The 114,387-nt window shown below is 52.1% G+C and carries 113 protein-coding genes, 1 tRNA gene, 1 other RNA gene and 2 pseudogenes (1 of these 117 only partly in view); 61 read left to right on the forward strand and 56 right to left on the reverse strand.

The window, feature by feature from the left end:
• The first annotated feature begins 204 nt into the window (after positions 1-204).
• From BLS94_RS00920 to BLS94_RS00970, 11 genes are all read left to right on the forward strand, one after another.
• A complete protein-coding gene (locus BLS94_RS00920; protein ID WP_090957376.1) occupies positions 205-582 on the forward strand; it encodes a hypothetical protein in 378 nt (125 codons plus the stop codon).
• 208 nt (positions 583-790) lie between these two features.
• Entirely contained in the window at positions 791-2,239 is a 1,449-nt protein-coding gene (locus BLS94_RS00925) for a TolC family protein (RefSeq protein WP_090957377.1), read from the forward strand.
• Positions 2,236-3,786, forward strand: a complete 1,551-nt coding sequence (locus tag BLS94_RS00930) for an efflux RND transporter periplasmic adaptor subunit (protein ID WP_090957378.1) — start codon at positions 2,236-2,238, stop codon at positions 3,784-3,786. Before BLS94_RS00925 ends, BLS94_RS00930 begins: the two co-directional genes overlap by 4 nt.
• Before the next feature lie 62 nt (positions 3,787-3,848).
• On the forward strand, positions 3,849-7,025 hold the full coding sequence (locus BLS94_RS00935; RefSeq protein WP_090957379.1) for an efflux RND transporter permease subunit: 3,177 nt from the start codon (positions 3,849-3,851) through the stop codon (positions 7,023-7,025).
• A gap of 242 nt (positions 7,026-7,267) precedes the next feature.
• Complete coding sequence (locus BLS94_RS00940; protein ID WP_090957380.1) at positions 7,268-7,570, forward strand: putative quinol monooxygenase; 303 nt, start codon at positions 7,268-7,270, stop codon at positions 7,568-7,570.
• Between the two features lie 155 nt (positions 7,571-7,725).
• Positions 7,726-8,943, forward strand: coding sequence for a DUF2863 family protein (locus BLS94_RS00945; protein ID WP_090957381.1), 1,218 nt, complete (start codon positions 7,726-7,728; stop codon positions 8,941-8,943).
• Between the two features lie 88 nt (positions 8,944-9,031).
• Positions 9,032-9,439 (forward strand): peptide-methionine (R)-S-oxide reductase MsrB, encoded by a 408-nt coding sequence (msrB, locus tag BLS94_RS00950; RefSeq protein ID WP_072766654.1) that lies wholly within the window; start codon positions 9,032-9,034, stop codon positions 9,437-9,439.
• 286 nt (positions 9,440-9,725) lie between these two features.
• Entirely contained in the window at positions 9,726-10,271 is a 546-nt protein-coding gene (locus BLS94_RS00955) for a septation protein A (protein WP_072766321.1), read from the forward strand.
• Complete coding sequence (locus BLS94_RS00960) at positions 10,271-10,570, forward strand: YciI family protein (protein WP_072766322.1); 300 nt, start codon at positions 10,271-10,273, stop codon at positions 10,568-10,570. The genes BLS94_RS00955 and BLS94_RS00960 overlap by 1 nt, the downstream gene beginning before the upstream one ends.
• Positions 10,571-10,579: 9 nt before the next feature.
• Positions 10,580-10,843 (forward strand): BolA family protein, encoded by a 264-nt coding sequence (locus BLS94_RS00965; RefSeq protein WP_072766323.1) that lies wholly within the window; start codon positions 10,580-10,582, stop codon positions 10,841-10,843.
• A 26-nt stretch (positions 10,844-10,869) separates the two neighbouring features.
• Complete coding sequence (locus tag BLS94_RS00970; protein ID WP_090957382.1) at positions 10,870-11,667, forward strand: peptidylprolyl isomerase; 798 nt, start codon at positions 10,870-10,872, stop codon at positions 11,665-11,667.
• A gap of 111 nt (positions 11,668-11,778) precedes the next feature.
• Here BLS94_RS00970 and alr read toward each other — a convergent pair whose 3' ends face one another.
• Positions 11,779-12,852, reverse strand: coding sequence for an alanine racemase (alr, locus tag BLS94_RS00975; RefSeq protein ID WP_090957383.1), 1,074 nt, complete (start codon positions 12,850-12,852; stop codon positions 11,779-11,781).
• Positions 12,853-13,052: 200 nt separating this feature from the next.
• Between alr and lplT the strand changes: the two genes are divergently transcribed.
• Positions 13,053-14,327 (forward strand): lysophospholipid transporter LplT, encoded by a 1,275-nt coding sequence (lplT, locus tag BLS94_RS00980; protein ID WP_072766326.1) that lies wholly within the window; start codon positions 13,053-13,055, stop codon positions 14,325-14,327.
• Between the two features lie 193 nt (positions 14,328-14,520).
• On the opposite strand, the gene BLS94_RS00985 is transcribed toward lplT, so the two are convergent.
• The 6 genes from BLS94_RS00985 to tsaB all read right to left on the reverse strand — a co-directional run bounded on the left by BLS94_RS00985 (position 14,521) and on the right by tsaB (position 18,757).
• Positions 14,521-15,021: a TPM domain-containing protein gene (locus BLS94_RS00985; RefSeq protein WP_072766327.1), complete on the reverse strand. Its 501-nt coding sequence runs from the start codon at positions 15,019-15,021 to the stop codon at positions 14,521-14,523.
• Complete coding sequence (locus BLS94_RS00990) at positions 15,022-15,897, reverse strand: TPM domain-containing protein (RefSeq protein WP_090957384.1); 876 nt, start codon at positions 15,895-15,897, stop codon at positions 15,022-15,024.
• Positions 15,898-15,971: 74 nt separating this feature from the next.
• Positions 15,972-16,565 carry a LemA family protein gene (locus BLS94_RS00995; RefSeq protein WP_090957385.1) on the reverse strand — a complete coding sequence of 198 codons (594 nt, stop codon included), beginning with the start codon at positions 16,563-16,565 and terminating at the stop codon, positions 15,972-15,974.
• A 307-nt stretch (positions 16,566-16,872) separates the two neighbouring features.
• Positions 16,873-17,619, reverse strand: coding sequence for a uracil-DNA glycosylase (locus BLS94_RS01000; RefSeq protein WP_090957386.1), 747 nt, complete (start codon positions 17,617-17,619; stop codon positions 16,873-16,875).
• Entirely contained in the window at positions 17,616-18,077 is a 462-nt protein-coding gene (gene rimI, locus BLS94_RS01005; protein WP_072766330.1) for a ribosomal protein S18-alanine N-acetyltransferase, read from the reverse strand. The genes BLS94_RS01000 and rimI overlap by 4 nt, the downstream gene beginning before the upstream one ends.
• The gene (tsaB, locus tag BLS94_RS01010) at positions 18,074-18,757 is read right to left on the reverse strand and encodes a tRNA (adenosine(37)-N6)-threonylcarbamoyltransferase complex dimerization subunit type 1 TsaB (RefSeq protein ID WP_090957387.1); all 684 of its coding nucleotides are present in this window, start codon (positions 18,755-18,757) and stop codon (positions 18,074-18,076) included. Before tsaB ends, rimI begins: the two co-directional genes overlap by 4 nt.
• Before the next feature lie 154 nt (positions 18,758-18,911).
• Between tsaB and BLS94_RS01015 the strand changes: the two genes are divergently transcribed.
• Positions 18,912-19,352, forward strand: coding sequence for a host attachment protein (locus BLS94_RS01015; RefSeq protein WP_072766332.1), 441 nt, complete (start codon positions 18,912-18,914; stop codon positions 19,350-19,352).
• A gap of 171 nt (positions 19,353-19,523) precedes the next feature.
• Here BLS94_RS01015 and thpR read toward each other — a convergent pair whose 3' ends face one another.
• From thpR to ispD, 3 genes are all read right to left on the reverse strand, one after another.
• Positions 19,524-20,108, reverse strand: a complete 585-nt coding sequence (gene thpR, locus BLS94_RS01020) for an RNA 2',3'-cyclic phosphodiesterase (protein ID WP_072766333.1) — start codon at positions 20,106-20,108, stop codon at positions 19,524-19,526.
• Complete coding sequence (gene ispF / locus BLS94_RS01025; RefSeq protein WP_072766334.1) at positions 20,095-20,589, reverse strand: 2-C-methyl-D-erythritol 2,4-cyclodiphosphate synthase; 495 nt, start codon at positions 20,587-20,589, stop codon at positions 20,095-20,097. The genes thpR and ispF overlap by 14 nt, the downstream gene beginning before the upstream one ends.
• Positions 20,590-20,773: 184 nt before the next feature.
• On the reverse strand, positions 20,774-21,469 hold the full coding sequence (ispD, locus tag BLS94_RS01030; RefSeq protein ID WP_090957388.1) for a 2-C-methyl-D-erythritol 4-phosphate cytidylyltransferase: 696 nt from the start codon (positions 21,467-21,469) through the stop codon (positions 20,774-20,776).
• Positions 21,470-21,900: 431 nt separating this feature from the next.
• Between ispD and BLS94_RS01035 the strand changes: the two genes are divergently transcribed.
• Positions 21,901-22,773, forward strand: a complete 873-nt coding sequence (locus tag BLS94_RS01035; protein ID WP_090957389.1) for a sigma 54-interacting transcriptional regulator — start codon at positions 21,901-21,903, stop codon at positions 22,771-22,773.
• Positions 22,774-22,849: 76 nt separating this feature from the next.
• Here BLS94_RS01035 and zapD read toward each other — a convergent pair whose 3' ends face one another.
• From zapD to BLS94_RS01055, 4 genes are all read right to left on the reverse strand, one after another.
• Entirely contained in the window at positions 22,850-23,605 is a 756-nt protein-coding gene (gene zapD / locus BLS94_RS01040) for a cell division protein ZapD (protein WP_072766338.1), read from the reverse strand.
• 108 nt (positions 23,606-23,713) lie between these two features.
• Positions 23,714-24,319, reverse strand: coding sequence for a dephospho-CoA kinase (coaE, locus tag BLS94_RS01045; protein WP_090957390.1), 606 nt, complete (start codon positions 24,317-24,319; stop codon positions 23,714-23,716).
• 86 nt (positions 24,320-24,405) lie between these two features.
• Positions 24,406-25,701 (reverse strand): HlyC/CorC family transporter, encoded by a 1,296-nt coding sequence (locus BLS94_RS01050; protein ID WP_176767763.1) that lies wholly within the window; start codon positions 25,699-25,701, stop codon positions 24,406-24,408.
• 140 nt (positions 25,702-25,841) lie between these two features.
• Positions 25,842-26,669: a cytochrome C assembly family protein gene (locus tag BLS94_RS01055; RefSeq protein WP_090957391.1), complete on the reverse strand. Its 828-nt coding sequence runs from the start codon at positions 26,667-26,669 to the stop codon at positions 25,842-25,844.
• A 66-nt stretch (positions 26,670-26,735) separates the two neighbouring features.
• Between BLS94_RS01055 and ffh the strand changes: the two genes are divergently transcribed.
• On the forward strand, positions 26,736-28,085 hold the full coding sequence (gene ffh, locus BLS94_RS01060; protein ID WP_090957392.1) for a signal recognition particle protein: 1,350 nt from the start codon (positions 26,736-26,738) through the stop codon (positions 28,083-28,085).
• Between the two features lie 44 nt (positions 28,086-28,129).
• Here the strand turns inward: ffh and BLS94_RS15135 are convergent, their stop codons facing one another.
• From BLS94_RS15135 to coaBC, 3 genes are read right to left on the reverse strand one after another with little or no spacing between them, the layout of a single operon-like run.
• Positions 28,130-28,756: a DUF192 domain-containing protein gene (locus BLS94_RS15135; protein ID WP_256325227.1), complete on the reverse strand. Its 627-nt coding sequence runs from the start codon at positions 28,754-28,756 to the stop codon at positions 28,130-28,132.
• 42 nt (positions 28,757-28,798) lie between these two features.
• A complete protein-coding gene (gene dut, locus BLS94_RS01070; RefSeq protein WP_090957393.1) occupies positions 28,799-29,248 on the reverse strand; it encodes a dUTP diphosphatase in 450 nt (149 codons plus the stop codon).
• A 19-nt stretch (positions 29,249-29,267) separates the two neighbouring features.
• Positions 29,268-30,479 (reverse strand): bifunctional phosphopantothenoylcysteine decarboxylase/phosphopantothenate--cysteine ligase CoaBC, encoded by a 1,212-nt coding sequence (coaBC, locus tag BLS94_RS01075; protein WP_090957506.1) that lies wholly within the window; start codon positions 30,477-30,479, stop codon positions 29,268-29,270.
• A 135-nt stretch (positions 30,480-30,614) separates the two neighbouring features.
• Between coaBC and radC the strand changes: the two genes are divergently transcribed.
• The 3 genes from radC to rpmG all read left to right on the forward strand — a co-directional run bounded on the left by radC (position 30,615) and on the right by rpmG (position 32,173).
• A complete protein-coding gene (gene radC / locus BLS94_RS01080) occupies positions 30,615-31,289 on the forward strand; it encodes a RadC family protein (RefSeq protein WP_090957394.1) in 675 nt (224 codons plus the stop codon).
• A gap of 446 nt (positions 31,290-31,735) precedes the next feature.
• Positions 31,736-31,972 carry a 50S ribosomal protein L28 gene (gene rpmB / locus BLS94_RS01085; protein WP_090957395.1) on the forward strand — a complete coding sequence of 79 codons (237 nt, stop codon included), beginning with the start codon at positions 31,736-31,738 and terminating at the stop codon, positions 31,970-31,972.
• A 45-nt stretch (positions 31,973-32,017) separates the two neighbouring features.
• Positions 32,018-32,173: a 50S ribosomal protein L33 gene (gene rpmG / locus BLS94_RS01090; protein WP_025041122.1), complete on the forward strand. Its 156-nt coding sequence runs from the start codon at positions 32,018-32,020 to the stop codon at positions 32,171-32,173.
• A gap of 140 nt (positions 32,174-32,313) precedes the next feature.
• On the opposite strand, the gene BLS94_RS01095 is transcribed toward rpmG, so the two are convergent.
• The 4 genes from BLS94_RS01095 to BLS94_RS01110 all read right to left on the reverse strand — a co-directional run bounded on the left by BLS94_RS01095 (position 32,314) and on the right by BLS94_RS01110 (position 36,221).
• Positions 32,314-33,486 carry a DesA family fatty acid desaturase gene (locus BLS94_RS01095; protein WP_090957396.1) on the reverse strand — a complete coding sequence of 391 codons (1,173 nt, stop codon included), beginning with the start codon at positions 33,484-33,486 and terminating at the stop codon, positions 32,314-32,316.
• A gap of 247 nt (positions 33,487-33,733) precedes the next feature.
• Complete coding sequence (locus BLS94_RS01100) at positions 33,734-34,351, reverse strand: cysteine hydrolase family protein (RefSeq protein ID WP_090957397.1); 618 nt, start codon at positions 34,349-34,351, stop codon at positions 33,734-33,736.
• 131 nt (positions 34,352-34,482) lie between these two features.
• Positions 34,483-34,950 (reverse strand): DUF2269 family protein, encoded by a 468-nt coding sequence (locus BLS94_RS01105; RefSeq protein ID WP_256325228.1) that lies wholly within the window; start codon positions 34,948-34,950, stop codon positions 34,483-34,485.
• A complete protein-coding gene (locus tag BLS94_RS01110; protein WP_090957398.1) occupies positions 34,947-36,221 on the reverse strand; it encodes an SDR family oxidoreductase in 1,275 nt (424 codons plus the stop codon). Before BLS94_RS01110 ends, BLS94_RS01105 begins: the two co-directional genes overlap by 4 nt.
• A 103-nt stretch (positions 36,222-36,324) precedes the next feature.
• Between BLS94_RS01110 and BLS94_RS01115 the strand changes: the two genes are divergently transcribed.
• The 11 genes from BLS94_RS01115 (at position 36,325) to BLS94_RS01160 (ending at position 47,064) form a co-directional block, all read left to right on the forward strand.
• The gene (locus BLS94_RS01115; protein WP_218124715.1) at positions 36,325-36,867 is read left to right on the forward strand and encodes a hypothetical protein; all 543 of its coding nucleotides are present in this window, start codon (positions 36,325-36,327) and stop codon (positions 36,865-36,867) included.
• A 379-nt stretch (positions 36,868-37,246) separates the two neighbouring features.
• A complete protein-coding gene (locus BLS94_RS01120; RefSeq protein ID WP_072766350.1) occupies positions 37,247-37,780 on the forward strand; it encodes a DUF421 domain-containing protein in 534 nt (177 codons plus the stop codon).
• A gap of 84 nt (positions 37,781-37,864) precedes the next feature.
• Positions 37,865-38,407: an inorganic diphosphatase gene (locus tag BLS94_RS01125; protein ID WP_072766659.1), complete on the forward strand. Its 543-nt coding sequence runs from the start codon at positions 37,865-37,867 to the stop codon at positions 38,405-38,407.
• Positions 38,404-39,330 carry a CHAD domain-containing protein gene (locus BLS94_RS01130; RefSeq protein WP_090957399.1) on the forward strand — a complete coding sequence of 309 codons (927 nt, stop codon included), beginning with the start codon at positions 38,404-38,406 and terminating at the stop codon, positions 39,328-39,330. Before BLS94_RS01125 ends, BLS94_RS01130 begins: the two co-directional genes overlap by 4 nt.
• On the forward strand, positions 39,305-40,069 hold the full coding sequence (locus BLS94_RS01135) for an inositol monophosphatase family protein (RefSeq protein WP_218124716.1): 765 nt from the start codon (positions 39,305-39,307) through the stop codon (positions 40,067-40,069). Before BLS94_RS01130 ends, BLS94_RS01135 begins: the two co-directional genes overlap by 26 nt.
• 168 nt (positions 40,070-40,237) lie before the next feature.
• Positions 40,238-40,591, forward strand: a complete 354-nt coding sequence (locus tag BLS94_RS14440; protein WP_143021629.1) for a hypothetical protein — start codon at positions 40,238-40,240, stop codon at positions 40,589-40,591.
• Between the two features lie 73 nt (positions 40,592-40,664).
• Positions 40,665-41,825: a zinc-dependent alcohol dehydrogenase gene (locus tag BLS94_RS01140; RefSeq protein ID WP_090957401.1), complete on the forward strand. Its 1,161-nt coding sequence runs from the start codon at positions 40,665-40,667 to the stop codon at positions 41,823-41,825.
• 309 nt (positions 41,826-42,134) lie between these two features.
• Positions 42,135-42,458 carry a hypothetical protein gene (locus tag BLS94_RS01145; RefSeq protein ID WP_090957402.1) on the forward strand — a complete coding sequence of 108 codons (324 nt, stop codon included), beginning with the start codon at positions 42,135-42,137 and terminating at the stop codon, positions 42,456-42,458.
• Positions 42,455-45,097 (forward strand): NAD(P)-binding protein, encoded by a 2,643-nt coding sequence (locus tag BLS94_RS01150; protein ID WP_090957403.1) that lies wholly within the window; start codon positions 42,455-42,457, stop codon positions 45,095-45,097. Before BLS94_RS01145 ends, BLS94_RS01150 begins: the two co-directional genes overlap by 4 nt.
• Before the next feature lie 19 nt (positions 45,098-45,116).
• Positions 45,117-45,920, forward strand: coding sequence for an amidohydrolase family protein (locus tag BLS94_RS01155; protein ID WP_090957404.1), 804 nt, complete (start codon positions 45,117-45,119; stop codon positions 45,918-45,920).
• A gap of 1 nt (position 45,921) precedes the next feature.
• Positions 45,922-47,064, forward strand: a complete 1,143-nt coding sequence (locus BLS94_RS01160) for a glycosyltransferase (protein ID WP_072766356.1) — start codon at positions 45,922-45,924, stop codon at positions 47,062-47,064.
• A gap of 4 nt (positions 47,065-47,068) precedes the next feature.
• On the opposite strand, the gene BLS94_RS01165 is transcribed toward BLS94_RS01160, so the two are convergent.
• From BLS94_RS01165 to BLS94_RS15140, 5 genes are all read right to left on the reverse strand, one after another.
• Positions 47,069-48,001 carry a YihY/virulence factor BrkB family protein gene (locus BLS94_RS01165; RefSeq protein WP_090957405.1) on the reverse strand — a complete coding sequence of 311 codons (933 nt, stop codon included), beginning with the start codon at positions 47,999-48,001 and terminating at the stop codon, positions 47,069-47,071.
• Positions 48,002-48,192: 191 nt separating this feature from the next.
• Positions 48,193-49,746 (reverse strand): hypothetical protein, encoded by a 1,554-nt coding sequence (locus BLS94_RS01170; protein ID WP_090957406.1) that lies wholly within the window; start codon positions 49,744-49,746, stop codon positions 48,193-48,195.
• 395 nt (positions 49,747-50,141) lie between these two features.
• A complete protein-coding gene (locus tag BLS94_RS01175) occupies positions 50,142-50,402 on the reverse strand; it encodes a hypothetical protein (protein WP_090957407.1) in 261 nt (86 codons plus the stop codon).
• A gap of 94 nt (positions 50,403-50,496) precedes the next feature.
• Positions 50,497-50,841, reverse strand: a complete 345-nt coding sequence (locus tag BLS94_RS01180) for a hypothetical protein (RefSeq protein ID WP_090957408.1) — start codon at positions 50,839-50,841, stop codon at positions 50,497-50,499.
• 540 nt (positions 50,842-51,381) lie between these two features.
• Positions 51,382-52,071, reverse strand: a complete 690-nt coding sequence (locus tag BLS94_RS15140; RefSeq protein WP_256325229.1) for a PEP-CTERM sorting domain-containing protein — start codon at positions 52,069-52,071, stop codon at positions 51,382-51,384.
• Positions 52,072-52,480: 409 nt separating this feature from the next.
• Between BLS94_RS15140 and BLS94_RS01195 the strand changes: the two genes are divergently transcribed.
• From BLS94_RS01195 to BLS94_RS01210, 4 genes are all read left to right on the forward strand, one after another.
• Complete coding sequence (locus BLS94_RS01195) at positions 52,481-52,750, forward strand: helix-turn-helix domain-containing protein (protein ID WP_090957410.1); 270 nt, start codon at positions 52,481-52,483, stop codon at positions 52,748-52,750.
• Positions 52,747-52,968 (forward strand): hypothetical protein, encoded by a 222-nt coding sequence (locus tag BLS94_RS01200; protein WP_090957411.1) that lies wholly within the window; start codon positions 52,747-52,749, stop codon positions 52,966-52,968. The genes BLS94_RS01195 and BLS94_RS01200 overlap by 4 nt, the downstream gene beginning before the upstream one ends.
• A 6-nt stretch (positions 52,969-52,974) precedes the next feature.
• A complete protein-coding gene (locus BLS94_RS01205; protein WP_072766365.1) occupies positions 52,975-53,448 on the forward strand; it encodes a putative molybdenum carrier protein in 474 nt (157 codons plus the stop codon).
• A 186-nt stretch (positions 53,449-53,634) separates the two neighbouring features.
• Positions 53,635-54,492, forward strand: a complete 858-nt coding sequence (locus tag BLS94_RS01210) for a PA4780 family RIO1-like protein kinase (protein ID WP_090957412.1) — start codon at positions 53,635-53,637, stop codon at positions 54,490-54,492.
• Between the two features lie 315 nt (positions 54,493-54,807).
• Here BLS94_RS01210 and BLS94_RS01215 read toward each other — a convergent pair whose 3' ends face one another.
• On the reverse strand, positions 54,808-55,104 hold the full coding sequence (locus BLS94_RS01215; protein WP_090957413.1) for a hypothetical protein: 297 nt from the start codon (positions 55,102-55,104) through the stop codon (positions 54,808-54,810).
• A 216-nt stretch (positions 55,105-55,320) separates the two neighbouring features.
• Between BLS94_RS01215 and BLS94_RS01220 the strand changes: the two genes are divergently transcribed.
• Together BLS94_RS01220 and BLS94_RS15145 are read left to right on the forward strand one after the other, a co-directional pair.
• Entirely contained in the window at positions 55,321-55,974 is a 654-nt protein-coding gene (locus BLS94_RS01220) for a hypothetical protein (RefSeq protein WP_090957414.1), read from the forward strand.
• A pseudogene (locus BLS94_RS15145) lies at positions 55,974-56,564 on the forward strand (RES family NAD+ phosphorylase). Before BLS94_RS01220 ends, BLS94_RS15145 begins: the two are co-directional and overlap by 1 nt.
• A 1-nt stretch (position 56,565) precedes the next feature.
• Here BLS94_RS15145 and BLS94_RS01235 read toward each other — a convergent pair.
• Genes BLS94_RS01235 through BLS94_RS01245 form a run of 3 tightly spaced genes read right to left on the reverse strand, consistent with a single transcriptional unit; the run spans position 56,566 to position 58,597 of the window.
• Positions 56,566-58,089, reverse strand: a complete 1,524-nt coding sequence (locus BLS94_RS01235; RefSeq protein ID WP_256325230.1) for a putative sulfate exporter family transporter — start codon at positions 58,087-58,089, stop codon at positions 56,566-56,568.
• A gap of 21 nt (positions 58,090-58,110) precedes the next feature.
• Positions 58,111-58,389, reverse strand: coding sequence for a DUF5395 domain-containing protein (locus tag BLS94_RS01240; protein ID WP_090957417.1), 279 nt, complete (start codon positions 58,387-58,389; stop codon positions 58,111-58,113).
• Between the two features lie 4 nt (positions 58,390-58,393).
• Positions 58,394-58,597 carry a hypothetical protein gene (locus BLS94_RS01245; protein WP_090957418.1) on the reverse strand — a complete coding sequence of 68 codons (204 nt, stop codon included), beginning with the start codon at positions 58,595-58,597 and terminating at the stop codon, positions 58,394-58,396.
• A gap of 526 nt (positions 58,598-59,123) precedes the next feature.
• Here BLS94_RS01245 and BLS94_RS01250 point away from each other — a divergent pair.
• Positions 59,124-59,681 carry a hypothetical protein gene (locus tag BLS94_RS01250; RefSeq protein WP_090957419.1) on the forward strand — a complete coding sequence of 186 codons (558 nt, stop codon included), beginning with the start codon at positions 59,124-59,126 and terminating at the stop codon, positions 59,679-59,681.
• Positions 59,682-59,816: 135 nt separating this feature from the next.
• The gene (locus BLS94_RS01255) at positions 59,817-60,605 is read left to right on the forward strand and encodes a hypothetical protein (RefSeq protein ID WP_090957420.1); all 789 of its coding nucleotides are present in this window, start codon (positions 59,817-59,819) and stop codon (positions 60,603-60,605) included.
• 371 nt (positions 60,606-60,976) lie between these two features.
• On the opposite strand, the gene BLS94_RS01260 is transcribed toward BLS94_RS01255, so the two are convergent.
• The 3 genes from BLS94_RS01260 to BLS94_RS01270 form a co-directional block, all read right to left on the reverse strand.
• Positions 60,977-61,456 (reverse strand): methylated-DNA--[protein]-cysteine S-methyltransferase, encoded by a 480-nt coding sequence (locus tag BLS94_RS01260; protein ID WP_256325231.1) that lies wholly within the window; start codon positions 61,454-61,456, stop codon positions 60,977-60,979.
• 199 nt (positions 61,457-61,655) lie between these two features.
• Positions 61,656-63,143, reverse strand: a complete 1,488-nt coding sequence (locus BLS94_RS01265; protein ID WP_090957422.1) for a tyrosinase family protein — start codon at positions 63,141-63,143, stop codon at positions 61,656-61,658.
• 1 nt (position 63,144) lies between these two features.
• Positions 63,145-63,408 carry a hypothetical protein gene (locus tag BLS94_RS01270; RefSeq protein ID WP_090957423.1) on the reverse strand — a complete coding sequence of 88 codons (264 nt, stop codon included), beginning with the start codon at positions 63,406-63,408 and terminating at the stop codon, positions 63,145-63,147.
• A 404-nt stretch (positions 63,409-63,812) separates the two neighbouring features.
• On the opposite strand from BLS94_RS01270, the gene BLS94_RS01280 reads away from it, so the two are divergent.
• Positions 63,813-64,859: an isoaspartyl peptidase/L-asparaginase family protein gene (locus BLS94_RS01280; RefSeq protein WP_090957425.1), complete on the forward strand. Its 1,047-nt coding sequence runs from the start codon at positions 63,813-63,815 to the stop codon at positions 64,857-64,859.
• Between the two features lie 101 nt (positions 64,860-64,960).
• Here BLS94_RS01280 and BLS94_RS01285 read toward each other — a convergent pair whose 3' ends face one another.
• The gene (locus BLS94_RS01285) at positions 64,961-66,307 is read right to left on the reverse strand and encodes a cytochrome P450 (RefSeq protein WP_090957509.1); all 1,347 of its coding nucleotides are present in this window, start codon (positions 66,305-66,307) and stop codon (positions 64,961-64,963) included.
• Between the two features lie 316 nt (positions 66,308-66,623).
• On the opposite strand from BLS94_RS01285, the gene BLS94_RS01290 reads away from it, so the two are divergent.
• Entirely contained in the window at positions 66,624-67,307 is a 684-nt protein-coding gene (locus BLS94_RS01290) for a zinc metallopeptidase (RefSeq protein WP_090957426.1), read from the forward strand.
• A gap of 771 nt (positions 67,308-68,078) precedes the next feature.
• A protein-coding gene (locus tag BLS94_RS01295) for an IS3 family transposase (RefSeq protein WP_090957427.1) occupies positions 68,079-69,334 on the forward strand; the annotation gives its coding sequence in 2 pieces (ribosomal slippage) (positions 68,079-68,433 and positions 68,433-69,334; 1,257 coding nt in all).
• 275 nt (positions 69,335-69,609) lie between these two features.
• Here the strand turns inward: BLS94_RS01295 and BLS94_RS01305 are convergent.
• The gene (locus BLS94_RS01305; RefSeq protein WP_090957429.1) at positions 69,610-70,215 is read right to left on the reverse strand and encodes a PEP-CTERM sorting domain-containing protein; all 606 of its coding nucleotides are present in this window, start codon (positions 70,213-70,215) and stop codon (positions 69,610-69,612) included.
• A gap of 324 nt (positions 70,216-70,539) precedes the next feature.
• Positions 70,540-70,812 (reverse strand): transposase, encoded by a 273-nt coding sequence (locus BLS94_RS01310; protein WP_090957430.1) that lies wholly within the window; start codon positions 70,810-70,812, stop codon positions 70,540-70,542.
• Between the two features lie 531 nt (positions 70,813-71,343).
• On the opposite strand from BLS94_RS01310, the gene BLS94_RS01315 reads away from it, so the two are divergent.
• A complete protein-coding gene (locus BLS94_RS01315) occupies positions 71,344-72,156 on the forward strand; it encodes an ice-binding family protein (protein WP_218124717.1) in 813 nt (270 codons plus the stop codon).
• 620 nt (positions 72,157-72,776) lie between these two features.
• Here BLS94_RS01315 and BLS94_RS01320 read toward each other — a convergent pair.
• Positions 72,777-73,658 carry a DDE-type integrase/transposase/recombinase gene (locus BLS94_RS01320; RefSeq protein WP_090957432.1) on the reverse strand — a complete coding sequence of 294 codons (882 nt, stop codon included), beginning with the start codon at positions 73,656-73,658 and terminating at the stop codon, positions 72,777-72,779.
• A gap of 107 nt (positions 73,659-73,765) precedes the next feature.
• On the opposite strand from BLS94_RS01320, the gene BLS94_RS01325 reads away from it, so the two are divergent.
• Together BLS94_RS01325 and BLS94_RS01330 are read left to right on the forward strand one after the other, a co-directional pair.
• Positions 73,766-74,914: a helix-turn-helix domain-containing protein gene (locus tag BLS94_RS01325; protein WP_090957433.1), complete on the forward strand. Its 1,149-nt coding sequence runs from the start codon at positions 73,766-73,768 to the stop codon at positions 74,912-74,914.
• Positions 74,915-74,925: 11 nt separating this feature from the next.
• Positions 74,926-75,405, forward strand: a complete 480-nt coding sequence (locus BLS94_RS01330) for a hypothetical protein (RefSeq protein ID WP_090957434.1) — start codon at positions 74,926-74,928, stop codon at positions 75,403-75,405.
• On the opposite strand, the gene BLS94_RS01335 is transcribed toward BLS94_RS01330, so the two are convergent.
• Complete coding sequence (locus BLS94_RS01335) at positions 75,406-75,642, reverse strand: histone H1 (protein ID WP_090957435.1); 237 nt, start codon at positions 75,640-75,642, stop codon at positions 75,406-75,408. It lies immediately after the preceding gene.
• Positions 75,643-76,313: 671 nt separating this feature from the next.
• On the opposite strand from BLS94_RS01335, the gene BLS94_RS01340 reads away from it, so the two are divergent.
• Positions 76,314-76,991, forward strand: a complete 678-nt coding sequence (locus BLS94_RS01340) for a hypothetical protein (protein ID WP_090957436.1) — start codon at positions 76,314-76,316, stop codon at positions 76,989-76,991.
• An 8-nt stretch (positions 76,992-76,999) separates the two neighbouring features.
• Positions 77,000-77,410, forward strand: coding sequence for a hypothetical protein (locus BLS94_RS01345; protein ID WP_090957437.1), 411 nt, complete (start codon positions 77,000-77,002; stop codon positions 77,408-77,410).
• A 734-nt stretch (positions 77,411-78,144) separates the two neighbouring features.
• On the opposite strand, the gene BLS94_RS01350 is transcribed toward BLS94_RS01345, so the two are convergent.
• From BLS94_RS01350 to BLS94_RS01390, 9 genes are all read right to left on the reverse strand, one after another.
• The gene (locus tag BLS94_RS01350; protein WP_090957438.1) at positions 78,145-79,911 is read right to left on the reverse strand and encodes a DUF927 domain-containing protein; all 1,767 of its coding nucleotides are present in this window, start codon (positions 79,909-79,911) and stop codon (positions 78,145-78,147) included.
• Positions 79,912-79,921: 10 nt separating this feature from the next.
• On the reverse strand, positions 79,922-80,173 hold the full coding sequence (locus BLS94_RS01355; protein WP_090957439.1) for a helix-turn-helix transcriptional regulator: 252 nt from the start codon (positions 80,171-80,173) through the stop codon (positions 79,922-79,924).
• Between the two features lie 145 nt (positions 80,174-80,318).
• The gene (locus tag BLS94_RS01360; RefSeq protein ID WP_090957440.1) at positions 80,319-80,939 is read right to left on the reverse strand and encodes a hypothetical protein; all 621 of its coding nucleotides are present in this window, start codon (positions 80,937-80,939) and stop codon (positions 80,319-80,321) included.
• A 2-nt stretch (positions 80,940-80,941) separates the two neighbouring features.
• A complete protein-coding gene (locus BLS94_RS01365; RefSeq protein ID WP_090957441.1) occupies positions 80,942-82,153 on the reverse strand; it encodes a tyrosine-type recombinase/integrase in 1,212 nt (403 codons plus the stop codon).
• Positions 82,154-82,316: 163 nt separating this feature from the next.
• Positions 82,317-82,678: a transfer-messenger RNA gene (ssrA, locus tag BLS94_RS01370) on the reverse strand.
• Between the two features lie 207 nt (positions 82,679-82,885).
• On the reverse strand, positions 82,886-83,533 hold the full coding sequence (locus BLS94_RS01375) for an HAD family hydrolase (protein ID WP_090957510.1): 648 nt from the start codon (positions 83,531-83,533) through the stop codon (positions 82,886-82,888).
• A gap of 121 nt (positions 83,534-83,654) precedes the next feature.
• Complete coding sequence (gene ubiG / locus BLS94_RS01380) at positions 83,655-84,374, reverse strand: bifunctional 2-polyprenyl-6-hydroxyphenol methylase/3-demethylubiquinol 3-O-methyltransferase UbiG (RefSeq protein WP_090957442.1); 720 nt, start codon at positions 84,372-84,374, stop codon at positions 83,655-83,657.
• A gap of 221 nt (positions 84,375-84,595) precedes the next feature.
• Positions 84,596-85,921 carry a TRZ/ATZ family hydrolase gene (locus BLS94_RS01385; RefSeq protein ID WP_090957443.1) on the reverse strand — a complete coding sequence of 442 codons (1,326 nt, stop codon included), beginning with the start codon at positions 85,919-85,921 and terminating at the stop codon, positions 84,596-84,598.
• 69 nt (positions 85,922-85,990) lie between these two features.
• A complete protein-coding gene (locus BLS94_RS01390) occupies positions 85,991-86,659 on the reverse strand; it encodes an OmpA family protein (RefSeq protein ID WP_090957444.1) in 669 nt (222 codons plus the stop codon).
• Positions 86,660-86,963: 304 nt separating this feature from the next.
• Here BLS94_RS01390 and gyrA point away from each other — a divergent pair, with 304 nt between their 5' ends.
• The 7 genes from gyrA to BLS94_RS01425 all read left to right on the forward strand — a co-directional run bounded on the left by gyrA (position 86,964) and on the right by BLS94_RS01425 (position 96,463).
• Entirely contained in the window at positions 86,964-89,531 is a 2,568-nt protein-coding gene (gene gyrA, locus BLS94_RS01395; RefSeq protein ID WP_090957445.1) for a DNA gyrase subunit A, read from the forward strand.
• A gap of 298 nt (positions 89,532-89,829) precedes the next feature.
• Entirely contained in the window at positions 89,830-90,924 is a 1,095-nt protein-coding gene (gene serC / locus BLS94_RS01400) for a 3-phosphoserine/phosphohydroxythreonine transaminase (protein WP_090957446.1), read from the forward strand.
• The gene (locus BLS94_RS01405) at positions 90,917-92,119 is read left to right on the forward strand and encodes a 3-phosphoglycerate dehydrogenase family protein (RefSeq protein ID WP_090957447.1); all 1,203 of its coding nucleotides are present in this window, start codon (positions 90,917-90,919) and stop codon (positions 92,117-92,119) included. Before serC ends, BLS94_RS01405 begins: the two co-directional genes overlap by 8 nt.
• Positions 92,120-92,143: 24 nt before the next feature.
• Entirely contained in the window at positions 92,144-93,211 is a 1,068-nt protein-coding gene (pheA, locus tag BLS94_RS01410) for a prephenate dehydratase (RefSeq protein ID WP_090957448.1), read from the forward strand.
• A 111-nt stretch (positions 93,212-93,322) separates the two neighbouring features.
• Complete coding sequence (gene hisC / locus BLS94_RS01415; RefSeq protein ID WP_072766394.1) at positions 93,323-94,516, forward strand: histidinol-phosphate transaminase; 1,194 nt, start codon at positions 93,323-93,325, stop codon at positions 94,514-94,516.
• Positions 94,513-95,529, forward strand: a complete 1,017-nt coding sequence (gene aroF / locus BLS94_RS01420; protein WP_072766395.1) for a 3-deoxy-7-phosphoheptulonate synthase — start codon at positions 94,513-94,515, stop codon at positions 95,527-95,529. Before hisC ends, aroF begins: the two co-directional genes overlap by 4 nt.
• A gap of 34 nt (positions 95,530-95,563) precedes the next feature.
• A complete protein-coding gene (locus BLS94_RS01425) occupies positions 95,564-96,463 on the forward strand; it encodes a prephenate dehydrogenase (RefSeq protein ID WP_176767758.1) in 900 nt (299 codons plus the stop codon).
• 56 nt (positions 96,464-96,519) lie between these two features.
• On the opposite strand, the gene lpxA is transcribed toward BLS94_RS01425, so the two are convergent.
• Complete coding sequence (gene lpxA, locus BLS94_RS01430; protein ID WP_090957449.1) at positions 96,520-97,302, reverse strand: acyl-ACP--UDP-N-acetylglucosamine O-acyltransferase; 783 nt, start codon at positions 97,300-97,302, stop codon at positions 96,520-96,522.
• A 231-nt stretch (positions 97,303-97,533) separates the two neighbouring features.
• Between lpxA and BLS94_RS14760 the strand changes: the two genes are divergently transcribed.
• From BLS94_RS14760 to BLS94_RS01455, 5 genes are read left to right on the forward strand one after another with little or no spacing between them, the layout of a single operon-like run.
• Positions 97,534-98,952, forward strand: a complete 1,419-nt coding sequence (locus BLS94_RS14760) for an ABC transporter ATP-binding protein (protein ID WP_090957450.1) — start codon at positions 97,534-97,536, stop codon at positions 98,950-98,952.
• Between the two features lie 8 nt (positions 98,953-98,960).
• Positions 98,961-99,830, forward strand: coding sequence for a hypothetical protein (locus BLS94_RS01440; RefSeq protein ID WP_143021631.1), 870 nt, complete (start codon positions 98,961-98,963; stop codon positions 99,828-99,830).
• A complete protein-coding gene (locus BLS94_RS01445) occupies positions 99,817-101,703 on the forward strand; it encodes a glycosyltransferase (RefSeq protein WP_090957452.1) in 1,887 nt (628 codons plus the stop codon). Before BLS94_RS01440 ends, BLS94_RS01445 begins: the two co-directional genes overlap by 14 nt.
• On the forward strand, positions 101,700-102,701 hold the full coding sequence (locus BLS94_RS01450; RefSeq protein ID WP_176767759.1) for a Gfo/Idh/MocA family protein: 1,002 nt from the start codon (positions 101,700-101,702) through the stop codon (positions 102,699-102,701). Before BLS94_RS01445 ends, BLS94_RS01450 begins: the two co-directional genes overlap by 4 nt.
• Complete coding sequence (locus tag BLS94_RS01455) at positions 102,701-103,831, forward strand: DegT/DnrJ/EryC1/StrS family aminotransferase (protein WP_218124718.1); 1,131 nt, start codon at positions 102,701-102,703, stop codon at positions 103,829-103,831. Before BLS94_RS01450 ends, BLS94_RS01455 begins: the two co-directional genes overlap by 1 nt.
• Before the next feature lie 183 nt (positions 103,832-104,014).
• On the opposite strand, the gene BLS94_RS01460 is transcribed toward BLS94_RS01455, so the two are convergent.
• On the reverse strand, positions 104,015-104,302 hold the full coding sequence (locus tag BLS94_RS01460) for an encapsulin-associated ferritin-like protein (protein ID WP_090957454.1): 288 nt from the start codon (positions 104,300-104,302) through the stop codon (positions 104,015-104,017).
• 622 nt (positions 104,303-104,924) lie between these two features.
• Here BLS94_RS01460 and BLS94_RS01465 point away from each other — a divergent pair.
• The 3 genes and pseudogenes from BLS94_RS01465 to BLS94_RS14765 form a co-directional block, all read left to right on the forward strand.
• A pseudogene (locus tag BLS94_RS01465) lies at positions 104,925-106,090 on the forward strand (IS3 family transposase); the annotation flags it as partial.
• A gap of 305 nt (positions 106,091-106,395) precedes the next feature.
• The gene (locus BLS94_RS01470; RefSeq protein ID WP_090957455.1) at positions 106,396-106,581 is read left to right on the forward strand and encodes a CsbD family protein; all 186 of its coding nucleotides are present in this window, start codon (positions 106,396-106,398) and stop codon (positions 106,579-106,581) included.
• Between the two features lie 590 nt (positions 106,582-107,171).
• Positions 107,172-107,312 carry a hypothetical protein gene (locus tag BLS94_RS14765; protein ID WP_176767760.1) on the forward strand — a complete coding sequence of 47 codons (141 nt, stop codon included), beginning with the start codon at positions 107,172-107,174 and terminating at the stop codon, positions 107,310-107,312.
• Between the two features lie 587 nt (positions 107,313-107,899).
• Here BLS94_RS14765 and BLS94_RS01480 read toward each other — a convergent pair.
• Positions 107,900-107,989: transfer RNA gene (locus BLS94_RS01480), tRNA-Ser, on the reverse strand.
• 146 nt (positions 107,990-108,135) lie between these two features.
• Here BLS94_RS01480 and BLS94_RS01485 point away from each other — a divergent pair.
• The gene (locus BLS94_RS01485; RefSeq protein ID WP_025041190.1) at positions 108,136-108,831 is read left to right on the forward strand and encodes a Bax inhibitor-1/YccA family protein; all 696 of its coding nucleotides are present in this window, start codon (positions 108,136-108,138) and stop codon (positions 108,829-108,831) included.
• A 92-nt stretch (positions 108,832-108,923) separates the two neighbouring features.
• Here BLS94_RS01485 and rlmD read toward each other — a convergent pair whose 3' ends face one another.
• The 6 genes from rlmD to cysM all read right to left on the reverse strand — a co-directional run.
• A complete protein-coding gene (rlmD, locus tag BLS94_RS01490; RefSeq protein ID WP_090957457.1) occupies positions 108,924-110,249 on the reverse strand; it encodes a 23S rRNA (uracil(1939)-C(5))-methyltransferase RlmD in 1,326 nt (441 codons plus the stop codon).
• A 64-nt stretch (positions 110,250-110,313) separates the two neighbouring features.
• Positions 110,314-111,087 (reverse strand): 3'-5' exonuclease, encoded by a 774-nt coding sequence (locus BLS94_RS01495; protein WP_090957458.1) that lies wholly within the window; start codon positions 111,085-111,087, stop codon positions 110,314-110,316.
• Between the two features lie 69 nt (positions 111,088-111,156).
• Positions 111,157-111,579 carry a YdbL family probable chaperone protein gene (locus tag BLS94_RS01500; RefSeq protein WP_090957459.1) on the reverse strand — a complete coding sequence of 141 codons (423 nt, stop codon included), beginning with the start codon at positions 111,577-111,579 and terminating at the stop codon, positions 111,157-111,159.
• A gap of 10 nt (positions 111,580-111,589) precedes the next feature.
• Positions 111,590-111,853, reverse strand: coding sequence for a hypothetical protein (locus BLS94_RS01505; RefSeq protein ID WP_090957460.1), 264 nt, complete (start codon positions 111,851-111,853; stop codon positions 111,590-111,592).
• Positions 111,854-111,859: 6 nt separating this feature from the next.
• Positions 111,860-113,911 carry an intermembrane phospholipid transport YdbH family protein gene (locus BLS94_RS01510; protein ID WP_090957461.1) on the reverse strand — a complete coding sequence of 684 codons (2,052 nt, stop codon included), beginning with the start codon at positions 113,909-113,911 and terminating at the stop codon, positions 111,860-111,862.
• Between the two features lie 107 nt (positions 113,912-114,018).
• On the reverse strand, positions 114,019-114,387 hold the 3' end of the coding sequence (cysM, locus tag BLS94_RS01515; protein ID WP_090957462.1) for a cysteine synthase CysM. It continues 519 nt past the right edge of the window; 369 of the gene's 888 nt are visible here — the last part of the coding sequence; the start codon falls outside the window, past its right edge; it ends in the stop codon at positions 114,019-114,021.

A 114,387-nucleotide genomic window follows, 5' to 3' on the forward strand; every position in this document is an offset into this window, starting at 1 on the left:
AAATCATCTTCGATGCACTAAAATGAATTCCTTTCCTTATGGCACAACGTTAACTGCAAAACTGTTTCGGTAACCTTTTTCTATGGCGCAACGCGTTTGGGCAGTTCATTGCTCCCTATGCGAAATCCTGAGCTTGGCCTGTGCTAACGAGAAAAAAAGCAGCTATTGGCATTATTCGTTCCCGGGTATAGAATCTAAGAAGCCATGAACCCACGACGCCATATCCACCCCGTCATGCTTGTACTGTTCGTCACTATGATGACGAACGCATTTAGCTGGGCGTTTAACGGCGAGGTTTTCGCTCATGAGCTCGATCATGAGCATCACGTTCTTTCTCTCGATCCCACAGCGCATCTTGAGGCCCATCAGCATGCGGCTATAAACGATGAGGGCCATCTGGATGCCGCTACTCATTTGTGTCTTCACGCGGCAGGGCAGTATCAGCCTTTTTTCTTTACAGCTCCTTTAACTGTACCCACTTTCACCGGCATGGAAGTTCCGGGGGTCTTTGTCTCTGCCACCGTTCCCGAATCCATTCCCGAGTCACCTCTGCATCCACCCCGAAACATCCTGGCAAGCTGAACCTGCAAGTCTCGCACGCGTATCCCCCTGGCATTGCTATGGGCGGACCAGGCTCGCCGGGAGAATACTCGAGGCCTTTATCCTCGTGCCCATTGTGCCGCTGCGCCTGTGCAGACTTGCCGCATTCTCATCTGCGTAAGGACCGGCTGACTCATAGTAGCGCCGGTTACGGAGTTTGGTATCACGCGTAGCCTTGCGGAGGATTTTCATGAGCTTTGATGTATCGTTCGCGCCGTCACGATATTCCGTGCTGGCTGGATGGCTTATTCTTGTGCTGAGTTGGCATTCTTCGGCAATTGCAGAAGGTACCTTTGCCGGCGTCATTCCCGACAGAAGCCTGCGCGTTTCCGATGTGCTCCAGCCTGAGGAGAAGGACGACTTGACTTTACGGGATGCCGCGCTGCTTGCATTGCAGCGCAATCCCGAACTAGCCTCTTTTGCCAAGGAGGTGCGCGCCCTGGAAGGCGCAACGCTTCAAGCAGGACTGCTGCGAAACCCCGAGTTATCGGTCAACGTCGAAAATGTCGGAAATATTCAGCCACTGCAGGGCGATATAAACTCGCAAAAGGCGGTTGCGCAAGAGGTTGTGCAACAAATCACGACTATCCGCATCAGCCAGCTGATCGAGCTCGGCGGGAAACGCGCAGCCCGGGTCAACGCGGCGCTGCTAAATGAAGAACTGGCAGGTAAAGACTATGAAACAAGACGGGTGGAACTCATCGCCCGGATAGCAAATACCTTCACGGAAGTGCTGGCCGCACAAGAACGTGTGCGACTTGCCGAGGATAATCTGCAACTGGCACAGAGGGTAGTCAGCACGACCGGGAGACGTGTCCAGGCCGGGAAGGTGCCTCCCATCGAGGAAACCAGGGCCGGAGTGACACTCTCCACCACCCGGATCGAGCTTGAGCAAGCGCAGCGTGATCTGGCGTCGGCGCGCAAACGGCTGACGCTGCTATGGGGCAACGCTTCCCCGCGATTTACCCGAGCGCTGGGAAATCTTGAATCATTGATCACCCTGCCAAGCTTTGAAGTTCTCGCGGAACGCGTTCTCAGCAGCCCTGCAGCGCTTCGCGCCATGAAAAATATAGAACAGCGTAAAGCGCTGCTGGAGGTGGAGCAGACCCGGCGGATACCGAATCTGACCGTAAACGCGGGTGTCATTCACCACGCGCTGCTCGGTGGCAATACGGCTGTGGTCGGCCTTGTGATGCCGTTGCCATTTTTCGACCGTAATCAGGGCAGTGTCCGCGAAGCGCATCAACGTGTAGATAAGGCCATCGACGAGCAGGCAGCCATCGACCTGCGGCTTAAAGCCGAGCTCACGCTGGCGTATGAGACTTTGTCGAGTGCGCAAAACGAGGTGGGTATACTGCGCGACGAAATTCTGCCCGCGGCCAAAAGCGCGTTCGAGGTTACCAACAAAGGCTATGAGCTGGGTAAGTTTGGATTTCTTGAAGTGCTGGATGCGCAACGCACTTTATTCCAGAACAGAATTCTTTATGTGCGCGCGCTTGCGAATTACCACCGCCTGGTCAATGAAATCGAACGCGTGATTGCAGCACCCATCGATGCGGCGGTAAGTCCTGCTGCAATCAACGGCCAAAATACAAATGGCACAAATGACGCAAATGGGGATTCAAGGAGCACATTGTGAATAAGCGCCAAAGGATATCGATTGCCGTTGTCATCGTAACAGGGATCTTCCTGGGTGGATTAATCCTTATCTGGAACAAGGCTCCTTCTCCCGATACCCCACATGAGGTTCATGATGAAGCTGCTGCCACCGGCGCTCACGAGGACCATGAAACCAGTAACCACCCAGCGACGGAAAGGCGAGCCGGACAAGAGCCTGGCAAAGGTCCCCGAGGAGGAAAACTGTTCATCAAAGACGGCTTCGGCGTAGAGGTTACTATTTTTGAAAAAGGGGTGCCCCCGCAATTGCGCCTCTACCTCTATGAAAACAGGAAGCCGCTTCCGCCCACTGCCGGGAAAGTAACGGTCACGCTATCCCGGCTGGGTGCGCCGGCGCAGATATTCAACTTCAAGCCTGAGGCCGACTATCTGCTGGGCGATCAGGTAGTGGAGGAACCCCACTCATTCGATATGGCAATTGCTGCCGAACACGACGGTGAAACTTTTCGCTGGGGTTACAGCCAGGTCGAAGCACGGGTAGCAATGCCGGAGGAAATGCTGAAAAGCAACGGCATCGAAATACATACTGCCGGGCCGGCGACGCTCAAGCTGACACTCAAGCTGCCGGGCGAGATCGTATTCGATGAGCATACCATCGTGCAGGTCGTACCCCGCTTGCCCGGCATCGTGGATGCCGTCAATCGGCATCATGGCCAGCATGTGCAGAAAGGCGAGGTACTTGCCGTCATCGAAAGCATGATGCTGGCTGATTTACGCAGCCAACTCTTCGCAGCGCGAAAACGGCTGGGGCTGGCGCGGATCACATTTGAACGTGAAAAGCAGTTGTGGGAAGAAAAGATCTCCGCAAAGCAGGATTATCTCACCGCCCGGCAGGCGCTGGTCGAAGCCGAGATCGCCTCGGATCTTGCCTTATCCAAATTGTGCACGCTCGGCGTGCGGCCTGAGGCAATTTATCAGGAGCGTGATCTGTCCCGCTATGAGATCCAGGCGCCGATTCCCGGCCTTATTACCGCCAAAGCCATAGCCCAGGGCCAGACGCTTAAAGAGGATACGGCCATCTTCACCATAGCCGACGTGTCTACCGTATGGGCGCAAATCACGGTTTATGCGAAAGACCTGGATGTGCTAAAGATCGGGCAGAAGGCGAAGGTAAAAGCAACGGCGATCGATGTGGAGGGCGAAGGGGAAATCTCCTACATCAGCGCCCTTGTTGGTGCCGCGACGCGCACTGCCACCGCGCGGATCATACTGGATAACAAGGACGGCAGATGGCGGCCGGGCATGTTTGTCACAGCCGAACTGGTGGCCGAAGAAATTCAAGTGCCTGTCGCGGTTTCGGTGAATGCCATCCAGACGCTAAACGACTGGTCGGTGGTGTTTGGCCGCTACGGTGAACACTTTGAAGCACGTCCACTGAAGCTCGGCCACAGCGATGGCAAGATGGTTGAGGTGCTGAGCGGACTCTCCGCTGGAGAGCAGTACGCCACAGGCAACAGCTTTATCATCAAATCCGAACTCGGCAAGGCAGGTGCATCCCATGATCACTGAAAATCGATGCAGCCAAACGGCAAACTGTAGGTCAGCCGAGATTTTTCCGATGGTCATACACCATGATTGAACGCATCTTGCAAGGTTCGATACACCAGCGCGGCTTCGTGATAGGCGCGGTACTGGCCATGGCCGCGGTTGGCGTTTACAGTTTCCAGAAGCTGGCTATTGACGCCGTACCGGACATTACCAATGTACAGGTACAGATAAATACCTCGGCGACAGGCTATTCGCCGGTGGAAGCAGAGCAGCGTGTGACCTTTCCGATCGAGACGGTCATGGCCGGCCTTCCCAACCTTCACTACACCCGATCCCTCTCTCGCTATGGCTTATCCCAGGTAACGGTTATTTTCGAGGATGGCACCGACATCTATTTCGCGCGACAGTTAGTGAATCAGCGCATCCAGGAGGCCAAGGCCAAACTGCCTGTTGGAATTGTGCCCACGATGGGACCGATCTCCACCGGCCTTGGAGAAATCTTCATGTGGACCGTTGGCGCGGAGAAAGATGCGCAAAAGCCGGACGGCACTGCATATAGCACGATCGACCTGCGGGAGATTCAGGACTGGATTATCCGGCCCCAGTTACGCATGGTTAAAGGGGTAGCGGAAGTCAACGCCATAGGTGGCTACGTCAAGCAATTTCACGTCACACCCTATCCCGACAAGCTGCTCTCCTTTGGACTGACATTACAGGATGTCATCATTGCCCTGGAGCGAAATAATCTTAACGTAGGCGCAGGCTATATCGAAAAAAGCGGTGAGCAATACCTGGTTCGAGTGCCGGGGCAGGTAGTGGATCTGGATGAAATCGCCAATATCATTTTCGGTTCGCGCCAGGGTATACCCATACGCATCAGGGACGTTGCGGATGTCCTGATAGGCAAGGAACTGCGCACCGGCGCCGCAACACAAAATGGTGAGGAAATAGTCCTTGCCACCGCACTCATGCTGATTGGAGAGAACAGCCGAGCGGTTTCTCATGCTATCGCCGACAAGCTGATTGAGGTAAACCGGACCCTGCCGGAAGGCATCGTCGCCACGCCGGTATACGATCGCACCGATCTGGTGGACAAAACCATCTGGACGGTCGCGACCAACCTGTTCGAGGGCGCAACCCTGGTAATCCTGGTGCTGTTCCTGTTTCTGGGAAACCTGCGTGCTGCACTGATTACCGCGCTCGTTATTCCGCTTTCGATGCTGTTCACCTTCAGCGGCATGGTTGCCAATCATGTCAGCGCCAATCTGATGAGCCTGGGGGCGCTTGATTTCGGCCTGATCGTCGACGGTTCCATCGTGATCGTCGAAAACGCCATCCGGCGGCTCGCGCACGAGCAGGCGCGGCTGGGACGACTGTTGACTCCAGCCGAGCGCTTTGCTGTGGTCTTCGATGCATCTCGGGAGGCCCGGCGAGTGCTGATCTATGGCGAACTAATCATCATGGTGGTCTATCTGCCGATCTTCGCGTTGTCAGGCGTGGAAGGAAAGATGTTTCATCCCATGGCTTTCACGGTCGTGATCGCACTGGTCGGCGCGATGATTCTCTCCGTAACATTCATCCCGGCGGCAATTGCGCTCTTCCTCTCCGGCAAGGTAGCGGAAAAAGAAAGTCCGGTAGTAGTGTGGGTGAAGAATATGTATGTGCCGGCCCTAACGGCGGCGATGCACAACAAGGCGCTGACGGTCACGCTGGCGGTGGTGATTGTGGTGCTGTCCGGCTTGCTGACGACGCGAATGGGCAGCGAATTCATACCCAGCCTCAATGAAGGAGATATAGCTCTCCATGCCATTCGCATCCCGGGAACGAGCCTGACTACTGCGGTCGAGATGCAGGACGAACTGGAGAAAACAATCAAGACATTTCCCGAAGTGGAGAGGGTGTTCTCCAAGATCGGGACCGCCGAAATTGCGACCGATCCGATGCCGCCGAGCGTGGCGGATACCTTTGTTATCCTGAAACCCCCGTCGGAATGGCCGGGGCCGCACCATACAAAGCCGCAGCTGGTCGCCGCGATTGAACGGGCGGTGCGGGAAGTACCGGGTAACAATTACGAGTTCACCCAGCCGATACAGATGCGTTTTAATGAACTGCTTTCGGGCGTGCGTGCGGATGTCGCCGTAAAAGTATTCGGCGACGACATGGATACGCTGCTCGCTGTAGGAGAGGAGATCGAAAAAGTTCTAGGCACCATCCCTGGCGCAGCGGACGTGAGGACCGAGCAGATCACCGGATTACCGGTACTGTCCATTCAAATGGATCGGGCGAAGATGGCACGTTTCGGTTTGAATGCTGTGGATGTGCAGGATGCCGTCGCCATTTCCATTGGTGGAAGAAGCGCGGGCACTATTTACGAGGGAGATCGCCGCTTCGATCTGCAGGTCCGATTGCCGGAATCCCTGCGCAGCGATATCGAGACGCTCGAGCGTTTACCCGTCAGGCTGCCCGCTTCCAACATGGCGGTTGCCGCGGCGCCTGCTGCCGGCGTAGTTGGCTACGTCCTGCTGGGCGAGGTGGCTAATCTGGAAGTTGTCCAGGGACCTAATCAGGTAAGCCGTGAAAACGGCAAACGCAGGGTAGTGGTTACCGCCAACGTGCGTGGCAGGGACCTGGGATCCTTCGTGGAAGAAGCGGAAGCGCTCATCGCAGAGAAGGTGAAGAGTCCGCCGGGTTATTGGATAACCTGGGGAGGGCAATTCGAGCAGTTGATTTCAGCCGCGAAGCGCCTTCAGATTGTCATTCCTGTGGCCCTCGGATTGATTTTTGTCCTGCTCTATACCATGTTCGGCAATGTCCGGGACGGACTACTGATGTTTAGCGGCGTTCCTTTCGCGCTTAGCGGCGGAATTGTGGCGTTGTGGTTGCGGGATATCCCTCTGTCCATTTCCGCCGGCGTGGGATTTATCGCCCTGTCTGGCGTAGCCGTGCTCAACGGCCTGGTCATGCTGGCGTTTATCCGTGATTTACGCGCGCATGGCATGGCCCTGGATGAAGCCATTCAAACCGGCGCCCTCACCCGTTTGCGCCCGGTATTGATGACGGCATTGGTGGCAGCGCTTGGGTTCGTCCCCATGGCGCTCGCAACCGGAACAGGTGCGGAAGTGCAGCGGCCACTGGCAACCGTGGTAATCGGAGGCATTCTTTCGTCTACCGCCTTGACCCTGCTGGTACTGCCCATATTGTACCGCCTGGTTCACGGCAACGATAATGATCGCGATGGAATCTTATCGGTTAAAAATTGAGCCCGTTTCTACCTGCACTATGTTGCTCAACTGCTGTAGAGCTGATCTACACGCAGAGGTGAATATCCACCGCTTACTGCATTCCACGCCAAAAAAAACCCTAACGTCCCGTCTGCATGTCGTGACCCGATATGAAGATGGGCGAAAGTACTTATTTAATCTGCCGATCTCGCCTTTTGTGGGGAAACGGTATGATGTCTGGAGTTGTGCCTCGTTGTCCAACTTCAGAAAGGAAAACCATCATGCTAAAAGTTGCTCTATTTGTACGATTACAAGCCAAACCAGGGAAGGAAACCGATGTAAGCAATTTTCTCGAACAGGGACTTACACTCGCGAACCAGGAAGCCGAGACGCCAGTATGGTTCGCTCTTCGCCTGGGACCGTCCACTTTCGGCGTTTTCGATGCATTCACCGATGAGGCGGGGCGGTCGGCGCATTTATCCGGTCAGATCGCAGAAGCACTGAGCGCCAACGCAGCTGATTTACTGACGGAACCCCCGCAGATTGAGTATATAGACGTACTCGGCGCGAAGCTTCCACTCTGACGCCATCAGCTACGAGAACCGGGGGTAGCGCGAAGGAGCGGAGCAGATAATCCACCCGCTCCTTCGGATATTCGATCCCCTAAAAGCTTATCCTCCTTCCATCCCCGGGATTTAAGTTAAAATATTTTTTTGATCATACGCGCACATTAATTTTCATGAAAAAAACTCGCGCTCCTCATCGCACCAAATCTCCGCGCGTAGTGCAAGAGCTTTGCCGCCTGGCGGCGGGGCTTGCCGCTTCAGGCAGCCGTATAGAAGACGCCTTCTGGGAAAACCGGCTTGCGGCAAAGATACACGCCCAGCTGCGGACAAGCGACGATCAAAATCTCGAAGCGGCGCTGGATCAGCTTTATGACACAGACCCGGCGGGTTATAGCGAGTTCATTTATGCCATAGAGGCGGCAATTGAATGCAGCATATTGACACATGAAGATCGACGCTATGATGTGCTGATGTTTGCCGTGCCGGTGCTGACCTGGTCGCGATTTTCAATTCCTTCGGGGCCAGTAGACGAAGCAATGCTGGCCAATTTGCGGGTACAGTTGCAGACCCATGTGCTGGCGCCGAATGTTCAGTTCGTGCTCGCGGATTGTCTGTTCAGTCCCGACCAATTGCCGCGCGGCTATCACCTTACACATGAGCTGGCCGGCAAGCTATGGTCGGCAGCGGTGGCTGGAGAGCGTATGTTGCATATGAACCCCAACCGGCTAGCCGAAACCGGCCGTTTTCTCTCCGATACACGTTATCTTCTAGGGGGCATCGCGGCGCCGCAAGGAAAGGCCATGTTCCGCTGGCAGCAAGCGAACGGGGTTGGCGAGACCAGGAACAGCAACCTTCCGGCTCTGATGTTATCAAAAGAGGAAATTGTGCTTGCATGGCAGACTCACGGCGGTGAAGCTTTACGGCAGTTGTTCCTGGGGTGCGCGTTTGAATTACTGATACCCGATGGCTTTTTTTCGGCCTGGCGCATGGCGGATCGCCTCGCCCGGCCCTATTCCACGCATGCGACCGTTAATTTCCTGCAAACTACACTGAATATCTCACCAAACAGGCTGCGTGCGGTAATCGCGCCTTTCTATGATCAGTGGCTGGAAGAATACCGTATAGGTTTCACGCTCAAGGATCGCAACGAGGTGCTGTACGGGATAGTATGGGCATTGGTTGGCGATGAAGATGAGAGCAGCGATATCGTCACCCAAATCGAAACGACCTTGCGGGAATGCGGCATAGGTCATACCATGTTGCTGCAAAATCATTTTCTTCTGGACTATTGCGAGGAGTGTGGCGCTCCATTGTTTCCAAACCCGGAAGGCGAAGTGGTTCACGCTGAATTTCCGGAAGAAGGCGAAGTAGCGCCAATACATTTACATTAAGATACACTCTTTGTCCGCTTGGAATACATCCCTGAAATATCCTTGAGATACCTTTCAGGTGGCGCTAAATTTTCGACTGAAGGGAATCATGGACCGAAAAATCGTCAAGTCTGAACAGGAATGGCAAAAGCAGCTTACGCCTCAGCAGTACCATGTTTGTCGCGAGGGCGGTACCGAGCCCGCTTTCACAGGTGAATACTGGAATTGCCACGATAAAGGCGTATACCGTTGCGCATGCTGCGGTGCTGCGCTATTCAGTTCGGATACCAAGTTCGATTCAGGCACGGGTTGGCCTTCTTTCTGGCAACCGGTGGCCCCGGCCAATGTCACAGCCGAGGAAGATAACAGCTTTTTCATGCACCGGACTGAGGTATTGTGTGCCCGCTGCGACGCACACCTGGGGCATGTATTCGACGACGGACCTGAGCCAACCGGTTTACGCTATTGCATCAATTCCGGATCACTCAAGCTCGATCGGGGAACAGGCAATATATAAGCGGCTCGATTGCTTTATCAGTACGGCATATCTTTTTTATGACACTGAAAGACATGCCGGGCGTTTTAGTGGAAATCTAGCTCGACCGTTCGTCATTCGTCCGGCCTTTTTTACCTCATTCGTCCAGTCTTTTTTAGCCAGGACGGAGAATTATCTGTCGGGGCTAAAATCTCCCGCAATTTAAGCGTCTATATTCGCTCATCTTTCTGGAAAATTTGAATAGATTTTTACGTGGCTAACGGCCATAATTACTCTTCAACGGCTCCTGCCGGCCCAGTTGGACATTATGAAGCTTCTTTTTGATCTCTTTCCGGTAATCCTGTTTTTCGTTGCTTTCAAAATTTATGGCATCTACGCGGCCACTGCCGTTGCCATTGGCGCCACTTTTGCGCAAATCGTCTGGGTCTGGTTTCGCCACGGCAAGGTGGATACCATGCTGTGGGTCAGCCTTGTTATCATCGTTATTTTCGGCAGTGCAACATTGATCCTGCAAGATGAAACATTCATCAAGTGGAAACCGTCGGTACTTTACTGGCTTTTCGCCGCCGCGCTACTGTTGGCCCACCTGGTTTTCAAGAAGAACTTGATCCGTGTCATGATGAAAGAACAGATCAAGCTGCCAGACCCCGTATGGGGCCGCCTCAACGCCAGCTGGGCGGCATTTTTCGCGTTAATGGGCGGAGCGAATCTTTACGTGGCTTTCAATTATGATACTGATACCTGGGTCAACTTCAAGCTGTTCGGGTTTATGGGTCTGATGGTGGCTTTTGTCCTGTTACAAGGTGTGATGCTGGGTAAATACATACAGGACAGTGAGGATAAGGAAGCGTGATGTTCTATGCGATAAACGGGGAAGATATACCCGACAGCCTGGAAAAAAGGATGGCGGTCCGTCCGGAACATCTGGAACGCATCAAGGTATTGCAGGAAGAGGGGCGTCTTATCCTGGCTGGACCATACCCGGCAATCGATAGCCCCGACCCAGGCCCGGCAGGATTTTCCGGTAGCCTGATCGTAGCCGAATTCGAATCACTGGAAGCAGCGCAAACCTGGGCAGAAGCCGATCCATATGTCACTTCCGGCGTATATGGCAAATTGACGGTCAGGCCATTCAGAAAAATTTTACCTTAAATAAAACCGTTGAGTACAATTGAATTGATCAAGCAGAAACTTTCTGTTCTTGAACCGGAAAAAATTGAAATCGTGGATGAGAGCGCCAGGCATGCAGGGCATGAAGGCGCTAAAAGCGGTGGCGGGCATTATTTACTCACCATTGTTTCCCATAAATTTTCCGGGAAATCCGCGTTGGCGCGACATCGTCTGGTCTATACCGCGCTGCAAGAGATGATGCATAAGAATATTCACGCCTTAAGTGTAAAAGCGTATACTCCCGAAGAAATTTGATTTTGATCCCATGACAAGGAAGCCCCATGTATTTTATTAAATTTTCCCAACTAACAGCGCTAGGTATTTCCGGGCTGATTGCCGTGACGGCTGTTCAGGCTCAAACTGGGTCGTCCATGGCGAAGGTGAATGGAGTCGCCATTCCTCAGTCACGCATTGAATTTATAATGAAAGCGCGCGCTGCCCAGGATCAGCCGGATTCTCCTGAAGCCAGAAAAGCCTTGCGTGAGGACCTCATAACCGAGGAAGTAATCGCTCAGGAAGCGAAAAAAAAGGGACTCGACAAGGACCTGGATTTCGTAACCCAACTCGAGATGGCTCGTCAAACAGCCCTGGTTAGAGCTTATCAGGTCGATTACATAAAAAACCACCCGGTTAGCGATGAAGAGCTGCGCAAGGAATATGAAACGGTCAAAACTCAGATGGGTGACAAAGAATACAAGGCGCATCATGTTTTAGTTGCTAGCGAGGCAGAAGCTAAGGATATTATCGCGCGTATCAAAAAAGGTACCAAGCTTGAGAAGATTGCCGAGGAAAAATCCCTGGATACCGGTAGCAAAAATAAGGGTGGCGAGCTCGACTGGAGTCCTGCTGCAAGCTATGTCCAGCCCTTTGCCGAAGCCTTGACTAAATTGACCAAGGGTCAGCTCACCGAACAACCGGTAAAAACGCCCTTCGGCTGGCATGTTATACGGCTGGACGACGTGCGGCCCCTGAAGGTTCCTCCATTCGAAGAAATAAAGCAGAACCTGGCCCAGCGCGTATTGCAACGTCAATTCGCGGCATCTGTCGGCGAGTTGCGATCCAAGGCGAAGGTTGAATAACTCGTATTCAAATGCTCGCTAGATAAAAAGGCGGTCGGTGACCGCCTTTTTTTACGAGCGCAATTTGAACAGGTCCAAGGAAAAACCCGAACTTTCGCCTTCTGAATCGGATCAAGTTACTATCTGCATGCGTGGCGCCAGTGCGCATAATAACTCGTAGCCAACCGTACCGGCTGATTGCGCCACCTCGTCAACGGGCATTCCCTTTCCCCAGAGCGTTACCGGGGTACCCACCCCGGCGTTTTCTATTTCGGTCAGATCTACATGCAGCATATCCATGGATACACGCCCGACAATGCGGGTGCGCCTGCCGTTCACCAGTATAGGGGTGCCAGTAGGCGCGTGACGCGGGTAGCCGTCGGCGTAACCGCCCGCGACAATTCCCACGCGCATCGGCCCCTGTGTACGAAAAGTATGACCATATCCGACGCCATCTCTCGGCTCAAGCGTTTGCACCGCGATGATCTTGCTCGATACCGTCATCGCCGGGTGCAGATCCAGCTCGTCAGCAGGGGTGTCGGCGAATGGGGAGGCGCCATAAAGCATGATGCCCGGCCGTACCCAATCGGCATGTGTTTCGGGAAAACGGAGGATAGCAGCGGAATTAGCCATTGAACGGGGCAGATACCGCCCTTCGGCGGCAGCGTTGAAACGTTGTAGCTGCGCGGCGATGCTCTCGCTTCTGCAGGGCTCGTCTGCGCGGGCAAAATGCGTCATCACGGTAATTTGACCTACGGCAGAATTCGCTTTGAGGGTTTCCAGCGCAGCGGGAAACTCATCAAGCGTAAATCCCAGCCGATTCATGCCGGTATTGAGCTTCAGAAATACATCTAGCTTGCCGCGGGGCCTGGATGCCGACAACATCGCGAGCTGCTCGCGGTGATGGATTACGGTGCTTAAGTGGTATTGCTCGATCCAACCTAATTCGCTTATATCGAAAAAACCTTCGAGTAGCAAAATCGTCTGGCGATAGCCCGCCTCCCGCAGCCGCACGGCAGCGTCCAGCTCAAGCATTGCGAACCCTTCTGCTCGAGCTAGTGCTTCGGCGGCACGCAGTAGCCCATGGCCATATGCGTCAGCCTTGATCACTGCCATCACGCGCGAGTTGGGGGCGTGGCGGCGAACGACGGACAGATTATATTCGAGTGCGGAGAGATCGATCAGTGCCTGGATGGGGCGTGACATCAGCAGGGCAACCTCTGAATAAATCCACTGCAGAGGATTCTGGATTTAGGCAGAGGTTTCTTGGGACATAACAAATATTTCATCAGTGATCCTGAATCAGATGGTTTCAATTTTATAGCACAACGGTTTCGTGATATTGCCCGGATGAGCATTGTATAATTCCTCGCCTTACGGGTGAGAAAGTTTTAGGAGAGCAAAGCTTGAAACGCGGATTCTATACCATCATGGCAGCGCAGTTTTTCTCTTCGCTGGCGGACAATGCGCTGCTGGTCGTCGCCATTGCGCTGTTGATAGAACTGCATGCGCCTGCTTACCTCACTCCGATGCTCAAGTTTGTGTTCGTGTTGTTTTATGTGATTCTTGCCCCGTTCGTTGGCGCTTTTGCCGATTCCATGGCCAAGGGGTGGGTAATGTTCATTAGCAATAGCATCAAGATCGTAGGTTGCAGTCTGCTTTTTCTGGCATCGCATCAGTATTTTGCTCTAGCTGCCTATGCAGTCGTCGGGCTTGGCGCCGCTGCTTACTCTCCCGCTAAATACGGCATACTCACTGAACTGCTGCCCCCCGAAAAACTGGTCGTAGCCAATGGCTGGATCGAAGGTTTGACCGTTGCCTCCATCATAATAGGCACGGTGCTGGGCGGGCTACTGATCTCACCCTCGGTCTCCGCCATGTTTTTGACGCTCGACTTTCCACTCATAGACACAGGTGTGAATACCGTCGCGGAAGCCGCCATACTTCTTATCGCCGTATTCTATACCACCGCCGCCATCTTCAATCTGTACATTCCCAATACCGGAGTTGACCACCGCGTTCTCAAGAAAAACCCTGTATTCCTGATACATGAGTTCGGGCATTGCATGAAGCTGTTATGGACAGACAAGCTCGGGCAAATTTCGCTGGCTGTCACTACGTTGTTTTGGGGGGCGGGGGCAACCCTGCAATTTATCGTGCTGAAATGGGCCGATATCGCGCTCGGCTATCCGCTAAGTAAAGCTGCGCAATTACAAGGCGTAGTGGCCGTAGGGATCGCGGTAGGCGCCGTTATCGCGGCACGGTTGGTGTCGCTCCGGCAGTCGGTAAAAGTGATTCCTCTTGGCATCGCCATGGGCATCGTCGTAATAGCCATGATTCTGGCGCACGATTTGTGGATTGCGGTTCCGCTTTTAATGCTGATCGGCGGACTTGCTGGTTTTTTTGTAGTGCCGATGAATGCTCTGCTGCAACACCGCGGACACATCCTGATGGGTGCCGGCCACTCCATAGCAGTTCAGAATTTCAATGAGAACCTGAGTATTCTCACCATGCTGGCCGTGTATGCAATATTGGTGAGTTTCGACGTCCATGTTTACACCGTTATTGTTCTGTTCGGCCTCCTCGTGGCGATAATCATGGCGTTGATACGTCGATGGCATCTGCGTAACCAGAGCATTGAAGATTCATTGCATCTGATCGGCGCCCATAAAGGGCACTAGGGAATCTGAACAAATATTGAGAGCAGCCTGACCCTTTGGCTACGACTATAAATGCGTTGCCGGCTGTGCTTCCTGGCTTCCTGGCATCCTGGACTGAGCAACAACACGGCTCCGTTGCCTCGTGATCATTCCGACTTGCCCCAACGCTTCGCACCGGGCTTGCCAAAGGTTCCGGCGCATCAATGTTTTTCTGCTATAAAATCACCGGTCGGTCGGATAGCTCATTTTCTCCGCCCTTTCGCTCAGCGGGGAAATGCGTCTGCAAATGATTGCCGATCCCTTGGATTCCCGCAATTACCCCTGATTCGAACTGACCCAGACGAAAAGCTTCTTCCATTTCATGACAGATCTTTTCCCACTCCCCACTGCCGACTTTGCTGTTGATTCCACGATCCGCAACGATTTCAACATCGCGATCCGCAAGCAATAAATAAATAAGCACACCATTGTTATGCTCTGTATCCCAGACACGAAGCTGGGCAAATGCCTCCACGGCTCGCTCGCGTGCCGACTGATCTCTAAGCAGCGGCCACGTATTCAATGCTGCCTCCACCGCAAAAAGGATCTCCCCGTCATGGCTGACTTCAGTTCGGCTGATAGCCTGTTCGATTGCTATCAGCACGGCATCCGGAAATACACGCCGCACGGCCATAGAACTGGTAAAACAGTGCCGCAGTATGCGTGCAAAATTCATCTACCATCTCCCTGATGCGCCACCGCCTCCAAAGCCGCCGCCACCCCCACCAAAGCCACCGCCTCCTCCAAACCCACCCCTGCCGCCCATGCCACCGCCCGGCCAGCCACCGCGGCCCCCTCTAAAAACTCCCCCGCCAGGGCTGCCGAACAAGCTTACGAAAAATGCAAGGATAGCCGCAATGATGCCGATGACTATCGATGAAAAAAGCAGCCAGCCCAGAAATCCTGCGGAAGCGCTTATGATGCCGGCGCCGATGAAGCGCCCAAAAAAGGACTGCAATACTTTTGCCACGACGATGAGCATGATAAAAATCGGGATAATGTTATCCATCACCGCATTCCCAGAAGGAGCACGTTCGCCGCGCCTGGCTTGGGGCGGCGGCAATGGTTCTCCTTCGACCACGCTCATCGTTCGCTCGATACCGGCATCGATACCGCCGGCAAAATTGCCCTGCTTGAATTCAGGAACAATGACTTCATCGACTATGCGCTTTGCCAGGGCGTCCGGCAGCACGCCCTCCAGACCATATCCCACCTCTATACGCACCGTCCTGTCCTGCTTGGCGACTAACAGGAGTGCGCCGTCATCAATACCTTTTCGCCCGAGTTTCCACGCCTCGGCCACGCGAATCGAATATTGCTCGATAGTTTCAGGCTGAGTGGTGGGAACGATCAACACCGCAATCTGGCTGCCTTTTCTGGCTTCAAACGCAGCCAGTTTCTGTTCCAGTTGCGCGGCCTCATTAGCCGCCAGTGTACCGGTCAGGTCGGTAACGCGGGATTTAAGCGCTGGAATTGCCACCTCCGCCATCGACAAAGAGACGGAAAAGAGCAGCGCGAAGAATACAAGAGCTTTTCTTCCAGTTTGTCTCATAAAGAAAAGTTGAGGCGCGGCTTCAAGTTCCAGGGCCAGGTATTTAGATTCCCGCGAAGAATCTGTTTCCGCGGCTATGGCTTGCTGAAATCCACCTTCGGTGCAACTGAAATTGCTTTCTCGTTTTCAACGGCGAAGCTAGGCTTCACCTTGAACCCGAATACCATTGCCGTAAGGTTGCTGGGGAACGAACGCACAGTAATGTTGTACTCCTGGACCGCCTTGATGTAGCGGTTACGAGCCACGGTGATACGATTCTCGGTGCCTTCCAATTGTGCCTGCAATTCACGAAAATTGGCGTCCGATTTAAGTTGCGGATAGTTCTCCGCCACCACAAGCAAGCGCGACAGGGCGCTTGTCAGTTCCCCCTGGACACTCTGAAACTTCGCAAAGGCTTCAGGGTCGTTGATCAGCTCCGGCGTAGCCTGAATGCTTCCCACCTTGGAGCGGGCATTCGTTACGCCCAGCAGCACGTCTTTTTCCTGCGCGGCAAAACCCTTCACTACATTTACCAGATTGGGCACCAGGTCCGCGCGACGTTGATACTGATTCAGAACTTCCGCCCAGCTCGCCTTGATTTGCTCATCGGTAGACTGCAAGGTATTATAGCCACAGCCGCTCAAGGTAACGGCAAGAAGCAATGTCAAAGACCGCAGAAAATTAGTCATGGAATTCTTCCTGAAAAAAGCGTTGCTTCACATAGGTGGTAAATGGGGATTAATTATCCTAATGCAAGGGACCTCTGAATAAGTCCTCCATTGAGCGCTCATTTACCAACTGAGCGCAAAACGACGCGGACCGGAGCGCTGACGTTACCGAACTGCAAAGTAGGTCGGGCTCTGCCCGACATCCGTTTTTGATCGTCGGGCAGAGCCCGACCTACTCCTCCGACCATTCGCGTCGTTGCTCCCTTGCCTTGCGGGACGCAACGCCACGAAGCCGCAGCCGCCCTCCTGTTCTGACAAATCGTGTGACTTATTCAGAGGTTCCCAAAGTCTCCATTGTACGTCTGGCGAAACACAAATCCTCCCAGGCTTTCGCTTTTGCGGGCAATGTCCTCAGCAGATAAGCGGGGTGATAGGTGACAATAACAGGAATACCTGAATGCTGGTGCAATCTTCCGCGAAGGCTGCCGAGATTGGCATCGGTGTGCAGCAGATTCTCCGCCGCGACTTTTCCCAGCGCAATGATAAGCCTGGGCTTCATTAATTCGATTTGCCGCGCGAGATAAGGCTCGCATTGATGCGCCTCATGGGAGGTGGGGGCTCTGTTGTCAGGTGGACGGCATTTTACGATATTGGCGATGTAAACATTCTGACCGCGCTTCAGATCGATTGCCGCCAACATGTTGTCCAGCAACTTGCCGGCCTGCCCGACAAAGGGCTCTCCGGTAGCATCCTCCTGCGCACCGGGTCCTTCACCCACATAAAGCCAGTCGGCGTTTTTGTCACCTATGCCGAATACGGTGCGTGTGCGGGACTGAAACAGTGGGCACGCAATACAACCCTCAACGCTGGCTTTAAGTTCATCCCAGCCCATCCGCAAAATTTGCGCGCGCCTGTCTTCCTTTGCGTCTACATGGAGATCGGGAACGGGCTCAACGGCAACCTCGGCTTTCTCAGCAGAAGCGCGACCGTGCATTTCGGTCCTGGTACGCCACAGTGGCGTCAAGCCCAGTTCCTTGAGTATGTCCTTGCGCCTGGTTCGCCTGGCAACAGTCATAACACCAGTTCCATAACCAATGAGTCTTCACGGCCACCCATCGCAGGGTAATAATCCTTGCGTTTGGCGATCTGCGTGAACCCGATCCGTTTATATAGCCGGGCAGCGATATGATTGGATTCTCGTACATCCAGGAACATCGTCAACGCACGCTGTTCTCTGGCGATATGGATGAAATGCCGCAGCAATCTTTCACCCCAGCCCTTCCCCTGCGCTCCTGCAGCAATGCTAAGGGTCAGCAGATGCGCTTCCTGCGCTCCAATTGTCATCACACCGTACCCAAAGACGTCTCCATCCTGCTCTAAAACAAGGGAATGGTAACCGGACTGGAGCGAATCGCTGAAGTTTCCGCGCGTCCACGGAAAAAGAAAAACCTCTCGTTCGAGTGCTACCACCATATCCAGGTCTGCCGGAACCATCCGTCTTATCTGCGGCATCTCCTGGAATTGAGCACTCATCGCTCCTTCTCCTTTAGTGCTACTTTATTACGTATGTATAGTGGCGCAGCATGGGCAGGGTCGATACCCGATCCCTTTCTGAATTCTGCCGCAGCCAACTGAACTATGGCGCGGGCATTCGGCCTGAGGCCACTGATAACATGGCCGATACATCCATGGTAACGGCTTCGCAGTATTTCCTCATACATTCCAAAACCGCTGCCACAAACTGTCCAGTCGTTTCCTGAAACCAGGGGCGCATTGTGCGGCGAGCACAGTGCCGGTTCGCTCACCGGCAGCCATCCATCTGCTGTCCTCTTATACGCAGCATGATATATCTCGCTCATGCGCGCGTCGAGCGCGGCAATTACTCCGGCAACTGTTCCTTTTTCCCCGGCGTCCTGCGCCAATGCTTCCAACGTGCATATACCGATTACCGGCAGGTCTGCACCAAGTGCCAGCCCTTGAGTTACGCCGCACGCAATGCGCAAGCCGGTGAAAGACCCTGGCCCCGAGCCGAAAGCGATACCATCCAGTTGTCTCAGCGTCAAACCGGCCTCGTCCAGCGTGTGCCTCACCATAGGCAAAATCAGTTCAGAATGACGCTGTTCCGCAAGAATCTCCTGATTCAGGATCTCGCTATCCCACAATAGTGCAACCGAGCAATATTCAGTAGATGTATCGAGAGCGAGAATTTTCAAGGTAAAATTGAACGAATATTAAGTATTATACGAAGGCAAGATTCTGCCGACGGAAACTTCTGTTGAAATCGCGTTGTCAATTGATGAGCAACTCTTTACTCGCTTTTACTTGGTTGTACCTGGTTTTACTTTACCACCATCGGACGGAGGAGTCATGAGCATCACGTGGATTCTGGTCGCAAACGCAAGCGCAGCATATCTTTACGCAAATTACGGACCCAAGAAAGGACTACAGAAACTCAAGGAATTCAGACATGATGCCAGCAGGGAAAAGGGGCAGCATCTGGTTTCCGACCGTCCCGGACACAACAAGAGCCACGGCAACGGCTGCGGCTCCTATATTTCCTCCACCGATCCAAAACAACATGAAGCGCGGACCTTTGCCTGCCAGCTAGCCAGAGAACTGGAGCATGGCCGCACCACCAACAGTTATCAACGCCTGATCCTGGTTGTGTCAACTCCGTTCATGGGCCTGATCAACAGCAATCTGGGAAGCCATGTACGAAATTTAGTAAGCGATACTTTTGAAAAGGATTACACCAAAGCTAGCGAGAAATATCTGACAAGACACCTGGAAAGCTGCATTTATCTTTAATCATAAAAGAAACTCTGGCGTCGGGTTGCGCTATGCAAACCCGACCTCTTCTTTGGTATATTCGATAGTGCCGGCCTAATAAAAAAATCACTAAAAGTAGGGCGCAATAAGCAACGCGCATTGCGCCGTATGATTTTTCAATCGTTGGCCATCCCCTGATGTGTTGCCAAATCAAGGTTTATTAGAAGTCTCCAAAGGCCAGCAGCGAATCGGCGTATAAATCGAGCCGTTGCTGGTCTGTTCCGATTTAACCAGCGACCATTCCCGCACCCGCCAGGCCATGGGCTCGGGCAATTCAGGCAACGGTTGGCAGAAGGCATTCCTCATCAACGTTATGTGTGGCGCATAAGCTCGCTGCTCCAACAAAAACCCGGCCGTGGAGATTGCTTCCTGTAGCGCGCTCACCAGATTGGCAAGTGCGTGAGGAACCTTGGCTGGCGCCAGATAAACGATATGGTTATGTTTCCAGTAGCGAATCTCATCAATGACCAAATCAAAAGCAGGCAAGCTGGACTGGTTGATTCTATCGCCTGCCTCGTATAGCGCCTTCAGGCTGTCGGGATATACTTTTCCCACAAACACCAGCGTGAGATGAATGTTTTCTGCTTTTATTTTCCGTCCGCCGCAGAGCGATTCCAGCCGCAGTTGTTTTGCCAGTCCAGCCAGTTGCTTTTGCGCATCGTTGTCCGGCCATATTGCAAAAAAAATGCGGTAGGCTTTTCCCGCGCTTTCAGTATTTTCTTCAGTTGTCGGCATTATCCAAGGTAATCAGGCATACGGCCTCCGCCTCTATCCCCTCGCCCCTTCCAACCGGGCCCAGGCGCTCCGCAGTCTTGGCCTTGATGTTGATATCCTCCGGTTGCATCCGAAGGTCATGTGCAATGTTGCTCAACATACCCGGAATATACGGCGCCATCTTGGGCGCCTGCGCTATGATAGTGGCATCAATGTTCACGACCTTGTAACCACGCTCTGCCAGCAAGCCATAAACGTTATGCAACAGCACGCGGCTATCGATGTTTCTGTAACGGGGGTCGGTATCCGAAAAATGCCTGCCGATGTCGCCCAGCGCTGCCGCGCCCAGAAGCGCGTCGCATATCGCATGCAGCAGCACGTCTGCGTCGGAATGTCCGAGAAGACCCTTCTCGTACGGAATGGTCACACCGCCGATGATAAGCTTGCGGCCGTCAACCAGTTGATGTACATCGAACCCTTGCCCGATTCTTAACTTCTTCACCCTTTGCCTCTCTTCAGCTCTATGAATTCTCTTTCTCCGCTACCACTTAGCGGGCAAACAGTACCAAACGTTATCGGTGGTTTGGACTGAATTCCGGGTCAACCCCGGAATGACGAGATTTATGTTATTTTCTCAGAGATGGGATGATAGCTCATGGGTAAAACAGAGCACTCCGATCTCCCATTCAAAAATTTTTCAGTATCAGTTCCGCCAACGCCAGATCCTGCGGATAAGTCACTTTCAGATTGCGCGCATCGCTCAGGACCAGCTTGGGTTTCAGGCCGAGCGCTTCAATCGCGCCCGCATCGTCGGTCATGGTCATGCCGCCTGTCCTGCTCAAGGCCTCCACAAGTAGCCCGTGACGAAACATCTGTGGCGTTTGGGCCTGCCATAGATTCTCTCTCGATTCGGTACGCTCAACCCGGCCACTGCCATCGCTGCGCTTCAGCGTGTCTGCCACCGGAACCGCAAGTAGTCCTCCTACCTCATCGTCAGCCAGTTCATCCATCAACTTGTCGAGTTGCGCGTTGCTTAAACAAGGCCGTGCTGCATCGTGCACCAACACCCAGTCGTGATTTTTCATGGCAGAGGCTTCCCCTGCTGCTTTCAAACCATTCAGCACGGTTTCCGCACGGGTCGTACCGCCGCATTCGATCACGATCAATTTGTCAGAAAATTCCGACCAGTCATGCCGCATCCATTCTCTATCGGCAGGCGCAAGGATCACGAACACGGAAGTAATTCGCGAAGACCCGCACAGCGTCTTTAATGTTTGATAAATCATCGACTTGCCAGCCAGTCGCAAATATTGTTTGGGAAGCTCATCACCCATGCGTGAACCGGAGCCTGCTGCGGGAATTAGTGCAAAAAAATTTGTCATTCTTGTGATGGAAGTAGCTCAGACTGATCTAATGGGGTGAAAGATAAAATATGTGGGCCACGTGCTAACGCCGAATATTGAACGCTGACTGGTCAAACCCAAGTGACCGTGGGTCAAATCCCGTAAAGCAGGCTGCAAATACTTTCATTGATACTTCGACAAACAAAACCACCTGAATTATCTCCACATATTCTACACAAGATAGCGCGGGTTTTCTCGCAAAAATGCGTTTGTCTTATTTCATCAGCTACATCGCACGGTTACCCTGTGATACCGACGCCACCTGTAAAATCTTACAGCTATCCAGCTGTTTAATCTTGTTTTCTATTAGTTATATCGTAGGGCTTGAAGTAAAGAGCAGTTACAAGCAATTTTTAGCACTCCTTATGAAATAAAGGTTAACTAGCAGTCGCTCAGCTTTCAGGAAAAATATGATTGGACAGTCAGCCGCTTTCATAAGGATCACTCAACTCATCGAGAAAATTGCGCGTTGCGATGCGCCCGTCGTTATTGAGGGTGAAACCGGCACCGGCAAGGAATTGGTCGCGCGGGCCATTCACGATAGGGGAACCAGGGCCGGCTATCCCTTTGTTCCGGTCAATTGCGGAGCCATCCCTGACACGTTGATCGAGAATGAGCTATTTGGCCATGAACGCGGTGCTTATACAGGTGCCCAATCGAAACGCCTCGGCCTCATCGCTCATGCACAAGCCGGAACGCTTTTCCTGGATGAAGTCGATGCGCTATCTCCAAAAGCGCAAGTTACGCTATTGCGATTTTTTCAGGATCAGCAATATTCTCCATTGGGCGGGGGTATCGCGCGCGCTGCAAATGTGAGAGTGATCGTTGCCAGCAACAGGAACTTGACCCAACTGGCGGAGAAGGGTGAATTCCGGCTTGACCTGCTGTTTCGCCTCAAAATCATGCACCTTACCCTGCCCCCGCTGCGAGAGCGCCAGGGCGACGCCGCGCTTTTAGCAGCCCACTTTCTGCATGCGTGCGTAGCGCGCTTTGGCTGCACCGAAAAAACACTCCACCCGGAGACGATTACCTGGTTTGATAACTATAGTTGGCCACGCAATATCCGCGAACTGGAAAACCTCATTTATCGCGAGTGTTTGCTCTCCGATGGGCTAACTATCAATATTGCGCCACTAACGTCCGCAGCTGTGGAGCGTCGGGCTGGGTTTGACCGGCGTCGCCCGAACTTCATCTATTTGAATTTCGCTGAGGCCAAAATTCACGCGATTGCAAAATTCGAACAATATTACCTCGCTCAAGCCCTGACCAAGGCGGGGGGATAGTATCCGCCGGGACAAAAAACAAAAAACCCCGCAATAGCGGGGCGAGTATCGATTCCATGAATTGGCCTGAAACTTCCTACAGATTACAGAAAGTCAACTCAAACTCTACATCTTCTTCATATATTCTGGTTTTCTGCCTTGAACCCGAGATGACGAAACGGATGTTAAGAGCATATTTATTAGCGCTGATTTCGGGTACACACGGCAGACTCTCGTCTACCTTCAGGCACAGCATATGCGCTACCCGCGCCGACCCCATCTGTTGATAAACACCCCGGTGAGCGGTATGCCGAATTGTCTTGCCGCTGTTTCGCAACAGGTGCAATACGATGCTGAAACCATTTTCCAGCGGCAACATCGGTGCAAGCCATTCGTTGAGATCGCTGCGCCGCACCGCAGGATCCTGATGCAGCCAATAGTGATACGAGGGCAAGTCGAATTCGCATGCGCCTCCCGGTATTCCGACACGTTGCTTTATGCTCATCAGCCATTCATTGTCCCGCATGTGTTCGCCGATTTTCCCCGACATGCCCAGCATGCTCTGAGAGGCGGCCTGTATATTGGTCAATACTTGATTCAGCGCGCCTTCCGAAATGTCCGGCCTTCGGCGCAACACCTCCAACGCGTGCTTCTGCCGCTCCAGTTCCTGCAGCAAATCCGATTTCATATCGGCGCGGCTCGTAACATCCAGTATTTCAAACAGGGTAACGAGCGCGGAGTGGTGCTGAAAAGCGTCCTTTTTTGCGGAAAAGAAAGCCACCTTGTCAAACAGGTCCTCAAGCCGCAGCAAGGTGCGGATGCGCTCGTTAAGAGGATGCTCGTAACAAATCACGGCAATGGTCTGAAAGGGGAAATGGAACGGACAGGGTACGTGATATTGTGCTGAAAAACAGAATTCTAAATCAAATAGCGTGCAATAAACGTAAAATGCCGGTAGAACTCAACTTTTATTTGCCAAAGCGAGATATTTTCGGTGTAACGCGTTTACTTGTTGCTCCAGATGGGCCATATCCGCATCGTTGATGATCGCGTCATCCGCTTGTTGTAATCTTTCCTTACGTGAAAGCTGCGCGGACATGATTGCACGCACAGTACGTTCGTCGAGCCCGGTTCGAGTAGCAGCGCGGACGATCTGATCATGCTCGCTGCAATCCACTACCAGGATGCGCTGGATTAATTCATGGTATGCACCGGTTTCGAGCAGCAACGGGACCACTATCATGCCGTATGGGGCACAGCAATGCGCGATGCGGCGAACCACCTCGACGCGTATGAGTGGATGGAGAATGGCCTCAAGTGTGTGGCGTGCACTGCTATCCGAGAATACGAGGCTGCGCATTTCTTCTCGTCCAAGCGCGCCGTCCGCTGTGATGAATTTTTCCGTAAAGGCTTGCCGAATATCGGCAATCGCTGCACCCTGCGGCTGGGTAAGCTCACGCGCAATTGCATCGGTGTCCACCACGTCCACGCCCAAGGCGGCAAAGATTCTCGCAGCGCTGGTTTTACCGCTGCCGATGCCGCCAGTTAAACCGATGACCAAGGACATGGGCTAAAATAGGTCCAAATAGATACGATAAAAAAAGCGGGAGGGTTTTGCAACAGGGAAAGAAATGACAACCAAGTGGCAGACCACTATCCCGTATAGGGATCTGACGATTCCCGTTCAATGGGCGCTAACGTGAGGAATATCCGCACTACCTTGACCACGCGATCCTGAGTCTGGATGATTTCCATCGGATAGCCTGCGATTTTAAGACTGGTACCAGCCTCGGGAATATCCTGGAAGTGTTCCAGGATGAGGCCATTGAGCGTTTTCGGCCCCCCCAGCGGCAGCGTAAGCCCAAGCTTGCGGTTGAGATCACGCAGCAGGCTGCTTCCTTCCACTATTACACTGCCATCTTCCTGTTTCAGGAATGCACCTACTTGCGAAGGCGAGTGCGTAGTAAATTCGCCAATGATTTCTTCGATGATGTCTTCCAATGTTACCAACCCCATCCATTCACCGTACTCGTCCACAATGAGGCCGACCCGTTCCCGGTTTTCCTGGAATAGTTGTAGCTGTGAAAACAGGGGCGTGCCGGATGGGATGAAGTAGGGCTCACGCATGATTTTTTCGAGTGTTGCGGCTGAGATGTCATCACTTCTCATCTGATTCAGCACCTTGCGGACGTGAATGATTCCGGCAACGTTGTCCAGCGTGCCTCTGTATACCGGCAAACGGGTGTGATAACAGGTGAGTAACTGATCGTGAATGGTTTCATCGTCCGCGTCGAGATCTATCGCCTCGATCTGGCCACGGGGCACCATGACGTCGTCAACGGTAACGGTTTCGAGGTCAAACAAGTTAAGTAATACGCTCTGGTGTTTTTTCCGGATGAAGTGTCCCGCTTCCAGCACCAGCGTTTTAAGCTCTTCCAGGCTGAGTTTCTGCGTCGCGTTATCCGCCCTGGGCCTTATGCGCAGCAGAGTCAGCAGCGCCTGCACGAACAGATTGACGAACCAGACTACGGGATAAAATAGCTTTAGCAACGGTGTCAGCACGTAACTCGAAGCCAGCGCGATCCGCTCCGGGTGAGCAGCCGCGATGACTTTGGGCGTAATCTCGCTGAATACCAGGATAGCAAAAGTGACGCTTACCGTTCCCAAAAGCAGGGCCAGATCGCTATGACCGAATGAAACGGAAACAATCACGGCCACCACAGTCGCAGCGGCGGCATTCAACAGGTTGTTACCAAGCAGGATGACCCCCAGCAGTCTATCGGTATTCAACAATAGTTGGGTGGTCAGGCGGGCGCCCCGATGTCCCTGTTTCGCGAGATGCTTCAACCGATAACGGTTGATCGCCATCATGCTGGTTTCGGAGAGGGAAAAAAATGCAGATAAAATCAATAGAACAGCCAGTGCTATCAGTAGCACATACAACGGCATGTCTTCCAAGAGAAACGCCTTTATGCAAGTTGAAAAAATTCAGATACGGAAGAAAGCATCAGCTACAACTCTGACGGCTTTTGCGACTTCCAAGCCAGCACTTTATAACCAATGACATTCGTTTCGGCATACGAGTATTGTTAACGCTGCAATATCACTTCCAGCACAAATTTGCTGCCGAGATATGCCAGAAGCAGAATAATGAATCCGGCCAGCGTCCAGCGAATCGCAATGCGCCCGCGCCAGCCATAAAACTGCCTGCCCGCCAGCAGGGCTGCGAACACACCCCAGGAAATAAAACCAAACAGATTCTTGTGGGTGAATTTGACTGGCTGGCTGAATATCTCCTCCGAAAATACGACACCGCTGATGAGCGTCAGCGTGAGCAATATGAAACCTACCCAGATAACGCGGAACAACAACGTTTCCATCGTAAGGAGCGGGGGTAGATTCGTCAGCACCGAAGGCATTGTCGGTTGGTGCAAGCGACGCTCCACCACTGCCATTAACAGCGCATGGAGTGCCGCAATGGTAAGAAGGCTGTATGCCAGCATTGCGATGCAAATGTGCGCCTTGAAAGCGGGTAGTTCAGTATTGGCCAAAGGCCGCAGAGAAGGAAAAACCAGCGGGAGCAGTACCGCCACCGCAGCCACCGGCGCGATCAGGGTTTGTAACCCTTCGAGCCGGTTGAAAAAGCCCGATACCCAGTAGATTATGGCAGTAAGCCAAACGATGGCGGAAACTGCGCTGCCCACCCCAAAGCTCAACCCGATGCCTGCGAACACGGATTCATAAAGCGTATAGCCGTGCAGCGCCAGCGGTGCGAGAATGGCATAACGCTCCCATCCCGGCGCTATAATATCGCCGCCTCCGGATTTTGTGGGCGCATTCCACCTGGTGCGCCAGAAGTGCCAACCGATCAGTCCATACAGCAGGGAGGCGACGAGATAGGCTAGAATACCTGACATTTATATAGCAGATTAAATTGGGACTGCCAGTTAGTCTACACCAAATTTTCTTGAGAGGCATTTTGCATGTTCGACAATCTTACCAGCCGGCTTTCCGGAGTCATCAAGACCCTGCGGGGTGAAGCGCGACTGACCGAAACCAATATACAGGAAGCGTTGCGTGAAGTGCGAATGGCGTTACTGGAGGCCGACGTAGCCTTGCCGGTGATCAAGGAGTTCATTGCACGCGTCAAGGAAAAGGCGGTCGGCAAGGAGGTAGTAGGCAGCCTTTCGCCAGGCCAGGCGCTGGTTGGGGTAGTGCACCAGGAGTTGATCGCCCTCATGGGAGGCGAAACTGCCGATATCAATCTGTCTACCGTGCCGCCGGCGGTCATCCTCATGGCCGGGCTGCAGGGCGCCGGCAAGACCACCAGTAGCGGCAAATTAGCAAAGTGGTTGATGGAGCAAAAAAAGAAAAAGGTATTGCTTGTTTCGTGTGATACGTATCGCCCCGCCGCCATTCATCAATTGGAGCTTCTGGCCCGGCAGACGGGCGCATCGTTCTTCCCGGTTCAAGCGGGACAACAGCCGAAAGAAATCGCTGCTGCCGCATTGAATTTTGCCCGAAGGCACTTCCACGACGTGATGATCGTGGATACCGCTGGGCGGTTAGCCATCGACGAAGCGATGATGGAAGAAATTCGCGAATTGGAAACGCTGCTGAATCCCATAGAAACACTGTTCGTAGTGGATGCAATGCAGGGTCAGGACGCGGTCAACACGGCCAGAGCATTTGCGGAGGCGTTGCCGCTGACCGGCGTGATCCTTACGAAACTCGATGGCGATGCGCGCGGAGGTGCGGCACTGTCGGTGCTTCACGTTACCGGCAAGCCAATAAAATTTGCCGGCGTAGGGGAAAAGTTAACCGGGCTGGAAGCATTCCACCCTGACCGCATGGCTTCACGCATTCTCGGCATGGGTGATGTGTTGGGATTGATCGAGGAAGCCCAGCGCAGCGTAGATCAGCACGAGGCCGAAAAGCTTGCTAAAAAAATGAAATCGGGCAAAAGCTTCGATCTGAACGATTTCAAGATGCAATTTCAACAAATGAGAAATATGGGTGGCATGGGCGCCGTAATGGACAAACTGCCTGCTCAATTGAGCCAGGCCGCCCAAAACGTAAAAATTGACGATAAAGTCATGGGCCGCACCGAAGGCATCATTAATGCCATGACGCCCCAGGAACGGGTCAAGCCCGAAATCTTGAAAGCATCACGTAAACGCCGAATCGCGGCGGGAGCGGGCGTTACCGTACAGGAAGTAAACCGCTTGCTGTCGCAATTCGAGCAGGCACAGAAAATGATGAAAATGATGAGTAAAGGGGGAATGGCAAAAATGCTTCGGAGCATGAAAGGAATGCTTCCAGGCATGCGTTAAAAGCAAGTCGGATGCAGGCGTAGAATCCGGCAACGGAGAGCTGGTTATTCCGCTACCGGCATTTTATCGAGGCCCATGACCCGCTCACCTGCCTTTATATTTCTCGTCGAAAACCAGCCAAGATTCGTTTCGATAGCATATTTCGCGGCCCCAGCGGAACCATGCGCCGTTGCCGTGCGGGGCGTCATGTCCTCGATGTTGAGTATCACCCCTTTTCCATCCAGAAAGGCGACGCTTAGCGGAATATCCGTGTTCATCATCCACATGCTGTGCCGCCCGGCCTCCGGGAATATAAATAGCATTCCATCATTATCATCCATGGATTGTCGGGACATTAACCCCTTTGAGCGGGTGGATTCGGTATACGCAACCTCGACGCGAAGAGTATGACCCGAAATTCCGAGTTGGCGTATCGGCATTTCCGCGTTGACCGGCGCTGATAGTAGAAAAACAAAGAAAATCGCAGGAATGTGCCAGCCTGAACCCGGCAGTTGGATAGGGTGGTGTGTATTATTTTTGGAGTGCCTGGCAACGCGCAACAACCGGGAAAGACTGTCCCATTCCAAGGAACCATAACGTGGCCATGTGCCATAAAAATGGTGCCATCCCCTTCGTAAAGAACGCATCACGAAGGAGAAGGTCGGATGGAACAAAAGTTCCTTGTTAAACATAGCCGCCAAGCCTGATAAATGAGGAGTTAACTGCTGGAAGATTTAATGTTTGCCGGTACTGCCAAAGCCGCTTGTTCCTCGATGGCTATGCGTAAAGTCATTTACAACATTGAAATCGACCTGCACCACCGGCACAACGACCAGTTGCGCGATCCGCTCCAGCGGATTCAATAGAAAAGGTACCTGCCCACGGTTCCAGCATGACACGAATATCTGCCCCTGGTAATCGGAATCGATCAGCCCGACCAGGTTCCCCATCACTATGCCATGCTTGTGGCCCAACCCCGAACGAGGGAGCACCATAGCGGCAAGTCCTGAATCAGCGAGATGAATAGCAATGCCGGTGGGAATGAGGTTAGCCTCTCCCGGTGCGATGGTCATCACATGTTCCGTGCACGCCCGCAGGTCAAGCCCAGCGGAGCCGGGAGTAGCATAAGTCGGCAATTGGTGCGTCAGACGTGAGTCGAGAATCTTAATATCTATCTTTAGCATGGTAATCTAAGAATTTTTTTCACGCTTTTTGTTTTTCCTGCAGCAATGAAACATGTTTAATCAAACGCCGTGCCTGCTCTATTTTCTGCGCTCGCGGTAAATGATGCTTGCCAGCATCGTCGAATAGAGTCAATGTACAATCTTCAGAGCCAATCGCTTCCTGGGCCAGGTTTGCGGCGAGAAGCGGCAGTTTTTTCTTACGCCGCTTGATTTCGGCATTCTCCTCAAGATTTTCCGTCTCTGCGGCAAAACCGACACAGAAAGGCGGATCGGCAAGCCCTGCCGCATATTCCAGAATATCAGGATTGGGTATCAGTTCGAGTGTAATGTTATTACTGGTTTTCTTTGTCTTCTGCTTGCTGGTGCTTTTGGCCCGGTAGTCGGCTACTGCCGCGACACTTATAAAAATATCGACACCTGAAATTTTATTTTCCACGGCTTCAAACATATCTTGCGCGCTTGTCACCCTGACGACCTTCGCCGCAGGGGGCGCATCAAGACAAACAGGACCGGAAATGAGAATGACCTCCGCCCCGGCTTCAAGTGCTGCGCGCGCGACTGCATAGCCCATTTTTCCGGAACTTAAATTGGTGATTCCCCTGACGGCATCGATAGCCTCGTATGTGGGCCCGGCAGTGATGAGTACGCGCTTGCCTTGCAACAGCCTGGGCTGAAAAAAAGAATGCAACGTTTCAGCAAGTTCATGCGCTTCAAGCATGCGGCCCATACCGGTCTCTCCGCATGCCTGGGCGCCACTGGCGGGACCGAGTATTGTTACATTATCCCGCCGCAGCGTAGCCAGGTTCCGTTGAGTTGCAGGATTTTCCCACATTTGCCGGTTCATGGCCGGAGCGATCAGCAAGGGGCAATCGCGCGCAAGACACAATGTCGATAAGAGGTCATCGGCAAGACCATTGGCAAGTTTGGCAATAAAATCGGCGCTGGCAGGCGCGATGAGTATCGCATCCACGTTGCGCGAAAGATCAATATGAGCCATGCTGTTGGCGATGCTCGCGTCCCACAGTTCAGTAAACACCGGCTTACCGGTTAATGCCTGCAACGTTGCCGTACCGACGAAATGGCAAGCCGATTGGGTCATTACCGCCTGCACGTCCGCGCCGTCATGCATCAAGAGACGCGCCAGTTCCGCAGCCTTGTATGCGGCCACCCCGCCGGTAAGCCCCAAAAGCAGGCGTCTGGCTCTTTGTCTTTGTAAGGACGTGTCAGTCATAATCATAGGATCACTTTTAGCAGGAAGGAGTTTAACCTAAAAACAGCGTCTCATTGCAGAGGGCGGCTCTCGCTGCCGCAATGATTTTGGATCTCCCACCTGACCTTCACGTTTTCATTTGGCACCCACACTACCATGGCAATTTCCGACTGGCCTGAATCCGAGCGTCCGCGCGAGAAACTCCTGAAAAATGGACCGGCGTATCTTTCCGATGCGGAACTTCTGGCGATATTCCTGCGTACGGGTATGGCCGGAAAAAGCGCCGTGGACTTGGCGCGAGAACTGCTCCAGTGCTTCAACGGATTGACAGGGCTGTTTGCCGCGGATCAAAACGCTTTTTGCCAGGTAAGAGGAATGGGCCCAGCCAAGTATTCGCAATTACAGGCGGTAATGGAAATGGCGCGACGTGCGCTGGAAGAAAAGCTGAAGAGTGGCGACACCATGAGCTCGCCGAAATCAGTACGCGATTATTTGCGCCTCAGTCTTCAGGGTAAAAAGCATGAGGTCTTCGTGGCTATTTTTCTCGACGCTCAGAATCGTACCATTGCGACCGAAGAGTTGTTCAAGGGGACCCTCACCCAAACCAGCGTATACCCGCGCGAAGTGGTAAAACGAGCGCTGCATCATAACTCAGCCGCCATTATCTTCGCCCACAATCACCCTTCCGGTATCGCGGAGCCGAGCCAAGCCGACGAAATCCTGACTCAATCTCTAAAGCAGGCGCTTGCTTTGATAGATGTGAAAGTCCTGGATCATTTTATCGTTGGCGCGGGCACGGCGATGTCATTCGCTGAGCGCGGACTGATATGATCCTAAATCCGGCAGTTGACCGATCATTTGTAAACTAAACGCTATAGTTGAAGAATTTTTTCGTACCCCATGAGCCGCACTTTTTTGGTGAGTTCGCTACGGAGCGGATTGAACAGTTTTTACGGCACAGCGTTGCAACTCCTTGGAATGGAATGGCGCCCCAAAGCGTCGCACGAGAAGCCCCGCGAAGCGGGGATCGGGCAGCGTAAGGGATGCCGCGATCGCGTTCCATGTGCATGGCGCGCGCACATACCCGCTTCAGGTTCGCACCTTCCTGCGGAAGGCACTGCCCGCCCTGTGCGGTCGCATTCCGCGTCGTTGCGCCTTGCTCCGCACCCCAAAAACTGCTCGCTCCACCCCTCCAATTGCCTGGTTTAGGATAATTTGAGGAAATCCTTGAAATCGGGATATAATGTCGGTTTTTCCGATTTTGGGAGTGGATCACCATGGCACAAGTATGTGAAGTCACCGGAAAGAAACCTATGACCGGCCACCACGTTTCCCATGCTAACAACAAGACTAAACGACGCTTTTTACCCAATTTGCAGCGGCGCCGGTTCTGGGTTGAGAGCGAGCGACGCTGGATCAGCCTGCGCCTGTCTAATGTAGCGCTCCGTACAATAGACAAGAATGGTATTGACGCGGTGCTGGCAGGAATGCGCGCACGCGGGGACAACATTTAAAAGTCGGGAAACGGCATTCAGGCTTGGGAATATAAGGACACTATCATGAGAGAAAAAATAAAGCTCGAATCTTCGGCCGGAACCGGCCATTTCTACACCACTACCAAGAATAAGCGCACCAAGCCAGAGAAAATCGAAATTTCTAAATTCGATCCGGTCGTACGTAAGCACGTCAAATACAAGGAAACCAAACTCAAGTAACATCATAGCTGGAGGCTGCGCCAGGAAGCCCTCAGAGGATGAAGCGTAGAGATATAGAGATATTAAAAACGTACTAAAAAAAACCCGCCAGCGGCGGGTTTTTTGTTGATGCTACGGTTATAACGCTTGTCATATTTAACTTAAGCAGCGTAGCAGCGTAATCTGCGGGAAAAATTTTGCAGCACTTCAATACCGCTTTCTTCGGCACGGTGGCACCAATCCTCTAACTGCTTGACCAACTCGTCTTTGGAAGAAGTCGAGCGTTGCCACACCGCCATAAGCTCCTCTCGCATCTTATAAACCTTGTCAAGCGTGCTGGTCTTGCTTAGCACCAGGTTCAGCTTGACACGTTCGTCTTCCTGCAGGGTCTTGGAGTCGGCAAGAACCCAACGTTTAAGGGTAGAACGATCTACGCCGAGGTTCGCGGTCCCGTCCTTCACATGATCAATTTCCTTTGCCAATGTATGCTTGAGGAACTGAGCATATTTTGCCAGCACTTCGTAACGATGAGAAATAACAGCTTGCAGTGTATCGAGATCGCAGGTTGTCTTGGCGGCATCCAGGCGCAGTTTGGGTGCAACCTTCTTCACCTGGGCCAGCCCCATCGATTGCAGAATGCATATATACATCCAGCCTATGTCGAACTCGTACCACTTGTTGGATAAACGCGCAGAAGTGGCATAGGCGTGATGATTATTATGCAACTCCTCTCCGCCAATGAGAATCCCCCAAGGTACGATATTGCGGCTGGCATCTTCCGCCTGGAAAGTGCGATAACCCCAGTAGTGCCCTACACCATTGATGACGCCAGCAGCCATGATGGGCGCCCATGCCATCTGTATCGCCCAGATCGTCAGCCCGATGGGACCGAATAAAATAAGATTGATGATCAGCATCAGTGCAATACCCTTCGCGCTATGCTTGGAGTAGACATTGCGCTCCAGCCAGTCATCCGGCGTACCATGACCATATCTTTCCAGGGTTTCCAGGTTCTTTGCTTCTTTCCGATAGAGCTCGGATCCTTCTCTCAGCACTTTGCTGATGCCGAGCACTTGCGGACTGTGGGGGTCGGCCGCGGTTTCGCACTTGGCGTGATGCTTACGATGTATTGCCGTCCATTCCTTGGTCACCATGCCGGTAGTAAGCCACAACCAGAAGCGAAAGAAGTGGCTGGGCAACGGATGCAACTCAAGCGAGCGGTGCGCCTGATGGCGGTGCAGGTATATCGTGATACCGGCAATCGTAATATGGGTAAGACCCAGGATGACTGCGATATACCCCCACCACGGCAAGTCGATAAGACCTAAAGTCATAGATGTGTGACCTTTTAAGATAGCTGCTGAAGAGAACGGATATTACGGGGAGAAAGGATACCGCAATTTAAAACTAAATGAGCATTTAGTCAAGGAATTGTTCAGTCTTGGTGCGGCTTGGCGCAGATAGAAAGGCGAGGGGTAACCTCGTCGCTTACGGCAGGGCACGACCTTACAGCCGAAGTAAAGTTGGCGGTTTCAACGCCGCTTAGGCGCTCAGGCGCTTAACGCTTGCTCAGGGCAAACATCACTTATTGCGCCCCCTGCCCTTCATGAGAATTTTTTTCCAGAATAACTGTTCAAAGTCGATCTGGAGCGATGCTGTGGTGTTTGCCTTTAATGTCCTGCGCATCTGTCCAAGCGCATCGGTATGCCTCTGTTTAGCCACTGAAGCACAGCAATCCGAAGGAACGAAAATTTTGAAGTCTCGCAGATACCCGTCGTTGGCGGTAAACAAAACACAAGAGTCGGTCGTAAGTCCGCAGAGAATCAACTTCTCCGTTTGCAAGCTCTGGAGCAGAAGGTCCAGAGGCGTCTGGAAAAAACCCGAATGCCGGGGCTTGAGCACGAAATAATCATCTTGCTGGGGAACCAGCTCACGGGCTATCGGCGCTCCGCGTACTCCATTGCTTACACAACGTGCCACCAGATGCTTGAAATCGGATTGCCATTGACCAAAGTTATCATTGACGTACAGGCAGGGAATACCGCGCTTTTTTGCTTCAAGCTTAAGCCGTGCGATGTTCCGCGCCATAGGTATGGCGTACTCGACGAGCTTCTCGCCTTCGTCAAACTCCAGATCATTGATTACGTCAATCAGGAGGAGCGCGACGGAACATTCATGAATTACGCAATTATCGTCCATCGGTCACCCATCTTCCCGCCGCTCCACGCGCAAGGTTTCAGAATATGCTATTAAGATTTTGTGCGACTGTCATTGGGTCCCTACCGACTCTGCCTAATGCTGAAGCATAACCTCGCACGCTTTGGAAAGACTTATACCGGCTTGGCCACCATTAAATAGAACACGACAACAAGCGCAACGAATGCCGGAATACCCAGCGCAACCCAGCATCGGAAGTAGCGCCAATACAAAGCGGGTAAATCGATCTTTCCCTTGCTGGCATCAACCGCCAAACGCTTCATATTTATTTGCAACCAGACTACCGGGAGCCAGCAAGCAGCCGCAAGCAGGTATAAGCCTATCGACCACATTATCCACCGGCTGGTGAGAGGAATGTCCGCGAGGTAAACGAGATAGAAACCCGTGATGGGTTGGATAATAATTGTCGTTGCGGTAAACAACCAATCGGCAGTAACAACATTTTTGGCAACCGAGGCCACGATCGGGGGATTCCTCGTCAAGCTGGCGTGAAACATATAGAAGGCTGTGCCTATGCCCGTGCCGAATAATAATGTTGAAGAAAGGATATGCAGCCACTTTGCGGTAACATAATCCATCATCGCTTCTCCAGTTCATACAACAACAAAATGACCGCAAGAATAGGCAGGTTTTTTATCAGTGGACCAAAGGGGTGCAACCAGAATTCGGGAAGAAAAAAAGTGATGGTAACGGTATAAAGGCCGATGAGGCTCACCTGTGCTATCCACAGAAACTTGCGATGCCGCAGGAATAATGTTCCCAGTCCGAAAGCAATATCCATCGCAGCGGCGCCGTAGAGCGCCATAGGTGCGAGGCCGCCCGTGATTCCCACCGCAGCGAGCAGAGCATAGCTCTCCTCTACCGGATAAACTCCCATCGATACGACCCCAGCAACCAGCCATACCGCCGCCAGAGCAAAGCGCAGTACAAGCTGTAGCCAGCTCATAAGCGCTGACATCCGTAGCCCTTCCACACCCCAGCGGGACGTAAATTCGCTAACCGGTCGAGGATCCCGACCCAAAAGCGCTCGAGTTGGCCCCGGCTCCGCCGTATTGCCCCGTTGGAGCATCTGCCATGTCTCCACGTCCAGCAAGCCCTTTCCCAGCCAAGCGCCCATCTGCGCAGCCGTATCGACGAAACTTGCGGGAATACGCAAAAATGTGCCGGGGCCCAGCCCCATCAGAAGCCGCAGTTCGCTTAAATAGCGCTCCAGGGAAAGGGGTCGCGGGCCCACGAGAGGTATACGCTGGCCGATATATCGATCGGCTTGAACCAGCGCCACCACGGCCTGAGTGAGATCATCGATATGAATTGGCTGTATTTGCTGGTCACCCGATCCGGGCAGAGGAATAACCGGCAAACTTGCGATGAGGTTGAAAATTCTCGCGCTCGCGCCGCCAGCTCCATATACGAGCGACGGTTGCACTATCACGGACCTGTTCGATAAGGCGAACAAAGCGTCGTCCGCGGCCTTTTTACTGAGGTGGTAACGGCTGCGCGCCTTCTCATCCGCACCCAGGGCAGAGATTTGCACGACTTTGATATCCCCAGCGGCACATGCTGCGAAAAGCGCTCGCGGGGCCCGATTATGAAGCGCGTCGAATGTTTGCCGGCCATGTTCCCGTAATATGCCTACCGCATTGATCACCACGTCGACGCCCGCAAGTCGTGTTTTCCAGACGTCCACATCGAAGTCACGAGTGTAATCGTTTATGATATAAGCAAAGCCGCCCAGGCTTTCCGGTGGCGTGGATGTCACCCCGCAAACAATTTTGTGTCCCATATCCGCAAGCGCCCCAACCAAATGGCTTCCGATAAACCCCGTGGCGCCTGTGATCAAAATAGTAGGCATTGTCGAATAGCTGAGCTGACACGATTATTCAAGGAAGAATCCGGCCAAGATTTTTTTTAAGCGGGATATCATAACGAAAACGAAATAAAGTATAGTTTCAGCCATGGATGGATCTACAAAAAAAAACTGGGGTCAATCAATTCGTGAAGGCCTGGTTTCCGGCACCATCGCGAGCATTGCTTCAACCATTGCACTTTCAATTCTTGGCAAAACTGAATTAGGCAAAACGGCTGCTCCTATCAATGGCCCGAGCCAGTGGATATGGGGAAGACACGCGCCCTACCAGGACCGCTTTAGTCTGCGATACACAATCGTGGGCTATGCAATACATCATGCGGCATCAGTCTTTTGGGCTCTCTGGTATGAAAAGCTGCGCCACCGGCTGGGCCCGGCCCAAAGCGCCGCAGGTGCACTGGCGCCTGCTGTCATAACTGCCGCCGCGGCTTACGCGGTCGACTTTCACTTTACGCCCAAACGGCTTACGCCCGGGTTTGAGCACCGGCTATCACAGCGCTCCTTGCTAATGGTTTACGGAACTTTCGCGCTCGGATTGGCCGCGACAGCTTTAGTAGGCCATTACAAGTCAAGTCTCCCGGCAAATACCGCTGAGCTTCCCAAAAAAGCTTGTTCCCGACACGCCAGTTGAGCGGGCTGAGTTCAAATAACGTCCATTTGCGGCTTTCAGCTCCGAATTCCGCTTCGGCTGCCATCGAGGTCTAGAACGTCGGCACTCCCAGTTGCGTGTAGGGCTACTCACGCTACATTAGCTCATCCCTCATCCACTCCACTCTACCTGAAGATAAGCAAGCAGAATGTGCGTTATCGTACTGAGAAATTTTGGTCGAAGTCCTATTGTTCAGGAGCAGCATCAAACAGATGAAACAGGTTCGGTCAGGCGCTAGCGGAGCGCAGGAAGCGGTGGAGCGGCTGCTTGTTGCTGAGCAATAATAAACGCAATTTTTGTTCAAATTTTCGGGACTAAAGTATTGACGGCAAGCGTGCCGGTAATCCTTCCGTTAATCTAAATGGTCGATTGGTCTGAACTCTTTGGCTTCTCAGTAAATCCGGTCGAAATCTTTGTACGCGGGACCGTCATCTATTGGTTCATTTTTTTTCTGTTCAGATTCTTGCTGCGCCGCGATATCGGCGCTATTGCCATAACGGATGTGATGCTGCTTGTCCTTATCGCGGATGCCGCCAGTAATGGCATGTCTGGCGGTTATGACTCGATTACCGATGGCTGTATCCTTGTTGCCACCCTTGCCGGCTGGAATTATGTCCTCGACTGGATAAGCTTTCATTTCCCCGGCTTGCGGCGTCTGATCCAGCCGCCTCCGCTCGCTGTCATCAGAAATGGCAAAATGCAGCGTAAAGCCATGCGGCAGGAGCTGATTACGGTGGAAGAATTACAATCTAAACTGCGCGAACAAGGCATCGAGAACCTCGATGAAATAAAAATCGCTTGTCTTGAAGAGGATGGTGAAATCAGCGTGTTACGGCACGAAAACCAGGAAGCGCAGCCGGTCCCCGGTAGTTCAGCGGGAAAAAAAGTTACTTAGCAGAAGCAAGCTACGTCCTACGGTCAAGCGTGTTCAGGTGTATGACGGATTCATCTTGAAAATCAAATGGGAAAGGAGCATCACATGAATGACTCTCTGTTTACCCTGAAGCCAAGAACCGAGTCAGGCCTTGTCAACATCATTGTCGATACGCCGAAAGGCAGCCGCAACAAATTCAAGTATGACGAGAAAACGCGGTGCTTCCGCTTGAGCCGAATTCTCCCAATTGGCGCCTCTTTCCCTTTTGATTTTGGCTCCATTCCAATGACAAGCGCAGAAGATGGCGACGCGCTCGACGTGCTTGTGATCGGCGACGCTCCAAGCTTTCCGGGATGCCTCCTGACAGGCAAACTGATCGGCACGATATCCGGTGAGCAGACGGAGAAAAATAAAACGATACGCAATGATCGGCTCCTCGCCGTGCCGGTCACTCCGGCAAATCCCCCCCTGTTTGAGCACATTGATGATTTACCCAGCGGCTGGATAACTGAAATAGAGCATTTTTTTATATCGTATAACCGTGTGCAGGGGCGTGAATACAAGCCCATTAAACGCGGGGGTCCGAAAGTGGCAGAAGAAACGTTGGCCAACGCCGAGCAGCGTTACAAGCGCGAGCAGAAACAATGAAATCCGCAAATCGGTCCATCCAGTCCGAGACAGCGGGGCATCCGGCCGAAAAACTGCTGCGTACGTCGGTCGGCGAAGCGCTGGAGCGCCTGCAAGCACCACAGCCGATCTCGGACGAAGCCATTCACGACGCACGGAAAGCCTTGAAAAAGGCACGGGCCGATCTTCGGCTGCTGCAGGACGGAATGAGCAAACCGACTTACCAGGCGGAAAACGCCGGCCTGCGGGATGCAGGGCGTTTTCTATCCCCGTTGCGTGATGCCAGATCATTGATCAAGGCATTTGATTCACTCCATGCTCGATATATCGACGAATTGCAAGGGGTTGAGCTTGCTCCACTCCAAAAAATATTACATGGGAACCTGGCAAAGGCGCGACGCCACCTCCATCCCCAGGGTAAATCAGCCGATTTGGGAAACTGCATACGTCAACTTGAGGATAGCCTCGACCTGGCAAAACAGGGGGATTTCTCGTCTATCAATTCCTCGACCATTGGCCCGGGATTGCGGCGCATCTATCGCAAGGGTCGCAAAGCCTATGCTGAAGCGAAAACCGTCCCCACTACAGAAGCGCTTCATGAATGGCGAAAGCAAGTCAAGTATCTACTTAACGCGATGGATGGGCTTCATTCCGCCAAAAAAGACCGGAAAAGAGGCACGATGGTAAAAATCCTGAAGCGGGCCGACCGGCTTGCTGACTATCTAGGGGACGATCACGAGTTCGCTATGCTGGCACAGGAAACCGCACGCGGCGCCTACGTCGCGATTGATGGCGATGTGATAAAGAAATTGGACGCGCTCATAGAACCTCGCCGCGTGAAACTGCAAAAACGCGCGTTCAGATTGGGAAAGAAGCTCTATGACGAGAAACCCAGACGATTTACCAAGCAAACAGGCGTTGGCGTTCGCTCAACTTCTGGCTGACATCGCGCGTCCAAACGCGCTTCGGTATTTTCGCGCGCCTCTGGACATTATGTGCAAGGCCGACAGGAGCCCGGTCACAGCGGCGGATCACGAAATCGAAAGCGCCCTTCGCCAGGTGATTCACCAGCGATATCCACATCATGCCATTATCGGCGAAGAATACGGGAAGGTGCGAGGCAGCAATTACAGTTGGATTCTCGATCCTATCGACGGCACAAAAAGTTTCGTCATGGGAAACCCTCTTTTCGGCACGCTCATTGGCCTGATGCATGAAGACGAAACTGTTATCGGGCTGATCGATGTCCCGGCGATGGGAGAACAATGGGCAGGAGACGGCGAATTTACAAGATTCAACAACAGGCTCAATGTCTGTTCGGCCACAGTCAGCGGTTGTCACCTTATTGAGCGGGCACGACTGTACGCCACGCCCTCGCCACATTTTGCCTGCCCCGATGAACGAAATGCCGTTGATACGCTAAGCAGACATGTTGCAATCGCGCACCCCACCTGCGATTGCTATGCGTACGGGCTGCTGGCTTCGGGGTATTGTGATCTGATTGTGGAAACGGGTCTTCAACCCTATGACTACTTACCCGTTGTCCCGATTGTAGAAGGCGCCGGCGGATGGATAACCGATTGGAAAGGTCGCCAGCCTGGTCTGAATTCAGATGGACGCATCGTTGCAGCAGCGAGCAAACCGCTATTGGATGCAGCCATCGACTCGCTGATGCGCTTGTAATATCCGGGAAACTCGTTTCTCGTTCCCTATAGGATCATTTCCTCCCACCGCCTCCCCAACGTTCATGTACTTCCTAAGTGCGATGCCGCACCGAAAACAAGGAAGCTCCGGCGTAACGTCTTATCGCCGTTTTGCCATTTTGCCATTTCGCTAAAATCAGGAGCAATCATGAAACGCTATTCACTATTTACAACTCCCCCCTCGATACTCGCAGGTGCGTTTTTCCTCGTGTCGGGGTTGGCTTATGCTCAGGTTACACCGGGACCCGGGGGCTCCATCGTTGGGCAGCCGCCCGGACAAAACAGCAATATTATCGGACAGCCAGTTCCGGGACAGGGTGTCCCCACTCCATATCCACCCGTATCAGGGAGCCAACCGGACTCCAGAATAATTACGGGCACTGACCCAGTAAAGGATAAATTGAATCGGGCAAATAGAGACGCCGCCGACATAGATCGTGACGGAAGAATAAGCCCGGAAGAAGCTTCAAGGGTCCCACCCGGCGCTCCCGTGATCAAATAGGGTTCGCCTGCCGGAGCCCTACTAACCGGTCACCCGGTTTTTTTCCCGAAAAACGCCAGGAAGGAGAACTCGGATGCATGCGCTTACCTATCACGGAAGTTACGACGTTCGGGTGGATACCGTACCTGATCCGATACTCCAGGAACCGGACGACGTCGTTCTCAAAATTACGGCTACCGCGATCTGCGGCTCGGATTTACATCTATATCGAGGGAAAATGCCCGAGCTCAAGGATGGCGATATCCTGGGCCACGAATTTATGGGGGTAGTTGTCGACGCCGGATCCGAGGTGACCGCGCTACAGAAGGGTGACCGGGTAGTTGTGCCGTTTGTCATTGCCTGTGGCGAATGTTTCTTTTGCGAAAAGCAGTTATTTTCAGCATGCGAGACAACGAATCCAGATCGCGGCGCAATCATGAACAAAAAGAACGTGCGCTCAGGCGCGGCGCTCTTTGGCTATACTCATCTGTACGGAGGCGTCCCTGGCGGTCAGGCGGAATATGTGCGCGTGCCAAAGGCCAACGTCGGCCCGATCAAGGTTCCCCAAACGCTAGCTGACGAACAAGTCCTATTCTTGAGCGATATTCTGCCGACCGGTTATCAAGCCGTACTTAATGCCGGTATCGGTCCTGGATCAAGTGTTGCTATCTTTGGCGCCGGCCCTGTCGGGTTGATGGCAGCCGCCTGCGCTCGCATGTTGGGTGCGGAAAAAATTTTCATGGTCGACCATCATCCGTACCGGCTCGAATTTGCCCGCGAAACATATGGCATTTTTCCCATCAATTTTGATGAGGTCGATCCTGCTGAAGTTATTATCGACAATACCTCATTCAGGGGTGTCGATGCTGCTATCGACGCCATCGGTTTTGAAGCGAAAGGCAGCGCGCTGGAAACCGTCATGACCAATCTCAAGCTTGAAGGCAGCAGTGGAGTCGCACTACGTCAATGTATTGCTGCCGTACGCCGTGGAGGTACGGTCAGCGTGCCCGGGGTTTATGCGGGCTTCATACATGGATTCCTGTTTGGCGACGCTTTTGAAAAAAGCTTGATATTCAAGATGGGCCAGACTCATGTACAGCGTTTTCTGCCCGAACTGCTAGACCACATCGAATCGGGAAAATTACACCCTGATGCCATCATCAGTCACCGTATGCCCCTTGCTCAAGCCGCCGCTGCCTATAAGATTTTCGACAAGAAAGAGGACGACTGCCGCAAAGTTGTTCTTACACCCTAGCACCCTTTCAGACTTAAAGGAAATTGGCAGGTGTTGCCATGCAGTTCGCACGTGCACGGCTGTGCTCACATAAGGGGCAAGGTTGGGCCACAACCTATAAATGCCTGAGTTGAGAAGAATGTACGTTATCGCACAGTGGTCGTCTATAAAAACCTCGATCATGACAGCATCGCCCCTGTCCAGCCCCAGCGCACGATCGGATATCAGCATGAGCAATGGCAATAATCGGCTTCAGGTGGATTCAGGCGACTTCAGGCATGGCGTGACAGACATCGACCGATGGATCTTATATGCATGGTGTGAAAGACGATGATAAATAACCGCATATTTCAATCCTATTGGCAAGCAGGCTATGAGGGTGCGGATCACGTCAACGGCACAGGTCTGTCTTTGTCCATTAATAACTCGACGCAGCATCCGAAACTCGCATATGACAACTATTTACTGCTTGCGGATTTTGAGATCGGGATTGTGCGCGAGAGCGTCGATTGGCGAGCTGTAGAGAAAGATGGGCACGTCGATTTTTCATCAATCGAATCGCGCGCGCGTACCGCGAAGGCGCTTCGATTACATGCGTCTTCCCGCATCATTTTCCAACTCAAACCCCACCTGACGACCAAGGAGCCGCAATGACGACCATTATTGTTTTTTCCCACCTCCGCTGGGATTTTGTATACCAACGGCCACAGCATCTCCTGTCCAGACTGGCGGAAAATTACAAAATTGTCTTCATTGAAGAGCCGATTTTTCATGAGCATGACAGTTTCCTCGAAACATCCATGCCCAGCCCGAACGTAACCGTACTCAAACCTCACACGCCGGTTGCGGCGCCCGGCTTTCATGACGAGCAATTGCCGCACCTGATCAAGCTGATGCGCCAGTCGGTCGGTATCGATGAAGAACATATGGCATGGTTCTACACTCCTATGGCGTTGCCGTTATTGCAGGAGTTAAACCCCTCCCTGGTGATTTACGACTGCATGGATGAGCTCGCTGCTTTCAAGAATCCTCCCAAGCAGATGCTTCAGCGCGAGAATGCATTGCTGAAAGTGGCCGACATTGTTTTCACCGGAGGTCCCAGCCTTCATCGTGCAAAGCGGGAGCGTCACAAAAACGTCCACTGCTTCCCGAGCAGTGTCGATACGGCGCACTTTGAACAGGCACGCGACCGTAGCAATGCACACCCCGCACACGAGGATATACCCGGGCCAAGGCTGGGCTATTATGGGGTAATAGACGAGCGTCTCGATACAGAACTCATCGGGCGAGTTGCTGATGCACATCCACAGTGGCACATCATTCTTGTCGGACCGATCGTAAAAATAGATCCATCCACGCTACCACGTCGTCATAATATCCATTATTTGGGGCAGCAATCGTACAAAGGGCTGCCACATTTTCTGGCTGGCTGGAATGTCTGTCTACTACCGTTTGCACTGAACGAATCGACCCGTTTTATAAGCCCCACGAAAACGCTCGAGTACATGACAGCCGAACTGCCTATAGTGAGCACGGCGGTCACTGACGTTGTGGCGCTTTATGGGGAGGTGGTAACAATCGCGGAAACGCCGCAGGCCTTTATCAAAGCCTGTGAGAATGCGTTACTGACCACGCCTGAAGAGCATAAACGAACGGTTGTCAGGATGAGAGAAATGGTTTCGGCAACGTCCTGGAATAGGACGGCGGAAAAAATGCACGAGCTGATGCAACTCGCGAGTGCACAGAAAGAAGAGTCGATGGGCATTGCACGGTCACAGGTAGAACTGAATATGCCTATTCGCCACATTGTTCAGCCAGCGTTGGCGGAAAACAAAAAATGCGTCATTATCGGTGCGGGCCCCACCGGGCTGAGCGCTGCCTATCACCTTGACGAAGAGACCCTGTTGCTGGACAAGAACCCGACAGTCGGGGGATGGTGCCGGTCGATCGAGGACAAGGGCTTTACCTTTGATCACGCTGGACACATCATGTTTTCGAACGATGCCTATGTCCACCAGCTCTACAAGATTTTACTTGGCAACAACGTCCACTGGCAGAATCGTGAAGCCTGGGTCTACAGCAAAGGTGTCCATACTCGTTATCCCTTCCAGGGCGCACTGCACGGCCTGCCGCCCGCTGTAATCAAAGACTGTATTGTTGGGGCAATCGAATCACGCTATGGTGCCTTGAAGAATTCGGGATCCAAACCGGTAACGAGCGCTTGCCAAGCGGTAGATGGCGCAGCCGCAGTGCTATCCGACTGTTGCGCTGACGGAACTACGCTTGAAGCTGGTACAACGTCGTCATCTGATGAAGCGGCCGTGACAAGAAACAGATCGGAAAATTTCGAGGATTTCATTTACCGGATGTGGGGCTCGGGTATAGCGAAACATTTTGCCATCCCCTACAACAAAAAGCTTTGGACGGTGCCTTTGGCGGAAATGGAAACGTCATGGCTTGGAGGCCGCGTTCCCTTGCCGGATCTGGAAGAAATCATTGAAGGGGCCCTGCGTCCTGTCGCCAAGCCGATGGGGCCCAATGCACGCTTCGGCTACCCGTTGCGCGGAGGTTTTCAAGCAATGATGTCCGGATTTATTCCCCATATTAAGGGCGCCATTGAACTCAATGCCGATGTCGTTCACATATCACCGGATCAGCATTTGATTACACTCGGCGATGGGCGGCGTTATCGATATGAGAATCTGATCAGTACCATGCCGTTGCCTGAGCTCATCCACCGTATAGGCGACGACGCGCCTCAACGGGTCAGAAACGCTGCGGCTGCGTTGCGCCATGTATCGGTACGCTGCGTCAATCTCGGCATTGGTCGCGAAAACATTACCGACAAACACTGGATTTACTATCCTGAAGATACGATTTTCCACCGTATTTTTCTTCAGGGTAATGCAAGCCCCGGTTGCAATCCACCGGGCGGATTCGGCCTTACGTGCGAAATATCCTACTCGCCAGCCAAACCGCTTCCAGTAGAGGGGCAGGCGCTGATCGACCGGTGCGTAGAGGATTGCATCAACGTCGGAATATTGACTCGCGGCGATAAACTGGTGACTGCAAACACGATTGATATGCCATATGCTTACGTCGTATATGATCACGTCAGAAAACAAAACGTTGAAACGATCAAAGGATGGCTTTCGGAACACGATATTATCCTCGCTGGCCGCTACAGCGAGTGGGAATATTACAACTCCGATCACGCTTTTCTGGCGGGAAAAAAAGCGGCGGAGTCAGTCAAGCAACTGAGACCCATAGAGAAAATTTGCGTGGCGGAATAGCCGTGACTTATTTCTAAACATGATAATAGACGCCCACATCCATTGTTCTGGCGAAGAACAGGTAGACGATGTTCTACAGGCCCTGGATGCGGCGGCAGTCGACAAGGCAATTTTACTTGCGCCATTTTTAAGCGGAAATTATTCGCTGCATGACAGGACCACGCTACGGTCCGCCAACCAGTATCTCGCCCGGCTCATCGCCCACCACAGGGACAGATTGATCGGATTCGCAGTGGTCAATCCTTCGCTCGACAATGCATCTGAAGATTTGCGCCAGGCGCATGACCTTGGCCTTACCGGTCTAAAAATGGTTCCTGCGGGCTGGTACCCCTATGATGATTGCGCACATCGCATTTATGAAGCGGCATCCCGCCTGAAAATACCGATCCTGTTTCATAGCGGAATTTTCATTGATGGAAAATCCGGCCGTTTCTGCCGCCCCGCGTTTTATGAAGCTGTACGGGATCATCCGGATTTACGCGTTACCCTGGCTCACCTCGGATGGCCATGGTCCGATGAGGCAAATGCTGTCGGTTTGATTGATCTTATTAATGGCGTGCCACCTGATAACAGCCAGTTTCGCTTCGACGTTTCATTTGGTGCGCCTCCGGTTTACCGTCTGGAAGTGCTGAGAAAGGCAATCGCGGTCCTGACACCCGAATTGTTGCAATTCGGCAGCGATGTATTTTTGCCATGTAGCGGCGAGTTGATTAAAAGCCGCATCAGTGACGTTTCAGACTTGCTGGAGCGCCTCGATATAGACAAACGCAGCCGCCAACGAATTATGGGGGGGACAGCGGCCGCCTGGCTGGGGATAAATTGACATGAAAATAATATCCACTACGGAACGGCCGATTAACCTGCTCCAGATTATTGGAGGCTCCATCGTCGGCGGAATGGAAAATTACGTCCTGCGGCTGCTACAGCGTTTGCCCGGCGATGCATTTCATGTCACTTGCTTGTGTATAGCCGAGAGCCGCTTTACCGCTCAACTGCGCGATATTGGTTGCAGTGTCCATACGACGCCCATGACTGATGAGCCTGAGTGGCAATCCCTCCAGCTTGGGGTTAGCCTGATACGCGCCGAGGCCATAGACGTCATACATGCGCACCTTCCCAATGCGCATTTGCTCGCAGGTATCCTGGGCAGGATAACCGAGAGGCCAGCATTGGCAACAATTCATGGCCGCTATCTGCATATACGTGATTTTGAAGTGCATAAGCTGATGCAGACCCATATCTGCGTAGTTGCGAAATCGGCCTATTTTCATGCATTGAACCTCGGCGTTCCGGCGAGTAAATTGCGGTTTATTGCAAATGGAGTTGATACGGAAATTTTCCATCCTATGGCCAAGACGGATTATCTCCATTCCATTATTAATGTTTCCCCTGCAACCCCACTCATTGGATTTATAGGGCGCTTGTCACATGAAAAAGGTCCGGAAGTATTTGTACAAGTTGCCAGCATGGTCCATAAGAAATGTGAAAAATATCATTTTGTGCTCGTGGGCGATGGGCCCATGCGGCAGAAACTGAAGGATGACATCGATAATATGGGTCTGAATGGTTATGTTCACATGGCCGGCCTTCAAAGTGATATGCCTCAGGTTTATTCCTCTCTCGATCTTGTGGTTTCGACTTCTTATTCCGAAGCGATGCCTCTTGCAATAATAGAAGCAATGGCATCGGGGCTGCCGGTAATCGCAACAAATGTCGGTGGCGTAATCGACATTGTCGAGGTAGGACGCACCGGATTGCTGAACGGCGTTGGCGACCTGAACGGCATGGCAAATAATATCGTAACCATGATGTCGGATGAATCCGCGCGGATAGAAATGGGAAAGGCAGCCCGAAAACGGACTGAAGCGAATTTTGAACTCACCAACAGCGTCGGCCAAACCTCCGAGCTATTAAGTTCTCTTACCCAAATCGGATATCAGGGCGAGCGCAGCATCGGGCAGTACTGAACATTTACCGATATAGCCGGTTATCCTGGTTTTCCATGGAATTGCTTCTGTGCGGCGCAACTTCAGCGCCAGCATTAGAGAGTAGCCGGTTTTTTCGTGATCCGTGAGTATGAGAATATATCCAGGTGAACTCAACCCCGAGTAGAAAAATCTGAGCCGAGTAATAAACCCACACCAGCACAACCACGAGCGACCCCGCAGCGCCAAATCCTGAGCTAATGGCGCTTTTCCCGATATAGAGACCGATCAATAGCTTGCCCACGGTAAACAGCAGCGCCGTCACGGTCGCCCCTGCCCAAACATCCCGCCAGTGTATTTTGACCTTTGGCATAAATTTGTAAAGCATCGCGAACGCTACGATCGTAACAGCCAGGCTGAAAATAAAATTTACCACGGTCGCCAGCATTTCGAGATCGGAAAATAAAGGTCCCCACCACTTTCCCAATGCCGCCACCGCGGCGCTGAACACAAGCGAAACCATCAGTAAAAAACCGATTCCAAGTACAACGCCAAAAGACAGCAAGCGCGACCTGATCAGCGTCCAAATACCTCCTTTTTTATCTTTTCCGGGGGCACGCCAGATACGATCGAATGCGTCCTGTAATTCGCCGAACACGGTTGTTGCGCCGATTACGAGCAGTACTATTCCAATAATCGTCCCAGCCGCACCCTCTTCCGGCTTACTGACGCTTTTAAGCAAGCTCTGCACGGCCTCGGCTCCCTGTTCGCCCATCAATCCGCGTAATTGACCAAAAATTTCGCCGCGCACCGCATCTTCGCCGAAGACAAGCCCCGCGGTCGAAATCACGATCAGCAGCAGCGGCGCTATCGAAAACATAGTGTAGTAAGCCAATGCAGCGCCCATGCTCGGTGCATAATCATCGAGCCATGATGAAAAAGAAGCGCTGACCAGATTCCATGCTTGCTTGATATTCACGACGTCATCCTCTTCCTCTTGCCCGCCCCCGATGCACGGGGAGAAACGCGATGATTCCACGCACGCCCATCGGGGAAAAAGAACCTGTAAAGGGTCACCTCCTCGCACAAAAGTGTACGGCTTACCCAACCACCATAGCGGAAATGGCCCAATCAATATGTACGATATTGCACAGACCACTTCGGGTCTGATTACGCCGATTTATAAATCTGGTAGGCGGGATCCGTCGAGCCGGGCAACAGCTCGAAGTTATCCAGGATGTACTGATGGATTAGCGGATGTGTATTACGGAAACGCAACTCCTCTCGCCCATCGAGCGGCAGATCGTATATCAAAATAAAGCCGGGATCAGCGGCGCGGATGCGTTCGATCTCCAGTTGTTGATAAACTTCATCTCGCGGAAACAGCGCATAGATCTCCCACATGGGAGATTTTCTTGCCAGCAGTGGATAGGCTCCGGGCCAAAAAGGGGTGGCAACAAAGCTTCGATCATGTGGCGCATATTCATCAGCGAGCTTTCGAAGCAGGCGGACATCGCCCGCTATATCTGGAGTAACGTTCAGCTCGCTGCCGGAAACTTCGATATTCACGCAGTGCTTGCTGGTGTCACATTGCCAGCCTGGATGAAAGACAAGCATCACCCATAGACTTGCTCCGCCCAGCAAGAATATCGAAGGCCACTTGATCCTGGCGGGTTGCGCGGCCAGCAGCGCCAGACAGCCCACCAATAATGGAAAAATGCCCTGTGCGAGATGACCGACATCAGCGCGGGAATAAGCATAATGCGCGTAAGGCAGCGCCAGAAATGCGGTTGCAACCAGCACTGGCGCAACCGCATTTTGACGGAATTTTTCCCAGGTCACCCATGCGATTGTAATGACACCAAATGTGATTGTCCCGATAAAAAAAAGGCCGACCAGTACTCCACGAATCGCTTCGCCGACAGATGCCGAGCCGAATGGCACTGTCCACGGCCAGGGAATAGGCAAAGGAAGATTAGTGGCCTTGACTTCGAACAGGAAGAGGATGCTTTTCCAAAAGGCGATCGCAAAACCCGGCACTAGCCACACCATGAGAAGCACGGGGGCAAAGCCAACGATTACGCCCGCAGCCCAGAGCATGGACCCCTTGATAAATCCTGGCTGATCCACTCGCCTGATTGTTAGCCAGGTCATGACGCCAAGACTACCCATGACACCATATACGCCATGATTGCGGCCAAAAACAGCTACCAGGCCTACACATGCGCCAGCAAAAAAATAACGCATGCCGGTTGGATTGCGAATCAGGAAGGTCAACCCACCGATCAGCAGAATGGACAGTGAAATATCGAACAGCTTATGGCGCGGAAACATCCATAGCGCAAGCGTACCTGCCGCAAGCAACAGGTAGACCAAGCTCTGGCTTTTAGTACTTCGAGCGATCAGAAGCAAGCCGGCGAATAGTCCAATCACTTGAAAAACCGCCACCGCGCCACGCAAAGCCATAATGCCGTTGTCGCCCCACAAGCTCATGAGCGAGGCAGACCAGTAATAACGGCCAGGATCGTAGGACATGAAATCCCGGATGGGTACTTCGCCCAGCATCACGCGCTGCGCGCCGTACCAGAGATAACCCTCGTCCCACAGGTTGAAGCCCTTATGCCCCTGCCATAAAAAGAGAGCAAGTACAACAGCGCTGGAAAGAACCAGTATTGACGATGCTTGAAGTGTTTTGAGCGTGTTTCCTTGATGCTTGCTGAACATTGATGTCGACGGGCCTAAGGCCGGGGGAAACAAGGCAATTATTATTGCATGATTTTATCCTTGTCCATCTCCATCCTCATCGCCCCTCGTCCGTCCACTGGGGCTTTTTGCAAGACGTTATGTAGCAAGCCTTTGATTACGGGCAATCTCGATTTCATACTGCCGCTGTCATATTCTTCGGAAAGGTTCCTAGAGGTTTCCAGAAGGCGTAAAAAAAAGTTAAGTAGTGCTTAGCTCACCAAGCGCAACGCGACGCACGGGTTACCCAGGGTATGCGAATTAGATGATAACCGGCCTTTCGGGTTTTATTTTCAAAAAAAGAAAACAAGATGACACAGATAGCATTTGCATGAAGCTATATGCCAGCAGAAATTTTCATAGATCGCATTTGTACTTCAGCCCAACCCTTGTCCAAGCCTGACGCTGGCGGGTACTTCCGCAAACCTGATTTCACGATCTTTTTTTAAGCCGGGGCCAGCTTTGTCGCGGTATTTATTATCCATTTTTTGTGGGCTCTTACCATCCAGCTTGCCCGGTACCTGCTCGTGAATCTCACGATCTTTGTCCGAAACCGGCGCTTTTTCTCCCGCCGCAACACCAAAGCTGGAAACAGCTATGAAACAGGTAATAATGGAGGCGGAAATAGTTTTTATCATTTTTATATCTCCTTGTATTTTGACCTTGAAGCTTCAGGTGTGTAAGGGCCAGGCTGATTAATAATGGCCGAGGCGGTCGGGGGGCAGTGCCCTCTTAATACTCCCTTTTATCTTGATCAACGGTTGAATCCGTGCCGGATTTGGGCTCGTTTTTCATTTCGTCCCTGCTTCCTTTGCGATCCTCTTTTTTTGTTGCCGCGTCACTTTTATGGGGCTCGCCTTTTTTGATAACACCGTATTCCTGCCCCGTGGGCGTCTCGCCGCGCTTGTATTGATCACCCGCAGATTGCCCAGGCACGGGGCTGTCCATGGGCCCTTGCTGGGCGTGAACCAAATTCGATGCAAAAAAGGCCAGCATCAACCCGGCGATACTTAGTGCCACCCCGACGGAAGACAAAGAATGCGCAGCCCCCTTTTCCGATGTTGAAAGATAATTCATCACGTGCTCCTTGATCTCGCCAGCAATATTGCTGTGTACAAACGATACGTCATGTTCATTCCCCCATTCAGTGCGCTACCGCACGGGAGAAGCGAGGCGGCCTTAACCTGGCGGCGGCTCTCCCCCGGTACCATGGCATTTTATTTCCCACACCAGGCGCGAGGATATCACCGCACCAATCCGATTGAAGGTCGGAATCGATTCCTCAGAAAGAAGCGTATATTCAGACATGCACAGATTTTTGGCATCGATATCCAGCCATTCGGCAGCCCTTTGCCTTGATTCCGGGCTGCCGTCGTATAAGCTTGTAAGGGAATAAACGCTTGAACCATCTTCTATCCTGACAGGTTCGTGATCGTCTGCTGTCGAAGCGCAACCAGCCAAAGCAGGAACCAGAAACAGGAAGATTTTCAGTGGATTCAAAATCAGGAGTAATGGAGTTTGGGAGATCGAAAGTAGACGTATGTTACATCTCAAGCGTAAAAAAAGAAAAAGCCACGAAAGGACTTTTGCCCCTCAGTGGCTAGGAGTCGGCTCTACCTAAAAAGCGTTTTTGCGACGATATTTCGTGAAGCCCAGCAGACCAAGGCCGGCCAGGAACATAGCGTATGTTTCGGGCTCGGGTATGGGTGATACCGTGTTGCCGATGAATGAGGTGCGTAAGGCTTCAACTCTCTGATCACCGAAAGAATAAGTAAACGAAACATCAAATCGTTTCGTTTCGTTGGGGGCAAATGCGCCTAATGAAAAAATAGGAATAAGATCAGTCGAGTTCCGGGTTTCTGGAGGATAAGGTGCGTCCGTACAACTGACTGATCCGCTCTGGCAAGGTTCAGTCAATGGAAGCGGTTGACTTCCCGTCAAATCGGCAAGATCCCCCATGAGCACTGTGCTAGCGGCTGGACCAGTCAAGCTGACCGTGAGGCTGGTGCCAGTGTTGTTGAAGTTGTCGGTAAACCAACCATTTAAATCATTACGCCATTGCATGGGCAGGTAAGTGGAATTATCAACATTCGGCCACGCGAAAGGAATAGCAAAGCTCAATGCCGGCAAGGGGTCGGCAGTATCGTTCCGGGCAAAAAGGTTTTGATAGGTGACAACGTTGCCGCTAATACTTCGTTCCGTTAATTCGTCTCCATTCCAGGTCGAAGAAGGATCATCCTGAAAAGTAAATGCTGCTGCGGGCGCGGCAACGACGATGGAGGTGGTTATCATCGCCAGGCCGAACAATCTACTTATAAAATTATAAGTGTTCATTATCGTCCCCTTAATTTACCGGTTATTCATGATTCCCATTTGTGCAACATAGGCTTCCAGGCCCAGGCCATGCAATAGGCCGAGTGGACTATTCGAATGGGGAGAAGAATAGCCGCCTATTCATGCAGGGCGCGGATGCGAGAGTAAAAACTCGTGGCCGGGCATGACGCATAGGCTGCATTTCACGAAGTGTAAGTAGGACCGATAACCGATACGCGGCCATCCGTAAGAAATTTAAGCTGCTTCCATGGATAAGTACCGCTGTGTACCGCTGAGTCCATGCTTGACTTTTCCTACTCAGCTTAATAAACGAGGTTTGAGCGAGCATCGTTGATCAATTAGTGATATTATTTGATCGACCTCGATTAATAATGCCTTCCAAATGATTAGCTGCCGACTATCCGCCATTCTTGGAGCCAAGCGACTTAAAGTCGCCGATGTTTGCCGCGCGACGGGTATCGCCCGAGCCACGCTGGACAGGTACTACTATGACCGCGTGAACAGCTTTGATCGCGTGGTGTTGGAAAAGCTTTGCAGATTTTTACAGGTGAAACCGGGGGATTTGCTCATGATGATCGAGCAGAAAGACTTGTTTGAGACTTGGATCGCACATAGCCCTACTTCCATATTATCGACCGGGGATAAAGCATGATAGAGCGTGAAGTAAAACTTCTGCTTGACGCTAACGCAGTAAAACAGGTGCAGGTACATTACGCCATCATGTCCGATGGTTATATGGTTGTGATTGATGGCAAACCCCTGGAAACAGGAAAGCGTGAAACCCGCGAATTCAGGACACTTGATTCAGCGGCTAAATTGCTCTTCAAGATTGGAATTGCGAATTTTTCGGTTAAGCTCAAGACGAGCTGAAGTGCAGTGATTCAAAGAATCATATCCGGTGGGCAGACGGGCGCCGACCGCGCCGCGCTGGATTGGGCTATAGCGAACAATATCCAACAGGGCGGCTGGTGCCCGGCTGGGCGGCGCGCAGAAGACGGGGTGATCCCCAATTTGTATTGCCTGCACGAAACGCCGCAGCGCGACTACCGGCAGCGTACAAAATGGAACGTGCGCGACAGCGATGCCACGCTGATCATCACGCCAGCGGCGGAACTCACTGGCGGATCACGGTTTACACAGGAATGGGCTCAGAAAATCAGTCGGCCTTGCTTGCATGTTTTTCGCTGCAATGAGTGGCCTGAATGGATCAGGATTTTCTTCGAAACAAACTCGATTGCAATACTGAATGTGGCAGGACCGCGTAGTTCAGGTGCAGCAGGAATTGAATATTTTGTTCATGAAGTGCTGGATGAAATGTTAGCCAAATCATCTAAAAAAACGTTCTTATGACATCGCACCAAAGATGACCATCAAATAATTGGGGGTTTTTATTTCGCATTTGGGATAATAAGGAAATAAGCCGCGGTTTCACTCGTGCCGGCATGAGACGTGGAAGAAATGCGGCCTGTCTCTTGTTATAACCTTTGACCCTCGACGCGTACGGTATTACCTTTCTCCAACCGAGCCAGCAGACCTATGAAGACCCCGAACAGAATCAAGCCACTCGTTGAAGAGGGGCTGGTGGACATGGTAGTCCGCCAGCTCATGAGCGGCAAAGAGGCCATCATCTACGTGGTCAAGTGCGGTGGCGATACTCGCTGTGCGAAGGTATATAAGGAAGCGCATCAACGCAGCTTTCGACAAGCCGCTTCCTACAAGGAAGGCCGTAAGGTAAAAAATAGCCGGCAGGCGCGCGCCATGGCGAAAGGTTCGCGGTACGGGCGTAAGATGCAGGAAGAAGTGTGGCAAAACGCCGAGGTCGATGCGCTATATCGTCTTGGCGCCGCCGGGGTGCGGGTGCCACAACCTTATGGCTGTTTCGAAGGCGTGCTGCTAATGGAACTGGTGATGGATGCGGAGGGCAATGCAGCGCCCCGGCTCCACGATGTGGAGCTCAATGAAGAGCTGGCGCTGGACTATTATGCAAAACTGCTTCACCAGGTTGTCCTCATGCTGTGCGCGGGGGTCATTCATGGTGACCTGTCTGAATATAATATCCTGGTCGACAGCGGCGGACTCGTCATTATCGATTTGCCTCAGGCTGTCGACGCGGCAGGTAACAATAACGCCAGCGCGATGCTCGAGCGTGACGTCGCCAACCTGACGACATTTTTTAGCACCTTTGCGCCCCAGCTTGCCACTACCCAGTACGGCAAGGAAATCTGGGCCCTGTATCAGTCCGGGTTGCTTCGCCCTGATACGCCCCTCACTGGCCGTATAGAGGTTGATAACCGGCAGGCAGACGTTCGCGATGTCTTGCGAGAGATCGAGCAGGTAAAAAAAGAAGAGGAGACGCGGCTTCGGTTTCTGCAAGAGAGGGCAATGTTGAAATAGTGCTACCTTCCCTCGATTTTCTTCTCCCACGAGGTGTGGCTCACGCTACCAAACTGATCAGCAGGAACCGCATCGGGAATTTGAGCCGAACGTCGCCCAGGCGGGTTTAAATAGCTTCAAGAACGAGCTTTGGCGTTATCCCGACAATCCCATTACGGCTTATCGAGCAAGCCATCGGCACTCCTTCAGCCTGTCCTGGAAGGCGAGATCGGTGTAATGACTAACCCCGTCTCGCCTGATGGGTTACGCTCGCCCCCGAAGGTTCCCGGTTGCGATTCCCGATCTTAAAAACTCATCAAGAAACCGTAGACACTATTATTTCTTATATGGCTTCTTGTCCATTACTTCCTGATCCCTGTATTCGTATTTCTCTCCCGGCGATAAATCCTTGGGAAACTGTTCTTTCATGACCTCAGAGGTCGAGCTTGGCTGCTTCCCATACTTGTCTCCATCCTTCTTATCTTGAGAAGATTTTGTATCTTGAGAAGATTTTGTATCTTGATAAGATTTTGTGTCCTTGTTCTTGTCGGATCCATCCGATCCAGCGACTGCGCTGAAGCTGCAAACAGCCGTGAAGGCGGTGAGAATAACGGTTGATATAAGTTTTTTCATTTCAATCTCCCAAGAGGTAGTTGTGGTAGTCGATAAAAGTATGAGCTTCAACATGCTTCTGTAGAAACGATACACACACCCCTGGGTGTTATCGGTACGCTACCGCACGATAGGGGATTGTGGCGGCACAATTGCCAAGAGCAATTGAAAACGCTTGACGAACTTGACGAACTTGATCAGCGGTGTAAACTTGTACGTCGTCAGGAGGAAATCAACATGCCAACCAAAACCATGCAACAAGGACAGGAAAGTCTCGATGAGATAGTGAATGATTTGTTTCCGAAAGAAGCGACCAAATTCTCGCGCGCGTTGAATGATCACATGGTTAACCTGGTCAATGAAATAGTTCAGGAGGTCGTGGCTGACACGCTTCAACGTACAGGAGCCGCCACTACCGAAAAGTTTTCGTTACCCAGTCGGGAGACACATACGTCGGAGCCCGGCACAACGATTGACTGGACAACACTCCGGCCCGTAGGTGGAGGTATTGCTACTGCCGAAAGGGAAGGCAGTCGTTTCAAGCAGGAAACCTGGTCCAGCGATGAAATGCTGACGTCTGATGAAGCAGCGAGCCGGATGAGCATGAGCCGTGAAGCCCTTAACAACCGCCGGAAATCAGGGCGGGCTTTAGCGCTTGAGGCGGGGAAGCGCGGCTATCGGTATCCTTCGTGGCAGTTTGAAGATGCGCTTGTCCCGGTCATGCCCGATGTCTTGAAAGCACTGTCCTCTTTTGATCCCTGGGCGCAATATCTGTTTTTCAAGCAACCGGAGCCTTTGCTGAAAGGTGAAGCACCGTTGAATTTGCTTCGCGAAGGAAAGCTGGACGAGGTGACGCGAGTGGCTCGCCTTTTGGCGGCGGAAGCGGATTGATGAAGGGCCTGCCAGCTTCTTTTCCTGCCACATTGCCGCTACACACTTTTACAGAGGCGGCTTTTTTTCGAATCTGTAAAACCTTGTATTCGAGCAGCGAACCTGGTTTTCGTGCGGCAGGTACTTATCGTTTTGATTCGCCTGATCAAAGCTTCGGCACCCTTTACTGTGCCCGCAACTTTAAAACCTGTTTTTTTGAGACGATTGTTCGCGACCGTCCCGATCTAAAGATCCCCTCCGCTGACTACAACAACTGATCGGCGGTACAGTTGCTACTGGACACCCTCAAGTTAAGGCTCGTTGCCATTCATGGTGACGGGGCTCAAACACTTCGGCTTAACCTGGCAGAGCTTGCGGGCGGCGATTACACCTACCCGCAGGCGTTAGCGAAAGCAATCCATGACCACGCGAGTGAGCCGCATGGAATGGTATACCGTTCGCGTTTCGATGATGATGCTTTGGCGATGGTATTATTTGAGCGCGCCAAACCGCATGTCCGGATATTCCCAAGCAGTACGCCGGTTGCATTATTAAATGCGAAGGAACTTGGTGATGCAATTCGCAACACCGTTCCTTTCATTCTTATCTGACCTATTCTTGCGTCAGCCAACCAGTCACTTGAAAAAAAATGGCGATAGATCCCACTCTCTGCAGCATTGTTAAAGAGTAGGCGGCATCATGCCGCGATGAAATATCCAGGCAACGCCATAAGCAATCGGCGCAATGATCCCGAACAAGGCAATTGCATAAAGGAGTGCCAGTTTGCCCATTCCCCTGAGTTTGCTGAAATCGGTTATGACACCAATGCTGAGGAAAGTCAGCATGAACATCATGGTACGCATGGACCCTTCCACCGGGGGTCGCAGCTTCATGCAAAGTTTTGGCAATTTCCGGCCCGCTGGAAGCAATGGCGATATATGAAAACCACATCAGAAGGTAGCCCAATACGAATTTAGGAAATCGGTGCCAGATTTCCATGAGTCCGATTTTGGATTGCCCAGGTTGACGCTCCACCTTGTATACCCATACAAGCGCCGATACAAAAGCCCAAACGCCAACAAACATATCGATCCAGATTTTAGTGGTCAGCGAAGCCATTAAAATCCAGCCTTCCTTCCATCTCACACCCAGATTAGCCTCGGCGTTTGCCCGCATTAATTCATCGAGCATCGCTCCGGCGGCTGCATCCGCGCCGTCGGTTTTGACCGTCAACCCCAGAGCAGAACCATTAACGATCGGCTGGTTCGGGGCTATTGCGGTATAAAAACCGGGCAGTATGATGAGCTCGAACATGGCGAAGATCACCACCAGTATCGAGACGACGACTGGAATGACCGGGCGGGCGCGAATGGCACCGGCGGTGGCAATGGCGGCCGATACGCCGCAAATGGAAATGCCGGAAGCGAGTACGGCCGAAGCATCGCGTGATAGATGGAACACCCTGCGACCGAGAGCATACACAATGGGCCAGAACAACATGTATGCAACAAAGGTTGCGGCAACACCGGTCATGACCAACTCGGTAATGAAACCGGCCGCCTCGATGGACATGACACCAATTTTTATACCCAGGAACACGATTGCTGTTTTGATAAACCATTCCGGTTTCGCTGCTTCACTGAGAAACCCGGCAGTGCCCTTAAAAAAATTTCCGATAATCAGCCCAATCAAGAGGGCCAGCAGGTAAGAGAATCCACCTCCAAGCGACAATCCCCAGGATAAGCCAAATTTGGCGAACTCATTAACAGACACCTTGAAATGTGCTTCCTGTCCAATGATCCATATTATCCAGGTCATTACAAAAAGCACGGTCCATCCCGCCAGGAACCGTTTTAGATCGAATTTCATCGCCCATGCCGCCACACAAGTCAGCGTGGTAAATACCAGATAGGTTACCAGCCATGAAAGTGTCGGATGCCAGCCCAGCTTGCCGCTGGGTTTCAATACACCCTCAAGAGAAAATTCTCCCCATACCCAGGTGTTGGGTTTCGCCATCCAGCCGGTTAGATCCAATCCCCAGAGCGAACTGACGCTTGCGAGGAACATGGTGAGCCCCAGCCAGACCGCCCACCAGTCTTCTGTTCTCGCCATGCCGGAATACCACTTTCTGTTCATTTCACTTATTTCCTGCTCCGATTATTGCGCTGCCGATATCGGTGATTTCAAATCCAACCGGATGTAGCGGTTGAAGTAATGAGAGGCGTACTGCCGTATCCAGGTCGGGATACAGTTATAGTCAAACATCATGAATACGGTAACGTGACTATTCTCGGGGAATAATTGCCTATCCAGCAGGCATCTGGTCATTTCCTGGTCCAGTTCGAGCAAGGTCTCGCCACAAGCTTCGAAACTTTGGTGGTATGCGATCCAGTTGATGCCATCATGCACCAACCGGACCTCCAGATCGGCTTTCATTCGTTTATGCGGGGAGCAGGAACAGATCTACTAGAACACCCAGGATTACGAGTCCCGCGATACCGATGCCTATGCTCCACAAGCAGAGCTGGGTTTCCCACTTTTCCCAAGGTTCAGGTTCGCCCAGAACAGATTGATTGGATAATAAGTTGCCGACATTTTCAAAGGAATGATCGACCATCTCATTTTTTTTATCATTTTTTGTCATGATGTTTCTTTCTCTATAAGGTCCTTTTTATTTTAACGCAGGACAAGAAGAATGCCGATAGCGTCAGCACAGAGGCTAACTATGGTATCGGCCCCAGCAGAAGGCGAAAGAGAAGCATGTATGAGGTGGATACCAACAAGCTCGCGTGACGGGCGGAGTATAAAATGTCAGACAAGCCTGACCCTATAGATTTTTGTCAAACAAGCGCATTATCTTATGATCAATGGAGTCTGAGCTGACCCTGTAGATTTTGACCCTGTAGATTTTAGATTTTTGATTTATGCAGTTGGCGGATACGGTAGGGAAGCGTAGCGACAAATCCGAACAACGTGGTGACAGGAGGGGAGATTCATTGCGGGTCTGGACATCAACCTCAGCAAAAATAGAAGCCTGAGCCACGGTGTGATGGCGGCGGCTTTCGCGAGGTTTGAAAGGTTAAACTCAAAATTTGCCTATTCTTATTCTTGACTTATATCTCATTCTTATATTATTCTTATCCTTTCTTAATTAAGAAAGGAAGTATGTCATGGAATTCATTGAAATTGATGATGATGTGTTTGCGCATTTGCAAAAATATGCCCGACCATTTGTTGATACACCGAATTCAACCCTTCGTCGTCTGCTTGATATTGATCATGAAATTAATATAGTAAATCAAAAAAATCTTGATGCTGAATTAGAAGAATCCACAGCCCAAAATTCCGAGAGCAGCGGAACTATACCTTTGAGCCGATGGCCTTTTAAAGAATTGAAAGCTCACGAGCTCGCAGGCAATGCGCGATCCAAAGCTCCAAAGTCCGACTTGGCTCTATTGATTAAAGAGAATTTTCTACAAAACGGGCAGAATTTGTACCTCATTGACTATCAGGGAAATCGGGTGCAGAAATTTTCTGCAATTATTTCTGAGAATAATCTGGTCTATAACGGTCAGCGATACTCTATGAGCAATCTTGCTCAAGAGTTACTTCTCCAGCTAGGTTTCAGGAGTAATTCCGTTCGTGGCCCCGCGCATTGGGTGACCGACGAAGGGAGTTCAGTCAAGGATATTTGGCAGAAATATCTTGATCAGAAAGTGAGGAAATGAAATCGCTGGCAACAAAAATGTTTCAAATTTGTACCACGCTTATTTATTGCTCTCTCCACTTTCCAGCATAGCCATTTGCAATCGACCTATACGAAAATAGGAAGGGGGCCACGCTGTTAAAAATATTATTGCTATATGAATATTCGCAAAGACTTTGAATCTGTAGCGCCTTTTCTTCACCGACTAGCTGGAATAGGTGATGTATTTGCCAAGTATAACCTTGAGAATTGGCCACATCTAAGGCATAACGAGGACTTTCGTAAGATCTATACTTTCTCCACCCTATATAGCTGGCAGTTCGATGCGTTATATGCAAAGGGCCGAGACTTTGCGATTTTCGCGGCTGGCTGTCTTAAAGATTTCAACGATGTAGGCCAATTCCCAACGTTGTCTCTCTATGTCGACTCATTTGAAAATACTTGGGGCTATCGAGATGAACTAAAAAACTTTCTCGATGAAACAAAGGAGCTTGCATCTTTCGAAGAAACGCCTTGGGCAGTCAGCCGTATGATTATAATTTTTGATCATCAACTCAGGCTAATGGAAGCGGTAAGAGGAACTGTTGAAATATTAAAGAATACTCATCTATATAAAATCGAAAAAGGAGAGGCTTGCGTGGAAAAAGAGCAAAATATTAGCATTGGCAACATTAATGGTAAGGTAAACATCAATTCAATAGATAGCTCTACGAACATCAAGATTGACTCTTCATCTATATTCCTCAGCCTTCGCAAGGCTATAGCAGATTCAGACATCAAGGATGCAGCAAAAAGCCGATTATTTGAAGGTATTGAGTCTATGGAAAAAGCGAATGGGAGTTGGGCATTTTCAGAAAAATACAAAGACTTTATTCAGCAGTCAGCCAATCATATGGCAATTGTCGCGCCATTTATTCCAGCCCTTACGTCGTTATTAGGCGTTTGACTGGAGCGCGTAAAAATGAAAACAAACCACACTCAGTAAATTGTCTAGCAAATAAATTTCATGGAGATTACGGTTTGTGAATCGATAGAGTAGAGAACAGACTCTCTCCTGCCCTCCCTTATCAAACCGTGCATGCGGTTTTCCCGCACACGGCTCCGATGTTCTTCACGCCAGGACATGCGTTGTTTTCCAGTCCGCCGTTGTCGGAACTTTATATAGCCCAGTACGCATAAAACTTTTGGCTGTGTACGAGTAAAACTGATAGGGTCGGGCTCGCTTGATCCTAAATTGCTCTAACCACCTACTTTAACCGGTGGGGGCATGCGCTACCACCACAGTTCCCCAGCTCGTGGTGTAGCTGGGCGACACATTCAAACTACGGTTTGCAACGTATCACCACTTTCCAAAGTGAGCAGCAGCTTTTTTGTTCCGAGTCCCCCGGCGAATCCTGTGAGATCGCCAGATGTACCTATTACGCGATGACAGGGAGCAATAATTGAGATTGGGTTTTTTCCACTCGCAGCACCAACTGCTCGAACTGCCTTTACGTTGCCAATTTGCATCGCGATTTCGCGGTAACTGCGGGTTTCTCCAAAAGGAATAGTTAGCAGCGCCTCCCAAACCTTTCTTTGAAATTCGGTCCCGACGAAGTCGAGCTCAAGCTCAAAACAGTTTCTTTTCCCTGCGAAATACTCATTCAGCTGCCGTTCCGTCTCTGCCAGAATCGGACTATCTTTTTCTTCGTGCATCGGGCCAAGCCGTACTCGATTAGGTTTATCGTGTTCCCACAAGATTGCGGAGAGCTTTGATCCGTTTGAGACAAGCTTTAATTTACCAATGGGCGAATCCACGATCTTGTATACATATGACATATGCGCCTCTTATGAAGGAAGAAATGCCGTCTACCAGTGCCGTCCCGTCAATTATTTCTCTTATGGAGATGCACTCGGAAGACTTCGATTTCTCCTCGGCTGATGGGCGAACTTCCCCTGCTGCCCGCTGTAAATGCAGAAGGGATGAGCTTTATCCCGGATAATGCGGAATGCGGGATCAGTCTCTAACCGAAATGCTGTAAGAACCCGTGCCGGTTGGGCTGTAGTGCCTGACCTGGGTATAGTAAACGCCAGACGCAAGGTTGACAGCAATCCTTGAATTGGTTCCGGGACCGCTATCATCATCCTGAGTGATGAATGTGGCCGGATTATCGGGACCAAATAATGTAAGGAAGCAGTCGGTGCTGCCAGCGGTCTCGATTGTATGCGTGCCGGGATTCATTACCGTGAATGTATACATATCCCGCTCATTCGCAGCAGAGATCGTTCCCTGCACTGCCGGACCGTTTACCTGAATGGTTGGGATATCAGGTTGCGATGCCGATCCGCTTACCGAGATACTATAGCTCCCGACTGATGAGCCGCTGTAGTGCCGCACCCGTACATAATAAGTACCCGCCGACAAATTTCTTTCAATCCGCGAATTCGCGCCTGGTCCGCTGTCGTCATCCTCAGTAATGATCGCCGCCATGTCGTTGGGACCATACAGGCCGGTCACCACGTCGGTTGGACCCTGAGTCTCAATGACATGACTTCCAGGCGTAGTCACGACGAAACTATATATATCAATTTCTCCTGCCTGCCCTATCGAGGCCGAGGTAGCCGGCGCGCCAACGGTAAGGGGCACGACCTCTGGAGACACCACCCCCTCATCGTCATAGGTATAGCCGAGCGCATGATGATCGAGAACGCTTAGCGGCGTAGGCGGTGACGCCTCATTGTCCCATGGCGGCATCGGATCGTCCCGGCCGTGACCCGACACTACATTGGGGGTACCGCTGGGCGGCAAATAAATTGCCGCAGGATTTTCCCTTTGCCATTCCGCCCATAGCCGATCGATATTGCAATGGTGCAGCCAGAACACGGGGTCATTGGGAGATGCCATCGCCATCATCGACCCGCCAACCCACATGTGCCCCGGATTGTGAATGACCGATTCCAATCGATTACGAAAGCTTGTGTTAGTGCTGCTATTGGAGTTCCAGGGTGCGGAATCATACGGAACCACATTCAGGGTGGCACTGACACCCTGTTGAGTCGGCAGCGACCCCATTGCGCCAAAAGCGCGCGTAAGAAAAGTGGTTGTATCGCCGGGATCACGGACCGTAAGAGTCCATTCTCCGGTCGAAAATGCAAAGGGCCCTGTGGTAACCTGCCGGCTGGCACCTGTTCCATTGCCGCCCATGAGATCCGAGGCCCAAAGCGAGGCTCCCGCCGTCCTGTCGACTGTCCAGTCCCAATAGGGTATGGAAACACTTGAATCGATCTGCTGGAGAGCAAGCTCGAATCGTCGAAGATACTCACGGTGCCACGGCAAAAAGGCTGGGCCGCGGTGCGCAGGATCATTGGGGCTGGCCATGAAGGCGGCGCGATGTTGAGCAACGAACATATCGTAGTCGCCGTTTGCCTTCAGCGCTTTTACCGCAGCGACGAATGCCGCTTTCTCGGCGGCTGTCAGGCTGGACTGATTTTTTCGGATCCCCATGTTATTCCCCCGTTTCCCTGTAGTCGATAATCTTCTTGGCTAAGTCGACTGGCGAAGGTTGGGGGTCGAAGGCAAAGCCGGATGCAATATATTTCCCACCTGCATCGCGCACCGTGAAGATTCGCTCCCCATCGATGTATAGTTCAGTCCCCTCGGCGCCCGCTTCGTCTTCTCTAATCCCTGCCGTAGCTCTCGCGGTAGAAGCCTCCGCTCCGGTTCGAAGGATAATCTCCCGGCCCTTATAGGTTTCACGTTGCTCCGCCATTTTCCCCCCTCGCAAATATGAGTTCCAGATCAGATCAAAAACCGAATAGGTCACGTGAGCTGATTATTTTTAATATAGGTCATCTCGCTGAAAATGCCAGGAAAGCTGATGTGTCGAATTGCACGAGATCAAATACAACCGGAAAATATTCCAGGAAATAACGTTGCGTTGCTAAAAGTTACTGAAAAGGAGACCACAATATGGAAAAAAATCTCTTGCGAATATTTTGAAACGATTAAAACGCTATGCCAGATGCCAGGAAGGTCGATCAGCAGCCAGTTCAGGATCGCCCTGCTGTAAGCTCCGACACCGGCGCATCAGCCTGACGACGGTCCTACCCATCTTACAAATCCCCGCGAAGAAACTACGATAGTACCTTTCCTCCACCCTTAAATTTTTAACCCATGGCGATACGAACGAATACGACCAGGGCAGGTGATTCACCGATACGACTGGTGATTCACGGTGGCGCCGGTACTATCACGCGCAGCAAGCTGAAAAAGGAGCTCGAGCAGGCTTATACGCAGGTGCTTTCGCAATCGCTGACTGCTGGCCATGCAGTGCTTGAAGCAGGCGGCAGTAGCATTGATGCCGTGATTGCAGCCATCGTGGTAATGGAAGATTCTCCTTTATTCAATGCCGGCAAGGGCGCGGTGTTCAGTAATGCCGGTCGCATTGAACTGGATGCGTCCATCATGGATGGTTCCACTCGCATGGCAGGTTCTGTTGCCGCCGTTACGACCATACGCAACCCCATCCGCGGTGCGAATGCCGTGATGACGAAAAGCGCGCATGTGATGCTGATGGGTCAGGGCGCCGATGCCTTTGCCGCCGAGATGGGCCTGGAGATTGTTGATCCTTCCTATTTTTACACGCAATTCCGATGGAACCAGTTGCAAAAAGCCATTGCCGAAGAACGCCTGATGCAGGACCATGACGTGGTTCCCGATACACCGCAGCCCCAGATGAACGAAAAGACGGATGAAAAAGTGGATAAAAAGCGTGGAACGGTGGGGGCCGTGGCGCTGGATCGTCACGGCAATCTCGCCGCCGGCACATCGACCGGCGGGATTACCAACAAGCGCTTCGGGCGCGTGGGGGATTCGCCCGTCATTGGCGCCGGAACCTACGCGGACAATCGTTCGGTTGCGGTATCCGCGACTGGCACCGGCGAAATATTCATTCGCACCGTAGCTGCATTCAACACAGCAGCACAGGTACGGTTGCAGCACATTCCAATTATTACGGCGGCGGATTATACCCTGGCGGAAATCGCTGCCCTCGGCGGTGATGGCGGCTTGATCGTGCTGGATGCAAAAGGTAATTATGCAATGCGTTTCAACACCAGGGGCATGTTCCGTGGCACTATCGGCAGCGACGGCATCGCGCAAGTGGGCATGTTCGCCGACGACGATAGAGCATCCACATCCAACTCATACGGTACTCGATAAAACAGAGCCGCCTGGGGTCAGCCCAAAGGCAATTTCCCCAACACTTCCAGACAGCTTTTGTGGATTTTGTGGATAACAGAACCAAGAACTGAAGATTGATTTTATCGCCACTTCACCCGGACTGGAATTCCACCTTTGGGGCGCAGGGTTACCGCCATCTCAATCTCGACTTCGTCCGTGTCAAGCAACTGTAAATCACAATGCTGAACTATCATGCTGAGCAAAAGCTGGCTTTCCAGTAATGCAAAATGACTACCGATGCAGATGCGTTCACCTGTCCCGAAAGGCATAAACGAAAACCTGCGATTTTCGGGTATTAAAAATCGTTCAGGATCGAACTTCTCTGGTTGCGGCCAAAAATCAGCATGATGATGAAGATTGAAAATGCTGAATATCGCAAGTCTGCCAGCCCTTAGAAAATAGCCATCAACCTCGGTATCCCTATTGACTCTACGCAGCATAATGCCAGCAGGTGGACGGAAGCGTATCGATTCATTGAGTACGGCTTTAGTATAAAGAAGCTGCTGCAGATCTGCCGCGTCCGGTATTTTTCCTTGCGGCAGACCGTCAAGTTCCTGGCGCAGCTTAGCGAGTACGTCTGGATGCCGGGCCAGCAAATATAAGGTCCAGCTCAACAAATTCGCGGTAGTTTCATGGCCTGCACCAAAAATGGTGATGACTTCATCCCGAAGTTGCCTGTCAGTCATCTTTTCACCAGTGTTGTCATCGCTTACTTTTAGCAGCATATCCAGCAAGTCCTTGTGCGCGGATGGAGTAGCGCGACGCTCATTGATGATTCCGTAAATGACGCCATTGATTATTCCCAAAGCCTGTTTGAATTTTTGATTGGCCGGGGTGGGTACATACAACGGGAGCATCAAAGGATTCACGATAGTTTTAGCGGCGTACCTGAGCAAGATATCCAGAGATGGCGATATATGTTCTATCTTGTCGAGTACGCTGGTACTGAACATGGTCTGGGTGATCCCCTCCAGCGTCAACTGTGTCATTTCCCTGGACAGGTTAATCTCCGCACCTTCACCCAGCTTCCGCCATCTATCCAGCATATTGCTGCCAGCAGCGGCGATCTGCGGCAACAGCGTGGTTATATTGCTTCGCTGAAAAACCGGCTGGATCAACCGCCGTTGCCTTTGCCATAAATCGCCCTGGCTTGTTACTAATCCCTGCCCCAAAACCAATTCCAGTCCAGTCGGTTTTCCGTCACCGTGTATTTTTACAAAAACATCGCTTTGCTTGATGAGGGCTTGTTCAAACAGCTTCGGGTGACCGAACAGATAAATTTGGCGGGCAGCTAACCTGAAGCTGACCAGGTCACCGTACTCTCGCTGCCAGTCACAAAGGGCCTGAAACGGATTCGCGATCATCTGGCTTAAATTGCCCAGCAGAAAATTGCCTTTGACCTGTGGAACTGTTTTGTTATGCGGCATCGTCAACATCGGTTAGAAGTTTTCAATCATGAGTTCATCAGCATTTAATTCTGCGCGTGCACGGATCAGATGCAACAAGTCAAACAAAAGCAAACCCACTATATGTTCTTGTCCAGCTTTCGCCAATGGGTCCTGATAGAACGGGGTGTTGCGATCAAACGATCCATCCGCTTGACCATGTTACCGGGATTCAACATGAATTATTTTGAACATCATTGATCAAACGATAGGGTAAGCGCATGATCAACCTGCGCTACCGATAAGCCGTCATTAGACTGTTACCATTAAAGTTGTTTTTTTACTGATACTTCCCGCCATGCTTTATCTGATATTGGTCTGTTTTATCGCTCTCCTGGTTGTCGGGCCTTCCTACTGGGTCAAACATACCATGGAAAAATACAGTGAACCGGCTGATCGCTATTCATTCACGGGAGCACAACTGGCTCGCAAGTTGCTGGATAAGGCCGATTTACAACATATTGCGGTGGAGGCAACCGAATTGGGCGACCACTATGATCCGTTGAAAAAAGTGGTCCGTCTCACACCGGAAAAATTCAACGGCCGCTCACTGACAGCCATAACGGTTGCAGCGCATGAAGTCGGCCATGCGATCCAGCATCAGGATAACTACCCGCCTCTTGCCTTGCGTACCAGGTTGGTGCAATGGGCTGCACCTGCGGAAAAACTGGGTGCCGGAATCCTGATGCTGTCTCCCGTGATTATGGCGCTATTGCGCTCTCCCTCGGCGGGATTGCTATTTCTTGTAGGCGGCATCCTGACACTGGGAAGCGCGACGCTTGTGCACGCACTAACCTTGCCTATGGAATTGAATGCGAGCTTTGCCCGAGCCTTGCCAATTTTGGAGCGAGAACGTTATCTGATCGATGGGGACATGCCGCATGCCCGGCGATTGCTCAGTGCCGCGGCATGGAGTTATGTTGCGGCTTCCCTGATGACACTCCTCAATATGGCGCGTTGGTTGGCGATTCTACGCCGATGATGAAGTTAAAATATGCGGGATGTTGATGTCAGAATGAGCGGTCAATCGAGGAACCCGGATTTTTCTATAGGCGAGTAATAGGGTTGAGCATGCCTGATCGTGGCTGAGATGAAGATTAAAAGATATCGACTTAGTCCAATTATTGCCACTTAAAATTACGTGCTACACTCCGTCGTTATTTTAGAATCAATCGAGCTTGGCCCTATGGATTCTTTTTTGTTGCCTACTTTACGTTAAGCCTTTTCAACCAGACATCCGCTGAAAACTCGAACGATGACTCTTCTGACGCCACCTTGTTTCGGACAAACTGAAGATCAGATTAAAGATTGGATGAGAAGAGAGGTTCAATTGGGAACCGTCGTGGCGGTTAGAAACACTCAAGCAAGGTTTCTTCACTATGCCAAAGCGATAGTCGTTCGGTTGGGTAGAGAGGCCGCTTCGAAGTCAACACTCTCGGCTCAGGTTGTCTCAGCTTAGCTGGACTAACTTTTTACTATTCCAGAAAAAACTGCCGTCACCCCAAAGGTCAAACGCGGCTAGTCATTCCGACGGAAAAAGTTTTGCAGGCTTGCGGAAGCCCAGGCGGTCTTGGGCTTGGTTACTCAGCCACGGGTTTAACATGCTATGCATAACGTGTCTATGTTAACGTGTATCTATGTTATCTATGGTACGCGTATCTACGGCGCGTCTATGGGTCAAACTCGATTGACCTTGATGTATTAGCCCCCAATTGAACCGGACACGGATGCACTGATGATAGGAGATAGGCATATGCCTGACGCTATGCATAGTGCTTCTGGTTTTGATCGTATTGAAGTAGTCACGGGAGTCGAGCGCCGCAGGCGCTGGAGCTTGGGTGAGAAATTAAAGGCCGTTGAGGAAACGCGTTCATCTGGCATGAGTGTCTCGTATGTGGCTCGAAAGTATGGTATTTCTCCGAGCTTGTTATTTCGTTGGAGAAAGCTCATGGCCGAAGGAGGCAAAGAAGCCATACGTAGTGATGATGCGGTAGTGTCTGCGGCAGAGGTACGGGAATTGAAAAAGCGGATTCGGGAGCTGGAACGTGTGCTGGGCAAGAAGACCATGGAGAATGAGATTCTCACGGAAGCGGTGAAGCTTGCCCATGAAAAAAAACTGATCTCGCGCATGCCGTTGCTGCCACAGGACGATTTGCTGTGAAGGCCATTGCAGACACGATGCGTGTGGCGCGCTCCCATCTTGTGGAACAGATGAAGGCAGGAGAGACACCTGCCCGCTGCCGCTATCATAAGACCGATGATGCCTGGCTGCTGCCCTTGATCCGGGAACTTGTGGATGGCCGCATGACTTACGGATACAGAAGGATTTGCGCTCTGCTTAACCGCAAGCTGGAAGGAATGGGGCAGCCTTCGATCAACCATAAGCGGGTCTACCGCATCATGCGTCAGAATGGGCTGCTGCTGACTCGACACACCGGCAAACAGCCCAAGCTGCCTCATGAAGGCAAAGTGATCACCTTGCGTTCTAATTCTCGCTGGTGCTCCAATGGCTTCGAGATTCCCTGCTGGAATGGGCAGGTGGTGCGCGTTGCCTTCGCGCTGGATTGCTGTGATCGCGAAATCATCAGCCATGCTGCTACCACCAGCGGCATTACCGGCGAGATGGTGCGCGACCTGATGGTTGAATCCGTTGAGCGACGCTTCGGGCGGGTTGCCAGGCTTCCTCATGTTGTGGAATGGCTCAGCGACAACGGCAGTTGCTATACCGCCAGAGAAACGGTTGCCTTTGCTCAGGATATGGGATTCGTCAGTTGTTTTACTCCAGTCAGAAGCCCTCAATCCAATGGCATGGCCGAAGCTTTCGTCAAAACCTTCAAGCGGGATTATGTGTATGTGCATGATCGTCCCGATGCAAAAACCGTCATGTCACAGCTTCACCAATGGTTCGAGGATTACAATGAGTACCACCCTCACAAGGGGCTGAAGATGAAGTCGCCAAGACAATTCATCCGCAGCCAATTATTAACCGCATCCTGTCCGGTTTCATAGGGGCAACTCCACTTGAATTGCTCCGATCGCTTATCCCCCGTTGACCGCAGGCTCTATTCGCCTCTTCAATTTCTCTTGGATACTTTGCTTGAACCGATCGTTTCCCAATACCCGAGCCTTGTTGGTTGCCTCTCTGATTGCGTTAATGCTCTCTTCAGAAATCTGGTACTCAAATAGCTGCTTGTATGTATTCCGGCATTCCTCGCCAGTTCGTTCCAAACGTAAGTATTCGGAAATGTGGAGCTAGCTCCAATTATTGTTTAGTACCACCCAATTCAGCTGGTTTTCTTCCTGCGACCCGCCAAGGCACCTATAATACTAAGCCCCGCCAAGAACATGGCATATGTTTCAGGTTCGGGGACAACGGAAGTGTTAGAAGTGTTAGAAAATGAAAAGCTTAGATCGTTAAAGACGCTTGAATTACCCGAGGGATCATAAAGATCCTCGAAACTCACCAATGTTGTATTGGGCTGCCAATTTTCTTCCACCCGTGCATGAAATTGCCCATCCGCGTTTCCAGCCGCCGCTCCTGTAAAAAAATCGTTGCCTGTGTTATTCACATGAATTCGAAAAAATAATTCTGTTCCGGCAGTAAATGATCCAATATTCATGTTGGACCCAACTGGAGAGGCGTGATTGTTGAAAATGAACAGATCATTTGCGGTATTTCCATCGTTTCCAGGATGTCGGCTTCCGTCTAACATGAGATAGAGATCGTTGCTATAGGAGGCTGAGTTTCCCTGATACGTAGCTATGACACTATCGGTTGAGGTGGTGAAAATACCAAATCCTTCAGTACCCGGTTTTGCTATGGGAAACGCATGAACCGAAACCGATAACAAGGATGTAATCGCTACAAGTATTATGCTATGTATACCCATTTCCGATCCTAAGTGAGTTAGGGAGTCTTATCTTAATATAAGCATAAATTTACACAATAGTAATATCGGACTAGTCCTGAAACACGAATTGCCTCAATAAAATGAAATCTACGGGGTCAGACTCGATTGATCTTGAATTGTGTCGACCTCCTATCCCCACCCATGGCCTCAGGCTCTACCCGTTTCTGGTTTTGTTGGGGCACATTTAGCTTTCTAAGCTAAAAGCTATGCGGAATTACGAGAAGAAGCCCGACAGTAGCGTATAGATGACAGATAGCCCCACGCCGAACCGGATGCAAGTCAGCAAATACGCCTCGGTATCAATTAAGGTAGCTTTGTATCGCCCTTCCCACAGCATGCCAGCGCGCCGGTAGCAGTGATTGAAAAATTGGACATAATAACGCCGAGCATTTGCAGGACTTCGCTCAAGCTCTGCTCTTCCTGGGGAGTGACGAGTAAGTGCATGTGGTTGGTCATCAGCACGTAGGCGTGAATGTCACAACCATGCTTTTCACAGGCTAACCGCAGTTTATCAAGATAGAACCGATAATCCGCCTCGGCACAAAAAATTTCAGTCCGATTATTGCCCCGTAAAATTTACGCGCTGCGGTTGGCCGGAAGGATAAATCTCGGTAGCGTGCCATTTCAATCCTCTCGCTCGGGAAAGCACCCTAGACCGCCTCGTAATTTTATAATCAATCGATTCTGACCCTATAAATTCGCTCCTAACAGCATCCGGTTGCGCTCAAAACCGGGCTATCTGCTGCCCGAGGGCTTACGAACGAAAAATGGCAGCAATATCACCTGTCCTGGTGTCTGAAATTACTTGACCACTGGACTTTGGTACATGTCGAAAAGACTTACATCTTCTTCTAAGTTCCTGTATTAACAAATAAGAGTTATCGTTTGGTCAATGGCTTACTTGGCTGGCTCGATTCTTGCTCATCCATTAATATCAGTCTGATTAGGATAGTGCGGTTCTTGCACCTGTACTCTACCTTGGCGTCTGCGCACGTCAGAAGAGTGATTTTTCCGGCAATGGAACGGAAACCCAAGGTGCATAAAGAATAACGTTTAGGAGTGTATGTGATGGAAGCACCAAAATGCTTGTCGATACTGACATTAGCAGTGATAGGAGTGCTTTACGGCACCTCCCCGGCATTGGCGACGCCATTTCTGGGTTCGGCGCAAAATTTCGCGGTACTGGGGGCCTCGACGGTAACCAATACCGGCTCGACCACCCTCTGGGGGGATTTGGGTGTCTACCCAAGTTCTTCGATTACTGGCGTTGGCAGCATCACCCTCACGGGAACGGCACACCAAACTGATGCGGTCGCGCAGCAAGCTCAGATAGATGCCGTCACCGCGTACAATACTCTTGCAGGTCAGGCGGTCACAAGCGACCTAAGTGGGCAGGATTTGGGAGGACTCACGCTCACACCTGGCGTCTATTTCTTTTCGTCGTCTGCTCAATTGACGGGCACGCTCACTCTCAACGCCCTACACGATCCCAATGCATTGTTCGTTTTTAAGATAGGGAGTGCGCTCACCACCGCAAGTAACTCGACTGTCAACGTGCTGAATGGTGGCGCAAATAATGGCGTGTTTTGGCAAGTCGGCAGCTCCGCGACTCTGGGTACCAGCACGCTCTTCGCAGGAAATATTCTCGCGGATCAGAGCATCACCCTGAATACCACCGCAGAGATTCTGTGCGGTAGGGCCATCGCGCTACATGGTGCGGTGACAATGGACACCAACACCATCTCCAACGACTGCACGGGCCAGGGCATAGGCGTCGAGCACAGTGACTACAGCAGCGTCGGTTTCAGCGGTTTTGGCAGGAGCGACGCTGTTGGTCAGACTGTTCCTGAGCCAACCACACTGGCACTGCTGGGATTGGGCTTCTTGGGACTGAGCTTCATCCGTCGTCGTCAAGGTTGAGATTACGCCAACTCTAGAGCTAGAGTTGGCGTGTTATTTTGTTTGGCTACACTTTAACCTTGCCTAATGGAGTTAAATGCGCGTAACACTAGTATAGCGCCCGAAATATTCGGTTTTAATTGATGACGGTTAGCAGCCACACGCGGTCAGGTCTTGCCATTTGCCATAAGCGGCGTGGTGACAGCTTCATCTGATGATATTACTGTTACCGTCAGTTACCGTCGGATTGCAATAGTCGAGTTTGGATGTGTTTGGACAACAAAAAACCCGCAAGCCTTTATTCATACGGGTTTTCTGGATTTCTTTGGACTACTTAGGACACTTCATTGGGGCGGCGTCAATTGAATCTGGCTCTACAATGCCTATGCTTGCTCGATTATTCTAATTCTATAAAGTATAGTTACCGTCAAAGTTACCGCCATACTATCGGCCTTGCCTATGGTAGCTCCGACTTTATCTACGAGAAAATATCAGGCCACCCTGCGTTGTAACCGCGCCATGAGCCAGCAGATTGTCCTCGAACTGATCAATATTAAAATGATCGTGTAACCTAAGTCATCAATATATGCCCTACCATAACCAGCAAGAATATTGTACTTAGTCACATTTCCGGTAGTGGTTCAGTTTGAAATATTCTTTTTGTAAGGCCCCTGCTTCTTCGGCTCTTCGTCTGGAATGATTGCGATAACCTCAGCCATGCTCCAAACGTGATCGGTCAAACCCGCTTCCATTGCAGGCGTAATCCGAGGCGATTTGTGAATCTTGCAAAAATTGTAGAACATAAAATATAGGCTGATGGCGTGCATATGATTTTCCAGCTTCTTACTAAAGACATTTGTCAGGGGTGTGAAGCGACGCATATGCATACTCATGGTTAAATTGTGGCGTTCGACGTGGCTGGTAGGAACATTCTTGATATTCGGGTTGCTAGTTATACGGCGTTTCTCTGTGCCACTGCATTCCAATGAACTATAGCGCCGCTGATGTTCTTCAGTTCGCCCCGCATTGCCATACAGCTTAATCAATTGGGCAAAGTCTACATCCCCTCCAAAAGGATCTTCTCCGGCCTGAATATAAGCTTTATGACCGTCTGTAGCTAATTGGATGCGGCGATCAAGGCGGGAGGCCAAATCATTAATGAAGGCATAGGCTGAATCAGCATCACGAGTCCCAACGTGCCAGCACGGAATCAGCTTTGTATCGGCATCAATAGCAGTCCACGTGTAAACATCCCCGAAACCGAATTGATCTTGCAGCTCTTCTGGTAAGTTCTTCTGTTTCATGCCTACGAAAGACCAAATCTCACCAAATTCAACGCGCTTGCAATTCAGGTTGCGCATTACCGAGTCTTGGTACAAGGCGCATGCTTCACCAGAATCGGCAAGCAGCTTGAGGACGGTGTTCTTGCTAACGCAAGTAATACGCGTGGCGGCATTGATTCCCATTCCTTCAGAAAGCCCGGAAAGGATTTGTGTGCGTTTTTCCGTAGAGAGTTTGTTCATGAGCTTGCCTCAAGCATTTAGTATAGTTTGAATTAAACGACGTCTATTTTATAGTCAAGCATAAATGTCAGTTTGCTTTTTTGGCCCGGTTGAGGTATTTTTCGTTAATGGAAATTAAATTTGCTGATTGCCGAACACCTGGTCAACTTGTCGATGCCGCTTTGAAGAGTATCGGGTGGACTCAAAGAGTGCTGGCTATTGTTCTTGGGATGGATGAAACAGGGATCAATAAGATTGTGGCAGACAAACGCCCAATAAATGCGGAACTGGCGTTATTGCTAGAGGAGTTATTCGGCATTCCAGCGGAGAGATTTTTGGAACTCCAAAAGTCATATGACCTTGCGTTAGCCAGAATAGCATCGAAACCCGACCGTCAACGCGCAACCAGGGCGCAAGTATTCGGCGGTTTGCCTATTACTGACATGATTAAGCGGGGCTGGCTTTCTGATGTTAATGATGTTCGAGATGTGGTCGGTGTAGAAAAATCGTTGGCGAAGTTTTTTGGTGTGGACTCAATAAATCAAATTGAAATACTTCCGCATGCCGCAAAAAAAACAGCAGTCTCTGAGGACACAACTCCAGTCCAGATCGCATGGCTTTACAGAGTGAAACAAATTGCAAGCGAAATGATTGTAGGAAAGTATTCGAACGTTGGGGTACGCCGCACAATCGAGCGACTTAGAACTTTGACATCCGCAGCAGAAGAAGCAAGAAAAGCGCCGAGGATACTTGCCGAATGCGGTATTCGCTTTGTAATTGTCGAGTCCCTACCATCTGCAAAAATAGATGGCGTTTGCTTTTGGCTTGATGAAGTATCTCCCGTAATTGGGATGTCTATGCGATATGACCGAATAGATAATTTCTGGTTCGTACTTCGTCACGAATTGGAGCACGTTCTACATGAACATGGGAAAACGTTGATAACCATTGATGCTGAACTAGAAGGTGCGCGAGCAGGCACCGGGGATGGCGTTGCCGAGGAAGAGCGGATAGCAAATTTGGCGGCAGCGGAATTTTGCGTCCCCCAAAAAACAATGGATAGTTTTATTGCTAGAAAGTCACCAGTATTTGCTGAAAGGGACATTCTTGGGGTGGCTGCAACTTTACGTATACATCCAGGATTAGTAGCTGGGCAGTTGCGTTATCGAACTGGTAAATACAATCGTTTTTCGAGTCACTTGGTAAAAATTCGGGCAATTGTTTCACCTAGTGCAGTTGTTGATGGTTGGGGCGATATTGCCCAGATCGGTGTTTAAGGACGAAAAAGATGACTAAAGCTCAAGAGATGCAAAGTATTATCAAAAGATATAGAGAAGAAACCGGAAAGGATTCGGTTGACATGCATGATGTCGCCAAATATGCGATAGGAATGGGATGGCCTTTACCAAAACCCAAAACAGCTATTGACCGATTGGCAGAGCAATTCTCTAGTGCAGCTAGAGAAGAAATTAGAAAAGATGAAGTTACTGGTAAACCATATAGAGCAAACCTAGCCGTTACCACATGGCAAGGGACAGAGCAAATGACATTGTGGACAGACATTGATGTAGCCCCGCGCTATATTGCTCATAGATCATTTCAACAGCGGAGAGAGCAAACGGTTGGAGATGTCCTTCAACTTACATTCGACGTTATGCACTGGAATAGGGTCAATGAAACAGAAGACCCGATAAATATGCCAACAGACTTTACTGATGATGTTCAGTGGAGAATGAATGAGCCAGATAAAAAACAAAGCTCTGCTTAGTTAAGTCTTTTTCCAGCGGGCCTGAGCAGCAGTTCTTGCAATTTGTTCGCGCTGCTTTGGTGTAAGCTTGCTCGCTCTTGCCTTGCCACCTTTTAGCCCACCACGCCGCCCCGATTCTTGGGCGGCTTTCTTTTTTTCATCTATCGGTTCTTGAGGCTCAGCCTCACCCGTTGCGTTCCGTACTACATCAAACGCAATTTGAGTAAAATCTTTCCGAGGATTTGTTTTTGATTTCATGCTATTCATACCAACATGGTGATGCTAGAGGGTCTAGGCCGTCAAAATTTCAAACTAAACCACTACCACGTTTCCAGTCCACTGGCTAATGCGACTTCTTTCTCACAAGTACTACCGTAGATATAAGTAGCTGAATCCAGCTTTACCATGTCGCCTACATGGGGGCGAACAAATAATATGAACTTTGCCCCCTTATTTTTTAAAACTTTTCAACTTGCCTTACCCATCGGTTCCGAGGAGACAGCTAAAGTCGAATTCGTTGCCGCACTCATTGCTTTCAGGCAAGCTGCTACTTCATCTAAAAAAATGTTCCCCTAATCATGTTGCTATCCCCAATTTCCTTTATATTGATGAGCAGAGGTTCGGGACGTGTGCCAAAGGAGAAATTAAAGTGCGTTTGCAGCGGTCTTCTCTCACTGGCGCATTCGAGCCAACGGAACCTATGTTGGAACAGATTAATATGCGTAGCTTTTATTGCAAGCTTTATAGCTGAGCTAACAACTGGACTTAAGTACACCTATCACTAAGTATGGGTATTTCGGAATTTGTATCCGATTCTCATTGACATGAGCGGTAGCGATGGGCTGCTTTGTCCTAGAATTGGACATTGGTGTTTTTGATCGAGTTAGGGCGCAATACTGTCCCCCTATAACAAAGTTAAGTCTTTTCGAATGGCAATCGCAGATCGAGTAAAGCGTCAACTTTGGGCGAGTTCAGCTGGTCTATGCCAAAACCCGGCATGCCGTGCTGACCTATTTCGAGTCTTTGCCGATGGCACGATTGCTAGTATCGATGAGCTAGCTCATGTTATAGCTCAAAAGTCGGATGGTCCCCGAGGTAATGATCAATTGCCGCTCAGTGAGCGAGATGAATTTGAAAACGTCATCGTCCTATGTCCATCATGTCATACGCTTGCTGACAAAGCACCACAGCACTATCCGTCAGAGTTACTTCGTGGATGGAAAAGGACTCACGAAAAAATCATCAGGCGCGCATTGTTAATCCCAATTTTAAAAGACAGGCTGGAGCTACGTAGCGAAGTCCGACCTTTATTGGAAAGAAACAAAGGCATCTTTGAGGTGTATGGCCCTCATTCCAGAGCATCGGCGAATCCCTTGGCCGACGCAGCTAAGCAGTGGCGAAGGCTTGTACTGGTAGAAATTTTGCCAAACAATAAAAAAATCGCGACACTTTTGGAAATCAACAGACATCTGCTAAAGGCAGAAGAGCTAGCGACCGTAAGAGCTTTTGTTGTTCACGCCGAGGCACTCGAATACAACCATGTCTCCGGGGACAAAAATCCTGCGGCGCCTTTGTTCCCCAACGAAATGGACAGCATTCTTGGATGAGGTAAGACATGCCAGATCAAGGCTACTACAAAAAACGCCCCCGCCCAGAGAGCATTGAAGCATTGTCTAAATATCTGCGCTCAAACGCAATAGTAAACGAAACCCACCAACGTGATGAGCACAGGTTTAAGGTTGATCGCAGGGGGATGCCTGACCTTAACGTCTATTTAACTAACATCTATATTGTCGGCGAAGCCGACGTAATGGAAATCCTTGCCGAAGCACCTGAAACAAACGCAATAGTCACAATGAGTGCGTGGAATGGTTATTCGAATGATGCAAAGTCTTACGCGAAAGATCGCGACGTGGGTTTGTTCAAATTCAGTGAATTCTTGGGAGCGGTCTACTACGTTGGGAAGCAATTTCTGGATTACGAACCTCCTAGCCTCGAAGAGCGTGCAAGACGCCGCAACTCATGAAGGCGTTGCGCTGCACCTCTTCGGGTCAGCACTTCGAACAGTTCATGCGAATGATCTAGATATTCTTATTGTCTACGACAAGCGATTTCTAACTGTTGCTGAAGCGCTGTCTTTGCGGCGTGACCTGTCGCAATCTATATCCGCTGATCTGGGAATTTGCGCTGATTGTGTTCTCTTAACAACACAGGAGGCAGAGCAAACCAATTTCGGTCCCATGGAAGGGGCCGCATTGATCTCGCCGACGTTGAGTCCGTTATCGGGAAGCGCACTTGTGTGAAATGTGTCGGGAATAGACCATCGAGACCGGCATTTGTGAATAAATAAGCCTTCTTGGGCTTGGTATTTTTTATGTCGCAGTGGCTGGGACTGACATGGAACGGACCGGGGACAACTGTCCTTTTAGTCAGTAACAGCGGTAACAATTCGCATAAGAGACCGAAAATGCCCGATCCATGGGGTATTCGGCGTTACCACAAAATGGTACCGGTTCGACTATATCCTGTAACGGCGGTAACAGGAACAGATGTATTGGATTTCCTGTAACAGTAACAGTAACAGGAACATGAAGCAGTAGAAATTGGCTGTAACGGTAACGGGGAACACGGTACAGTAGAGTTTTCCTGTAACAATATAACGTGTTACCGGCGGAGACAACGCAGTAACAGCGGCGTTACGCGAAGAATTAAACCCATATTGGATGTTACCGCGTTACCACCGTTACATCGGTAATCGGCTTACTCTCCCTCATCCACGTACCGGATAACATAGACTCTGGATGAACCTAATCCGGGGAGGCGTACAACCTGCGAGGGCTTCTTGTCGTTACCGGGAAGCAGCAATCCTGCTTCTATCAAGATGTTCTTGACAGTCTTTTCGTCAAATCCTTGGCATACTTCTTTGCGGAAGGTTTGGGGCAATACCAGAAACTCCCGTCCCTCTTTTATTCCATTTCGGTAAAAGCCTGCCCGTTTAGGAACACGCTGGTCAATTGTGGCGCTGATATCTTCAAAGCGGCTTGCGCCGTGCATTTCAAAGAAAGCGCGCACCTGGGCAAGTATGGCGCGTTCTTCGCGGTTGCCACTACCGCCAAAGGCTTCGATCCAGGCGGCAAAGCATTTGCGGGCAGCATGAATAGCTTCTCCTTCCGCCCATCCTGTCAACTTGGAGTGGGTCGCAAGCTCACCCGCTACGGCAACCAGTGCAAAGCGCCGTGCTACCCGCCTTACCTGCCCTGCCGCATGTGCCGGTGTTATTCCGCTTACGAATCGGTTGATTTCCTCTTGCAGGATGCTTACAAGGCTTGCGCGGTTCGCTACAAGGTAGCGCAACCATTCCTTACCCGTAGCGCCGTGATACTTGGCGGAAGCTTCCTTGATTGCTAACGCCAGTGAAGCGGCGTTGGGATGTCCATGCAATGTCTCAAATATTCCCATACCCGCGCCAGCATCGGCTTCTACGTCGGCAAGGCGGATTTCCTGTCCGGCAGTCGATTGCTTGCCTGCTTGCGCCATGACAGCGGAAAGGGATGCTTCGCCCGCGCTGAGGAACAGCAGCCGCCACCGTTGGGCTGAACGGGCAAGTCCATTGCGTGACGCCCTCGCCTTACCTTGACCATTCGCCAGAAGGTATGCTGCCTCTCCGGCATCATTGGGGTCGATCTGACCGATTTCATCGAGGATGAGCAGCCCATCATTGTGCAATGTTGCCAATCCCTCCAATCCATTGACTGTACCGCGCCACAGGCGCACATAAGTTGAGGGGTTACCCCATACGGAAGCGGCAAGCTTCAACGCAGTGGATTTGCCAGAGGATGAAGCGCCCCGCAAATGAAAGCCCCCAGAATCTTCACCTGCAATTTCAGCCAATGCGCCCGCAAAAGCCACAGAAAGAGCAAATACCAGCCGCGTGTTCCCTATCGCCAAAGCTGCGACAGAGTTGCGCCATTCGTCTGCCGTGCCTGACTCAGAATAAGCGGGTTCAGTGGCATGTGAATTTTGAAACACGACAAGTTCTTCAGCTTCCCCAATCGAGCCGTTAGGCGTAACAAAAGTATTGCCGTGCCAGCCCAAACGGTCTACACAACGCGCTCTGGCATCTATCGGCCATACCTTGATGTATGTAGCTAACAGGCCGCGTGCCGATGGACTAGGGGAAATTTGCAGGCCACGCCGTGCAAGCTCGCGCCTCACGTCTAAACCATCACTTTCCAGCAGTTCAAGCGGCATTGCCCATTGATGGGGGTGACCATCGTCATCCTGCCATTCCAGCAGTCGCCCCCATTCCCCGCTCTTCTCGTCCCGCGTCTTGGCAATAACGTTTAAAGGTGCGCAAACCCATTGGGGCGTTTGCTCATTGCCGTCTTTGTCCTTGCCAAGGAAGTAAACACCCGTTTCAGAGAGTTCGAAGCGCCCGCCACCATAGCGGCATAAAGTTACGGGTGCATTCGCTGAGTTTTGCCGGGATGCGAGCGGAGTGACTTGCGCTGTAACGGTGTTTTGCATTGTCATCCCCTTAGAGCGCATTGGCAGCGGTTTTGCGAGCCGCTTCCAACTTGATTACCAGGTTGCGGATTTCATCATCAGTCATCCCCGCAATGCGGGCAATATTGATAGCGGCAACTTCGCTAGCGGGCCACCCTACAGAGCGTGGACCTAATCTGACAGGCTTGGGCCAAAGCCCTTGCTGAATTCGTAAATAGATCGTTGAGCGCGAAGCGCCAGACTCAGCTTTAACAGCAGGAAGCCGTAGGATTGCTTTAACCATGTTTGTACCTTTTTAGAAGTTGTTGAACAAGGTTGGCAATTAAATAGCATGAGAGGGTGCGCTAATACGCGCGGAGGGGCGCGGGAATTAGGTGCGGATTACGTGAAATGTCGCGCCAGTGTTGACGCAGAGAGGGCGCGGTGAATTACTTGCGCGGGCCGGTTGGCAAGCCGTCTGCGCGAAGGATAGTCGCCATGACTTCGGCGGTGCGCTCAGACACACCTTGTCCCCTTAGCCATTCAATGACTTGCTGATTGGTGGGCGCGGTGGTTGAGTCTGTGGGGTCGTAGTTACTCCAAAAACGCTGCGCGGCAGCAGCGAGCTTTCGCAGTAAATCCGTTTCGTGTCTCCCCCATGGCCAGTCCATGTTGCTGAGGGTGATGGGTTCGGACAGCCAGGGAAATTGTGCGGGGAGTTTGTGCTGTATGCTTTTAAGCCAGGTGGCGAAGTTTGAAAGCTTGACTTCGCTTTCTTCCAGCCCTTCATCGCTTCGGGAAACCAATTTTAGAATGCCGTTAGCTCCTATGCTGCCCTTAGCCATGACAAGCAAATCATCAAATTGACGAGGTGGTTCCTTAAACAGCCTTGCGAGTTGCGGTTTATCGAAAAGCTGGAAGTTGGCCGGATCGAGATCGCAAGCCAAGGCAACAGCTTGCCAGAGCCTTGCCTGTTTAACTGATTTCCAGGTATTCCAATCCGGTTTGCGAAGTGCCCACGGGTCTTGTTCGGCTGGACGAAAATCGTCAGCGTTATCTTCCGGACACATCTTTACGCCACGCCATGCAGGGGGATAATTTTCGCACCGGCTTTCAGTTTGTCCAGGTAATCAGCCCACTGTTGCATCATCTTGCGGCGTTCGAGCAAATGCGCCGTGCGATTATAAGCGCGCCCATTGGGGTCTTTCACCGCATGGGCTAATTGATGTTCGATAAAATCGGGCCGAAAACCCAGCACTTCATCAAGGATAGTGCGCGCCATGGCGCGGAAGCCGTGACCGCTCATCTCTTCCTTGTCGATGCCCATGCGCCGCATAGCGGCAAGGATTGCATTATCGCTCATAGGTCGGCCATTGGTGCGTGCGCCGGGAAACACGAAGCGTCCGCTCCCAGTGAGAGCTTGCAGTTCTGTGAGTATTTCCACGGCTTGCCGTGCAAGCGGAACAATGTGCGGCGTATTGGTCTTGGTGACGGTATAACGCCATTCCGCCCCATCAATGTCAATATCCTTCCATTCAGCCGTGCGAAGCTCTCCAGGACGAACGAACACCAGCGGGGCAAGGCGCAATGCGCACCGCACAACATGCGAGCCTGTATAGTCATCCATTGCCCGCAATAATGACGCTACCTGCTTGGGTTCGGTAATGGCTGCAAAGTGTTCACCTTTCACCGGGGGAAGTGCGCCCCTCAGATCGGCAGAAATATCTCTCGTGGCGCGTCCGGTTGCGATTGCGTAGCGAAATACTTGCCCACAATTACCCAATGCCCTATGCGCGGTTTCTACTGCTCCCCTGCTTTCGATGCGCCGTACCGTTGCCAGCAGTTCAGGCGCGGCAATCTCTGCAATGGGTTTACTGCCGATCCAGGGAAATAGGTCGCGCTCAAACCGGCGGATGATACGCTCGCCATGACTGGCATTCCAGGTGGCGGAATATTTTGTATACCACTCCCGCGTAATAACTTCGAAACTGTTCGCCCCCTGTTCGGATTTGGCGGCTTTGACCGCTTTACGGTTTTCGCCCGGATCGGCGTCAAAAGCCAGCAGTTTGCGCGCTTCATCACGCCGGTTACGAGCATCCTTTAAGCTCACATCGGGATAAACGCCCATGGAAAGAGTTTTGCGTTTGCCGCCGTAGCGGTAATCAAACCGCCACCAGCGTGAACCATTCGGCTTGAGCAGCAGGTAAAGCCCGCGCTCGTCCGTTAGCTTGATAGGTTTTTGAGCCGGTTTGGCATTACGGATTGCGGTGTCAGTAAGTGCCATGACGGTAACTCCATTTGACGGTAAGTCTGTTACCGTCAAGTTTACCGTCAGTTACCGTCGGATTGCAATAGTCGAGTTTGGATGTGTTTGGACAACAAAAAACCCGCAATCCTTTATTCATGCGGGTTTTCTGGATTTCTTTGGACTACTTAGGACACTTCATTGGTGGAGGCGGCGGGAATCGAACCCGCGTCCGCAAATCCTCTACAGACAGTTCTACATACTTAGCCATGTTATTTAATTTAACCTGGCATGCGTCAACTGGCAGACTAATGACAGGCGAGTCACCTATTTTTTAGCGTTCTGTAAAGTGACCCTACCGAACGCGATCCTCGTTAATGGCTCCGCTGCCTGTTGCCAGACCCGGCGTTGAGGCCCACCGGTGCGGAGTCCAGCCGGATTTAAGCGGCTAGAGCGTAACTATCGTCGTTTGCGACTATTGGTTTCCAGATGTATTTACGAGGTAACTGGTCCTCGGTATGCCCTGCACTGCTTTGTAATCCACGTCGAAGCCAGGTCGCCCCCGGCATTCTGTATTTACATTTGTTAGATAACGGCGGACCGGAAGAGTTCAATTACCGGTGTTTGGAAATCTTTGGAGAAGCCACTTGAGGTCGGATACCCGACTGTGTTACCCATTAGATGACAGAAGCATTGGTGAAAATTTTCATACGGCGCAATGCGCTTCGCTTATTGGCGCCCTACTCTTTACTTGCTGCATACTACCAGATTTTACAGATAACCGAGCAGTTCTTGCGGTTGATCAATGAGGTATCTCGCTCCCCAAGACTCGGGCGGTGCCGCATTGCCCAAGTAGCCGTATCTCGCCACGATCGGTTCCATGCCTGCCGCAAGGCTGGCCTGGACATCACGCAAGTCGTCGCCCAGGTAGACGCATTCGGCCGGCGAGACATCCATCGTGTTGCTGGCTGCAAGTAACGGCTCTGGATGGGGTTTGGAGTGCGCGGTGTCTCCGCCGCTGACGATGCACGCGAAACGGCTACTCAGGCCTAGCGCCTGCATCAGAGGTATGGAAAAACGCGCCGGTTTATTGGTGACGATGCCCCACGGAATCCCGCGAATATCGAGTTGATCGAGTAATTCGGTTACGCCTCGAAATAGAGATGTTTCATGGCACAACCGTTCGGCGTAAAAATCAAGGAATTCGGCACGCATCGCATCATAGTCCTTATCGCCGGGTTTGATACCGAACCCAAGACCAAGCAGGCCGCGCGCGCCTGCCGAGGCTTCGGTACGGATATGCTCTATCGGCAGGGCCGCAAGGCCGCGCATGATGCGCTGCCGATTGAGGGCATGACCCAGGTCGGGGGCGGTATCCGCAAGCGTACCGTCGAGATCGAATAGAACGGCTTTGATCATGAATGAGTGATGGCTGAGCTCGATGGCTGAATCAAGCAATTCAGGTGCGAGCAAAGGAATTGATGAGCCGGCACGCAGAGCAGGCGGTGGCTCCGGCTCAGCCCGGCATGGCTACGGGACTTCAAGCACGGAACGCCATGATGTAATTGACATCCGAATCCTGCCCCAATGCGTAAACTTTTGTGATGGGGTTGTAAGTCAGGCCAATGATCTCCTCGACGGCTAGCCCTGCATCACGGCCCATACGGGCCAGTTCGGATGGCTTGATGAATTTTGCGTAGTCGTGGGTGCCTCTGGGCAACAGGCTCAGTACATATTCGGCACCGATTATGGCAAATAGGTACGATTTTGGATTGCGGTTGATGGTTGAGAAGAAAACCCAGCCGCCGGGTTTGACAAGCTGGGCGCAGGCTTTCACGGTGCTCGCCGGGCTGGGCACGTGCTCCAGCATTTCCATGCAGGTGACCACGTCGTAATGATGGGGCTGTTCTTTGGCAAGTTCTTCTACGGCCACCTTGCGGTAATTCACCTGCTTGCGGCTTTCCAGCAGGTGCAGCTTTGCAACTTTGAGCGCTTTATCGCCAAGATCGATACCCGTGACCTGTGCGGCGCGGTCTGCCATGCTTTCTGACAAAATGCCGCCGCCGCAGCCGACGTCCAGTACCGTTTTGCCTGCAAAACCCGCAAGCTGGTCGATATAATTCAGCCGCAACGGGTTGATTTCATGCAATGGCTTGAATTCACTGGTCGGGTCCCACCAGCGGTGCGCGAGCTGGCTGAATTTTTCCAATTCGAGCAGGTCAACGTTTACGTTGTCACTTTCCGTCTGTTTACTCATCATGCCTCTATGCGGTTTTTGTTGGCATTGCAGAGTGAAGCGAGACTCATCATTCGGCTTATCTTACATGCCTCCAATCCGCTCTCCATATAACTCTACTGTTTATAAGGCCAACTCTTCAGAAAAATAATGGGTTGTGATGGGCTGCACTGCGTTTTATCCATGCATACTATATAAACCGTATAGGATGGCTTCCCGTTACGTTGCTAATTCTTCAGCCGTCTTCAGCCCGCTGCCATCTGTCCCCGCCAGAATTCGGCCCTGAGCAACAGCTCCCTCTCATCCAGCGTGGTCAACTCTCCGCAGTTCAGCAGTATCTTACCATTTACCCACACATGGCTCACGTGTTCCCGCCCCGCAGCGTAGACGAGGTGGGAAACAGGATCATAACAGGGCGAAAGTTCGAGGCTGGAAAAATCCAGGGCAATGATGTCGGCAGCCTTGCCCGCCACCAACGAACCGGTGAGCGCGCCCAGCCCCAGCGCCCGAGCGCCATTGAGTGTAGCCATTTGCAGCGCCTGCCATGCGGGCAGCATATTGGCGCCGCCGCTTTGGCCTTTGGCAAGCAGCGCGGTGAAACGCATTTCTTCAAACATATCGAGCCGGTTGTTGCTGGCGGCGCCGTCCGTTCCGATGCCAACGTTAATGCCCGCATTCAGCAGTGAGACTATGGGCGCCAGGCCATTGCCTAGTTTCAGATTGGAAGAAGGACAATGCGCCACGGTGCAGCCTTGCTGCGCCATCAATTCGATTTCGCCGTTATCCAGGTAGACCATGTGCACCGCGATGAGATTGGGACCGAGAAGGCCGAGCCTGTGCAAACGTTCTATCGGGCGCACTCCGTGAACTTTCACGCTATCGCTGATTTCATCATGGGTTTCATGCAGGTGAATATGGATGGGTAGATCGAGTTGCTCCGCATAGGTGAGAATTTTATTGAATATCCTATCGCTCACCGTATAAGGCGCATGAGGCGCGAAGCAGAACGACAGCAGCGGATGTCGGCTATATTCGTCGCGCAGCGCAAGACCTTTGGCCAGATAATCGTCGGCGTCGCTGGCGTATGCAGTAGGAAAGTCGATGGCTATCATACCGATGCTGGCGCGCATACCCGAAGCAATCGCCGCCCGAGCAGATGCTTCGGGATAAAAATACATGTCGTTAAAACAGGTGATACCGCCTCTCAGCATCTCGGCGCAGGCTAAGCGGGTGCCATCGAAGACAAAGCCGGAATCGACGTGCCTGGTTTCCGCAGGCCATATGTGATTGTTAAGCCACTCCATTAGCGGCAGATCGTCCGCGATGCCCCGCATCAGCGACATCGCAGCATGGGTATGGAGGTTCACCAGGCCCGGCATCAGCGCGTGATTCTCAAGAACAATATGTTCCTCTGCCGCGAACCGGGCATGGGCCTCGGCATTCGGGACAATTGCGCTGATCATGCCCCTATTGATTGCAACGGCGTGGTCGCGCAGCGCCACCCCCGCGGGTTCCACCGGAATAATCCAGCGTGCCTCCAGCAATGTATCAATTTTTTCAGGACAGATCATTATGTGAAAGCTTAGCAAAAAAAAACCCTGCGCGATGGCAGGGTTTTTATTTTTCAGTTTGAAGCAGGATTATTGTACTGTCGCCCGTGTGCCGGCCACTTCAACTTCAACGCGACGGTCGGGTTGCAGGCATGCGACCAATGCTTTGGTTTTCTTCTCGCCCTTGCAGGTATCGCCGGTTACCGGATTGGCTTCGCCCTTGCCATCGGTAAAGACGGTATCGGCCGCTATGCTTTTCTCGTTGACCAGGTAGCTTTTGACAGATTCAGCGCGACGCATGGATAATTTCTTGTTGTAGGCATCAGAGCCGATACGGTCAGCGTATCCGATTACAACGATCGTGTCGTATTTGACACCTTCAAGCTTGGAGACAAGGTCATCCAGGGCTTGCTTGCCCTCGGGTTTTAGATTGGCTTTATCGAAATCGAACAGTTGATCCGCGGAGAGCGATACTTTTTCGGGCTCGCCGTAGGTGGCAGCAACAGGGGCAGCGGGTTCGGCAGGCGCTTCGACCGTCTTCTCGGGTTTTGGCATCAATTCAGGATCGCATTCGTAGGTCGCCATGGCAGGCGTCCAGTAGCCTGTGCGCCAACAGTCGCCGGATGAATCCCGGGCTGTAACCCCACGGCCATCACTTGCATATGCCTCGGGTTGCTCCTCAGCCATGGCAGCTCCTGCAACCAGCATTGGCAGAACCATCGCGCCAAGCAAGAGTTTTTTCGTTACCGTATTTTTCATCTATTGCCCCTTTTTCAGAAAAACTTCAATTCAAGATCAAATCATCCCTGAGTCATGCAAATAACAAACAAAGCCATTTTATTTTGGCCGCGGCACATTATTGCATATTCGCGTTCCGATTATCTAGTTATATGTCCGTTCTTGTCAAATCATGTTGTTGCAAACGGCATGAATGCTGGAATGCAGGGATGACTTGAATACGATCGGCATGCTAAAATAAGCAGTTTTATGTATCGCTATCCGGGGTGAAGCTCAGGACGACATTTATGCTTTAAGCTACTGTTTGTCCTGAATAAAACAAGTAATGGATCAATTCGCTAAAGAAACACTGCCCATCAGCCTCGAAGAGGAGATGCGCCGCTCTTATCTTGACTACGCCATGAGCGTAATTATAGGCCGTGCCCTGCCGGATGTGCGGGACGGCTTGAAGCCAGTACATCGCCGGGCGCTGTTCGCCATGCACGAACTGTCCAACGACTGGAACCGCCCCTACAAGAAGTCGGCGCGCATCGTCGGCGACGTAATCGGCAAGTACCATCCGCACGGCGATACCGCGGTATATGACACTATCGTGCGCATGGCGCAGAACTTTTCGTTGCGCTATATGCTGGTGGACGGCCAGGGCAACTTTGGTTCGGTAGACGGCGATAACGCGGCGGCAATGCGTTATACCGAAATCCGCATGTCGCGCATCGCTCATGAGCTATTGGCTGATCTCGACAAGGAAACGGTGGATTTCGGTCCGAACTACGACGGGTCGGAGAGAGAGCCGCTGATTCTGCCCGCGAAAATTCCGAACCTGCTTATCAACGGCTCTTCCGGTATTGCGGTCGGCATGGCGACCAACATTCCTCCGCATAACCTCAATGAAGTGGTGGATGCCTGCCTGGCGCTGCTGAAGAATGCCGACACCACCATTGAAGAGTTGATAGAAATCATTCCTGCGCCGGATTTTCCGACTGCCGGCATCATCTACGGCGTCACCGGGGTGAAGGAAGGTTACCGAACCGGGCGTGGCCGCGTGGTGATGCGGGCGCGCACCCACTTCGAGGATATGGAAAAAGGCAGCCGCCAAAGCATCATCATCGACGAGTTGCCCTACCAGGTAAACAAGGCCAATTTGCTGATCCGTATCGGCGAACTGGTGCGCGACAAGAAAATCGAAGGCATTTCCGATCTGCGCGATGAATCGGACAAATCCGGCATGCGCGTGGTCATCGAGCTCCGGCGCGGAGAAGTGCCCGAAGTGGTGCTGAACAATTTATACAAAGAAACACAAATGCAGGACACCTTTGGCATGAATATGGTGGCCCTGCTGGACGGGCAGCCGCGCCTGCTGAATTTGAAGCAGATGCTCGATGCATTCTTGCGCCACCGCCGCGAAGTGGTGACAAGGCGCACCGTATTCGAATTGAAAAAAGCGCGTGAGCGCGGACATCTTCTGGAAGGCCTGGCGGTAGCACTTTCAAACGTGGATGAAGTGATTGCCCTCATCAAGGCGGCGCCTACGCCCGCGGTAGCGAAAGAAGCATTGATGTCGAGGATATGGCGCTCCACGCTGGTGGAGGAAATGCTGGTTCGCGCCTCGGTCGACGTGAAGGCGTTTCGTCCTGACGGACTGGCACCTGAATTCGGTTTATCCAGCGATGGATACCGCTTGTCCGATGCGCAAGCCCAAGCAATTCTTGAATTACGCCTGCAGCGGCTGACCGGGCTGGAGCAGGACAAGATCGTAAGCGAATACAAGGAGGTAATGGAAAAAATTGCCGACCTTCTCGACATCCTCTCCAGGCCGGAACGTATCACGACCATTATCACCGAAGAGCTTGTTGCAATAAAGCAACAGTTCGGTGATAAACGCCGCAGCGAAATCGTTATCGATACTCAAGATCTGAGCATGGAGGACTTGATCACACCTGAGGATGTGGTCGTGACGCTATCACATAGCGGCTACATCAAGTCGCAGCCGCTCGATGACTACCGGGCTCAAAAACGGGGCGGGCGCGGGAAACAGGCAACTGGCACCAAAGAAGATGATTTCATCGACAATCTTTTCATCGCCAATACGCACGATTACATCCTGTGCTTTTCCAGCCGTGGACGTGTTTACTGGATCAAGGTTTACACGGTGCCCCAGGGGGGTCGCGCATCGCGCGGCAAGCCCATCGTCAACCTGGTGCAACTGGAACGGGATGAAAAGATCAATGCCATCCTGCCCGTAAAGGTTTTCGAAGAGAACCGCTATATATTTATGGCCACTTCTTTTGGTACCGTGAAAAAAACGCCGTTGTCGGAATTTTCCCGCCCTCGCGCCAGCGGTATTATCGCGGTGGGCCTGGATGAGGATGATTATCTGATCGGCGTAGCCCTGACTGAAGGCAAGCATGACGTGATGCTCTTTTCAGACAACGGCAAGGCAGTGCGTTTCGATGAGAATGACGTGCGCCCCATGGGGCGTGGCGCGCGCGGCGTGCGCGGGATGAAATTGGGCAAGGGGCAGAAAGTAATATCCCTGCTGGTGGCCGAAAGTGAAGAACTGGCGGTCCTCACCGCAACGGAAAATGGCTACGGCAAGCGTACCCCGATAGGTGAATACACCCGTCACGGCCGCGGCAGCCAGGGCATGATTGCGATCAAGACCACCCAGCGCAATGGCAAGGTCGTGGCGGCAAAGCTGGTCAGGCCGGATGACGAAATCATGCTTATTACCACTGGCGGCGTGCTGATCCGCACTCGCGTCAATGAAGTGCGCGAAATGAGCCGTGCGACGCAGGGCGTAACGCTGATCAACCTGGACAAGGGTGAAAAACTCGCCGGGCTCGAAAGGGTGGTCGAAGCAGACGAGGAAAAGGAACTGATCCAGAACGTTTAAAATTTCTGAGCGCTTTTAAAAATTGAAGGTTGCGGGTAAGCTCATTGATAAATTGCCCGAATGGGAGCACAGCTTGCGTAGGATGGGTGGAGCGTAGCGCAACCCATCATTTGGTTATTAACAGCCGCCTTCGCACCGGTATCCGCTCATGGTTTAACGTGTCGTGTTGCGTCGTTTTGATGGATTGAGCTGCGCTCCACCCATCCTACTGACCGCAAAGAGGCGGATTTTGAATTACCAGGGATAAAAGTGCGGAATTTGACTGCCAGGAGCGTCCTGCAGAGACAAAGGGGTTTTAATGGAACATATATATAACTTCAGCGCAGGTCCGGCGGTATTGCCGGCGGAAGTGCTGCAACAAGCGCGCGATGAAATGCTCGATTGGCATGGCAGCGGCATGTCTGTTATGGAGATGAGCCACCGCGGCAAGGAATTCATGTCCATCGCGGCGAAGGTTGAAGCCGATTTTCGCGAACTGGGGGGCATCCCGGCCAATTATAAAGTTCTGTTTTTATCCGGTGGCGCCTCCACGCAATTCGCCATGGCGCCCATGAACCTGCTGCGCGGGAAAAAAAGCGCCAACTACGTCAATACAGGCCAGTGGTCCAAGAAAGCCATCCAGGAAGCGAAGAAATATACGGCCGTAAATGTCGCGGCCTCATCCGAGGACGCTAATTTCACCTATGCTCCGCCGCAGGATACGTGGAATATCGATCGCGACGCGGCCTATCTGCATTACACGCCCAACGAGACAATCGGCGGAGTAGAGTTCAACTGGGTTCCAGATTTGTCTGATCTGGGCGTCGATATGCCCCTGGTGGCAGACATGTCCTCCAGCTTTATGTCACGCCCCATCGATGTGGCTCGATTCGGGGTGATTTATGCCGGCGCTCAGAAAAATGTCGGTCCTGCTGGATTGTGCATTGTCATTGTCCGCGATGACTTGCTGGGAGAAACCATCCCGGGCACGCCGACCATGTTCGACTATAAAATCCACGCTGATACCGACTCGATGTATAACACCCCGCCGACCTACGCAATGTATATTACCGGCCTTGTGCTGGAGTGGCTGAAAAAGAACGGTGGGTTGGCTGCAATGGAAAAGGTAAACATCGCCAAGGCCAATTTGTTGTACGGCTTGCTGGATACCACCGATTTTTATCATTGTCCCGTAGCCAAAGCCGACCGCTCGCGCATGAATGTACCGTTCACGTTAAAAACCCCCTCGCTCGATGACGAGTTTCTGAAACAGGCCAAAGCGCACGGCTTGATCCAGTTGAAGGGCCATCGTTCAGTGGGAGGAATGCGCGCTTCCATATACAACGCCATGCCCCTCGAAGGGGTAAAGGTCCTGGTTGAATTCATGAATAAATTTGCGAGTGACCATGCCTGAACGCGCACATAAAATTTTCCGGATACTTACGCTTAATCAGATATCGTCGCTGGGCCTGAAGTTGTTCGACCCCCATCATTACACCATCGGGGACAATATTGCCGAACCGGATGCGATCCTGGTGCGTTCACACAACATGCTGCAAATGGATATCCCACCCAGCGTAAAAGCGATAGGCCGTGCGGGTGCGGGCACCAATAACGTTCCTGTGAAAGACATGAACCTTCGCGGCGTGCCGGTCTTTAACGCACCCGGTGCAAACGCCAATGCGGTGAAAGAACTGGTGCTTGCCGGCTTGCTGATGGCGTCACGCAACCTGATCCCGGCGATTCGCTTTGCCGAGGATTTGCAGGGCGATAATGCGACGCTGCACAAGCTGGCGGAGGGCGGAAAGAAGCAATTCGCCGGAATTGAGTTGCCGGGCCGCACACTGGGAATCGTAGGCCTGGGTGCAGTAGGACGGCTGGTAGCGGATGCGGCACTCCGGCTTGGCATGAAAGTGATGGGTTATGATCCAAATATAACGGTAGACGCAGCCTGGAATTTATCGGCTGACGTCAAACGCGCCGAGAGCATTGAAGATCTGCTGCGCAATAGTGAATTTGTCACGTTGCATGTACCCCTGGTGGACGCCACACGCGATCTGATCAATCACAAGATCGTATCGAATATGAAAGCCGGCACGATTCTGCTCAACTTCTCTCGCGATGGTATCGTCAACGAGAGTGCCGTAATCGAAGGAATCGACTCGGGCAAGATAAAATATTATGTTTGCGATTTTCCCAGCCAGTTACTGCAACACCGAGCCGCTGTAATCACGCTGCCGCATCTGGGCGCGTCGACGATGGAAGCTGAGGAGAATTGCGCGGTAATGGTGGTAAATCAGATGATAGATTATCTGGAAAACGGGAACATTACCAATGCGGTCAATTTCCCCAACATAACAATGGAACGCGGATCCCCTTTCCGCCTGGCGGTAGCAAATTCCAACGTGCCCAACATGCTGGGGCAGATTTCCACCGGTATGGCCAAAGCAGGTCTCAATATTCATAACATGGGCAATAAATCCCGCGGCGAGATGGCCTACACGCTGGTTGACGTCGACAGCCCGGTGCCGCAAAAAACAATAGACGAGATTGCGGCAATCAGTGGCGTTTTGATGGTGCGCTATGTACCGATATTGGCTGAACAATAATAGCCACTATAAAATTCATTCTCGATGACCGCTCAACTCAAACAGCTGCGCGACAAGATAGATGCGATTGACAGCGAGTTGCTCAAACTGATGAGCAGCCGCGCTGGTCTCGCACAAGAGATCGGACAGATCAAGAACGGCATGGCATATCGCCCCGAGCGAGAGGCCCAGGTGTTGGCCCGGTTATGCGAGCTCAATCCCGGACCGCTGCCCAACGAACATATTGTGCGATTATTTACAGAAATCATGTCACTGTGCCGATCCATGGAAGAACCTTTGACGATAGCATATCTGGGCCCCCGGGGGACCTTTTCGGAAGAAGCTGCGTTAAAGCGCTTCGGTGGCGTGGTAACGACTCTTGCCTGCACCTCGATAGACGATGTATTTCGAAAAGTGGAGTCGCGCGCAGCCGGTTATGGGGTCGTGCCTGTGGAGAATTCCACCGAAGGCGCAGTGGGCAGGTCGCTGGACCTGCTGCTGCAAACCCCGTTAAAGGTATGCGGTGAAATTGCGTTGCCTATACATCAGCTTCTTCTCGCGCAGCATGCTGATCTCGCACGCATCACGAAGATCTACTCTCATCCTCAATCATTTTCTCAATGTCATGAGTGGCTTAACGCCAACCTGCCCCATTTGACCGGACAAGCGCGGATCAATGCGGCGAGCAATGCAGATGCGGCGAGACTGGCCGCACAGGATGAAAATGCTGCAGCGGTAGCCGGGAGAAAAGCGGGAGAGGTATTCGGGCTTACGATCTGCGCTGAAAATATCGAAGACGATCCTAATAACACCACGCGTTTTCTCGTAATCGGAGCACAGGAAGTCGCCCCTTCAGGCAAGGATAAAACTTCATTGGTCATGTCGGCCCGGAATCTTCCGGGCGCAATACACGGGCTGCTGGCTCCGCTGGCGGCTCATGGAGTCAGCATGAGCCGCCTTGAGTCGCGACCTTCCCGCGCGGGTTTATGGGAGTACGTGTTTTTTGTGGATATCGAAGGTCATCAGCAAGATATAAAAGTAGCGAAAGCGCTACAGGAATTGCAAGAGAAGGCAGCCTTCCTGAAAGTACTCGGCTCCTATCCAGCACCGTAACTGTATCCCTGAATGATCAATTTCGAGAATAGAATCCCATACTGCTAATCCACCTGTTTTCAGTTTTTATCAGCTTTTTGCTGTATTTCGGCAATTTATGGATTTGAACTTATGAATGTTTGCGATCTGGCTCCTGAATATATTCGCGCCATCAGTCCCTATCAACCCGGAAAACCCATCTCTGAACTGGCGCGAGAGATGGGAATGGATGAGCGTGCCATCATCAAGCTTGCATCCAATGAAAATCCGTTGGGAACAAGTCCGCTGGCGCGGGAAGCGATGCGCAAGGCACTGGATGAAGTGTCGCTTTATCCGGATGGAAGCGGCTTCGAGTTAAAAGCAGCGTTATCCCAGCGTTATGGCGTGACCAGCGATCAGATTGTGTTGGGCAACGGCTCCAATGACGTTCTGGAGTTGGCTGCCAGGGTATTCATGAAGCCGGGCGCTTCAGCGGTATATTCGCAGCATGCCTTCGCGGTCTATCCGCTGGTGACGCAGGCGGCAGGCGCAAGCGGCATATCGATTCGCGCCAGAAATTATGGCCATGACCTCGATGCCATGCTGCATGCGGTCATGCCTGAAACCCGTATGGTGTTTATTGCCAATCCCAATAATCCCACCGGCACACTGCTGGCTGCGCCTGATGTATTGCGTTTTCTGGAACGGATATCGTCAGATGTACTGGTTGTACTTGATGAGGCTTATAACGAATATTTGCCAAATCCCCTCAAGGCTGACAGTATTGAATGGTTGAAGCGTTTTCCCAATCTGCTGATTACCCGCACTTTTTCCAAGGCTTACGGCATGGCGGGTGCACGCGTAGGCTTCGGGCTGGCGCATCCTGATGTTAGCGGCCTGATGAATCGGGTACGTCAACCGTTCAATGTGAATAGCATTGGCCTCGCCGGCGCAGTAGCCGCGCTGGAAGATGTGGAATTTGTGAAACGCTCTTACGCGCTCAATCAGGCAGGAATGCTCCAGATTACCACCGGACTGCGGCAACTCGGCATCGAATACATTCCGTCCTACGGTAATTTTTTGAGTTTCCGAGTGCGGGGAAATATCAAAGCGGTAAATGAAAGCCTCCTGAAGCAGGGAGTTATCGTGCGCCCCATCGGTATTTATGAAATGCCGGAGCATCTTCGTGTCACTGTTGGGCTCGAATCGGAAAATCAGAGATTCTTGAAGTCCCTTGAGTTGGCGCTTGACGCAGCCCACGACGTAATTCCCGAAGCCGCGTTTGCAACGCCCTCGAAAACGACCCGCGAGGCAACCCCTTTAACAGAAACCGGAGAATCAGCTTGATCATCGTTATGAATAGTGGCGCCAGCGGCGAACAGATTGACACAGTGGTAGCCAAGATTCAAAGCTTCGGTCTGAGCGCGAATGTTTCCCGCGGCACCGAACGCACGGTTATCGGCGCCATCGGCGATGAGCGCAAACTCAACCCGGAAATGTTCGATTCCTTGAGCGGTGTCGAATCTTCAATGCACATCGTCAAGCAGTACAAAATCGTTTCGCGCGAATCGCACAAGCACGACTCGATAATAAACGTGGGTGGGGTACCGATCGGCGGCAACCAGGTGCAGGTGATCGGAGGCCCGTGTTCGGTGGAAACGCAGGAGCAAATGGACCTGGCGGCGCAACAGGTTTCCGCGGCGGGTTGCAAACTGATGCGAGGCGGCGCATTCAAGCCGCGCACCAGTCCGTATACCTTCCAGGGAAATGGTGAAGAAGGCCTGAAAATGTTCCGCAAGGCTGCGGATAAGCACAACCTGCGCATCGTTACCGAGCTGATGGATGCGCGCATGCTCGACACCTTTCTCAAGTATGACGTGGATGTGATCCAGATCGGTACGCGCAGTATGCAGAATTTCGAGCTTCTGAAAGAAGTGGGACGCATCAATAAGCCGGTGATACTCAAGCGCGGAATGTCCGCGACCGTCTCCGAATGGCTGATGGCTGCTGAATACATTGCCGCCGGCGGCAACCACAACATTATTTTTTGCGAGCGCGGCATACGCACTTTTGAAACAGCTTACCGTAATGTGATGGATGTAACCTGCATCCCGGTACTGAAAAAAGAAACACATCTGCCTGTGATCGTCGATCCTTCTCATGCCGGAGGCAAGACGTGGATGGTGCCCGCGCTTGCACGCGCGGCCGTTGCTGCGGGGGCTGACGGCTTGTTGGTGGAAATGCACCCCAATCCATGCGAAGCCTGGTGCGATGCGGATCAGGCGTTGAATCCGCAGGAATTCCACGCCCTCATGGGCTCACTGAAAGGAATAGCGGAAGTAATCGGACGGAGTTTGTAGTTCAAGTCGTTTCCGATAAAAGTCGCTTTCTATTATGACAAACGTCGTGATCAACAAACTGGTGATTATCGGCGTTGGCCTGATCGGCGGTTCTTTCGCGCTGGCGTTGCGCAAGGCAGAGCTGGCCGGGCATATCGTGGGTGTAGGCCGCAGCCGGGAAAATATGGCGCGCGCCCTCAAGCGGGGGTTGATAGACGAGATTGCCGTAGACCTTCCATCGGCGTTGAAGCGTGCGGATATCGTATTCCTTGCCGTACCCGTCGGTCAGACCGGCGAAATCATGGCGAATATTTCCCCATATCTCGAACCTGACTCGATCGTAACCGATGCCGGCAGCACCAAACAGGATGTCATCGCGGCGGCGCGTTCTCATCTGACTGAAAACCTGCAAAATTTCGTTCCGGGGCATCCCATTGCCGGGGCGGAACAAAGTGGTGCAGGCGCGGCTCGCGCCGACCTGTTCCGTGCCAAAAACGTGGTATTGACGCCTCTCGAAGAAACCAGCAGCAACGCGGTAAATCGGGTAAAAGAATTATGGCAGGCTTGTGACGCACGAATCTCTCTGATGAGCGCTAGACAGCACGACAAGATTCTTGCCACGGTAAGCCACCTTCCCCATGTGTTGGCATTCACGCTAATGAATCATGTCTACCGCGCTGGCCATGGGCCGGAGGGTACGCCGCGCCCGAACGACCCGCTACGCTTTGCCGGCACCGGGTTTCGCGATTTTACCCGCATTGCAGGCAGTTCTCCCGAGATGTGGCGGGATATATGCCTTGGCAATCGCGAAGCCCTGGTTAATCAAATCGATGCTTACCAGCGTGAACTTGCCGCCTTACGTGAAATGCTTGCAAGCAGAGATGGCGAGGCGCTCGAGAAGGCTTTCGTCAATGCACGTGAAACGCGGCAGCAATGGCTGAAAAATACGCCCTGAATCCGGTATCTCGTACTGAATAAATGGAGGCCTGTATTAATGAAAGAGCGCCGTATTCAGCGAATAATGCCTCGGCCGCGGATGGAAAGAAAATCAAGAAAATTCCGGACTTCCGGTGCCGCGAGGGCTAACGGCTTGATCAGCGCCTCCGCTTCTCTTAGAGAAAGGCCAGATCGATAGACCAGCTTATAAGCGTGCTTTAAGGCATGGATGACTTCCTCCGAAAAACCTCTGCGCTTGAGCTCCCTCAGGTTGAGACCATTAGGCCTGGCTGTATTGCCCGCCGCTAATATATATGGGGGCAGGTCTTGGGTGAGTATGGTGCCCAGGGCGGTAAAACTATAGGCGCCTATACGAACAAACTGGTGGACGGCGGTGAATCCGCCCAGACCTGCGTAATCGCCCACCTGTACATGCCCCGCCAATGAAGCGTTGTTAACGAACGTAGTGAAATTGCCCACCTGGCAATCATGCGCCAGATGAACATAGGCCATCATGAAGTTATCGTTTCCCAAGCGAGTTATTCCCGCACCATGGATGGTGCCGAGGTTAAAGGTGCAGAACTCGCGGATCGTATTGCGATCGCCTATTTCCAGCCCGGTCGATTCTCCGTTGTATTTTTTGTCCTGCGGTTCATCGCCAAGCGAACAAAACTGGAAAATGCGATTGTCGCAGCCGATGCATGTATGACCATTGATGACGACATGTGGCCCGATCCGGGTATTGTCGCCAATTTCCACGTGCTCGCCGATGATTGAATAGGCTCCGATGGCAACGCCCGCACCGAGACGAGCGCCTGGATGAACGATTGCAGCCGGGTGAATAAGATTTTCCTTCATGTGCTCGGTGTGGAAACTGCAAAATCAAAGCTTACATATATATACATATATATATAGCTGGCTTGCCGGCTGCTTCAACCACATAGTAGCTGGCACACTAATTCTAAGCTAAGATAAATTTTGATAAGCTTGGTGACGAGCCTCGGTTACCTGCCCTTCCTGCGCAATCGACAGGGCTCCCGGGAATGCGCATACAACAACATGAGCAGTCTAACGAAATAGAACCACATAATGCCATCCTTGCCTCAACCCACTCTCGATGATGCCATTGACAGTGTAGATATTGCACTTCGCGTTTCAAACCTGTCAAAAACATATCGTATTTATGACCGCTCACAAGACCGGTTGCTGCAGAGCTTATGGGGCAGCCGCAAGCAACTTTACCGCGAGTTTATGGCGCTGGATAGCATTTCATTTGATGTCTATCGCGGCGAAACCGTCGGCATCATCGGCCTCAACGGTTCAGGCAAGAGCACATTGCTGCAACTGATCGCCGGAACATTGACGCCCACCAAAGGTGAAATATTCATCAACGGCAAAGTGTCGGCATTGCTCGAGTTGGGAGCCGGTTTCAATACCGAGTTTACCGGGCGCGAAAACATCTATCTGGCGGCATCGATTGCGGGGCTTACCAGCCTCGAGGTCGAGCAACGTTATGATCGGATTGCGGCGTACGCAGACATCGGCGGCTTTATCGACCAACCGGTGAAGACGTATTCGAGCGGCATGTATGTGCGTCTTGCATTCGCGGTAGCGATATCGGTCGAACCCGAAGTGCTGATTATAGACGAGGCGCTCGCGGTAGGAGATATGGAGTTTCAGACGAAGTGCATGGTGACATTGAAACAGATGCAGGAGCGGGGCGCTACCATCTTGTTCGTCAGTCACGATGTTGGAGCCGTCAGCGCACTATGCCGGCGCACTCTTTACCTGAAACAAGGACAGGCACGTGAGTTGGGACCTACCGCGGAGGTGGTTGCGCGCTATATTCGCGAGGTGCAGGAAGCAAACAACCGGACGATTACCGGCGCTATCGCTGACGCTGTAACTCAAACCGCAGAAACCGCCGGCATCAATGATGCGGCTGGAATCCCTGACGCGATTGGGACTACCGGAACCGCTCAAGCAGCTATAACGATGGGCGACCTTCCGCTCACGCGGAACGAGCATTTTGCACGCTTTGCCGAAAAGGCAAACCATTGCCGCTCAGGGACTGGCGATATAAGAATCATGTACGCGGAGATGCTGGACGATAAGGGGCTGCCCGTTCGCTCAGCGGAGTTTGGGCAGGAGGTATCCATACGAATTATCGTCGAAGCCGTCCGCACCTGTACCTTTTCAGTCAACTACAAGATTTGCGACAAGAACCGTACGCCGGTCATCGGGGCCGATTTTTTGATGCAAGGTCAGGCGCTGCTGACGTTGGCGCCAGCGCAGCAGGCGGAAGTCGTTTATCGGACATCTCTTCCCCTGACCGATGGCAGATACAGCCTGAGAATCTCGCTGACACACCCAATCAAGGCACATCAACAGGCATTGTTTTTCGACATAGTGGAGATTGGGCATGTGTTCGAGGTGCTGCCAAACCCAACCGCCAAGTTCTGGACACAGGTTTATCTTCCGAATGCTCTGGATGTAAAAGTTTTATAATGAGTATCATGAAATCCACGCCAGAAGGACGCAGTTTGCTGGTAATCGGCCACCCTGGCCATGAATTGCGCGTCTACGGCTGGATTGGCCAGGCACGGCCCATCGTTTGCATTCTTACCGATGGTTCCGGTAGCGATGGCACGCCCAGGCTGGATAAAACGCTGGAAATCCTGCACGAATCAGGTGCGGAGATCGGACCGCTATGCGGGGAACTCAGCGATCGGGAAATTTATGAGAAAATCCTGCGTCATGAATACGATCCGTTCGATATCCTGTGCGAACGACTGGCCAGGCTCATCACCGCGCGAGATATCGATCTGGTCGTCAGCGACGCTATAGAAGGTTACAATCCGGTCCACGATTTGTGCGAGGCATTGGTTCGCACGGGGGTCGGTATCGCCAGGAATGCCAATGATGCTGACAGCAACGAAAATGCCGATAAAAAAAGCAATGGAACACCTCGCTCGATCCGGCATTACACCATTCCTCTGATGAATGATCCCCGTCCAGCTACAGGCAGCATGGAAGCCGAGCACCATGCAATTGAATTGACACCGCTGCGGTTCAAGCAGAAGCTGGAGGCGATGCGGAGCTATGCCGCCAGCGCGGGAGGAATCCTGCAAGAGGAAGTGGGAGATGCGTTTCACAACTTTGGTGAACAAGCTTTCGCTCGTGAGTACCTGTTTGCGGCTGCTGCGCCGGGGCAGGAACCGGAACGGCGCTTCTCGCGACAAAAACCCTTTTATGAAACCTATGGAGAACAAAAAGTCGCTGCTGGCCGTTATCAATCTGTCATTCGTTTCCGCGAGCATGTTCTGCCAATTGTGAATCACCTTCGCAAAAAGGTATCGGACACGCGGGCGGATGCGCAGGGATGAAGCTGCAATGAGGGTGCTGATCACCAATAACACGCTGGATAGCCGCGCCGGGTCCGAGGTCTACGTGCGTGATCTCGCGCTCGCGCTGTTGCGGCGCGGCCATAACCCGGTGGCCTATAGCACCCGGCTCGGGATGGTCGCCAATGAGTTGCGCGAGGCGACCATCCCGGTAATCGACGACCTCAGGCTGCTGACAGCGGTTCCAGACATCATCCATGGACAGCATCACCTGGATGCAATGACCGCCATGTTGCATTTCCCTGATACGCCGGCCGTCTATTTCTGCCATGGTTGGCTGCCCTGGGAGGAGATGGCGCCGCACTTCCCTACTATACAGCGCTATGTCGCGGTCGACGACCTTTGTCGGGAACGCCTGCAATGCTTGCACGGTATCCCCGGCGAGCGCATCCGGATGATCCGCAATTTTGTCGATCTGCGGCGTTTTGCGCTGCGCGGCGATCTGCCCGCGACCCCTCGTCGTGCGCTGGTCTTCAGCAATTACATAAACGAGGATGGCTGCCTGGGCATTTTGCGTCAGGCTTGTGCCGGGCGCGGCATCGAGCTGGATGCCATCGGTCTTTCCGTCGGGCATAGTGAAGCCCGGCCCGAGCAGATCCTCGGCCAATACGATATTGTATTTGCCAAAGCACGGTGTGCGCTTGAGGCGCTCGCCTGCGGGACAGCCCTGATTGCTTGCGATGCCGCCGGCCTGGGCGGCATGGTCACGCCCGGCAATTATGAAAGATTTCGCGCGCTGAACTTCGGCATCCGCACCTTGCGTGATCCCATTACTGTCGAAAGCATTACCAGGGAAATCGATCTGTACGATGCAACCAGCGCCCGCGGAGTCACTCAACGTGTGCGATCGGAAGCGGCCATGGAACCGGCAATCGATCAGATTATCGATGTGTACCAGGAAACAGTAGATGCGCAGCTTGCCGCTCGAGCTATGAAATATCCGGAAAAAGAAACTGACTACCGTGCCCATTTCCTGACTGCCAGCGATTATCTTCGCGGGATCGCAGATTTCACCAAGGGCCGCTACCGAGCCGAGCAAGAGCGGGACCAAGCTCGGGTCGAAGCGGCGGCGCAACGTTTGCGCACAGAACAAGCCGAGTCTGAGCTGGCGAGAATTCGCAACTCGCGTCTCTGGCCTGTCGTGACCTCACTCTACCGCTTGAAGAACGCCGTATGGAGACGTTCCGCGGCTATGTTAAAAATACGTCAGGATAATCGCCGCGATGGAGATAATCAGGGCATTCATGGTAGCCATGCTGTAAACGACCATCCCCGAATATTCGAACAAATTTACCAGCATAATTCATGGCAAAGTGCTGAATCCCGGTCCGGACCCGGCTCGACCCTGGAGCGAACCAAGGCGTTGCGACACGAGTTACCCGCAGTGCTAAGCAGATTGGGCGTCCGAACGCTGGTCGATGCGCCATGTGGCGACTGCAATTGGCGCCAGCACATCAAGATCGATCTGGATGCCTACATTGGCGTCGATATCGTCCCTGCATTGATCGAGGACAATCGCCGGCGCTACCAGGATTTCAACTGGAAATTCGAGGTTATGGACTTGATCAAAGATCCCCTCCCCACGGGCGATGCGGTACTCTGCCGCGATGCCCTGATCCACCTGTCACTTGCAGATATCGGCCGGGCTCTTTCCAACATCCGCCGCTCAGGGGCAAAATATCTGCTGGCAACCAGCCATGAAGCAATCAGCGTCAATACCGACATCACTACCGGCGGATGGCGTTCAGTGAACCTTATGCTGGCACCCTTTAATCTTTCGGCTCCGCTGGAACGCATTGTTGAAAACGCGCAGACCGGGAAGATACTGGGCGTATGGGCGCTGGGCAAACCATGACTCGGCCCGTCCTCGATCTCGAATTGCCGGGCGGCGTCCAGGACCCGGCGCGTCCCATCGATACCGCCGTTGTGGGAGTGGGCTATTTCGGCAGCCTGCACGCGCTATGTTACTCTAGATTGCCGGGCAGCCGGCTGCGGGCGTTGGTCGATCCAGATCCAATGACGAAATCCTTTGCCGACTACCTTGGCGTAAGCTGGTTCAGTCATCTTGCCGATCTCCCATCCACGGTGCGTGCGGTATCAGTGGCGACGCCGGTCGCTACGCACTACGCGCTGACAAAAGCACTGCTTCAGCGTGGGTTGGATGTGCTGCTGGAAAAGCCAATAGCAGAAACCGCGGCACAGGCGGCGAAGCTGGAGATCATGGCGGACGCAAAGTGTTGTGTCCTGCAGATTGGCCACATCGAGCGCTTTAATCCCGCTTTTGCCACCGGCCCATCCTTGCTGGGCCGGGCTCATACTATCCAGACAGTTCGTACTACGCATCGCAAGCCCCGTGCGGGCGCACTGGATGTGGTGATCGATTTGATGATTCATGACCTCGACCTGGTCCTGCACGGGGTGGCCTCCCCCGTGGTTGAATTTCACGCCTCGGGTAGCAGTCATCATTTGACCCCTATCGATGAAGCACAAGTTGAGCTGACCTTCGCTAACGGTTGCCGCGCATCTCTGCGCGCGCACTGGGGCTCAGGCGCAAGAAAAGAAGACCGCTGCATGACCGCTGAACTGGACGATAATGAAACCTGGACCATTGATTTTCGGCGCCGGATCACCTACCGTAATTTCCCCACGGGCCTCTCGCGCCCCGGCAATACCCACAATCCTTCCCCCACCCATTCTGAGCCCGGGATACAGCAAGACGCGCTGAGCCTGCAACTCGCCTCTTTTCTGGAGGCTTCGCGCACACGCACGGTACCGCGGGTCACTTCGGGAGAAGGCCATGCAGCGCTATACCTGGCGCAACAGATCCGACAACGAATACTCGACGGCGCCTGATGATCGTACCCCAATTGGATCTGGGTTCAGAGTATGAGCAATTACGCGCCGCGATCGATGCTGCGGTGCAGCGGGTACTCGCAAGCGGCAACTTCATCGGCGGTGCTGAAAATGATGCATTGGAACGTGAGTTGGCCGCCTACATAGGCGTTGCTGAAGTAGTCTGCGTCAACTCGGGTACGGATGCACTGCTGCTCTCCCTAAAGGCGTTGGGCATAGGTGCAGGAGATGAGGTAATCGTGCCGGGTTTCACTTTTTTCGCGACAGCGGAGGCAGTTTGCCTGACCGGCGCCCAACCACGTTTCGCCGACTGCTCAGCCCAACATTATAATATCGACGTGGATAGCGTACGGCAGGCTTTGACGCCTCAGACGAAAGCGATTATTGCCGTCCATCTCTTTGGGGAGCCGGTTGACCTCGCGCCACTGCAGCAATTCTGCGAAAGCCATGGCTTGTGGCTGATCGAGGACGCAGCGCAAGCAATCGGTGCGCAATATTGCGGTCGCAGTGTCGGATCATTCGGCGTCACCGGCGCCTTCAGCTTTTATCCTACGAAAAATCTTGGCGCATACGGAGACGGTGGCGCAATTACCTGCAATGATCCGGCCTTGGCCAAGCGGCTGCGCAGCCTTGGAAATCACGGTCGCCAGAACCGCTATCAGCATACCGAAATCGGTTGCAACAGTCGTCTCGACGAGATCCAGGCAGCTATTCTACGAGTCAAGCTTCCTTACCTGGATGAATGGAATGCGCGGCGCCGGCAACTTGCCACTCTTTATCAGGAAGCCTTGCGCGGTACCGCCTGTGGCTGGCCGGTAGCTACAAAAGGCAGTATTTCTGTCTATCACCAGTTTGTCGTTACCCATCCCCGGCGTAACGAACTGCAAATATTTCTGGCTGAATGTGATATCGCAACTGCCGTTTTTTATCCCATCCCCTGCCATCTACAACCGGCTTTCTCCGTATCGCATGCCGGGGTATCACTGCCGCTGGCTGAGCGCCTCGCTGATCAGGTGCTGGCCCTGCCCATCTTCCCCGCGCTGCCTGTAGAAAAAGTAGCGCACATCGCGAAAATGATACGAGTCTTTGAGCAGCGCTTCCCAATCGACGTGGAATATTTGCCTGTCTGAAAAGCGGCGCCAGCAATTAGCGATTCAATAGAAACCTGTTCGGCCTGGAAAAGCCTGGGCGCTACCCGTAAATGATTTATAGCTGCATGAGTATCAGGCAACTCATCATTAGCGGATCTGCTTGTGCAAGAGGCCAGGCGTCTATTCTGAAGAATTCACGAATAGGTCCTCAGAAAGCCTGCTCTAGTCGTGCGTAAGCGGCTTCTCAGTGAACAGATATTCTTTCAATTCTGAGGAAAACTTCGCATCCCTACGCCGGATCCATTCCAGCACCATGGAGGCATGCTCTTTCTCCTCATCACGATTATGCATAAGAATGGCCTTGAGCTCCTCGTCCTTGCACGCGTTCACACGCTGGTTGTACCAATCGACAGCCTCCAGCTCTTCCATCAGCGACACGATTGCGCGGTGCATGTCCCTCGTTTCATCGGACAACTCTTCAATAGGCTCATGGTAACCAACACTTGACATTGCTTGCTCCCTTTTTGTGGACAATAAATTTCAATATTGGATGCTTTTATTGATTCAGGTGAGGTTTCTGCGGCTATTGCTATGTTAGCAAGCGATACTGTGGCTGGGACCTTACGAATCACCGTTGTGTAATCATGTAAGCCATACCCCAGCTACCTACCTGGATTGGGCTAAGTCGAACTAAGTTTAACAGAACCGCCTGTTACAACTAGAGAGACGTCGACCTTTTGCCGGGCCATTTTCAAATGACCTGGTTTTTATCCTGTACAGTTTAAAGAAGAGTGAGCACGCCATCACAGAGGTACGCGATGAATGGTATCGAGTCGCCCGGATTAGCTGTATGGAAATGTGTCCCCTACGCGCTCTACTTCGCCAGAGAATTACCGCAGCGGGGAGGAAATCTGACAGGCAAATCCTTGGAATTTTCAAGGCGTATGTTGGGGTAAGGCACAATTCCAACATTTCGTGCTGCTCAAACATTCGAGTTCCATTCGTCACGCCAATGTACGGAGACTGGACCCAAGTAGGTCGGGCTACGCCCGACGATCGAAGAAATGATGTAGTGGTCTAATTTGCCCAGACACCTTGATAAGTGGATTATTCACTTATGGAGGAGTTTATGATGACGAAACGCAGGGTACGCAGGGAATTTGACACCAGCTTCAAATTGGAAGTTGTGCGCATGGTGAAGGACCAGGGATTGCCTGTTAGTGACGTTTGTCGCAGCATGGATCTGGGGGAGACAGTGGTACGGCGCTGGGTGAAGCAATTTGAGACTGAACTGAACGGGCAGCCGGGCATTGGCAAACCGCTCACGACCGAGCAGCAGCGCATCCGGCAACTGGAAACCGAGAATCGGCAACTACGGATGGATAACGATCTATTAAAAAAAGCCTCAGCCTTCTTTGCCCGCGAACTGAAATGACCTACCGGCTGGTTCGTGAATTGCAACAGAAGGCTATCCCCGTAACACAAGCATGCCGGATATTGCAGGTCAGCCGTGCCGGTTATTATCAGCACCGACAGCGTGGCGCGCGCGAGTGGGATAGGGTCGTCACAGTTTATCTCAAGGCAGCATTTTCTGGCAGTGGCAAGTCCTACGGCAGTCGCCGTTTAGCCAGCGCCTTGCAAGCTCAAGGCCTGACTATTGGCCGTTACCGGGTACGGCGCTTGATGCGGGAAGCCGCCTTGCGCCCGGTATGGAAACGCAAGTTTATTCATACCACCGATAGCCGACATGACTTGCCGGTAGCAGAGAATCTATTGAATCGACAGTTCGAGACAGACGCACCGAATCAGGCATGGGTATCAGATATTAGCTATGTGCACACGCGCCAAGGCTGGCTTTATTTGGCCGCAGTGATGGATTTGTTCTCGCGCAAGATCGTCGGTTGGTCGATGGCCCCAACGATGCCAACCGAACTGGTAGTCACTGCGCTGCGTATGGCAGTGCAGCAACGCAAGCCTGCGCCTGGATTGCTGCTCCATTCGGATCGCGGCAGTCAATATGCCAGCCTGGAGTACCAGGCATTACTGGATCAACATGGCATTCGCTGCAGTATGAGCCGTAAGGGGAATTGTTGGGACAATGCCGTGATGGAACGCTTCTTTCTGAATTTGAAAATGGAGCGTGTATGGCAACGTGACTATGCCAATCACGGCGAAGGTCAACGCGATATTACCCAATACATCGTTGGCTTTTATAACAGCGTCCGCTTGCACTCAACACTGGGCTATCTGCCACCCGCCGCTTACGAACGAAAAATGGCAGCAATACCACCTATTCCGGTGTCTGAAATTACTGGACCACTACATGATGTCGGGCGTAGCCCGACCTACTACTTGCTCAAAATTAAACGTAACACGCTGATGCGTACGCGACGACCCGTTGATACCCAATCGATGTTTCTATCAAGCTATCTCGTCTCCGCCCAATGTGTTTTACCGCACAGTATGAGCCGCAATCATGGTGTTAATCTGATAACTCTTGCCGCTTCGTATCTGTAGCCGCTGATAACTCTAATGTTGAGAATATCAATTTTGGCCTACTCGTGAGCAAGCAATATGAGATTTTTTGATAGGAGATTCAAATCATGAATAAAGACCAAGTCAAAGGTACCGCAAAAGACATCGCTGGAAAAGTCCAGGAAGAGGCTGGAAACTTAACAGGAAGTAAAGAACAAGAAGCCAAAGGGCTTGCAAAACAAGTAGAAGGAAAAACGCAAAAGAAGGTGGGAGATGCCAAGGAAGCTGTCAAGGATTCAATTGATAAGCTTTAACAGTCGCGCGCGAAGTCGGGAAACCCGATAAATAGGGAAGCCTCCCGACGAAGCATCTGCAACTCCCCGGCCCAGGTTACTGCGAGCCGGGGTATTTATTGGCCGCCTGCTCAGATATATCGGCAGCAAACACGGTCTGGAAAATAGTCCTATTATCGACGATACAAGTACTGGGGAAGATACAACCATCAGCCAGGACGGCCAGGACAAGCGAAAGCAGCACGCTTTGAGCTAATCTTTTAGCCGACTCAAACGGGGAGACGTAAAGGCCACCGAATGTCTACAATGGCATATCCACTTGGAGTTTTAGGAGATTCACTGTGGGGGCAATGTCCTCCACATTTCATCATTAGGAATCTGTATCTAAACAACTTTCTGCTTAATCCATCATCGAGTTACCACGTTTGTTACCACGCCTGGAGCCTCCATACCCATACTCATCAAAATGCACTGGACAATTGAACCAGGACCTCGAGTTGGACGGTTCGAACGGTGATGGTCCTGTTCTTTCTGAGATGGTCGCTGCACATCGCCTGCAATCTGGCCCGAGGACTGGGATTCGGCGGCGCTTGTTCGGTTGGATACACGCAATGATTGAGCGTCAAGCGCGGCTTATTCAGACTTTTGCCACGAAATTGAGACTTACCCAGCAATTGCGCTATACAGTCGCCACTGCTGCTGTAGAAGCGGGCAAAGCATCAGGCGCCCGACCATGGGACAAGGGTAAATGACGCCAGACTCTACCAGAGTCCTACAATCCTGCTCGACAAAGGTGAAATTCCAGCCCGATATGTCCCTCACCACCCTCATGAATCTAATCAGCGCTTCAGCGGTTTTTCTTTTGTCTCACCATAAAAATGGCCCGGTAGCGATCTAGCTCCGGGCCATTTAATTGTTGCGTCTCAACTAGCGACGACCATTCCCAGACCGGCGACAAACACAAGAATATATATCCCCCAAAATACAAGAAAATCATTCATGGCACATCTCCTAATCTCTAATCGTTAAACTGTCTCACAAAACTTCTGCTGCCACGACTTTAACTCAAAAGATCAACAGCCTAACGAAGAAATAGTAATTTGTTAAGCTAATATTTTCATAGCTGTTACAGCTACGGTGGGGCACAATAAATGCCCCTTGCATGCCCTCCCCTGCCGTCACCCGAGAGTTTTTTTACGTCGGCTGGAATGCCATATGGCCGCTAGAACTGCCGCCCACATTGGCAACTATCCATAAAATCAAAAATGTATAGAAACTTGTAGAGTAAAAGCAGGGGATAGGCCGAGAGCGCTTATACATGCGGCTCTTAGAGAAGGACTGGCGGAGGCGGTGAGATTCGAACTCACGGTAGAGTTGCCCCTACGGCAGTTTTCAAGACTGCTGCCTTAAACCGCTCGGCCACGCCTCCAGTTGGGCCAGAATAATACCTTTTTAAGCTTGATTTTGCCAGCCGTCTCGCAGGAAAAGGCGAGCCCATCGGAACGATAAGATTGCAACTTTCACTAAACATGAGTAGTCTTATGTGCTGTATAGTTCGTCAACCAAGGAGACGTTATGCAACCTGAACTACGATATTCCGGCTCGGCCGCGCAAACGGGACTTTCCGCCGTTCGCAACAAGGTCTTGCGCAATACTTACTGGATGCTTGGCTTGACCATGATCCCGACGCTGATCGGTGCGTCGATCGGGATGAGCACCAATTTTGCGTTTCTCGCACAAGCGCCCATTGTTGGGCCGTTGGTGATGCTGGCGGTAATGATGGGTCTGCTGTTTGGTGTCAGCGCGACTCGAAACAGCCCGATGGGGATCGCATTGCTGTTTGCGTTTACCTTCGTAGCTGGCTGGTGGCTAGGCCCCATGTTGCAATACGCGCTTCATTTCAAGAACGGCGCGCAACTGATAGGAACTGCTGCCGCTGGAACGGGCATAATCTTTTTCACGCTGGCAACGATCGCTACGGTGACCAAGAAGGATTTCGGCTTCATGCAGAATTTCCTGTTTGTGGGACTCGTGCTGCTAATCCTCGCTTCCGTTGCTAATCTGTTCTTTGCCATGCCGGCTGCCTCGCTTGCCATTTCGGCAGTTGCGGTGCTGCTGTTTTCCGGCTTCATTCTGTTCGACGTAAGCCGTATTGTTAACGGTGGGGAAACTAATTACGTGATGGCAACGATGGGCATTTATCTGAGCCTCTATAACCTCTTCACCAGCCTGTTGCATCTGCTCTTGGCTTTCTCGGGTGAAAGAGACTAGCACTCGAAAAAATCCGGTACATGAAAAGGGGCGGCTGGTAACAGTCGCCCTTTTTCATTTCCGCGCCATTTCCGTTTCAAAACCGTGCTATTTCACAGCCGTGGCTCAGCGGCATCTTTTTCGAATAATGCGATGGATTCGATATGCGCGGTATGTGGGAACATGTTTACGACACCTGCCGCTTTTAGTACATACCCGTTGCTATGCACCAGTATCGCTGCATCGCGAGCGAGCGTAGCCGGATTGCAGGATACATAAACGATACGCCCAGGTGCTGCCTGTTCTTTTCCCAAGGAAGTAACGACAGAGATGGCCCCTTCGCGCGGCGGGTCGATCAGCATTTTGTCGAAATACCCCTGCGCTCGCATCCAGGCTTCATCTATTTCAAACAGATTGGTTTCGATGAATTGCGTGTTGCGCGCAAGCCCGTTGCGCTCCGCATTTTCGTCGGCGCGGCGTACCACGGCCGCGCTGCCCTCAAAACCTGCGACCTGCGCACCACGCCTGGCAATCGGTAACGCAAAGTTTCCCAGCCCGCAGAATAAATCCGCAATGCGTTCCCCAGGCTGAGGATCCAGCAGGTTCAGGGCGCGCCGTACCAGTACCCGGTTCATGGCGGGATTTACCTGGGTAAATTCGGTAGGATGAAACGGCATGACGATATCGAACTCGGGCAGCATATAGTTCAATTCCGCCGCGTTCTTCGGGTAAAAAGGATAGGCTGTTTGAGGCCCGCCGGGCTGCAAGAAGAACTGGATATGATGCTGATCGGCGAAAGCCTGAAGCAATATTTCATCTTGATCGATCAACGGCTTCAGGATGCGCAACACCAGCACATCCACATTTTCACCCAGCGATACCTCGATCTGCGGGATATGCTGACGGACAGACAAGCTGCCTACCAACTCTCTCAATGGCATGATGAGCCGGGAAATGCGCGATGGCACGATTTCACAAGCGCGCATATCGACAACGAAGCTGCTGCGCTTCTCATGAAAGCCTACCAGGACCCCACCTTTTTTGGCGACATAGCGCACGGACAGCCGCGCGCGATGGCGATAGCCCCAGGCTGCGCCATAAATCGCCGGCAGGATCAATTCGGCCTCGACCTTGCCGATATGCTTGAGATTATCTTCAAGAACGCGCTGCTTCGCCGCCACCTGGGCGCGCGCATCCATATGTTGCAGGCTGCATCCGCCGCATATTGCAAAGTGGTTGCATTGCGGCGCCACTCGACCAAAGCCCGGCTTGAGTATCTGTCCCGCCTGCGCCATTTCGAAGCTTTGTTTCTTGCGGTAGGAGTTATAGGTAACCACTTCTCCCGGCAATGCACCTTCGATAAAGATGACCTTGCCTTCTGAGTGAGCAACCCCACGCCCTTCCTGATCCAGGGATTCTATGGTGACAGGCGCAATCATATTTTGCGGTGCGGGATGAGTCCCGTAATGGCGAAAGGATGAGAAAGAATAGGCGTAATGGTGGCTATGCCCACTGCCCCAGGAATTCCTGCCAGTGAGGTTCAGAAGATTTGCTCAAGGTAAAACGCACCAGTTCGCATTCGCGCTGATACTGTTCGTTATCAAAGATACCACGCATGAGCTGGAATCGTAAAAACACGAGATACGTGTTCACCACATCGGTTTCGCAATAATCGCGAATTTCGGCAATCTCACCATTCTGGAATGCATTCCAGACCTGGGAACCGTCCATTCCCAGTTTTCCGGGAAAACCCATCAGCTTAGCCAACTCATCCAGCGGTACATTTGCGCGCGGCTGATATAGCGCGAGCATATCCATCAAATCGAGATGGCGGGTATGGTAGCGGCTAAGGTAATTATTCCATTTGAAATCGCGGTCATCCTCGCCCATATCCCAATAACGGCGCGCCTGCAAACCATGAATCAGGCTGCGATAATGGAGTACCGGCAAGTCGAAGCCCCCGCCATTCCAGGAAACCAGTTGGGGGCTGTATTTGTCCACCCCTTCGAAAAAGCGGCGGATGAGTTCCGATTCCGAATCTGCGGGAGTCCCTAACGACCACACGCGAAAATCATTTTTATCCCGCAATACGCATGAGATTGCCACGACCTTCTGCACATGCAATTGCAGGAAATCGTTGCCGACAGCCTGACGGCGCGCCTGAAACGCCATGTCGGCAATACCTGCCGGCGCAACCTCCGGGGGCAGATTGTAAAGCCTGCGTAATCCCTCGGTATCGGGAACGGTCTCGATGTCAAAAACCAGTACAGGTATCAATGCTAAGAAGATCTCAAGCGAATTTTGGAGCTTGGAAGGTGCAATCTAGAAGGCTTGCGTCGTATGGCGTTACTTTCTGACCCAGGAGCCGTTTGTGGCTTGATACCACCACCCCGGCCTGGCCAGATCGATCCAGCGCTGACCGAAAGTAGCGCGAATATCGGCTTCCCACTCGGGATGGCTGTTGGCTCGGGCGATTTCGCGGTACAACGCATTTCTGTCCTGGTTTTCAGCCGCGATCAAGGCATTGACCGGCTGGCGCGCCGCCAATGGCAGTGCATTGGCATCACGCATGGCGACAAGGCCATCTCGTGTAAGCCCTACCGCTCCCCTTTCATAATAAGCCTCGAGCTGGCTGTGGCGCTGCTGCATGCTTTGCCTGAGGCTGGAAATTGCGGGCGTATCGATTTCGATATTGGCTTGCGTGTAACCAGGATTCGACACCGATAACAGCAGCATCAGCAATATAAAGCGGTAGACGGGATTACGCATGGTAGTCACCTTAATTTTGGGGCTGCGTGGGTTGCGTGGGCTGCATCGGTTGTCCCGGTTGCGGGATGGGTTGAGAAGGTATGGGGCCATCCATACCCGGTGCGCCCGGTGTGCTCTGTGCGCCGTCCTCGGGTTTTTTAAGTTGCCACACTTCCTCTATTATCTTGTCCGCTGCTTTTTCAGCAGCGGCAGCGGGGAAATAAATGTTGATAGTGACGCAACCGAACAGCAACGACAGCGTCAGCAAGCTTGCGTAAAAATAAGAATTCTTCATATTCCCCTACTGAATAACGGGTTTGGTTTCTACTTGGGTGATCCGTTGCAGACGGTTCACCAGCTCCCACCAATCCACTTCGCGATTATAGCCTATCACTGTAATGGCCGGGATTCCGCCGCCCTTGACGATGAGATAGCCATGCGGCAGCGGCTCCGACTCTATCCCGCCCATGTAGCAAATCCCGTTGCGTAATGAGCAGCTCCAACCGATCTTCGAATAGCCGAACTGTTCGAAAATGCCCAGAAAACTGCGCTGGATTGCAGCAGCCGCTCCCGATCCGCCAAGAGAGGAGATATTCTGCACCGCAGCCTGGCTGATGCGACGCGGATAACTGCCGGGACTGCTCACAAGGCTGGCATCAAACTTTACCGGCTTCCAATTGAAGAGTTCGAGGCCATGGACCGCGGCATCAATGCGCCCCTGCATGTTGCCGAACGAAAACGTGCCGGTGAGCAGGTTCAGATCGAGATTGCGCATATCAAGGTCCGCCAAAAGTGATGGTGCAGGCCCCAACGGATCGAGCAGCTTCAGATTCCCCAGCTCTATGGTGCCATCGAATATCCTGAAAAGGAGCGCACCATCCACCACGACGGTTGCGCCATTGTAACTCACCCTGGGGATCTCACCGGACAGGGTGCCCTTCATTGGCTGGGTTCCCAAAGCTTCAGTCAGTTTTTGCATCGATACGGGCGAAAGCCCGCCGCTGAATTGCCATACCCAGCCCTGAGCCTGCCGCGATGCGCTGAAATTTTCGAGCGTAAGCTCACCGTCAAGCACAGGCAAGGTCAAGCGCGGGATGCGAAGATTCGACCCGTCGATCTCCAGGGGAATGTCAACCTGGCCTATGGGTATCTTCCCCAACTGGCTGCTCTGGATACGAATAGTCGCTTTTGTCGGTTTCACACTCCCCTGATTCCCTGGCGCTCGCCAGGGAATACTGGCGTCGACGCCGCGAAATGCAAAGCGCCCATGCCCGTCTTCCACCGAGGCATTGCGCAAATCGCCGTGAAGGAATTCATGGGCGCCATCCCGGTAACGCCACTGCAGCCCCGCCTGTCCGGCAGCCGCTAGCTCAGCGAAGGGGGTATTGACAAGAAACGGCTTCAGCACTTGACTGAACAAGGTGGACAACTCGAGATTGTCGGCGCTCAAATCGAAATCGCGCAGCGTGTTTCCTGGCCGGTCAATCAATCCCGATAAATTCACCTCCCCGATATTCGAAAGCACAAGCTTTCCCTCGCGCAATCGTATGGTGTTTTCATCCAGTTGGCCGCTGGCGCTAAAACGATGGCCTTGCGCGGCAAAATAAACCGGTTGCCAGAACACTTCGCCACTCGGCCAATCCACATCAACGTGCCACAACCATGAATTTCCTTGCTTGTCCTCGTCGCGCCTAGCCATCGCGTTAACTTCGACGCTGATGTTCTCACCGGCATGCAACCCGCTGGCGTCGCTAAACGCCAGTCCATCCACCGCCATATGCGCTTCAATTCCAGCAAGTCCGCCGGCTGCGCCCTGCAGCTTGATCGTGCCGTTCATGTTTCCCTTTGCGGGCACCGGCAACAAGTTCTTTTCTACCTCTGGCAAAAATTCGGCAATACGCGCTGCCTCCCCGTTTGTTATGGTCAACATAGCTTCCCAAGCCGGCTTTCCCCGCTGCGCGGATAGTTTCCAGCTCGCAACGGCTTCTCTGGCACCAGTCGTGATTTTTAGATCCAGTGTTTTATTGCGGGAAGAGAAATCAAACGATACAGGTAGCGGCGCCGATCGGGATAGCTTCAGCACGCCATCCTCACAGCGGATCCAGTCATCGGCAACCTGAAATTTATGGCAGGAAAAATGCAAATTGCGCCAGATTTTCCCCTGTATCGCAATCTCGTCCACCCTTACTTCCAGCAATGATGCCTGCGGGCCAGTCACGCTGACCTGAACGCCTTTCGCATTTAAAAAAGGACTATGAACATCATCGGCGGAAAGGGTAATTAAAGGACCGGCGTATGCGGATAAGGTACCAATGAATAATGCTGGCAATATTATGACGAGCAGCTTTACCATTATTCATCCGGCCAATAACGGCTTACGTGTACCGCATATTGCGCGCCGGGCTTGCAGGCCGACTACATATCGTCCTCGGCCGCATAACGCGCATGGGTTTACGATACTCAGGCGGGAAAAACACCTGTGGAAAGATAGCGATCACCGCGGTCGCAAACGATCGAAACAATTGTCGCGTTCTCGGCTTCTGCAGAAATCCTGAGTGCCGCCGCCAGCGCACCTCCTGATGAAATCCCCGCGAAAATCCCTTCCTCACTCGCCAGCCGCCGGGTCATATCCTCGGCTTCCGCCTGGGAAACCAGCACGATGCGATCTACCCGCTTGGCATCATAGATTTTCGGCAGATACGCTTCCGGCCATTTGCGGATGCCGGGAATCTGGGAACCTTCTTCCGGCTGCACGCCGATGATCTGAATCTCCGGGTTCTTTTCCTTGAAATATCGAGAGCAACCCATGATGGTGCCGGTAGTACCCAT

Origin of the sequence: Nitrosospira sp. Nsp18 (genome assembly GCF_900103145.1) — a bacterium.
Lineage (GTDB): Bacteria > Pseudomonadota > Gammaproteobacteria > Burkholderiales > Nitrosomonadaceae > Nitrosospira.

What these genes read in the sequence shown, in the direction of transcription:
- BLS94_RS00920 (WP_090957376.1), top strand. Translation starts at nt 205, where the DNA reads ATGAACCCACGACGCCATATCCACCCCGTCATGCTTGTACTGTTCGTC.
- BLS94_RS00925 (WP_090957377.1), top strand. Translation starts at nt 791, where the DNA reads ATGAGCTTTGATGTATCGTTCGCGCCGTCACGATATTCCGTGCTGGCT.
- BLS94_RS00935 (WP_090957379.1), top strand. Translation starts at nt 3,849, where the DNA reads ATGATTGAACGCATCTTGCAAGGTTCGATACACCAGCGCGGCTTCGTG.
- BLS94_RS00940 (WP_090957380.1), top strand. Translation starts at nt 7,268, where the DNA reads ATGCTAAAAGTTGCTCTATTTGTACGATTACAAGCCAAACCAGGGAAG.
- BLS94_RS00945 (WP_090957381.1), top strand. Translation starts at nt 7,726, where the DNA reads ATGAAAAAAACTCGCGCTCCTCATCGCACCAAATCTCCGCGCGTAGTG.
- msrB (WP_072766654.1), top strand. Translation starts at nt 9,032, where the DNA reads ATGGACCGAAAAATCGTCAAGTCTGAACAGGAATGGCAAAAGCAGCTT.
- BLS94_RS00955 (WP_072766321.1), top strand. Translation starts at nt 9,726, where the DNA reads ATGAAGCTTCTTTTTGATCTCTTTCCGGTAATCCTGTTTTTCGTTGCT.
- BLS94_RS00960 (WP_072766322.1), top strand. Translation starts at nt 10,271, where the DNA reads ATGTTCTATGCGATAAACGGGGAAGATATACCCGACAGCCTGGAAAAA.
- BLS94_RS00970 (WP_090957382.1), top strand. Translation starts at nt 10,870, where the DNA reads ATGTATTTTATTAAATTTTCCCAACTAACAGCGCTAGGTATTTCCGGG.
- alr (WP_090957383.1), bottom strand. Translation starts at nt 12,852, where the DNA reads ATGTCACGCCCCATCCAGGCACTGATCGATCTCTCCGCACTCGAATAT.
- BLS94_RS00985 (WP_072766327.1), bottom strand. Translation starts at nt 15,021, where the DNA reads ATGAATTTTGCACGCATACTGCGGCACTGTTTTACCAGTTCTATGGCC.
- BLS94_RS00990 (WP_090957384.1), bottom strand. Translation starts at nt 15,897, where the DNA reads ATGAGACAAACTGGAAGAAAAGCTCTTGTATTCTTCGCGCTGCTCTTT.
- BLS94_RS00995 (WP_090957385.1), bottom strand. Translation starts at nt 16,565, where the DNA reads ATGACTAATTTTCTGCGGTCTTTGACATTGCTTCTTGCCGTTACCTTG.
- BLS94_RS01000 (WP_090957386.1), bottom strand. Translation starts at nt 17,619, where the DNA reads ATGACTGTTGCCAGGCGAACCAGGCGCAAGGACATACTCAAGGAACTG.
- rimI (WP_072766330.1), bottom strand. Translation starts at nt 18,077, where the DNA reads ATGAGTGCTCAATTCCAGGAGATGCCGCAGATAAGACGGATGGTTCCG.
- BLS94_RS01015 (WP_072766332.1), top strand. Translation starts at nt 18,912, where the DNA reads ATGAGCATCACGTGGATTCTGGTCGCAAACGCAAGCGCAGCATATCTT.
- thpR (WP_072766333.1), bottom strand. Translation starts at nt 20,108, where the DNA reads ATGCCGACAACTGAAGAAAATACTGAAAGCGCGGGAAAAGCCTACCGC.
- ispD (WP_090957388.1), bottom strand. Translation starts at nt 21,469, where the DNA reads ATGACAAATTTTTTTGCACTAATTCCCGCAGCAGGCTCCGGTTCACGC.
- BLS94_RS01035 (WP_090957389.1), top strand. Translation starts at nt 21,901, where the DNA reads ATGATTGGACAGTCAGCCGCTTTCATAAGGATCACTCAACTCATCGAG.
- coaE (WP_090957390.1), bottom strand. Translation starts at nt 24,319, where the DNA reads ATGTCCTTGGTCATCGGTTTAACTGGCGGCATCGGCAGCGGTAAAACC.
- BLS94_RS01050 (WP_176767763.1), bottom strand. Translation starts at nt 25,701, where the DNA reads ATGCCGTTGTATGTGCTACTGATAGCACTGGCTGTTCTATTGATTTTA.
- BLS94_RS01055 (WP_090957391.1), bottom strand. Translation starts at nt 26,669, where the DNA reads ATGTCAGGTATTCTAGCCTATCTCGTCGCCTCCCTGCTGTATGGACTG.
- ffh (WP_090957392.1), top strand. Translation starts at nt 26,736, where the DNA reads ATGTTCGACAATCTTACCAGCCGGCTTTCCGGAGTCATCAAGACCCTG.
- BLS94_RS15135 (WP_256325227.1), bottom strand. Translation starts at nt 28,756, where the DNA reads ATGTTTAACAAGGAACTTTTGTTCCATCCGACCTTCTCCTTCGTGATG.
- dut (WP_090957393.1), bottom strand. Translation starts at nt 29,248, where the DNA reads ATGCTAAAGATAGATATTAAGATTCTCGACTCACGTCTGACGCACCAA.
- coaBC (WP_090957506.1), bottom strand. Translation starts at nt 30,479, where the DNA reads ATGACTGACACGTCCTTACAAAGACAAAGAGCCAGACGCCTGCTTTTG.
- radC (WP_090957394.1), top strand. Translation starts at nt 30,615, where the DNA reads ATGGCAATTTCCGACTGGCCTGAATCCGAGCGTCCGCGCGAGAAACTC.
- rpmB (WP_090957395.1), top strand. Translation starts at nt 31,736, where the DNA reads ATGGCACAAGTATGTGAAGTCACCGGAAAGAAACCTATGACCGGCCAC.
- rpmG (WP_025041122.1), top strand. Translation starts at nt 32,018, where the DNA reads ATGAGAGAAAAAATAAAGCTCGAATCTTCGGCCGGAACCGGCCATTTC.
- BLS94_RS01095 (WP_090957396.1), bottom strand. Translation starts at nt 33,486, where the DNA reads ATGACTTTAGGTCTTATCGACTTGCCGTGGTGGGGGTATATCGCAGTC.
- BLS94_RS01100 (WP_090957397.1), bottom strand. Translation starts at nt 34,351, where the DNA reads ATGGACGATAATTGCGTAATTCATGAATGTTCCGTCGCGCTCCTCCTG.
- BLS94_RS01105 (WP_256325228.1), bottom strand. Translation starts at nt 34,950, where the DNA reads ATGATGGATTATGTTACCGCAAAGTGGCTGCATATCCTTTCTTCAACA.
- BLS94_RS01110 (WP_090957398.1), bottom strand. Translation starts at nt 36,221, where the DNA reads ATGCCTACTATTTTGATCACAGGCGCCACGGGGTTTATCGGAAGCCAT.
- BLS94_RS01115 (WP_218124715.1), top strand. Translation starts at nt 36,325, where the DNA reads ATGGATGGATCTACAAAAAAAAACTGGGGTCAATCAATTCGTGAAGGC.
- BLS94_RS01120 (WP_072766350.1), top strand. Translation starts at nt 37,247, where the DNA reads ATGGTCGATTGGTCTGAACTCTTTGGCTTCTCAGTAAATCCGGTCGAA.
- BLS94_RS01125 (WP_072766659.1), top strand. Translation starts at nt 37,865, where the DNA reads ATGAATGACTCTCTGTTTACCCTGAAGCCAAGAACCGAGTCAGGCCTT.
- BLS94_RS01130 (WP_090957399.1), top strand. Translation starts at nt 38,404, where the DNA reads ATGAAATCCGCAAATCGGTCCATCCAGTCCGAGACAGCGGGGCATCCG.
- BLS94_RS14440 (WP_143021629.1), top strand. Translation starts at nt 40,238, where the DNA reads ATGAAACGCTATTCACTATTTACAACTCCCCCCTCGATACTCGCAGGT.
- BLS94_RS01140 (WP_090957401.1), top strand. Translation starts at nt 40,665, where the DNA reads ATGCATGCGCTTACCTATCACGGAAGTTACGACGTTCGGGTGGATACC.
- BLS94_RS01145 (WP_090957402.1), top strand. Translation starts at nt 42,135, where the DNA reads ATGATAAATAACCGCATATTTCAATCCTATTGGCAAGCAGGCTATGAG.
- BLS94_RS01150 (WP_090957403.1), top strand. Translation starts at nt 42,455, where the DNA reads ATGACGACCATTATTGTTTTTTCCCACCTCCGCTGGGATTTTGTATAC.
- BLS94_RS01155 (WP_090957404.1), top strand. Translation starts at nt 45,117, where the DNA reads ATGATAATAGACGCCCACATCCATTGTTCTGGCGAAGAACAGGTAGAC.
- BLS94_RS01160 (WP_072766356.1), top strand. Translation starts at nt 45,922, where the DNA reads ATGAAAATAATATCCACTACGGAACGGCCGATTAACCTGCTCCAGATT.
- BLS94_RS01170 (WP_090957406.1), bottom strand. Translation starts at nt 49,746, where the DNA reads ATGTTCAGCAAGCATCAAGGAAACACGCTCAAAACACTTCAAGCATCG.
- BLS94_RS01175 (WP_090957407.1), bottom strand. Translation starts at nt 50,402, where the DNA reads ATGATAAAAACTATTTCCGCCTCCATTATTACCTGTTTCATAGCTGTT.
- BLS94_RS01180 (WP_090957408.1), bottom strand. Translation starts at nt 50,841, where the DNA reads ATGAATTATCTTTCAACATCGGAAAAGGGGGCTGCGCATTCTTTGTCT.
- BLS94_RS01195 (WP_090957410.1), top strand. Translation starts at nt 52,481, where the DNA reads ATGATTAGCTGCCGACTATCCGCCATTCTTGGAGCCAAGCGACTTAAA.
- BLS94_RS01200 (WP_090957411.1), top strand. Translation starts at nt 52,747, where the DNA reads ATGATAGAGCGTGAAGTAAAACTTCTGCTTGACGCTAACGCAGTAAAA.
- BLS94_RS01210 (WP_090957412.1), top strand. Translation starts at nt 53,635, where the DNA reads ATGAAGACCCCGAACAGAATCAAGCCACTCGTTGAAGAGGGGCTGGTG.
- BLS94_RS01215 (WP_090957413.1), bottom strand. Translation starts at nt 55,104, where the DNA reads ATGAAAAAACTTATATCAACCGTTATTCTCACCGCCTTCACGGCTGTT.
- BLS94_RS01220 (WP_090957414.1), top strand. Translation starts at nt 55,321, where the DNA reads ATGCCAACCAAAACCATGCAACAAGGACAGGAAAGTCTCGATGAGATA.
- BLS94_RS01235 (WP_256325230.1), bottom strand. Translation starts at nt 58,089, where the DNA reads ATGAACAGAAAGTGGTATTCCGGCATGGCGAGAACAGAAGACTGGTGG.
- BLS94_RS01240 (WP_090957417.1), bottom strand. Translation starts at nt 58,389, where the DNA reads ATGAAAGCCGATCTGGAGGTCCGGTTGGTGCATGATGGCATCAACTGG.
- BLS94_RS01245 (WP_090957418.1), bottom strand. Translation starts at nt 58,597, where the DNA reads ATGACAAAAAATGATAAAAAAAATGAGATGGTCGATCATTCCTTTGAA.
- BLS94_RS01250 (WP_090957419.1), top strand. Translation starts at nt 59,124, where the DNA reads ATGGAATTCATTGAAATTGATGATGATGTGTTTGCGCATTTGCAAAAA.
- BLS94_RS01255 (WP_090957420.1), top strand. Translation starts at nt 59,817, where the DNA reads ATGAATATTCGCAAAGACTTTGAATCTGTAGCGCCTTTTCTTCACCGA.
- BLS94_RS01265 (WP_090957422.1), bottom strand. Translation starts at nt 63,143, where the DNA reads ATGGGGATCCGAAAAAATCAGTCCAGCCTGACAGCCGCCGAGAAAGCG.
- BLS94_RS01270 (WP_090957423.1), bottom strand. Translation starts at nt 63,408, where the DNA reads ATGGCGGAGCAACGTGAAACCTATAAGGGCCGGGAGATTATCCTTCGA.
- BLS94_RS01280 (WP_090957425.1), top strand. Translation starts at nt 63,813, where the DNA reads ATGGCGATACGAACGAATACGACCAGGGCAGGTGATTCACCGATACGA.
- BLS94_RS01285 (WP_090957509.1), bottom strand. Translation starts at nt 66,307, where the DNA reads ATGCCGCATAACAAAACAGTTCCACAGGTCAAAGGCAATTTTCTGCTG.
- BLS94_RS01290 (WP_090957426.1), top strand. Translation starts at nt 66,624, where the DNA reads ATGCTTTATCTGATATTGGTCTGTTTTATCGCTCTCCTGGTTGTCGGG.
- BLS94_RS01305 (WP_090957429.1), bottom strand. Translation starts at nt 70,215, where the DNA reads ATGGGTATACATAGCATAATACTTGTAGCGATTACATCCTTGTTATCG.
- BLS94_RS01320 (WP_090957432.1), bottom strand. Translation starts at nt 73,658, where the DNA reads ATGAACAAACTCTCTACGGAAAAACGCACACAAATCCTTTCCGGGCTT.
- BLS94_RS01325 (WP_090957433.1), top strand. Translation starts at nt 73,766, where the DNA reads ATGGAAATTAAATTTGCTGATTGCCGAACACCTGGTCAACTTGTCGAT.
- BLS94_RS01330 (WP_090957434.1), top strand. Translation starts at nt 74,926, where the DNA reads ATGACTAAAGCTCAAGAGATGCAAAGTATTATCAAAAGATATAGAGAA.
- BLS94_RS01335 (WP_090957435.1), bottom strand. Translation starts at nt 75,642, where the DNA reads ATGAAATCAAAAACAAATCCTCGGAAAGATTTTACTCAAATTGCGTTT.
- BLS94_RS01340 (WP_090957436.1), top strand. Translation starts at nt 76,314, where the DNA reads ATGGCAATCGCAGATCGAGTAAAGCGTCAACTTTGGGCGAGTTCAGCT.
- BLS94_RS01345 (WP_090957437.1), top strand. Translation starts at nt 77,000, where the DNA reads ATGCCAGATCAAGGCTACTACAAAAAACGCCCCCGCCCAGAGAGCATT.
- BLS94_RS01350 (WP_090957438.1), bottom strand. Translation starts at nt 79,911, where the DNA reads ATGCAAAACACCGTTACAGCGCAAGTCACTCCGCTCGCATCCCGGCAA.
- BLS94_RS01355 (WP_090957439.1), bottom strand. Translation starts at nt 80,173, where the DNA reads ATGGTTAAAGCAATCCTACGGCTTCCTGCTGTTAAAGCTGAGTCTGGC.
- BLS94_RS01360 (WP_090957440.1), bottom strand. Translation starts at nt 80,939, where the DNA reads ATGTGTCCGGAAGATAACGCTGACGATTTTCGTCCAGCCGAACAAGAC.
- BLS94_RS01365 (WP_090957441.1), bottom strand. Translation starts at nt 82,153, where the DNA reads ATGGCACTTACTGACACCGCAATCCGTAATGCCAAACCGGCTCAAAAA.
- BLS94_RS01375 (WP_090957510.1), bottom strand. Translation starts at nt 83,533, where the DNA reads ATGATCAAAGCCGTTCTATTCGATCTCGACGGTACGCTTGCGGATACC.
- ubiG (WP_090957442.1), bottom strand. Translation starts at nt 84,374, where the DNA reads ATGATGAGTAAACAGACGGAAAGTGACAACGTAAACGTTGACCTGCTC.
- BLS94_RS01385 (WP_090957443.1), bottom strand. Translation starts at nt 85,921, where the DNA reads ATGATCTGTCCTGAAAAAATTGATACATTGCTGGAGGCACGCTGGATT.
- BLS94_RS01390 (WP_090957444.1), bottom strand. Translation starts at nt 86,659, where the DNA reads ATGAAAAATACGGTAACGAAAAAACTCTTGCTTGGCGCGATGGTTCTG.
- gyrA (WP_090957445.1), top strand. Translation starts at nt 86,964, where the DNA reads ATGGATCAATTCGCTAAAGAAACACTGCCCATCAGCCTCGAAGAGGAG.
- serC (WP_090957446.1), top strand. Translation starts at nt 89,830, where the DNA reads ATGGAACATATATATAACTTCAGCGCAGGTCCGGCGGTATTGCCGGCG.
- BLS94_RS01405 (WP_090957447.1), top strand. Translation starts at nt 90,917, where the DNA reads ATGCCTGAACGCGCACATAAAATTTTCCGGATACTTACGCTTAATCAG.
- pheA (WP_090957448.1), top strand. Translation starts at nt 92,144, where the DNA reads ATGACCGCTCAACTCAAACAGCTGCGCGACAAGATAGATGCGATTGAC.
- hisC (WP_072766394.1), top strand. Translation starts at nt 93,323, where the DNA reads ATGAATGTTTGCGATCTGGCTCCTGAATATATTCGCGCCATCAGTCCC.
- BLS94_RS01425 (WP_176767758.1), top strand. Translation starts at nt 95,564, where the DNA reads ATGACAAACGTCGTGATCAACAAACTGGTGATTATCGGCGTTGGCCTG.
- lpxA (WP_090957449.1), bottom strand. Translation starts at nt 97,302, where the DNA reads ATGAAGGAAAATCTTATTCACCCGGCTGCAATCGTTCATCCAGGCGCT.
- BLS94_RS14760 (WP_090957450.1), top strand. Translation starts at nt 97,534, where the DNA reads ATGCCATCCTTGCCTCAACCCACTCTCGATGATGCCATTGACAGTGTA.
- BLS94_RS01440 (WP_143021631.1), top strand. Translation starts at nt 98,961, where the DNA reads ATGAAATCCACGCCAGAAGGACGCAGTTTGCTGGTAATCGGCCACCCT.
- BLS94_RS01445 (WP_090957452.1), top strand. Translation starts at nt 99,817, where the DNA reads ATGCGCAGGGATGAAGCTGCAATGAGGGTGCTGATCACCAATAACACG.
- BLS94_RS01450 (WP_176767759.1), top strand. Translation starts at nt 101,700, where the DNA reads ATGACTCGGCCCGTCCTCGATCTCGAATTGCCGGGCGGCGTCCAGGAC.
- BLS94_RS01455 (WP_218124718.1), top strand. Translation starts at nt 102,701, where the DNA reads ATGATCGTACCCCAATTGGATCTGGGTTCAGAGTATGAGCAATTACGC.
- BLS94_RS01460 (WP_090957454.1), bottom strand. Translation starts at nt 104,302, where the DNA reads ATGTCAAGTGTTGGTTACCATGAGCCTATTGAAGAGTTGTCCGATGAA.
- BLS94_RS01470 (WP_090957455.1), top strand. Translation starts at nt 106,396, where the DNA reads ATGAATAAAGACCAAGTCAAAGGTACCGCAAAAGACATCGCTGGAAAA.
- BLS94_RS14765 (WP_176767760.1), top strand. Translation starts at nt 107,172, where the DNA reads ATGATTGAGCGTCAAGCGCGGCTTATTCAGACTTTTGCCACGAAATTG.
- BLS94_RS01485 (WP_025041190.1), top strand. Translation starts at nt 108,136, where the DNA reads ATGCAACCTGAACTACGATATTCCGGCTCGGCCGCGCAAACGGGACTT.
- rlmD (WP_090957457.1), bottom strand. Translation starts at nt 110,249, where the DNA reads ATGATTGCGCCTGTCACCATAGAATCCCTGGATCAGGAAGGGCGTGGG.
- BLS94_RS01500 (WP_090957459.1), bottom strand. Translation starts at nt 111,579, where the DNA reads ATGCGTAATCCCGTCTACCGCTTTATATTGCTGATGCTGCTGTTATCG.
- BLS94_RS01505 (WP_090957460.1), bottom strand. Translation starts at nt 111,853, where the DNA reads ATGAAGAATTCTTATTTTTACGCAAGCTTGCTGACGCTGTCGTTGCTG.
- BLS94_RS01510 (WP_090957461.1), bottom strand. Translation starts at nt 113,911, where the DNA reads ATGGTAAAGCTGCTCGTCATAATATTGCCAGCATTATTCATTGGTACC.